Annotated in this window: 102 protein-coding genes and 1 riboswitch (2 of these 103 cut by a window edge); of the genes, 67 read left to right on the top strand and 35 right to left on the bottom strand. The window is 72.1% G+C overall.

What is annotated here, in order from left to right; translation table 11 throughout:
- Nucleotides 1-940: the 3' portion of a hypothetical protein gene (locus tag OG488_RS09940; protein ID WP_329227887.1), read on the top strand. It extends 314 nt beyond the left edge of the window; 940 of the gene's 1254 nt are visible here — the last part of the coding sequence; its start codon lies beyond the left edge, outside the window; its stop codon occupies nt 938-940.
- On the opposite strand, the gene OG488_RS09935 is transcribed toward OG488_RS09940, so the two are convergent.
- A complete protein-coding gene (locus OG488_RS09935) occupies nt 897-2153 on the bottom strand; it encodes a glycosyltransferase family 87 protein (RefSeq protein WP_329227885.1) in 1257 nt (418 codons plus the stop codon). The genes OG488_RS09940 and OG488_RS09935 overlap by 44 nt on opposite strands.
- 77 nt (nt 2154-2230) lie before the next feature.
- Here OG488_RS09935 and OG488_RS09930 point away from each other — a divergent pair, with 77 nt between their 5' ends.
- A complete protein-coding gene (locus tag OG488_RS09930; RefSeq protein WP_329227883.1) occupies nt 2231-3373 on the top strand; it encodes a glycosyltransferase family 4 protein in 1143 nt (380 codons plus the stop codon).
- A gap of 67 nt (nt 3374-3440) precedes the next feature.
- On the opposite strand, the gene OG488_RS09925 is transcribed toward OG488_RS09930, so the two are convergent.
- Nucleotides 3441-5237, bottom strand: coding sequence for an AMP-dependent synthetase/ligase (locus OG488_RS09925; RefSeq protein WP_329227881.1), 1797 nt, complete (start codon nt 5235-5237; stop codon nt 3441-3443).
- A 280-nt stretch (nt 5238-5517) separates the two neighbouring features.
- Here OG488_RS09925 and OG488_RS09920 point away from each other — a divergent pair, with 280 nt between their 5' ends.
- The 6 genes from OG488_RS09920 (at nt 5518) to OG488_RS09895 (ending at nt 10507) form a co-directional block, all read left to right on the top strand.
- The gene (locus tag OG488_RS09920; protein ID WP_329227879.1) at nt 5518-6327 is read left to right on the top strand and encodes a metallophosphoesterase family protein; all 810 of its coding nucleotides are present in this window, start codon (nt 5518-5520) and stop codon (nt 6325-6327) included.
- A 120-nt stretch (nt 6328-6447) separates the two neighbouring features.
- Nucleotides 6448-6897 (top strand): SRPBCC family protein, encoded by a 450-nt coding sequence (locus tag OG488_RS09915; RefSeq protein WP_073747652.1) that lies wholly within the window; start codon nt 6448-6450, stop codon nt 6895-6897.
- Nucleotides 6898-6901: 4 nt separating this feature from the next.
- Complete coding sequence (locus OG488_RS09910) at nt 6902-8083, top strand: ArsA family ATPase (RefSeq protein ID WP_329227877.1); 1182 nt, start codon at nt 6902-6904, stop codon at nt 8081-8083.
- A gap of 80 nt (nt 8084-8163) precedes the next feature.
- Nucleotides 8164-8655, top strand: coding sequence for a DUF5304 domain-containing protein (locus tag OG488_RS09905; RefSeq protein WP_329227876.1), 492 nt, complete (start codon nt 8164-8166; stop codon nt 8653-8655).
- 75 nt (nt 8656-8730) lie between these two features.
- Nucleotides 8731-9672, top strand: coding sequence for an ROK family glucokinase (locus OG488_RS09900; RefSeq protein WP_329227873.1), 942 nt, complete (start codon nt 8731-8733; stop codon nt 9670-9672).
- Nucleotides 9673-9745: 73 nt separating this feature from the next.
- Nucleotides 9746-10507 (top strand): endonuclease/exonuclease/phosphatase family protein, encoded by a 762-nt coding sequence (locus tag OG488_RS09895; protein ID WP_329227871.1) that lies wholly within the window; start codon nt 9746-9748, stop codon nt 10505-10507.
- A 70-nt stretch (nt 10508-10577) separates the two neighbouring features.
- On the opposite strand, the gene OG488_RS09890 is transcribed toward OG488_RS09895, so the two are convergent.
- Together OG488_RS09890 and OG488_RS09885 are read right to left on the bottom strand one after the other, a co-directional pair.
- A complete protein-coding gene (locus OG488_RS09890) occupies nt 10578-11249 on the bottom strand; it encodes a hypothetical protein (protein ID WP_329227869.1) in 672 nt (223 codons plus the stop codon).
- Entirely contained in the window at nt 11242-12021 is a 780-nt protein-coding gene (locus OG488_RS09885; protein WP_329227867.1) for an alpha/beta hydrolase, read from the bottom strand. The genes OG488_RS09890 and OG488_RS09885 overlap by 8 nt, the downstream gene beginning before the upstream one ends.
- Nucleotides 12022-12236: 215 nt before the next feature.
- Between OG488_RS09885 and OG488_RS09880 the strand changes: the two genes are divergently transcribed.
- The 5 genes from OG488_RS09880 (at nt 12237) to OG488_RS09860 (ending at nt 17183) form a co-directional block, all read left to right on the top strand.
- Entirely contained in the window at nt 12237-12956 is a 720-nt protein-coding gene (locus OG488_RS09880) for a lysophospholipid acyltransferase family protein (RefSeq protein WP_329227865.1), read from the top strand.
- Between the two features lie 60 nt (nt 12957-13016).
- The gene (gene macS, locus OG488_RS09875) at nt 13017-14240 is read left to right on the top strand and encodes a MacS family sensor histidine kinase (protein WP_329227863.1); all 1224 of its coding nucleotides are present in this window, start codon (nt 13017-13019) and stop codon (nt 14238-14240) included.
- Nucleotides 14237-14929, top strand: a complete 693-nt coding sequence (locus tag OG488_RS09870) for a response regulator transcription factor (protein ID WP_329227861.1) — start codon at nt 14237-14239, stop codon at nt 14927-14929. Before macS ends, OG488_RS09870 begins: the two co-directional genes overlap by 4 nt.
- Nucleotides 14930-15041: 112 nt before the next feature.
- Nucleotides 15042-16079: a 6-phosphofructokinase gene (locus tag OG488_RS09865; RefSeq protein ID WP_329227859.1), complete on the top strand. Its 1038-nt coding sequence runs from the start codon at nt 15042-15044 to the stop codon at nt 16077-16079.
- Nucleotides 16080-16178: 99 nt separating this feature from the next.
- Complete coding sequence (locus tag OG488_RS09860) at nt 16179-17183, top strand: 2-hydroxyacid dehydrogenase (protein WP_329227857.1); 1005 nt, start codon at nt 16179-16181, stop codon at nt 17181-17183.
- Nucleotides 17184-17215: 32 nt separating this feature from the next.
- Here OG488_RS09860 and OG488_RS09855 read toward each other — a convergent pair whose 3' ends face one another.
- Together OG488_RS09855 and OG488_RS39250 are read right to left on the bottom strand one after the other, a co-directional pair.
- The gene (locus tag OG488_RS09855; RefSeq protein ID WP_329227855.1) at nt 17216-19102 is read right to left on the bottom strand and encodes an anthranilate synthase family protein; all 1887 of its coding nucleotides are present in this window, start codon (nt 19100-19102) and stop codon (nt 17216-17218) included.
- 95 nt (nt 19103-19197) lie between these two features.
- Nucleotides 19198-19254, bottom strand: a complete 57-nt coding sequence (locus tag OG488_RS39250; protein ID WP_124277238.1) for a trp operon leader peptide — start codon at nt 19252-19254, stop codon at nt 19198-19200.
- A 103-nt stretch (nt 19255-19357) separates the two neighbouring features.
- Between OG488_RS39250 and OG488_RS09850 the strand changes: the two genes are divergently transcribed.
- Both OG488_RS09850 and OG488_RS09845 read left to right on the top strand, forming a co-directional pair.
- Nucleotides 19358-20704: a class II 3-deoxy-7-phosphoheptulonate synthase gene (locus tag OG488_RS09850; protein ID WP_329227853.1), complete on the top strand. Its 1347-nt coding sequence runs from the start codon at nt 19358-19360 to the stop codon at nt 20702-20704.
- A 161-nt stretch (nt 20705-20865) separates the two neighbouring features.
- A complete protein-coding gene (locus OG488_RS09845; RefSeq protein WP_329227851.1) occupies nt 20866-21135 on the top strand; it encodes a (2Fe-2S)-binding protein in 270 nt (89 codons plus the stop codon).
- A gap of 48 nt (nt 21136-21183) precedes the next feature.
- Here OG488_RS09845 and bfr read toward each other — a convergent pair whose 3' ends face one another.
- Entirely contained in the window at nt 21184-21663 is a 480-nt protein-coding gene (bfr, locus tag OG488_RS09840; RefSeq protein WP_329227849.1) for a bacterioferritin, read from the bottom strand.
- Between the two features lie 156 nt (nt 21664-21819).
- Here bfr and OG488_RS09835 point away from each other — a divergent pair, with 156 nt between their 5' ends.
- A complete protein-coding gene (locus tag OG488_RS09835; protein ID WP_329227847.1) occupies nt 21820-22452 on the top strand; it encodes a sulfite oxidase-like oxidoreductase in 633 nt (210 codons plus the stop codon).
- 16 nt (nt 22453-22468) lie between these two features.
- On the opposite strand, the gene OG488_RS09830 is transcribed toward OG488_RS09835, so the two are convergent.
- From OG488_RS09830 to thiO, 6 genes are all read right to left on the bottom strand, one after another.
- A complete protein-coding gene (locus OG488_RS09830) occupies nt 22469-22972 on the bottom strand; it encodes a DUF4396 domain-containing protein (RefSeq protein WP_329227846.1) in 504 nt (167 codons plus the stop codon).
- 79 nt (nt 22973-23051) lie between these two features.
- On the bottom strand, nt 23052-23909 hold the full coding sequence (locus OG488_RS09825; protein WP_329227844.1) for a deoxyribonuclease IV: 858 nt from the start codon (nt 23907-23909) through the stop codon (nt 23052-23054).
- A gap of 22 nt (nt 23910-23931) precedes the next feature.
- Nucleotides 23932-25851 (bottom strand): Stk1 family PASTA domain-containing Ser/Thr kinase, encoded by a 1920-nt coding sequence (gene pknB, locus OG488_RS09820; RefSeq protein WP_329227842.1) that lies wholly within the window; start codon nt 25849-25851, stop codon nt 23932-23934.
- Between the two features lie 125 nt (nt 25852-25976).
- Nucleotides 25977-26771 (bottom strand): thiazole synthase, encoded by a 795-nt coding sequence (locus tag OG488_RS09815; protein ID WP_329227840.1) that lies wholly within the window; start codon nt 26769-26771, stop codon nt 25977-25979.
- 2 nt (nt 26772-26773) lie between these two features.
- Nucleotides 26774-27004: a sulfur carrier protein ThiS gene (gene thiS, locus OG488_RS09810; RefSeq protein ID WP_329227838.1), complete on the bottom strand. Its 231-nt coding sequence runs from the start codon at nt 27002-27004 to the stop codon at nt 26774-26776.
- On the bottom strand, nt 27001-28221 hold the full coding sequence (gene thiO, locus OG488_RS09805; protein ID WP_329227836.1) for a glycine oxidase ThiO: 1221 nt from the start codon (nt 28219-28221) through the stop codon (nt 27001-27003). The genes thiS and thiO overlap by 4 nt, the downstream gene beginning before the upstream one ends.
- Nucleotides 28219-28331, bottom strand: a riboswitch (TPP riboswitch). (Overlaps the previous gene by 3 nt.)
- A gap of 51 nt (nt 28332-28382) precedes the next feature.
- Between thiO and OG488_RS09800 the strand changes: the two genes are divergently transcribed.
- The 6 genes from OG488_RS09800 (at nt 28383) to OG488_RS09775 (ending at nt 33303) form a co-directional block, all read left to right on the top strand.
- Nucleotides 28383-28724: a hypothetical protein gene (locus OG488_RS09800; RefSeq protein WP_329227834.1), complete on the top strand. Its 342-nt coding sequence runs from the start codon at nt 28383-28385 to the stop codon at nt 28722-28724.
- Between the two features lie 28 nt (nt 28725-28752).
- Nucleotides 28753-29991: an NAD(P)/FAD-dependent oxidoreductase gene (locus OG488_RS09795; RefSeq protein WP_329227832.1), complete on the top strand. Its 1239-nt coding sequence runs from the start codon at nt 28753-28755 to the stop codon at nt 29989-29991.
- Nucleotides 29992-30053: 62 nt separating this feature from the next.
- Nucleotides 30054-30419, top strand: a complete 366-nt coding sequence (locus OG488_RS09790; protein ID WP_103513527.1) for an Rv2175c family DNA-binding protein — start codon at nt 30054-30056, stop codon at nt 30417-30419.
- A 171-nt stretch (nt 30420-30590) separates the two neighbouring features.
- On the top strand, nt 30591-31241 hold the full coding sequence (gene thiE / locus OG488_RS09785; RefSeq protein WP_329238556.1) for a thiamine phosphate synthase: 651 nt from the start codon (nt 30591-30593) through the stop codon (nt 31239-31241).
- 116 nt (nt 31242-31357) lie between these two features.
- Entirely contained in the window at nt 31358-32275 is a 918-nt protein-coding gene (metF, locus tag OG488_RS09780; RefSeq protein ID WP_329227829.1) for a methylenetetrahydrofolate reductase [NAD(P)H], read from the top strand.
- Between the two features lie 50 nt (nt 32276-32325).
- On the top strand, nt 32326-33303 hold the full coding sequence (locus tag OG488_RS09775) for a hypothetical protein (protein ID WP_329227827.1): 978 nt from the start codon (nt 32326-32328) through the stop codon (nt 33301-33303).
- A 37-nt stretch (nt 33304-33340) separates the two neighbouring features.
- Here the strand turns inward: OG488_RS09775 and OG488_RS09770 are convergent, their stop codons facing one another.
- The 5 genes from OG488_RS09770 to OG488_RS09750 form a co-directional block, all read right to left on the bottom strand.
- Nucleotides 33341-34837: a phytoene desaturase family protein gene (locus OG488_RS09770; RefSeq protein ID WP_329227825.1), complete on the bottom strand. Its 1497-nt coding sequence runs from the start codon at nt 34835-34837 to the stop codon at nt 33341-33343.
- A 31-nt stretch (nt 34838-34868) separates the two neighbouring features.
- Nucleotides 34869-35486: a DUF4126 domain-containing protein gene (locus OG488_RS09765; RefSeq protein ID WP_329227823.1), complete on the bottom strand. Its 618-nt coding sequence runs from the start codon at nt 35484-35486 to the stop codon at nt 34869-34871.
- Between the two features lie 388 nt (nt 35487-35874).
- Nucleotides 35875-36486, bottom strand: a complete 612-nt coding sequence (locus tag OG488_RS09760; RefSeq protein ID WP_329227821.1) for a TetR/AcrR family transcriptional regulator — start codon at nt 36484-36486, stop codon at nt 35875-35877.
- 29 nt (nt 36487-36515) lie between these two features.
- The gene (locus tag OG488_RS09755) at nt 36516-38603 is read right to left on the bottom strand and encodes a YhgE/Pip domain-containing protein (protein WP_329227819.1); all 2088 of its coding nucleotides are present in this window, start codon (nt 38601-38603) and stop codon (nt 36516-36518) included.
- Entirely contained in the window at nt 38575-39465 is an 891-nt protein-coding gene (locus tag OG488_RS09750; RefSeq protein ID WP_329227817.1) for an ATP-binding cassette domain-containing protein, read from the bottom strand. Before OG488_RS09750 ends, OG488_RS09755 begins: the two co-directional genes overlap by 29 nt.
- Nucleotides 39466-39646: 181 nt before the next feature.
- On the opposite strand from OG488_RS09750, the gene OG488_RS09745 reads away from it, so the two are divergent.
- The 3 genes from OG488_RS09745 to OG488_RS09735 all read left to right on the top strand — a co-directional run bounded on the left by OG488_RS09745 (nt 39647) and on the right by OG488_RS09735 (nt 41753).
- A complete protein-coding gene (locus OG488_RS09745; RefSeq protein WP_329227815.1) occupies nt 39647-40186 on the top strand; it encodes an SAV_6107 family HEPN domain-containing protein in 540 nt (179 codons plus the stop codon).
- Between the two features lie 102 nt (nt 40187-40288).
- Nucleotides 40289-41047, top strand: coding sequence for a methyltransferase (locus OG488_RS09740; RefSeq protein ID WP_329227813.1), 759 nt, complete (start codon nt 40289-40291; stop codon nt 41045-41047).
- 301 nt (nt 41048-41348) lie between these two features.
- Entirely contained in the window at nt 41349-41753 is a 405-nt protein-coding gene (locus OG488_RS09735) for a DUF3040 domain-containing protein (protein WP_033303312.1), read from the top strand.
- Between the two features lie 287 nt (nt 41754-42040).
- On the opposite strand, the gene OG488_RS09730 is transcribed toward OG488_RS09735, so the two are convergent.
- The 4 genes from OG488_RS09730 to OG488_RS09715 all read right to left on the bottom strand — a co-directional run bounded on the left by OG488_RS09730 (nt 42041) and on the right by OG488_RS09715 (nt 47644).
- Nucleotides 42041-44458 carry a transglutaminase TgpA family protein gene (locus OG488_RS09730; RefSeq protein ID WP_329227812.1) on the bottom strand — a complete coding sequence of 806 codons (2418 nt, stop codon included), beginning with the start codon at nt 44456-44458 and terminating at the stop codon, nt 42041-42043.
- Nucleotides 44455-45831, bottom strand: a complete 1377-nt coding sequence (locus OG488_RS09725) for a DUF58 domain-containing protein (RefSeq protein ID WP_329227811.1) — start codon at nt 45829-45831, stop codon at nt 44455-44457. Before OG488_RS09725 ends, OG488_RS09730 begins: the two co-directional genes overlap by 4 nt.
- Nucleotides 45831-46880, bottom strand: coding sequence for an AAA family ATPase (locus tag OG488_RS09720; protein ID WP_329227809.1), 1050 nt, complete (start codon nt 46878-46880; stop codon nt 45831-45833). Before OG488_RS09720 ends, OG488_RS09725 begins: the two co-directional genes overlap by 1 nt.
- 200 nt (nt 46881-47080) lie before the next feature.
- Nucleotides 47081-47644 carry a beta-class carbonic anhydrase gene (locus OG488_RS09715; protein WP_329227807.1) on the bottom strand — a complete coding sequence of 188 codons (564 nt, stop codon included), beginning with the start codon at nt 47642-47644 and terminating at the stop codon, nt 47081-47083.
- Between the two features lie 407 nt (nt 47645-48051).
- On the opposite strand from OG488_RS09715, the gene rsmH reads away from it, so the two are divergent.
- The 16 genes from rsmH (at nt 48052) to OG488_RS09635 (ending at nt 66090) form a co-directional block, all read left to right on the top strand.
- A complete protein-coding gene (gene rsmH / locus OG488_RS09710) occupies nt 48052-49017 on the top strand; it encodes a 16S rRNA (cytosine(1402)-N(4))-methyltransferase RsmH (RefSeq protein ID WP_329227805.1) in 966 nt (321 codons plus the stop codon).
- A gap of 61 nt (nt 49018-49078) precedes the next feature.
- Nucleotides 49079-49609: an FtsB family cell division protein gene (locus tag OG488_RS09705; protein WP_329238553.1), complete on the top strand. Its 531-nt coding sequence runs from the start codon at nt 49079-49081 to the stop codon at nt 49607-49609.
- A 4-nt stretch (nt 49610-49613) separates the two neighbouring features.
- Nucleotides 49614-51605, top strand: coding sequence for a peptidoglycan D,D-transpeptidase FtsI family protein (locus OG488_RS09700; protein WP_329227803.1), 1992 nt, complete (start codon nt 49614-49616; stop codon nt 51603-51605).
- 16 nt (nt 51606-51621) lie between these two features.
- A complete protein-coding gene (locus OG488_RS09695) occupies nt 51622-53349 on the top strand; it encodes a UDP-N-acetylmuramoyl-L-alanyl-D-glutamate--2,6-diaminopimelate ligase (RefSeq protein ID WP_406461855.1) in 1728 nt (575 codons plus the stop codon).
- Between the two features lie 4 nt (nt 53350-53353).
- Nucleotides 53354-54772, top strand: a complete 1419-nt coding sequence (locus tag OG488_RS09690; RefSeq protein ID WP_329227799.1) for a UDP-N-acetylmuramoyl-tripeptide--D-alanyl-D-alanine ligase — start codon at nt 53354-53356, stop codon at nt 54770-54772.
- On the top strand, nt 54769-55839 hold the full coding sequence (gene mraY, locus OG488_RS09685) for a phospho-N-acetylmuramoyl-pentapeptide-transferase (RefSeq protein WP_104789809.1): 1071 nt from the start codon (nt 54769-54771) through the stop codon (nt 55837-55839). The genes OG488_RS09690 and mraY overlap by 4 nt, the downstream gene beginning before the upstream one ends.
- Nucleotides 55821-57254: a UDP-N-acetylmuramoyl-L-alanine--D-glutamate ligase gene (gene murD, locus OG488_RS09680; RefSeq protein ID WP_329227797.1), complete on the top strand. Its 1434-nt coding sequence runs from the start codon at nt 55821-55823 to the stop codon at nt 57252-57254. Before mraY ends, murD begins: the two co-directional genes overlap by 19 nt.
- A 131-nt stretch (nt 57255-57385) precedes the next feature.
- Nucleotides 57386-58843 carry a putative lipid II flippase FtsW gene (ftsW, locus tag OG488_RS09675; RefSeq protein ID WP_329227795.1) on the top strand — a complete coding sequence of 486 codons (1458 nt, stop codon included), beginning with the start codon at nt 57386-57388 and terminating at the stop codon, nt 58841-58843.
- Nucleotides 58844-58849: 6 nt separating this feature from the next.
- Nucleotides 58850-59944, top strand: a complete 1095-nt coding sequence (murG, locus tag OG488_RS09670; RefSeq protein WP_014156748.1) for an undecaprenyldiphospho-muramoylpentapeptide beta-N-acetylglucosaminyltransferase — start codon at nt 58850-58852, stop codon at nt 59942-59944.
- A gap of 49 nt (nt 59945-59993) precedes the next feature.
- A complete protein-coding gene (locus OG488_RS09665) occupies nt 59994-60788 on the top strand; it encodes a cell division protein FtsQ/DivIB (protein ID WP_329227793.1) in 795 nt (264 codons plus the stop codon).
- Nucleotides 60789-61064: 276 nt separating this feature from the next.
- The gene (ftsZ, locus tag OG488_RS09660) at nt 61065-62279 is read left to right on the top strand and encodes a cell division protein FtsZ (RefSeq protein ID WP_329227791.1); all 1215 of its coding nucleotides are present in this window, start codon (nt 61065-61067) and stop codon (nt 62277-62279) included.
- Nucleotides 62276-63037 carry a peptidoglycan editing factor PgeF gene (pgeF, locus tag OG488_RS09655; protein WP_329227790.1) on the top strand — a complete coding sequence of 254 codons (762 nt, stop codon included), beginning with the start codon at nt 62276-62278 and terminating at the stop codon, nt 63035-63037. Before ftsZ ends, pgeF begins: the two co-directional genes overlap by 4 nt.
- Before the next feature lie 6 nt (nt 63038-63043).
- Complete coding sequence (locus tag OG488_RS09650; RefSeq protein ID WP_329227788.1) at nt 63044-63763, top strand: YggS family pyridoxal phosphate-dependent enzyme; 720 nt, start codon at nt 63044-63046, stop codon at nt 63761-63763.
- 127 nt (nt 63764-63890) lie between these two features.
- Entirely contained in the window at nt 63891-64502 is a 612-nt protein-coding gene (locus tag OG488_RS09645) for a cell division protein SepF (RefSeq protein WP_329227786.1), read from the top strand.
- 69 nt (nt 64503-64571) lie between these two features.
- Nucleotides 64572-64868 (top strand): YggT family protein, encoded by a 297-nt coding sequence (locus OG488_RS09640; protein WP_014156754.1) that lies wholly within the window; start codon nt 64572-64574, stop codon nt 64866-64868.
- 49 nt (nt 64869-64917) lie between these two features.
- A complete protein-coding gene (locus tag OG488_RS09635; protein WP_329227785.1) occupies nt 64918-66090 on the top strand; it encodes a DivIVA domain-containing protein in 1173 nt (390 codons plus the stop codon).
- Between the two features lie 502 nt (nt 66091-66592).
- Here OG488_RS09635 and ileS read toward each other — a convergent pair.
- Complete coding sequence (gene ileS / locus OG488_RS09630) at nt 66593-69742, bottom strand: isoleucine--tRNA ligase (protein ID WP_329227784.1); 3150 nt, start codon at nt 69740-69742, stop codon at nt 66593-66595.
- Between the two features lie 574 nt (nt 69743-70316).
- Between ileS and OG488_RS09625 the strand changes: the two genes are divergently transcribed.
- From OG488_RS09625 to OG488_RS09605, 5 genes are all read left to right on the top strand, one after another.
- Nucleotides 70317-71030: a TraR/DksA family transcriptional regulator gene (locus OG488_RS09625; protein WP_329227783.1), complete on the top strand. Its 714-nt coding sequence runs from the start codon at nt 70317-70319 to the stop codon at nt 71028-71030.
- 143 nt (nt 71031-71173) lie between these two features.
- Nucleotides 71174-71782, top strand: a complete 609-nt coding sequence (lspA, locus tag OG488_RS09620) for a signal peptidase II (RefSeq protein ID WP_329227781.1) — start codon at nt 71174-71176, stop codon at nt 71780-71782.
- Between the two features lie 23 nt (nt 71783-71805).
- Nucleotides 71806-72747 carry an RluA family pseudouridine synthase gene (locus OG488_RS09615; RefSeq protein ID WP_329227779.1) on the top strand — a complete coding sequence of 314 codons (942 nt, stop codon included), beginning with the start codon at nt 71806-71808 and terminating at the stop codon, nt 72745-72747.
- On the top strand, nt 72744-73220 hold the full coding sequence (locus tag OG488_RS09610; RefSeq protein WP_329227777.1) for a GNAT family N-acetyltransferase: 477 nt from the start codon (nt 72744-72746) through the stop codon (nt 73218-73220). The genes OG488_RS09615 and OG488_RS09610 overlap by 4 nt, the downstream gene beginning before the upstream one ends.
- 111 nt (nt 73221-73331) lie before the next feature.
- Entirely contained in the window at nt 73332-74918 is a 1587-nt protein-coding gene (locus OG488_RS09605; RefSeq protein ID WP_329227775.1) for a Na+/H+ antiporter, read from the top strand.
- Between the two features lie 46 nt (nt 74919-74964).
- Here OG488_RS09605 and OG488_RS09600 read toward each other — a convergent pair whose 3' ends face one another.
- Complete coding sequence (locus tag OG488_RS09600; protein WP_329227774.1) at nt 74965-76110, bottom strand: mechanosensitive ion channel family protein; 1146 nt, start codon at nt 76108-76110, stop codon at nt 74965-74967.
- 37 nt (nt 76111-76147) lie between these two features.
- On the opposite strand from OG488_RS09600, the gene OG488_RS09595 reads away from it, so the two are divergent.
- Nucleotides 76148-76726 (top strand): dienelactone hydrolase family protein, encoded by a 579-nt coding sequence (locus OG488_RS09595; RefSeq protein WP_329227772.1) that lies wholly within the window; start codon nt 76148-76150, stop codon nt 76724-76726.
- A gap of 84 nt (nt 76727-76810) precedes the next feature.
- Here the strand turns inward: OG488_RS09595 and OG488_RS09590 are convergent, their stop codons facing one another.
- The 4 genes from OG488_RS09590 to OG488_RS09575 form a co-directional block, all read right to left on the bottom strand.
- Nucleotides 76811-78475 (bottom strand): alkaline phosphatase D family protein, encoded by a 1665-nt coding sequence (locus OG488_RS09590; protein WP_329227770.1) that lies wholly within the window; start codon nt 78473-78475, stop codon nt 76811-76813.
- Nucleotides 78476-78640: 165 nt separating this feature from the next.
- Nucleotides 78641-79456, bottom strand: a complete 816-nt coding sequence (locus OG488_RS09585; RefSeq protein WP_329227768.1) for a DsbA family protein — start codon at nt 79454-79456, stop codon at nt 78641-78643.
- A gap of 49 nt (nt 79457-79505) precedes the next feature.
- Nucleotides 79506-80231: a hypothetical protein gene (locus OG488_RS09580; protein ID WP_329227766.1), complete on the bottom strand. Its 726-nt coding sequence runs from the start codon at nt 80229-80231 to the stop codon at nt 79506-79508.
- A gap of 60 nt (nt 80232-80291) precedes the next feature.
- Nucleotides 80292-81617, bottom strand: a complete 1326-nt coding sequence (locus OG488_RS09575; protein WP_329227764.1) for a DUF2252 domain-containing protein — start codon at nt 81615-81617, stop codon at nt 80292-80294.
- Between the two features lie 222 nt (nt 81618-81839).
- Between OG488_RS09575 and dnaE the strand changes: the two genes are divergently transcribed.
- Complete coding sequence (gene dnaE, locus OG488_RS09570) at nt 81840-85376, top strand: DNA polymerase III subunit alpha (RefSeq protein ID WP_329227762.1); 3537 nt, start codon at nt 81840-81842, stop codon at nt 85374-85376.
- A 76-nt stretch (nt 85377-85452) separates the two neighbouring features.
- Here the strand turns inward: dnaE and OG488_RS09565 are convergent, their stop codons facing one another.
- Complete coding sequence (locus OG488_RS09565) at nt 85453-85632, bottom strand: hypothetical protein (RefSeq protein WP_103760328.1); 180 nt, start codon at nt 85630-85632, stop codon at nt 85453-85455.
- Between the two features lie 271 nt (nt 85633-85903).
- Between OG488_RS09565 and OG488_RS09560 the strand changes: the two genes are divergently transcribed.
- From OG488_RS09560 to OG488_RS09545, 4 genes are all read left to right on the top strand, one after another.
- Complete coding sequence (locus OG488_RS09560; RefSeq protein WP_329227759.1) at nt 85904-87169, top strand: NYN domain-containing protein; 1266 nt, start codon at nt 85904-85906, stop codon at nt 87167-87169.
- Between the two features lie 106 nt (nt 87170-87275).
- Nucleotides 87276-88283 carry an ABC transporter ATP-binding protein gene (locus tag OG488_RS09555; RefSeq protein ID WP_329227756.1) on the top strand — a complete coding sequence of 336 codons (1008 nt, stop codon included), beginning with the start codon at nt 87276-87278 and terminating at the stop codon, nt 88281-88283.
- Nucleotides 88284-88338: 55 nt separating this feature from the next.
- Entirely contained in the window at nt 88339-89187 is an 849-nt protein-coding gene (locus tag OG488_RS09550) for an ABC transporter permease (RefSeq protein WP_329227755.1), read from the top strand.
- Nucleotides 89188-89221: 34 nt separating this feature from the next.
- The gene (locus OG488_RS09545) at nt 89222-89959 is read left to right on the top strand and encodes an ABC transporter permease (protein WP_329227753.1); all 738 of its coding nucleotides are present in this window, start codon (nt 89222-89224) and stop codon (nt 89957-89959) included.
- Nucleotides 89960-90408: 449 nt separating this feature from the next.
- On the opposite strand, the gene ybaK is transcribed toward OG488_RS09545, so the two are convergent.
- The 4 genes from ybaK to OG488_RS09525 form a co-directional block, all read right to left on the bottom strand.
- Nucleotides 90409-90909: a Cys-tRNA(Pro) deacylase gene (gene ybaK, locus OG488_RS09540; RefSeq protein WP_329227750.1), complete on the bottom strand. Its 501-nt coding sequence runs from the start codon at nt 90907-90909 to the stop codon at nt 90409-90411.
- A 16-nt stretch (nt 90910-90925) separates the two neighbouring features.
- Complete coding sequence (locus OG488_RS09535; protein WP_329227748.1) at nt 90926-91702, bottom strand: LON peptidase substrate-binding domain-containing protein; 777 nt, start codon at nt 91700-91702, stop codon at nt 90926-90928.
- Nucleotides 91703-91713: 11 nt separating this feature from the next.
- On the bottom strand, nt 91714-92748 hold the full coding sequence (locus tag OG488_RS09530; RefSeq protein WP_329227746.1) for a hypothetical protein: 1035 nt from the start codon (nt 92746-92748) through the stop codon (nt 91714-91716).
- A gap of 232 nt (nt 92749-92980) precedes the next feature.
- On the bottom strand, nt 92981-94582 hold the full coding sequence (locus tag OG488_RS09525; protein ID WP_329227744.1) for an oxidoreductase: 1602 nt from the start codon (nt 94580-94582) through the stop codon (nt 92981-92983).
- Nucleotides 94583-94743: 161 nt separating this feature from the next.
- Between OG488_RS09525 and hisD the strand changes: the two genes are divergently transcribed.
- The 12 genes from hisD to OG488_RS09465 all read left to right on the top strand — a co-directional run bounded on the left by hisD (nt 94744) and on the right by OG488_RS09465 (nt 107477).
- On the top strand, nt 94744-96066 hold the full coding sequence (hisD, locus tag OG488_RS09520; protein WP_329227742.1) for a histidinol dehydrogenase: 1323 nt from the start codon (nt 94744-94746) through the stop codon (nt 96064-96066).
- A complete protein-coding gene (locus tag OG488_RS09515; RefSeq protein ID WP_329227740.1) occupies nt 96063-97181 on the top strand; it encodes a histidinol-phosphate transaminase in 1119 nt (372 codons plus the stop codon). Before hisD ends, OG488_RS09515 begins: the two co-directional genes overlap by 4 nt.
- The gene (gene hisB, locus OG488_RS09510) at nt 97178-97771 is read left to right on the top strand and encodes an imidazoleglycerol-phosphate dehydratase HisB (RefSeq protein ID WP_031098999.1); all 594 of its coding nucleotides are present in this window, start codon (nt 97178-97180) and stop codon (nt 97769-97771) included. The genes OG488_RS09515 and hisB overlap by 4 nt, the downstream gene beginning before the upstream one ends.
- A complete protein-coding gene (locus OG488_RS09505) occupies nt 97768-97935 on the top strand; it encodes a hypothetical protein (RefSeq protein WP_329227738.1) in 168 nt (55 codons plus the stop codon). Before hisB ends, OG488_RS09505 begins: the two co-directional genes overlap by 4 nt.
- Nucleotides 97936-97942: 7 nt before the next feature.
- On the top strand, nt 97943-98584 hold the full coding sequence (gene hisH, locus OG488_RS09500; RefSeq protein ID WP_329227737.1) for an imidazole glycerol phosphate synthase subunit HisH: 642 nt from the start codon (nt 97943-97945) through the stop codon (nt 98582-98584).
- Nucleotides 98584-99309, top strand: coding sequence for a bifunctional 1-(5-phosphoribosyl)-5-((5-phosphoribosylamino)methylideneamino)imidazole-4-carboxamide isomerase/phosphoribosylanthranilate isomerase PriA (gene priA / locus OG488_RS09495; protein WP_329227735.1), 726 nt, complete (start codon nt 98584-98586; stop codon nt 99307-99309). The genes hisH and priA overlap by 1 nt, the downstream gene beginning before the upstream one ends.
- A complete protein-coding gene (locus OG488_RS09490) occupies nt 99306-99704 on the top strand; it encodes a RidA family protein (RefSeq protein WP_329227733.1) in 399 nt (132 codons plus the stop codon). The genes priA and OG488_RS09490 overlap by 4 nt, the downstream gene beginning before the upstream one ends.
- Nucleotides 99701-100456, top strand: a complete 756-nt coding sequence (gene hisF / locus OG488_RS09485) for an imidazole glycerol phosphate synthase subunit HisF (RefSeq protein WP_329227731.1) — start codon at nt 99701-99703, stop codon at nt 100454-100456. The genes OG488_RS09490 and hisF overlap by 4 nt, the downstream gene beginning before the upstream one ends.
- A 187-nt stretch (nt 100457-100643) precedes the next feature.
- The gene (gene bdeA, locus OG488_RS09480; RefSeq protein ID WP_329227729.1) at nt 100644-101576 is read left to right on the top strand and encodes a bis(hydroxyethyl) terephthalate hydrolase; all 933 of its coding nucleotides are present in this window, start codon (nt 100644-100646) and stop codon (nt 101574-101576) included.
- Between the two features lie 247 nt (nt 101577-101823).
- Complete coding sequence (gene bdeA, locus OG488_RS09475; protein WP_329227727.1) at nt 101824-102759, top strand: bis(hydroxyethyl) terephthalate hydrolase; 936 nt, start codon at nt 101824-101826, stop codon at nt 102757-102759.
- Nucleotides 102760-102953: 194 nt separating this feature from the next.
- Nucleotides 102954-106994: a golvesin C-terminal-like domain-containing protein gene (locus OG488_RS09470; protein WP_329227725.1), complete on the top strand. Its 4041-nt coding sequence runs from the start codon at nt 102954-102956 to the stop codon at nt 106992-106994.
- A 21-nt stretch (nt 106995-107015) separates the two neighbouring features.
- Nucleotides 107016-107477 (top strand): hypothetical protein, encoded by a 462-nt coding sequence (locus tag OG488_RS09465; protein ID WP_329227723.1) that lies wholly within the window; start codon nt 107016-107018, stop codon nt 107475-107477.
- Between the two features lie 108 nt (nt 107478-107585).
- Here OG488_RS09465 and OG488_RS09460 read toward each other — a convergent pair whose 3' ends face one another.
- Nucleotides 107586-108359 carry an alpha/beta fold hydrolase gene (locus tag OG488_RS09460; protein ID WP_329227721.1) on the bottom strand — a complete coding sequence of 258 codons (774 nt, stop codon included), beginning with the start codon at nt 108357-108359 and terminating at the stop codon, nt 107586-107588.
- Nucleotides 108360-108520: 161 nt separating this feature from the next.
- On the opposite strand from OG488_RS09460, the gene OG488_RS09455 reads away from it, so the two are divergent.
- The 3 genes from OG488_RS09455 to OG488_RS09445 all read left to right on the top strand — a co-directional run bounded on the left by OG488_RS09455 (nt 108521) and on the right by OG488_RS09445 (nt 114728).
- Nucleotides 108521-111322 (top strand): helix-turn-helix transcriptional regulator, encoded by a 2802-nt coding sequence (locus OG488_RS09455; protein WP_329227719.1) that lies wholly within the window; start codon nt 108521-108523, stop codon nt 111320-111322.
- Between the two features lie 127 nt (nt 111323-111449).
- A complete protein-coding gene (locus tag OG488_RS09450; protein ID WP_329227717.1) occupies nt 111450-112796 on the top strand; it encodes a PucR family transcriptional regulator in 1347 nt (448 codons plus the stop codon).
- Between the two features lie 330 nt (nt 112797-113126).
- On the top strand, nt 113127-114728 hold the full coding sequence (locus tag OG488_RS09445; protein WP_329227716.1) for a sodium/solute symporter: 1602 nt from the start codon (nt 113127-113129) through the stop codon (nt 114726-114728).
- An 85-nt stretch (nt 114729-114813) separates the two neighbouring features.
- Here OG488_RS09445 and OG488_RS09440 read toward each other — a convergent pair whose 3' ends face one another.
- A protein-coding gene (locus tag OG488_RS09440; protein ID WP_329227714.1) for a TIGR03085 family metal-binding protein crosses the window boundary here: on the bottom strand, nt 114814-115343 show its 3' portion. It continues 103 nt past the right edge of the window; 530 of the gene's 633 nt are visible here — the last part of the coding sequence; the start codon falls outside the window, past its right edge; it ends in the stop codon at nt 114814-114816.

The following is a 115343-nucleotide window of genomic DNA, read 5'->3' as shown; positions in this document are numbered from 1 at the left end:
CGAAGGCGCGGACCGGGTCACCGCCGAGGTCGAGCTGCGCTACCGGATCGAGGGCTACGACCGGGCGCCCGTGTCCTCCTCCCGCACGGTGGAGCTGGTCCGCCGCGGTGAGGACCGCACCTGGTACATCGCCGCGGACCGGGCCGCCGACGGCGCCCCGGCGCAGCTCTGGCAGCAGGGCGACGTCGAGGTCGTACGGGGCACCCGCAGCCTGGTCCTCGGGGTCGGGCGGACGACGGCCGAGCTGCGCCGGATCGCGGCCACCGCCGACCGGGCCGTCCCGGCCGTCACGGAGGCCTGGCCGGAGCCCTGGGCACAGCGGGTCGTGGTGCTCGTCCCCGGGTCCGTGGAGGACATGGCCGGGCTCCTGGACTCACCCGCGGCCAGCTACCGGGACATAGCGGCCGTCACGACCGGCAAGGTCGGAGGCAGCGGCAGGGCGCCGGCGGACCGGATCATCGTCAACCCCCAGGCGTACGGGATGCTCGGCGACTTCGGGCAGCGGGTCGTCCTCACCCACGAGACCACCCATGTGGCGACCCGGGCGCACACCTCCGCCGCCACGCCCGTCTGGCTCTCCGAGGGCTTCGCCGACCGGACCGCCTACCGCGGGGAGAGCCGCACGGCCGCGGAGCTCGCACCGGAGCTCGCCGAGGCGGTCCGCCGCGGTGACCTGCCCGCGGAGCTGCCGGCCGACGAGGAGTTCGGCTTCGGTGAGGACCCGGCGGAGCTCTCCCGGGCCTACGAGGGCGGCTGGCTGGCCTGCGAGCTGATCGCGCGGGACTGGGGCGAGGAGGAGCTGATCGCGTTCTACGAGGCCGTGGGGAGCCGTTCGGAGCGGGACGGGGCCGTGGAGCAGGCCATGCACACGGTGCTCGGCACCACACCCCAGGACTTCACGGCGCGCTGGCGGGAGTATCTGCGCGCCCGGCTCGGCTGATCCGCGCCGCCCCGCGCCCCTTCCGCGCCCCCGGTACGGTGGCCCGCCACAGCCGCCGGGCCGCGCTCACCGCCGCGACGGCCAGCAGGCCGTTGCGTACGGCCATGAGCGCCACGCCCTCCGCGTCACTGGCCACCACGTGCGCGAAGCCGAGCGGGAACTCCAGCAGGGTGACGCCGGTGGCCACCAGCACCAGGCACGCGGGCAGCGCCATCCGGCTGCCGCGGAAGACCAGGCAGACCGCGCCGACACCGAGCGGCCACACCATGTACTGGGGGCTGATGACCCGGCTGGTCACGGTGAACAGCAGCACCGCGGTGAACGCCGCGTCCGCCGGGGTGTGCACCTCGGAGATCCGGGCCCGCAGCCGCCACAGCAGCAGCCAGCCGAAGGCGAACACACTCAGCGCCAGGGCCAGCGTGCTGACCAGGGCCACGTGCGGGCCGGCGAACTCCATCGAGCCGTAGCGCAGCTCCACCCGGCCCTCCCAGCCGAACTGCCGGGCCACGTGGAAGACCAGGGCCCCCAGCGACTCGATCTCCAGCCCCCGGTCCCGCTGGAACGTCAGGAAGGCGAACGCCCCGGGCGCCACCACCGCCGACACCAGGACCAGCACGGCCGCCGTCACCGCCGCCGCCGACCAGGACCTGCGCGTGTCCCTGCCCCGTGCGGTGCCCACCAGCAGCAGCGCCGGCCACACCTTCAGCAGCGTGCCGAAGGCGGCCAGCGCCCCCAGCATCCTCGGGTGCCGCACCCCCGCCAGCAGGGCGGCCACCGCCACGGCCGTCACCATCAGGTCGTAGCGGGCGTACACGGTCGGGCCGAGCAGCGGTACACCCGCCACCCACAGCCACGCGCCGGCCTCGCGCCCGCCCCGACGGCTCCCCGCGTACAGCAGGAGCCCGAACACCAGGGCGTCGCAGAGGAGGACGAGGACGAAGAAGGCGGAGGCGTACTCCAGGAAGGGCAGCAGGTCCGGGGAGAGCACGGCGAGCGCGGCCGCGGGCGGATACTGCCAGGTGACGTCGTCCAGCGGGTACGAACCGGCGCGCAGCACCTCGTACCAGCCCCGGTAGATCGCCGAGACGTCGCTGGTGACGTCCGGACCCGGCACGGTGAACACCTTGAAGACGCAGAGCAGCAGCACCGCCCGGGTCAGGCCCCACACGGCGAGGGACAGAGCCCGGCCTCCCCGGCCACTCGTACCTGTCATGCCCGCCATGATGCAGGCCCCGGCTGTGCGGGAGCCGTCAGGCAGGGCCGACGGGCCGCCCGGTACTGTCGGCGGCGATGGACAAGACGCTGATCGTGACGAACGACTTCCCGCCCCGCCCCGGCGGCATCCAGGCCTTCCTGCACAACATGGCGCTGCGCATGGACCCCGAGCGGCTCGTCGTCTACGCCTCCACCTGGAAGCGCGGCGCGGAGGGCGCCGAGGCCACCGCCGCCTTCGACGCCGAGCAGCCCTTCACCGTCGTACGCGACCGTACGACGATGCTGCTGCCCACCCCGCGCGTCACCCGCCGGGCCGCCGGGCTGCTGCGCGAACACGGGTGCTCCTCCGTGTGGTTCGGTGCCGCGGCGCCGCTCGGGCTGATGGCGCCCGCGCTGCGCCGGGCCGGCGCCCGCCGGATCGTGGCCACCACGCACGGCCACGAGGCCGGCTGGGCACAGCTGCCCGCGTCCCGGCAGCTGCTGCGCCGCATCGGCGAGGGCACCGACACGATCACCTACCTCGGCGAGTACACCCGCTCCAGGATCGCCGCCGCGCTCACCCCGGAGGCCGCGGGCCGCATGGTGCAGCTGCCGCCCGGAGTCGACGAGGAGACCTTCCGTCCGGACTCCGGCGGCGACCGGGTCAGGGCCCGGCTCGGGCTCGCCGACCGGCCCGTCGTCGTGTGCGTGTCACGGCTCGTCCCGCGCAAGGGCCAGGACACCCTCATCCTGGCCATGCCCGCGATCCTCGCGCGGGTGCCGGACGCCGTGCTGCTGATCGTCGGCGGCGGCCCGTACGCGGGGCAGCTGAAGAAGCTGGCGGCCGAGACGGGCGTCCTGGACTCCGTGCGCTTCACCGGACCGGTGCCGTGGGAGGAACTCCCCGCCCACTACGGCGCGGGGGACGTCTTCGCCATGCCCTGCCGCACCCGGCGGGGCGGGCTCGACGTCGAAGGCCTCGGCATCGTCTACCTGGAGGCGTCCGCCACCGGGCTGCCGGTCGTGGCCGGCGACTCGGGGGGCGCCCCGGACGCCGTGCTCGACGGCGAGACCGGGTGGGTGGTCCGGGGCGGCTCCGCCGAGGAGTCCGCCGACCGGATCGTCACCCTCCTCAAGGACCCGGAGCTGCGCCGGCGCATGGGGGAGCGGGGCCGGGCGTGGGTCGAGGAGAAGTGGCGATGGGACCTGCTCGCGGGGAAGCTCGAAGCGCTGCTCTGAGCGCGTACGACGAGGAGGGGCCCCGCACCGGTCGTGGTGCGGGGCCCCTCCTCGTACGTGTCCGGGCTCAGCCGCGGTAGATCGACTCGACCTCGTCCGCGAAGTCCTTCGCCACGACGTTGCGCTTCAGCTTCAGCGAGGGCGTGATGTGGCCGGCCTCCTCGGTGAACTGCGCGGCCAGGATGCGGAACTTGCGCACGGACTCCGCCTTGGAGACCGCCGCGTTGCCGTCGTCCACCGCGCGCTGGACCTCGGCCAGCAGGTCGGGGTCCTCACGCAGCGATACCGCCGTCGACCCGGCGGGCTTGCCGTTCTCCTCGGCCCAGCGGGAGAGGAACTCCTCGTCGAGCGTGAGCAGCGCGCCGACGAACGGCCGCCCGTCGCCGACCACCATGCACTCCGCGACCAGGGCGTGCGCGCGGATGCGGTCCTCGATCACCGCGGGGGCGACGTTCTTGCCGCCCGCCGTGACGATGATCTCCTTCTTGCGGCCCGTGATCGCGAGGTAGCCGTCCTCGTCGAGCGTGCCGATGTCGCCCGTGTGGAACCAGCCGTCGGCCAGCGCCTCGGCCGTCGCCGTCTCGTTCTTCCAGTACCCGGTGAACAGGTGCTCGCCGTGCAGCAGCACCTCGCCGTCGTCGGCGATCCGCACGACCGAACCCGGCAGCGGCTGGCCGACCGTACCGATCTTCTGGCGGTCCCACGGGTTGAAGGCCGTGGCCGCGCAGGTCTCGGTGAGGCCGTAGCCCTCGAGCACCGTGAAGCCGATGCCGCGGAAGAAGTGGCCGAGCCGCTCGCCCAGCGGCGCGCCGCCGGAGATGGCGTACTCGCCGCGGCCGCCGAGCACGGCCCGCAGCTTGCTGAAGACGAGCTTGTCGAAGACCTTGTGCTTGACCTTCAGGCCCACCGAGGGGCCCTCCGGGGTGCCCAGCGCGCGGCTGTACGCGATCGCCGTGTCGGCGGCCCGGTCGAAGATCCTGCCCTTGCCGTCGGCCTGCGCCTTCGCGCGCGCCGAGTTGTAGACCTTCTCGAACACACGCGGCACACCGAGGACGAGCGTCGGCCGGAAGGAGGCCAGCTCGTCGGTGAGGTTCTTGATGTCCGGCACGCAGCCGAGCTTGATCGGCGCCATCACCGAGGCGACCTCGACCAGCCGGCCGAAGACGTGCGCGGCGGGGAGGAAGAGCAGGACGGAACACTCACCGGTGCGGAAGAGCGGCTTCAGCCGCTCCACGATGTTGCCGCACTCCGCGAAGAAGCTGCGGTGCGTCAGCACACAGCCCTTGGGACGGCCGGTGGTGCCCGACGTGTAGACGATCGTCGCCGGGTCGTCGGCCTTGGCGCTCACCATGCGCAGGTCCAGGGTCTCGTCCGAGACTCCGGCGCCCGCCGTGACGAGCTCGTCGACGCCGCCCCGGTCGATCTGCCAGACGTGCCGCAGACCGGGGAGCCGGTCACGCACGGAGGAGACGGACTCCGCGTGGGCGTCGCTCTCCACGACGACCGCGACCGCGCCCGAGTCGCCGAGTATCCACTGGACCTGCTCGGCGGAGCTGGTCTCGTACACCGGCACGGTGACGGCGCCCGCGCTCCAGATGGCGAAGTCCAGCAGGACCCACTCGAAGCGGGTCCGGGACATGAGCGCCACCCGGTCGCCGGGCTGGATGCCGGACGCGATCAGGCCTCTGGCGGTGTCCCTGACCTCAGCGAGGAACCGGGTCGCCGTGACGTCCGTCCAGACGCCGGCCACCTTCCGGCTCATCACCGCGACGTCGGGATGCTGAGCGGCGTTGCGGCGGATGAGATCCGTCAGGTTGCCGTCCGTAGGGACCTCGTACAGGGCCGGAAGGCTGAACTCGCGCAAGACTGCTGCTCCTCATCGGGCTCCGGTTCCACGGCTCTGTGCGACGCACCGGATCGGTCCAAGACTGGCAGATGCTCAGTGGGGTGAGCACGACTGGACTGGCCGGACGTTACCCACCGGTACTCGGTTCCGGAAAGGGGGTTCCGGCCAGATGTCTCATGCATCACACATATCGGTGGGCCTTCGGCGCACATTAGTCCACCCGTGTCCCGATCCGGAAGTAATCGCAGGTCCGGCGGCCTCTACCCAGAGCAGCGAGTGGAGACCTAGGGTGATCTCCATGCGAGCCGGCACACCGCACGATCAGCACACAACCCCCACCCGACGGACACGCGTGCACGTGGTCAGTGACGTGCACGGGAACGCGGAGGCGCTGGCGCGGGCCGGCGACGGCGCGGACGCCCTGATCTGTCTGGGCGACCTCGTCCTCTTCCTCGACTACGCCGACCACTCGCGCGGCATCTTCCCCGACCTGTTCGGCGTCGCCAACGCCGACCGCATCGTCGAGCTGCGCACCGCGCGCCGCTTCGAGGAGGCGCGCGCCTTCGGACGCGAGCTGTGGGCGGGCCTGGACCGCAACGCGGCGATCCTGTCCGCCGTACGCAAGCAGTACGCCGAGATGTTCGCGGTCATGCCCACCCCTACGTACGCCACGTACGGCAACGTCGACGTGCCCACGCTCTGGCCCGAGTACGCCAATTCCGGTACCACCGTGCTGGACGGCGAGCGGGCCGAGATCGGCGGCCGGGTCTTCGGCTTCGTCGGGGGCGGGCTCAGGACCCCCATGAACACCCCCTACGAGATCAGCGACGAGGAGTACGCCGCCAAGGTCGAGGCCCTCGGCCCCGTGGACGTCCTCTGCTCCCACATCCCGCCGGACGTCCCGGAGCTGACGTACGACACCGTCGCCCGGCGCTTCGAACGCGGCAGCCGCGCCCTCCTCGACGCCATCCACCGCACCCGGCCTCGCTACGCGATTTTCGGCCATGTGCACCAGCCTCTGGTCCGCCGGATGCGGATCGGCGTCACCGAGTGCGTCAACGTCGGCCACTTCGCCTCGACCGGCAGGCCGTGGGCCCTGGAGTGGTGAGCGACACGGCCGGTGCCCGCGGGCCGGGGCGCGGGCGGGAGGGTGGCCGGCACGCGATAGCCTGCACACGGCAGGCCTCTGCCGAACGCGACCGGTACACCGCACTGGAGGGCCACGGCGATGGCTGAACACACCAGCTCGAGCATCACGATCGAGGCGGCACCGGCCGACGTCATGGGCGTGATCGCCGACTTCGCGCGCTATCCGGAGTGGACCGGCGAGGTGAAGGAGGCCGAGATCCTGGCCACCGACGACCAGGGCCGTGCCGAACAGGTCCGCCTCGTCCTGGACGCCGGCGCGATCAAGGACGACCACGTCCTCGCCTACACCTGGAACAGCCCGTACGAGGTGGGCTGGACCCTCGTCAAGTCCCAGATGCTGCGCGCCCTCGACGGCAGCTACGCCCTGGCCCCCCTGGGCGACGGCGACCGCACCGAGGTCACCTACCGGCTCGCCGTCGACGTGAAGATCCCGCTCCTCGGCATGATCAAGCGCAAGGCCGAGAAGGTCATCATCGACCGCGCCCTCGCCGGGCTGAAGAAGCGCGTCGAGTCCGTCCCGAAGGCCTGATCACGTGCGTACGGTCCTCGTCACCGGCCCCGGCGGCGCAGGCCGTACCACCGTCGCCGCGGCGACCGCGCTGGCCGCGGCCCGTGACGGCCGGCGCACCCTCCTGGTCTCCGCCGACACGGTGCCCGCCTTCCCCGCGGGCACCGAACCGGCCGAGGCCGCCGAGCGGCTCGCCTGCGTGCGCGTCGACTCCGCCGCCCACTTCCGCGACGAGCTCCTCGAACTCCAGGACCGGGCGTCCGGGGTGCTCGACCTGCTCGGCGCCAACCGGCTCGACGGCGAGGAGCTCACCGAGCTGCCGGGCAGCGCACAGCTCGCCGTCCTGCACACCCTGCGACGGGTGGCCGAGGGCGACTGGGCCGGGCACGGCTACGAGGTCCTCGTCGTCGACCTTCCCCCGCTGACCGACGCCCTCGCCCTGCTCGCGCTGCCCGGGCAGCTGCGCCGCTACCTCCGCCGCCTCCTTCCCCGGGAACGCCAGGCCGCCCGCGCCCTGCGCCCGGTGCTCGCCCAGCTCGCGGGCGTCCCCATGCCCGCGCAGTGGCTCTACGAGGCCGCCGCCCGCAAGGACGCCGAACTGGCCGCCGTCGAGGCGCTGATCGAGGACGACGCGACCACCGTGCGGCTCGTGGCCGAGCCCGGGCAGGCCGCCGGGGAGGCGCTGAGCTCCGCCCGTACGGGACTCGCCCTGCACGGACTGCGCGTCGACGCCCTCGTGGCCACCAAGGTCCTGCCCCGCCACTCCGGCGACCCCTGGTTCGCGGACCTCGCCGCCGGCCAGGAGAAGTGCCTGGACCACTGGCAGCAGGAGTGGGCGCCCGGGACACCCGTGCGCGAGACGGCCCACCTCGGACGCGAGCCCCGCACCGCCGAGGACCTGGCCCTGCTCGCCGGGGCCTGCGCGCCGGACCACCGGGAGCCGGGACACGCCGGGGACCCCTGGTGGACCGAGGACGCGGGCGACGGCGTCATCGCCTGGTGCCTGCCCCTGCCCGGTGCGGCCAAGGAGGACCTCAGGCTCGTACGGCGCGGCGACGAACTGCTGCTCACGGCGGGTCCGTTCCACCGGATCGTGCGCCTGGAGTCCGCGCTGCGCCGCTGCACCGTCTCCGGGGCCGCGCTGACCGACGGAGTCCTGCGTGTCCGGTTCACACCTGACCCCGCGCTCTGGCCCCGGACACAATGAACGGCGTACCACCGTTCGGGTAACGTCGGTAGTACGTGGCTCGCACGGCCACGCAGGCAACCGCGTCGCAGGAGTCCGCCATGAGTGAAGCCACCGATCGTCCCGTCGACGACGACGCGTGGGCGGAGGCCTGCGCCGAGGATCTCGAGGCGGAGAAGGCCCGTCGGCGGGCCCAGTACGGACAGCAGCCGGGTTCCGCCGCCGAGGAGCTGCGCAAGCTGATCGACGCCGTGGCCGGCAAGGTCTCCTCCCTGCAGTCGCCCCTGCTCGGCATGGCCGCCCAGGGAACCGTCCAGCAGGTGATCCGGCAGGCCAGGTCCGCCGTCGAACCCGTCATCGAGCGCAATCCGGAACTCTTCGACCACCTCGCCGCCGCGGGGAACGAGCTCTTGGCCGCCTACCGCTCCGCCGTCGAGGGCCAGGAAGGCCGCTGGACCCGGGGCACCGAGGGCGCCGGAGGCACCCCGGGCGGCACCGGATCCACCCCCGGTCCCGGGAAGAAGGCGGCCGAGGACCCCTCGGACCCGCGCGACGAGGGCCCCGGCGGCAGCGAACACATCGACCTGGACTGACCCTGGGCAGGAAATACCCGTCCCCGGCTCGGGTACGGTTGGCCGTAGCGGGGCTCGACCGAAACTGAGGGATTCATGGGACTCACCATCGGCGTCGATATCGGCGGCACGAAGATCGCGGCTGGAGTGGTCGACGAAGAGGGCCGGATCCTCTCGACGTTCAAGGTATCGACCCCGCCGACGGCCGAAGGCATCGTGGACGCGATCAGCGCGGCCGTGGCCGGAGCGAGCGAGGGACACGACGTCGAGGCGGTCGGCATCGGCGCGGCCGGATACGTCGACGACAAGCGCGCCACCGTGCTGTTCGCTCCGAACATCAACTGGCGCCACGAGCCGCTCAAGGACAAGGTCGAGCAGCGCGTCGGCCTGCCCGTCGTCGTCGAGAACGACGCCAACGCGGCCGCCTGGGGCGAGTACCGCTTCGGCGCCGGCCAGGGGCACGACGACGTCATCTGCATCACGCTCGGCACCGGGCTCGGCGGCGGCATCATCATCGGCAACAAGCTCCGCCGCGGACGCTTCGGTGTGGCGGCGGAATTCGGTCACATCCGGGTCGTCCCGGACGGGCTGCTCTGCGGCTGCGGCAGCCAGGGCTGCTGGGAGCAGTACGCCTCCGGGCGGGCTCTCGTGCGGTACGCGAAGCAGCGCGCCAACGCCACCCCGGAGAACGCCACGATCCTGCTGAGCCTCGGCGACGGCACGGTCGAGGGCATCGAGGGCAAGCACATCAGCCAGGCCGCCCGACAGGGCTGCCCGGTGGCCGTCGACTCCTTCCGTGAGCTGGCCCGATGGGCCGGAGCCGGACTGGCCGACCTCGCCTCGCTCTTCGACCCGTCGGCCTTCATCGTCGGCGGCGGCGTCTCGGACGAGGGCGAGCTCGTCCTCGACCCGATCCGCAAGTCGTTCCGGCGCTGGCTGATCGGCGGCGAATGGCGTCCGCACGCGCAGGTCCTCGCGGCCCAACTGGGCGGCAAGGCGGGCCTGGTGGGTGCGGCGGACCTGGCACGCCAGGGCTGATCCCGCCCACCGCACGTCCGACGCCCGTCGCGCCCTCCGGGGAGCGGCGGGCGTCCGTCGTATCGTGCCTCCCATGGTCACGATGCCGATGCCCCTGCCCGACTCCCGTACCGAGCCGGACGGTTCGGCTGTCATCCGGGTGCTCAGCTACAACGTCCGCTCCCTGCGCGACGACACCGAGGCGCTGGCCCGGGTCATCCGCGCCTGCGCACCCGACCTCGTGTGCGTCCAGGAGGCCCCGCGCTTCTTCCGCTGGCGTAAGGCGGCGGCCCGGCTCGCGGCCATGACCGACCTGGTGATCCTCAGCGGCGGCGCCACGGCGGCCGGACCGCTGCTGCTCTGCTCCCTGCGCGCCACCGTGGAACGCACCGAGGACGTCCTGCTGCCCCTCACCCCGGGGCTGCACCGGCGCGGCCTGGCCACGGCGGTCGTACGGATCGCCGGTACACGGCTCGGCGTCGTGAGCTGTCATCTGAGCCTGCAGCGCGAGGAGCGGCGGGCCCAGGCGGGCATGCTGCTGGAACAGGTCGACGCGATGGACGTCCCGCACGCCGTCGTGGCCGGCGACCTCAACGACGTACCGGAGGGAGCGGCCTTCCGGACGCTGGCCGGGCGCCTCCAGGACTGCCGGACCACGCGGCCGTGGGGCGGGGAGCTCACCTTCCCGCCCGACGCGCCGCGCAAGCGCATCGACGCGGTGTTCGCGACCGACCGCGTCGAGGTGCTCGGCTGCGGCGTCCCGGAGGACCTGCCCGGCGTGAGCGGTGCGGACCTGCGGGCGGCCACGGACCATCTGCCCGTGCTGGCCGCCCTCAGGGTGCCCGCCGGCGGCTGATCCGGTGCGGTTCCGACCACCGTGTGCGGGCCCCCCGCCGGTCCGTACCGGTGAGGGCCCTGCGGCCGGGTCAGACGACCGCGCCGCGCCCCGGATCGTCGTCCTCTTCGTCGTCGTGGGGCATGCGGGCCACCAGGGTGGCGAAGCCGCCCAGGAAGCCGCCGATGCAGAGCGTGGTGAGCCACCACGTCATCTCCCACTGCATCAGCACCGCGACCAGCATCAGCACCGGGCCGCCCACGACCGCGAGCCAGGCGAACTTCGCCGTCACATCGGCCTCGGGAAGCGGCGGCGGCTCCGGCGGGACGAAGTGCCCCTCCTGGCTGTCGTCCGGATCGTCGATGTCGCCGTCCCCGGGTTCCTCCAGGCCGTAGTCACGCGGGCCCGCGACCCCCGGGGCGAAGACGACCGAACCGCCGAGCGGCTTCTTCTCCGACGGTCCGCCGGGTGCCTTCCCGGACACGCCCTTGTCCGCGTCCTCGCCCGCGCCGGGCTCCGGCGCGGGGTCGAGGACGTTGAGCTGGTCGTCCTCCAGCAGGGCCAGGTCCTCGATCGACTTGAACGGCTTGGCGCCCGGCGGGTCCGGCGGCTCCTCGCCGTACCCCGCGACGATCGCCTCCCAGGCCGCGGCCTCGTCGATCGGCCGGGCCCCCTCCGTACCCTCGGGGACGGCCGTCCCCTCCGTGGGGCGCGGTTCGCGCTCCTCGTCACTGCCCGCGCGCTCCGCGTCGTGCTCAGCCACCGGACGTGCTCCCCTTCTTGCCAGCGTCGGACGCGAGGCGGTCGATGAACCGGTAGCTCTCGTCGAAGATCCGCTCCGCATCGTGGTCCAACGTCGCGACGTGGTAGCTCTGTTCCAGGAGGATCTCCCGGACGTCCCTGGACGAGACCCGGCTGAGGATCCGCGCGGAGTCGGCCGGCGGCACGACATGGTCCTGCGGGCTGTGCAACAGCACGATCGGCTGGGTGACCTGCGGCAGATCGGCGTCGACGAGGCGGAAGAACGCCCGCACGGAGTGCGCGGCGTGCAGCGGCACCCGGTCGTAGCCGACCTCCTCCGAGCCCTCCAGCGCGATGTCGCTGGTCAGCCCCTTCGTCGTCCGCACCAGGTGCCGGGCGACCGGCAGGGCGTACGCCGAGAGGCCGTGCACCTTGTTGGCCGGGTTCACCAGCACCAGGCCCGCGATCTCGTCCCCGTGCTTCGCGGCGAGACGCAGGGCGAGGGCGCCGCCCATGGAGAGGCCGAAGACGAAGACCCGCTCGCACCGCGCCCGCAGCGCCCGCAGCTCCCGGTCGACCTCCGCGTACCAGTCCTGCCAGCCCGTGACCGCCATGTCCTCCCAGCGCGTGCCGTGTCCGGGCAGCAGCGGGAGGGACACCGTCAGGCCCCGCTCCGCGAGCCGGTCGGCCCAGGGGCGCAGCGACTGAGGCGAACCCGTGAATCCGTGACAGAGGAGGACGCCGACCTCTCCGCCCTCGTGGCGGAACGGCTCGGCTCCAGGGAGGACCGGCACCGGGGTCTCCTGTTCATGAAGCGGGGCGGGGTGCGGGGGGTGTGCAAAAGGATTACTTCACCGTACGCGACCGGACCGACACCGACCAGGGCCGTCACCGTGCGGGCGGCCGCCACCCGCGGGCGGGGCCGTGGGGCGCTCCGCCCGGGCGGGGCGGGGGAGGCCGCGGCGCCACAGGTTAAGGTCTCATCGACGGCACACAGGAGGCACCCGAGTTGATCTACGGCGCAATGAAGTTCTCCATCGGCGGGTCCCTGAAGCTCGCCTTCAGGCCGTGGGTGGAGGGCCTGGAGAACATCCCCGCACACGGGCCGGCGATCCTCGCGAGCAACCACCTGTCGTTCTCCGACTCCTTCTTCCTGCCGGCCGTCCTCGACCGCAAGGTGACCTTCATCGCCAAGGCGGAGTACTTCACCGCCCCCGGGGTCAAGGGCAAGCTCACCGCCGCCTTCTTCAAGGGCGTGGGACAGCTCCCCGTGGACCGCTCCGGCGGCCGCGGCGCCGGGGAGGCGGCCATCAGGGCGGGCATCCAGGTGATCGAGAGCGGCGGTCTCTTCGGCATCTACCCGGAGGGCACCCGGTCCCCGGACGGGCGGCTCTACCGGGGCAAGCCCGGCGGTCTCGCCCGGGTGGCACTCGCCACCGGTGCGCCGGTCATCCCCGTGGCGATGATCGACACGGAGAAGATCCAGCCTCCCGGCCAGGTGGTGCCCAAGCTGATGCGGCCCGGCATCAGGATCGGCGAGCCGCTGGACTTCAGCCGCTACCAGGGCATGGACGGCGACCGCTTCATCCTGCGCTCGCTGACCGACGAGGTCATGTACGAGATCATGAAGCTCTCCGGCCAGGAGTACGTGGACATCTACGCGACCGCGGCCAAGCGGCAGATCGCCGACGAGGCGAAGAGGAAGGGAACCGAGCGGCCCGGCGCGTAGCCGCGCCGCCGGACGCCCGGAGCGGGCAGCATGACAGGGGTGGGTACCGGGGGAGGGGACATGGCCGGGCGTGAACGGGTCGTACGGATGTCGGTCGAGCAGCCGTTGTGGCGGGCTCTGACCGGGTACCGCGTGCTGACCCTGATCTACGCGGCGCTGCTCGTGGGCTTCGGCCGCGGGAAGTACGAGCGGTTCTGGGTGGCCGTCGTCTTCTTGGCCGTCCTCGCCGTCTGGACGCTCGTCACCCTCCCCAGGGTGGCCAACGCCGCGAGCTGCACCAAGCGCTTCCTCGGCCTGGACCTCGTCGTCGCCCTGACTGGGATCCTCCTGACCCCGCTCGCCGACTTCGACGCCCAGCACTTCGACGGCCCGACGCTCCCCTCGATCTGGACCGCCGGCTCCGTCCTCGCGTTCGCGCTCAAGGGCGGCTGGCGCTGGGCGGCCTTCGCCTCGACCCTCGTCGCCGCGGCCAACATCGTCGAGCGCGGTGAGCCCAGCGAGGACACCTTCCACAACGTGCTCCTGGTGTGGGTCGCGTCCATCGCCATCGGCTACGTCGTCGAGGTGGCACGCGCCAGTGAGCGCACCCTGGCCCGCGCGCTGGAGATCGAGGCCGCCACCCGGGAGCGCGAGCGGCTCGCCCGCGACATCCACGACAGCGTCCTGCAGGTCCTGGCCATGGTGCAGCGGCGCGGCACGGCCCTGGGCGGCGAGGCGGCGGAGCTCGGCCGGATGGCGGGGGAGCAGGAGGTCGCCCTGCGGACCCTGGTCTCCAGCGGGCTGGTGCCCACGACGCGGGTCTCCGAGGACAGCGCCGAGGGCGCGGTGGTCCGCGTGGTGGAGGTCGAGGCCGGGGGTGCGGAGAGCGCGGAGAGCGACCTGCGCACGCTGCTCGCCCCGCACGCGAGCTCCCGGGTCACCTTCGCGGAGCCCGGCGCACCGGTGCTGCTCGCGGCCGGAGCGGCGCGTGAGCTCGCCGCCGCCGTGAGCGCCGCGCTGGACAACGTCCGGGTCCACGCGGGGCCGGACGCCCAGGCGTGGATCCTGGTCGAGGACGAGCCGGACGAGGTGATCGTCACGGTCCGGGACGACGGCCCGGGCATCCCGGAGGGCCGGCTCGACCAGGCGGAGGGGGAGGGCCGGCTCGGCGTCGCCCTGTCGATCCGCGGGCGGCTGCGCGACCTGGGCGGCACAGCAGAGCTGATCTCCGTGTCCGGCCAGGGCACCGAGGTCGAGTTGAAGGTTCCGAAGGTCTCACGGGGGAAGGCAGGATCGGCACGATGAGTACACCGCACGCGCAGGCGTCCGAGGAACGGCCCGTCAGGGTGATGGTCGTCGACGACCATCCGATGTGGCGCGACGCCGTCGCCCGCGACCTCGCCGAGTCCGGGTTCGACGTGGTCGCGACCGCCGGCGACGGCCCTGGGGCCGTGCGCCGGGCCACGGCGGTGAGCCCGGACGTCCTGGTGCTCGACCTGAACCTGCCGGGGATGCCCGGCGTGCAGGTCTGCAAGGAGCTCGTCGGTGCCCTCCCGGCGCTGCGCGTCCTGGTGCTCTCCGCCAGCGGGGAGCACGCCGACGTGCTGGAGGCCGTGAAGTCGGGTGCCACCGGCTACCTGCTGAAGTCGGCGAGCACCGGTGAGCTGACCGACGCCGTGCGCGCCACCGCGGCCGGCGACCCCGTCTTCACCCCGGGTCTGGCCGGGCTGGTCCTCGGCGAGTACCGCCGGCTCGCCTCCGACCCCGCCCCCGCGGCTCCCGACCGGCCGAAGGTCCCGCAGCTCACCGACCGTGAGACGGAGGTCCTGCGGCTGGTCGCCAAGGGCCTGTCGTACAAGCAGATCGCCGAGCGCCTGGTCATCTCCCACCGCACCGTGCAGAACCACGTGCAGAACACCCTGGGCAAGCTCCAGCTGCACAACAGGGTGGAGCTCGTGCGGTACGCCATCGAGGCCGGCCTCGACGACGTGTGACGGTCGATCGCCGCGTACCGGTACGGAATTGACCGTCCTACCCATCCCGGAGTGACCTGGGTCACCATTAGCGTGGCCCCCAGCGAGCTCACTTCGGCGAAGGGATGCTTCCATGCGGGTCGGAGTACTGACCGGGGGCGGCGACTGCCCCGGGCTCAACGCGGTCATCCGCGCCGTCGTCCGCAAGGGCGTGCAGGAGTACGGCTACGACTTCACCGGGTTCCGCGACGGCTGGCGCGGAGCCCTGGAAGGCGTGACGGTACCGCTCTCCATAGCGGCGGTGCGCGGCATCCTGCCGCGCGGCGGCACCGTCCTCGGCTCCTCCCGCACCAATCCGTTCGACGCGGAGTACGCGGGTCAGGGGGTCCGCCGCATCCTGGAGAGCCTCGACACGTACGGCATCGACTCCCTGATCACCATCGGCGGCGAGGACACCCTCGGTGTCGCGGCGAGGCTGTCCGACGAGTACGGCGTCCCGTGCGTCGGCGTTCCCAAGACCATCGACAACGACCTCTCGGGCACCGACTACACCTTCGGATTCGACACCGCCGTCGGCATCGCCACCGAGGCCATCGACCGGCTCCACACCACGGCCGAATCCCATATGCGGGTCCTCGTCGTCGAGGTGATGGGACGGCACGCGGGGTGGATCGCGCTCCACTCGGGGCTGGCCGGCGGGGCCAACGTCATCCTCATCCCGGAGCAGCGCTTCGACACCGAGCAGGTCTGCGAGTGGGTCACCTCCCGCTTCCGGGCCAGCTACGCGCCGATCGTGGTGGTCGCCGAGGGCGCGGCGCCCGCGGAGGGCGAGATGATCCTCAAGGACGGCTCCCACGACTCCTTCGGCCATGTCCGGCTCTCGGGCGTCGGCGAATGGCTGGCCAAGGAGATCGAGCGGCGCACGGGCAAGGAGGCCAGGACGACGGTCCTCGGCCACGTCCAGCGCGGTGGCACACCGAGCGCCTTCGACCGCTGGCTCGCCACCCGCTTCGGGCTGCACGCCATCGACGCGGTGCACGAAGGCGACTTCGGTGTGATGGTCGCCCTCAGGGGGACGGACATCGTCCGGGTGCCGATCGCGGAGGCCACGGCCAGCCTGAAGACCGTCGACCCGGCTCTCTACGCCGAAGCCGGGGTCTTCTTCGGCTGATCCACCGGTGGCCGGGGCGCGTCCCGGCCGAGCGGCGCCCCGGGGGCGCGGGCCGTATATTCGCGAGGACCGGCCCCACCCCCTCACCCGGGAGACGTCGTGGAAATCCTGGCATTCGGCGTGCAGTCCGACGAGAAGCCGCTGATCGAGAAGGCCTTCGCCGGCCTGCACGACGTCCGCTGCCTGGACGTCTTCCTCACCGAGGACACCGCCCCGATCGCCGCGGGCTACGAGATCGTCTCCACCAGCGTCAACGCGGACCTCGGCGGTCGCGTCCTGCAGACCCTCGCCGCCGGCGGCACGCAGATGATCACCCAGCGCTCCACCGGCTTCAACAACATCGACCTCGACGTCGCCGAGCGGCTCGCCCTGCGGGTCGCCCGCGTCTCGTCCTACTCCCCCCACTCGGTCGCCGAATTCGCCTGGACGCTGGCCATGGCCGTCAACCGCCGCATCGTCCGCGCGGTCGGCCGCACCCGGGACTTCGACTTCCGGCTTGACGGGCTCCTCGGCCGGGACATGCACGGCTGCACGGTCGGAGTGGTCGGCACCGGGAAGATCGGCGAGGCCTTCACCCGGATCGCCCACGGCTTCGGCATGGATCTGCTCGGCTGGGACATCGCCGAGAACCCCGCCTGCACGGCGCTCGGCATGACGTACGTGGACAAGGAGCGGCTCTTCGCGGAGGCCGACCTCATCAGCCTCCATGTACCGCTGCTGCCGGCGACCCAGCACATCATCGGCGCCGACGCCCTCTCCCTGATGAAGGACGACGCGATCCTGGTCAACTCCAGCCGGGGCGGCCTCGTCGACACCCGCGCGCTCGTCGCCGAGCTGCGGGCCGGCCGCTTCACCGGCGTCGGGCTCGACGTCTACGAGGCGGAGGCCGGGCTCTTCTACGTCGACAAGTCCCTGGAGGGCATCGACGACGACACGCTCGCCCGGCTCGTCACCTTCCCCAACGTCATCGTGACCTCCCACCAGGCGTACTACACGCGTGACGCCGTGGGGCAGATCATCGAGGCCACCGTGCAGAACGTCACCGACTACCTGGCGGGCCGCCGCAGCGACAACTTCCTGGTCCCGGCGCCCCCCGCGGGCTAGCGGCGCCGGGCCCGATCAGGCAGGGGCCGCCTTCAGCCGGCCACCGGCAGGGCCGCCAGCAACCCGGTCACGATCGCCGCGCCGCGCAGCGTCAGTACCGACTCCGGGTGGAACTGCACCGACGCGAACCCCCTGCCCCGCAGCGCGTGCAGCTCGTCGGAGCCGGTGTCCCGGCTCACCTCGATGCCGTGCGCGCCCAGCTCCGTGGCCGCCGCGTCGTCGCAGAGCGCGGTGAAGCTGTTGTAGAAGCCGACCGTCTCCGGCCTGCCGAACAGGTCGATCCTGGTCTGCGCCCCCTGGTACGGCACGGCCTTCCGCGCGATCTCCAGGCCCAGCTCCGCCGCGATCAGCTCATGGCCGAGGCAGACGCCCAGCAGCCCGTGCCGGTGCTCCCGCACGAGCTCGGCGGTCAGCTCCCTCAGCAGCCGCATCTTCGGGTCGCCGGCGTCCGCCGGATCGCCGGGCCCGGGCCCCAGCACCACGGGCCCCTCGTGCGCCCGCACGGCCCCGCGCAGTCCGGGGTCGTCGTACCGCAGCACCGACACCGTGAGGCCCGAGGAGCGCAGCAGATGCGCCAGCATCGCCGTGAAGGTGTCCTCGCCGTCCACCACCAGCGCGTGGCCCGACAGGTCCCCGGTGCGCTCCTGCATCCGCAGCCAGAACGGGGCGAGCCCGCCGCGCCGGTCGTCCAGTGCCCCCTGGACCCGGGGATCGGAGGCCAGGCGCGGACGGCTCGCCTCGGACGCGGGCCGGCCCGGCCGGACGCCCAGCGCCGCGAGGACGCCCGCCGCCTTCGCGTGGGTCTCGGCGACCTCTCCCGCCGGGTCGGAGTGGCGTACGAGCGTGGCTCCCACCGGCACGCGCAGCCGGCCCGTCGGTGAGATGTCCGCGGTGCGGATCAGGATCGGCGAGTCCAGCGTCTGCGCCCCGCCGGGCTCCCGGCCCACCAGGGCCAGGGCGCCCGCGTAGTAGCCCCGGCCGTCGGGCTCGTACCGCTCGATCACCCGGCAGGCGTTCTGCACGGGGGAGCCCGTGACCGTCGCCGCGAACATGGTCTCCTTCAGGACCTCCCGCACGTCCAGCGAGGAGCGCCCGCGCAGCTCGTACTCCGTGTGCGCGAGATGCGCCATCTCCTTCAGGCGGGGCCCCACCACCACACCGCCCATGTCGCCGACGGTGCACATCATCTTGAGCTCCTCGTCGACCACCATGGAGAGCTCCTCGGTCTCCTTGCGGTCGCCGAGGAAGGCCAGCAGGCCCTCGGCCGTCGGACCCTCGGCCGGGTAGCGGTAGGTCCCGCTGATCGGGTTCATCACGACGGTCCCGCCGGACATCCGCACATGGACCTCCGGGCTCGCCCCGACCAGCGTCCGCTCCCCGGTGTGCACGACGAACGTCCAGTAGGCCCCGCGCTCACCGGCCAGCAGGCGCCGGAAGAGCGCGAGCGCGTCCGCCCGGCCGAACCCGGGGATCTCGCCGCCGAAGGTCCGCCTGATCACGAAGTTCGCGCCCTCGCCACGCCCGATCTCGTCCTCGACGACCCGCCGGACGATGTCCTCGTACGCGTCGTCGGGGACGTCGAAGGAGCCGCCCTCGACCCGCACGTCGTGGCCCGGCAGCTCCGCGAGCACCTCGGCCAGCGGCAGCTCGTGGGCCTCGTCGGCGACCAGGACGGCGAGCGGCGTGCCGTCGTCCCGCACGTCGAAACCGCGCTCGGCGATCTGCCGGAACGGCACCAGGGCCAGCGACGGCAGGTCGCGCACGGGGATGTCGGCGAGCAGGCCGACCTCCCGCACCTCTCCGGTCAGGATCTCGACGGTGTCATGGTCCCGGCCGGGGGTGCGCCTGCGCAGCAGGGCGAAGGGCGGGGAGTCGTCACGCAGCAGGGCGGACAAGAGGTCGGCGGCACGATCGGGCACGGGTGTTCCTTCCTGATGGAGGAACGGCTCCCGGCTCGAAACGCAGAGAAGGCCGCCCCTCGGGCGGCCTTCGCGAAGTCTGTACGCGCGATGAGTCAGCGGGCCGCCGGATGAGCGGTCCACCACCAGTTCTGGGTCGTCTGCGCGAACATGCCACGTACCCTAACCGACGTGGTGGACGAATGAGCGCGCGTCTCATGTGGTGAGCGGGAGAATGGGACGCCCGCCCGACCCCGTAATGTTGTCAAGGTGACCGTGAACGCCAATACCTCCGTCGCCGGTGGCCACACCTGGCGAGACCTTCCCGCGGCGCAGCAGCCCGAGTACCCCGATGCCGAGGCTCTGCGCGACGTAATCGCGGACCTCGAGTCGTATCCTCCGCTCGTCTTCGCCGGCGAGTGCGACCAGCTGCGCGCCCGCCTGGGAGCCGTCGCCAAGGGCGAGGCGTTCCTGCTGCAGGGCGGTGACTGCGCCGAGGCCTTCGACGCCGTGTCCGCCGAGCACATCCGGGCCAAGCTGAAGACCCTGCTCCAGATGAGCGCCGTCCTGACGTACGCGGCGTCCGTGCCGGTCGTCAAGATCGGCCGCATCGCCGGGCAGTACTCGAAGCCGCGCTCCAAGCCGACCGAGACCCGCGACGGCGTGACCCTGCCGACCTACCGCGGCGACTCCGTCAACGGCTTCGAGTTCACCGAGGCCTCCCGCGTCCCGGACCCCGAGCGGCTGAAGCGGATGTACCACGCGTCCGCCTCCACGCTGAACCTGGTGCGCGCCTTCACCACCGGTGGCTACGCGGACCTGCGCCAGGTGCACGCCTGGAACCAGGACTTCGTGAAGTCCTCGCCGTCCGGGCAGCGTTACGAGGCCCTGGCCCGCGAGATCGACAACGCGCTGAACTTCATGAAGGCCTGCGGCACGGACCCGGCCGAGTTCAAGGCGGTCGAGTTCTACGCCTCGCACGAGGCGCTGCTGCTCGACTACGAGTCCTCGCTGACCCGCACCGACTCGCGCACCGGCCGGCTCTACGACACCTCCGGCCACATGGTCTGGGTCGGCGAGCGCACCCGCCAGATGGACGGGGCGCACATCGAGTTCGCCTCGAAGATCCGCAACCCCATCGGCATCAAGCTCGGCCCGACGACCACCGTCGACGAGGCGCTCGGCTACGTCGACCGCCTCGACCCCGACCGCGAGCCGGGCCGGCTGACCTTCATCGTCCGCATGGGCGCCGACAAGGTGCGCGACAAGCTCCCCGAGCTGGTCGAGAAGGTCACCGCCTCCGGTGCCACGGTCGTGTGGGTGACGGACCCCATGCACGGGAACACCTTCGAGGCCGCGTCCGGCCACAAGACGCGCCGCTTCGACGACGTCTTGGACGAGGTCAAGGGCTTCTTCGAGGTGCACAAGCAGCTCGGGACGCACCCCGGCGGCATCCACGTCGAGCTCACCGGTGACGACGTCACCGAGTGCGTCGGCGGCGGCCACGAGATCTTCGTGGACGATCTGCACCAGCGTTACGAGACGGCCTGCGACCCGCGCCTCAACCGCAGCCAGTCCCTCGACCTGGCCTTCCTGGTGGCGGAGATGTACCGCGACCAGTAGGGACCACCTTCGCTGAACGCCTGTGGGGCACGGATCGATGTGATCCGTGCCCCACAGCCGTACCCGGGGCTTTTGTGTGCCGGTTGTCGCGGGTAAGGTTAGGTTAGCCTCACCGAGAACTCGGGACGGCGCAGCGATCGACCCGTCGGGAGGTGAACCGCGTGTACGTATGCTCCTGCTTCGGCATCACGGAGGACCAGGTCAAGAAGCATGCGGACGGCGGAGCGTGCACGCCTCGCCAGATCGCCTCCGCCTGCAAGGCGGGCACCGACTGCGGCGGCTGCGTCCGAAGGATCCAGGCCCTGCTCGGCCGCGGCGACTGCGCGCGCCGTGAGCTTGTGGAAGGACGTACGGCGCCGGCCGGCGCCCCGGCCGGTGCGCCCGTCGCCCTCGGCGTCACGCCGGACGTCAGGCTCTCCGACGCCGCCTGAGGGGACCGCGCGGGACCACCGGGCCACCGCGCCGGGGCGAGCGGCGGATCAGCTCTCCGGCTGCTCGATCAACTGGGCGATGTAGAGCGCCTCACCGAGCTTCTCCACCAGTTCGAGCTGGGTGTCGAGGTAGTCGATGTGGTGCTCCTCGTCCTCCAGGATGGACTCGAAGATGTTCGCCGACGTGATGTCGCCCTTGCCGCGCATCACCTCGATGCCCCGCCTGAGGCGGTCGATCGCCTCGACCTCGACCTGCCGGTCCGCCTGGAACATCTCGGTGACGGTCTGCCCGACCCGTACGTGGAAGAGCCGCTGATAGTTGGGCAACCCGTCCAGGAACAGGATCCGGTCGGTGAGGATCTCCGCGTGCTTCATCTCGTCGAACGATTCGGCCCGGGTGTACTTCGCGAGCTTCGTCCAGCCGAAGTTCTCCTGCATCTTCGCGTGCAGGAAGTACTGATTGATGGCAGTCAATTCGGCGGTCAGCTGTTCGTTGAGGAACTCGAGGACCTCGGGGTCGCCCTGCATCGCAGAGGCTCCTTCCAACCGGTGAACTGGGCATGTTTCCGGCGCATCCTCGCACCGCGCCACGCGGTCGTCCAGTAAGTGCACGCTTAGTGCGAGTTGCCCGAATCGACTCTCCCCTGGTCATGACCACCCCTGCCTGTCTGTCACCATGGAGGCATGGGTCAGCCGGAAAGCCGGGAACGCGGCACAGCAGAACAGTCCGGGCTTCCGCCGGGGCAGCGGCTGCAGCGGGGCTGGCCCGTCACTCATTACGGGCCCGTGCCCAAGTTCAAACCGGACCGCTGGGAGTTCCGGGTCTTCGGGTCCACGGCCGACGGTGACAAGCACTGCTGGAATCACCAGGAATTCTCGGCACTTCCCTTCTCCTCCGTCGTCGCCGACCTCCACTGCGTGACGAAATTCAGCATGCTCGGAGCGGAATGGGGCGGAATCCTGGCCCGCGAGATCGTGGAACTGGCGCCGCCCGCGCCCCACGTCACGCACGTGATGGTCTGGGCCGAATACGGATTCAGCTCGAATCTCCGGCTCGCCGACTTCGCGTCGGACCGGACCTTGTTCGCCACCCACAAGGACGGTGAACTGCTCACCGCGGAACACGGCTTCCCGCTGCGTCTGGTCGTGCCGCACCTGTATGCCTGGAAGGGCCCCAAGTGGGTCCGGGGCATCGAATACATGACGGCGGACCGGCGCGGATTCTGGGAGGAGCGCGGGTACCACAACATCGGTGACCCGTGGAGCGAGCAGCGCTACTCCTACCAGGAGGAGCCCGGGGACGGCCCCGAGCTCTGACGCTCCCGGCGTCCGTTCAGCCGTGGTGGCGGTGTGCCACGGCATGCCCCTTTCCGCGGCCGATCATCCACTTGTTGACCGGTGTCGTGACGACGAAGGCGGCCGCCAGCGCGAGGGCCAGGACGGTCCAGAACATCGCGTCCGAGAGGTGGGCGTCCATGGCTCCCGGCCAGAGCGCGATCACCCCGTTGTCGATGAGCTCCATCACGGCGATGGACACGGTGTCGGCGGCCAGGGCGACCTTGACGGCCGCGCGGAGGCCCACGCCGGAGCTCAGGACCGAGCGCAGGGTCAGCGCGTAGCCGAAGAAGAACGCCAGGACGATCGCGAGCACCATCGTCTGTACGTTGCCCCAGCCGAGCGCGGTCCCGACCACCATGCCGAGGATCTCGCCGATCGCACAGCCGGTGAGGCAGTGGAGGGTCGCGCGCGCGGCCATGGCCCACCCCGAGCCCCCGTCGCCGTGGGTGGCGTGGTGTCCCTGATGTGTGTGGTGCGCGTGGTGTGCGTCGTGCTGCATGAGAAGCCCCCGGAGTCTGGTCGTGGTGTCCTGACATCTTCGGCAACCACATACCCCCCGGGGGTATTCCCTCACGGCTTCAGCGCGTGTCCCGGAGCTTCTTCAGCCGGACCACGTCCGCGGCGTGGCCCTCCTTGCCGCCGGGTGTCTCGATGATCAAAGGAACGCCCTCGGTCGCCGGGTGCGAGAACAGCTCGCGGAACGGCTCGGCGCCGATGTGGCCCGCGCCGATGTTCTCGTGCCGGTCCTTGTGGGCGCCCACCACGTCCTTGGAGTCGTTGGCGTGGATCAGCTTCAGCCGTCCCTCTCCGACCGTCTCCACCAGCAGGTCCAGGGTCTGCCGCATGCCGGAGGGACCGGTCAGGTCATGACCCGCCGCGTAGATGTGGCAGGTGTCCAGGCAGACCCCCAGCCTGGGGTGGGAGTCCAGGGCCTCGAAGTACGGCCCGAAGTCCCAGGTCCGCGAGCAGAGCGAGGAGCCCTGCCCCGCGGTCGACTCCAGCAGCAGGAACGGATCGTCGTCATGGGTCAGCTCGTCCAGCAGCGGAAGCATGTGCGTACGCACCTGGGCGAGGGCCTCCTCGCGCGGGCGCCCGCCGGTGGCCGAACCGGTGTGCACCACCACACCGAGGGCGCCGATCTGCCTCGCCCGGCGCAGCGAGTGGCGGAGCGAGAGGACCGACCGCTCGACCGTGGCCTCGGTGTGCGAGCCGAAGTTGATCAGATACGGGGCATGGACGTACGCCTGTACGGACTTCGCCGCGCACTCCGAGCGGAACAGCTCGTCCTGCGCGGGGTTGCCGGGCGGTGTCGCCCAGCCCCGCGGATTGGCGACGAAGACCTGGACGGTCTCCGCAGCCAGCTCCCGGGCGTATCCGAGGCCGATCTTGGCCAGTCCGCCGGCCACGGGCACGTGACCGCCTACGGGGTTGCGCATGTTCCGCCTGTCCTCGGTGGACCTAGAGGCCCTTGGTCCTGATGGTGATCGTGGAGCCCTCGGCGGCCGTCCGGCCGCCCTCGACCGACTGGCTCCCGACCGTGTCGCTGAACGAGAGGAAGGGGCGGTCGACCTTGACCTCGAACCCCGCGTCCTCCAGGGCGCTCCGTGCCTCGTCGACGTCCTTCCCCGTGACGTCGGGGACCTGGAGCATGCGCGGGCCCTTGGAGACGGTCAGCTCCACGGTGTCGCCCTCGGCGGCCTCGGCGCCGCTGCCGGGCGACTGCCGGGCGATCTCGCCCGCAGCCTCGGGGGAGTCGACCCGCTCGGCCAGCACCTCGGTCCTGAGCCCCGCCTCGTCCAGCGCAGCCCTGGCGTCCTCGACGGAGAGGCCCGTGACGTCGGGGACGTCGACCGGGCTGCCCTTGCTGACGACCAGGGCGACAGCCGAGTCCGGGTGGCGCTCGGTGCCGACCCGCGGATCCGTACGGATCACCTTGCCCCGGTCGATCTCCTCGCTGAACTCCCGGGTCACCATCCCGGGTGCCAGGCCCGTCTTCTTCAGCTCGCGCCGGGCGTCGGCGAGGGCGAGCCCCTCGACGTCGGGCACCTTCACGATCTCCGGGCCGCGCGAGATCACCAGCCGCACCGCGTCGTTGCCCCGGATCCGCTCACCGGAGCCCGGATCGCTGCTGATCACCGTGCCGCGCTCCACGGTGTCGCTGTAGGCGCGGTCGACGCCCTTCAGATCGAGGCCCTCGTCCGAGAGCCGCCGCTCGGCGGCGCTCTGGGTCTGGCCCAGGAGCGAGGGGACCCGGGTGAACTGCCCGGAGTTGATGTACCAGACACCCGCTCCGAGCCCCAGGACCAGCAGGACGGCGACGAGCACGGCGGCCGCCCCCCGCCGGCCGCGGACCGCGAAGGACCGCCGCGCACGCCCCGGCTCCCGGGGCCCGGCCGGAGGCATCTCCAGCCGGCTGGTGTGGTGCGCGGTGCCCTGGCCGGCCGGGATCACCCGGGGGATCACGCTCGTGCGGTCCTCGCCGGCGTCGTGCGACTCCGCGATCGCCTGCGGGGGCACCGCGTCGAGCTGCTCCTCGGTGAGGCCCGCGCGTATCTCGCGGGAACTCGCGAGGAGGGCCACCGCGTCGGCCGGACGCAGCTCGGGGTCGCGCGCCGTGGCGGCGGCCACCAGGTCGTCGAGACCGGCGGCCAGGCCCGGGACGGCACCGGACGGCGCGGGGACGTCCTCGTTGAGGTGCTGGTAGATGACCTGGGCGGCGGTGTCCCCGGCGTGGGGCTTCCCGCCGGTCAGCATCTCGTAGAGCACCACACCGCAGGCGTAGACGTCGGACCGGGTGTCGGCCGTGCCCTGCTCGATCTGCTCCGGGGCGAGGTAGGAGACCGTGCCCAGCAGCGAGCCGATGGTGTCCGTGGCGGTGCCGACCGCGCGCACGAGACCGAAGTCCGCGACCTTCACCCGGCCGTCGTCCCCTATCAGGACGTTCTCCGGCTTCATGTCGCGGTGGACGAAGCCCGCACGGTGCGCGGCGCCGAGGGCGGCCAGTACCGGTTCGAGGATGTCCAGAGCGGCACGGGGCTGCAGCGCGCCGCGCTCGCGCAGGACGTCGCGCAGGGTGCACCCGGCGACGTACTCCATCGCCAGGTAGACGTACGCGCCCTGGGCGCCCTGGTCGAAGACGCCCACCACGTTGGGGTGGGCGAGCCGGGCGACGGACTTGGCCTCGCGGATGAAGCGCTCGACGAACGCGGCGTCGGTCGCCAGCGCCGGGTGCATCACCTTGAGGGCGAGCACCCGGTCGAGCCGGGTGTCCACGGCCCGGTAGACCGTGGCCATGCCGCCGACGGCGATGCGCGCATCGATGCGATAGCGGCCGTCGAGCAGCTGCCCGACCAAGGGGTCCTGGAGGGTCGTGTCCACGGGGCGAGTCTACGAGCTGCCACGGACACCACGGATGGCCCAGGGTTCCCGGTGGCCGATCCGGTGCGGAGCCGTGACAGGGGCATGCACGTGCTGTGACCGGGGGAAGCCCGCGGGTGTCCGGATCAGAAGGCCGGACGCTCCGGGTCCAGCACCGCGCGGCCCTCCACCGGGGAGGACGCTTCGGCGAAATGACGCCGCGGGATGCGTCCCGCCCGGTGTGCGAGCCGCCCGCCGTCCACCGCGTGCCGCATCGCCGCGGCCATCAGCTCGGGCTCCTGCGCCCGGGTCACCGCCGAGGCGAGCATCACAGCGGCACAGCCCAGCTCCATCGCCAGCGCCGCGTCCGACGCGGTCCCCGCGCCGGCGTCCAGGATCACGGGGACCTCGGCCTGCTCGACGATCAGCTGGAAGTTGTGGGGGTTGCGGATGCCGAGCCCGGAACCGATGGGTGAGCCCAGCGGCATGATCGCCGCGCAGCCCACGTCCTGGAGCTTGCGGGCCACGACCGGGTCGTCGCTGGTGTACGGCAGGACCGTGAAGCCGTCGTCGACGAGGATCTCGGCGGCGTCCAGCAGCTCGACCGGATCGGGCAGCAGCGTCCGCTCGTCGGCCACCACCTCCAGCTTGATCCAGTCGGTGCCCAGCGCCTCCCTGGCCAGCCGGGCCGTCAGCACGGCCTCACCGGCGGTGAAACAGCCCGCGGTGTTCGGCAGGACCTGGATGGAGAGGCGCTCCAGGACGGAGAGCACCGAACCCTGCACGGTCGGGTCGAGCCGGCGCATCGCCACGGTCGTCAGCTCCGTGCCGGAGGCGATCAGGGAGCGTTCCAGCACGTCGAGGCTGGGCGCCCCGCCGGTTCCCATGATCAGACGGGACGAGAAGGCGGTGGATCCCAGCGTGAAGAGGTCGTCGGACATGGTCAGCCTCCCTGGACGGCGGTGAGGACCTCGACGCGGTCGCCGTCGAGGAGCGCGGTGGCGGACCACTGGCCGCGCGGGACGACGGCCTCGTTGACCGCTGCGGCGACCCCCGAGGGAGCCCGGGTCAGCGCCGCGACCAGGGTGTCCAGCGCGGTGCCGGCGGGGACGGTGCGGTGTTCCCCGTTGACGGAGACCCGGACGGGATCGGCGGAGGGCGCTGGCTGTGTCATGCGGTCTGCTCCTGCGGCGCGGGGGCGGTCTCTTCGGGGGAGGGGGCCTGGGGGTGCTCCGGAGCGGCCGTGGCCGGGGCGAAGCGGCGTGGCGCGAAGGGGCGGCCCAGCTCGGGCAGCTCACCGGTGGTGAGCACGTGGGCCATCACGTCTCCGGTGACGGGGGTCAGCAGCACCCCGTTGCGGTGGTGCCCGGTGGCGAGGTGGAGGCCGGCCAGTGCCGTGGGGCCCAGCAGCGGCGCGTTGTCCGGGGAGGCGGGCCGCAGACCGGCCCGGGTCTCGGTCAGCGGCAGTTCGGTGATGCCGGGCACCAGTTCGTGGGCGTCCCGCAGCAGCTCGTAGACCCCGCCCGCGGTGACGGTGGTGTCCCAGCCCAGCTCCTCCGTCGTCGCGCCGACCACCAGCTCACCGTTGGCCCGCGGCACCAGGTAGACGTGGCTGCCGCGCACGACGGCCCGCACGGTCCTGCTGAGGAAGGGGGCGTACGCCGGAGGAACCGTCAGCCGCAGGACCTGCCCCTTGACCGGGCGTACGGGGGGCACGACCGCCTCGGGTATTCCCTCAAGCCGGCCGCTCAGGCTGCCCCCGGCGAGCACCACCTGGCCGGCGGCCAGCTCCGTACCGTCCGCCAGCACGGCGCCCGTCGCACGGCCGCCCGTGACGGAGAGCCGCTGGACCCAGGCCCGGCGGAACACCACCCCGGCCCGCTCGCACGCCGTCACCAGGGCCGAGGCCAGCCGCCGGGGATCCACCTGGTGGTCCCCGTCGACGCGGAGCCCGCCGCGCACGCCGGGCGCGAGCATCGGCTCCAGGCGCCGGCACTCGCGGCCGGTGAGCCACTCGGACTCCAGCCCCGAACGCCGCTGCAGGGCGTGCAGCTCCCGCAGGTGGGCGCGGTCGTCGGAGTCCAGCGCGACGGAGAGCGTGCCGCAGGCCCGGAAACCGGTCTCCTGCCCGCTCGCCTCCTCCAGCTCGCGCACGAACTCCGGATAGCGCGCCGCGGAGGCCACGTTGAGGCCGAGCAGCATCTGCTCGCCGTAGTGGAGCTCGGTGACGGCGGCCAGCATCCCGGCCGCCACCCGGGCGGCCCCGCCGCCGGGGTCGGGGTCGGCCAGCGTGGTCGCCAGGCCGCGCTGGGCGGACCGCCAGGCGGTCACCAGCCCGATGATGCCGCCCCCGACGACCAGGACGTCGGAACTGTCTGCGGAGATGCGCATGGGCGTCCAGCCCCTCCCTTCGCCGGCATGACCCGGATCAGGTTCGTACGGTCGGAGGCCGGCCAGCCTCCCTCTCAGCCCGGTGCGTCCGGACTCCCGCGAGTGTCTTACGGTGGCCAGCCTAGACCCCACCCGCCGCAGCCGGTAAGGGAGCCGTACCCGTGGCCCGTTCGCTCGACGGACTCGTCCTCTCGCCGGTCGCCGACCAGGCCCCCGGCCAGGTCGGCACCCGGACCCGTTTCACGTACCACGAGCGGGACGGCCGGATCTGGGCCGAGTACGAGGGCGGCGACGTCGTCCGCGGGCATCTCGTCGGCACCCGGGACGCGGACACCCTGGACTTCCGTTACGTCCAGTTGAAGCGGGACGGGACCACCTCCTCCGGACACTGCGTATCGACCGTCACGGACCTGTCCGACGGCCGCGTCCGTCTGGACGAGAAATGGGAGTGGGAGTCCCAGCGGGGGAGCGGGACGAGCGTGGTGGAGGAGCTCACCCACTGACTTCACGTCAGGTGACTAGGGTGGACGGGTGAGCGAGCAGACACAGGACGAGGCAGCGGGACACCCGTCGCGCGGGGTCGTGATCGTGGGCGCGGGCATGGCCGGTGTGCAGACGGCCGTGGCCCTGCGCGACCAGGGCTTCACGGGACCGGTCACCCTCATCGGCGCCGAACCGCACCAGCCCTACGACAGGCCGCCCCTGTCCAAGGCGGTCCTGCTGGGGAAGGCCGAGGACTCCGCCTTCGACGTCGACTTCGAGGCGCTGGGCATCACCCTGCGCCTCGGGCTCGACGTGGACGGCCTGCGCGCCGGCGCGCACGAACTGGACACCGCGGAGGGGCCCGTCGCCTACGACGCGCTGGTCATCGCCACGGGAGCGGAACCCATCGGTCTGCCCGGCACCGAGGGCGTGCCCGGCGTGCACCTGCTGCGCACCCTCGACGACGCCGCGCGGCTGCGGCCCGTCCTTGAGCGGCAGCACGACGTGGTCGTCGTCGGAGCGGGCTGGATCGGCGCCGAGTTCGCCACGGCGGCGCGCGCGGCCGGATGCGCGGTCACCGTCGTCGAGGCCGCCGGCCGTCCCCTCGCCGGCACCATGCCCGCCGAGGTAGCCGCCCCGATGGCCGCCTGGTACGCCGAGAGCGGGGCCGAACTCCTCACCGGGGCCCGGGTCGCCCGCGTCGAGCAGGGCGCCGTCCACCTGGCGGACGGCCGGGTGATCCCCGCGGGAGCGGTGGTCGTGGGCATCGGGGCCCGGCCCGCCACCGCCTGGCTCGCGGACTCGGGCATCGCGCTCGGCCCGGACGGCTCGGTCACCGCCGACAGCTCCCTGCGCTCCTCGCTGCCCGACGTGTACGCGGTGGGCGACTGCGCCTCCTTCCCGTCCGCCCGCTACGGGGAGCGGCTGCTGGTCCACCACTGGGACAACGCCCTCCAGGGACCCCGGACGGTCGCCGCCACCCTCGCGGACGGAGCGGCCGGGCCCTACGACCCGGTGCCCTACTTCTGGTCCGAGCAGTTCGGGCGCTTCGTGCAGTACGCCGGCCATCACGCCGGCGCGGACACCCTGCTGTGGCGGGGCGACCCGGCGGACCCCTCCTGGACGGTCTGCTGGCTGCGCCAGGGGGTCCTGGTGGCGGTGCTGGCCGTCGGCCGGCCGCGCGACCTGGCGCAGGGGCGCAAGCTCGTCGAGGCGGGCGCGCGGATCGACCGGGTGCGGGCCGCCGACTCCTCCGTACCGCTGAAATCGACGGCGCTCCAGGGGTAGGCGCGGCCTCGTGCGCCCGGCCCGGGTACCGACTGTCGGTCCGGGATGGCACGCTTGTCCTTGTGACCGAGATTGACGCAAAGATCGATGCTCTCGTCCCCGCCTGGCTCCACCTTCCCGACATCGCGGAAATGCTCGATGTCGAGGTGACGCGCGTACGGCAGCTGGTCAAGGAAGGCCAGCTCATCGCCGTACGACGTGGTGAGAACCGGGCGCTTCAGGTGCCTGCCGCCTTCATCGACGGCGACAAGGTGGTCAAGGGTCTCGCAGGGACCCTGACGCTCCTGAGGGACGACGGCTACAACGACGAAGAGATGCTGGACTGGCTCTTCACCCCCGACCCGACCCTGCCCGGCACGCCCGCGCAGGCCCTGAGCGAGAATCGCGGTACGGAGGTGAAGCGCCGGGCCCAGGCGCTCGCCGTCTGACCGGAGAGCCGTGAGCGGGTGCGGGCCGTGGCACACACGGCCCGCACTCCGCGTTACCGGTGTCCGCAGGCGCGGCGCCTCACCCACGTACACGGTGTGCGCCGTGCGACGCGTCGCCGCACCAGGACATCGACCTACCGACGGGGGACACCACTCATGCCCACACCTCTCATGCCCACACCTCGCGCCCAGCTCTCCGGCGCCCGGCTCTACCTGTGCACGGACGCCCGCAAGCGGCAGGGTGACCTCCCCGAGTTCCTCGACGCCGTGCTGTCCGGCGGGGTGGACATCGTGCAGCTGCGCGACAAGGGCATGGAGGCCGCCGAGGAGCTCGAGCACCTCGCGGTCCTCGCCGACGCCTGCAAGCGCCACGGCGCGCTCCTCGCGGTGAACGACCGGGCCGACGTCGCCCACGCCATCGGCTCCGACGTGCTCCACCTCGGCCAGGGCGACCTGCCCGTGCCCGCCGCCCGCGGTGTCGTCGGCGGCGACGTGGTGATCGGCCGCTCCACCCACGCCGAGGCCGAGGTCGACGCGGCCGCCGCCCAGGAGGGCGTCGACTACTTCTGCACGGGTCCCTGCTGGCCCACCCCGACCAAGCCCGGCCGGCACGCCCCGGGCCTCGGCCTCGTGCGCCACGCCGCCTCGCTGGCCACGACGAGGCCCTGGTTCGCCATCGGCGGCATCGACGCGGGCAACCTCGACGAGGTGCTGGACGCCGGCGCGCGCCGGGTCGTCGTCGTCCGGGCGATCACCGAGGCGGACGACCCGGCCGCGGCCGCCGCCTCGCTCGCGCGGCGCGTCCGGGAACGCGCGCTCTGAGGCGGGCGGCCCGCGGCTGTCGGGCGACTGTCCGAGGGGTGGACAAAATCCGCCTCATTCCGGTCAATCCGGTCTGTGTGGTTGGGGTACCGCCGGGCCCTGGTTAACCTCCCAGTATGGCCCTTGGCACACCTTCCACCAGGACAGATCACGCGCGCACCGTGCGTGAGCTGCTCGCGACCGGCGAGACGTCGTTCTCGTTCGAGTTCTGGGCGCCCAAGACCGAGAAGGGCGAACGGAATCTCTGGAACGCCCTGCGCCGGGTCGAGGCGGTGGCCCCGAGCTTCGTCTCCGTGACCTACGGGGCCGGCGGTTCCACCCGCGCCGGGACGGTCAAGGCGACCCAGCAGATCGCCGCGGACTCCACGCTCACCCCGGTCGCGCACCTCACCGCGGTCGACCACTCCGTCGCCGAACTGCGCAACATGGTCGGGCAGTACGCGGACGCCGGTATCCGCAACATCCTCGCGGTGCGCGGCGACCCGCCCGGCGACCCGATGGGCGAGTGGGTCGAACACCCCCAGGGCGTGCGGTACGCGGCCGATCTCGTCCGGCTGATCAAGGAGGCCGGTGATTTCTGCGTCGGTGTCGCGGCATTCCCCGAAATGCATCCGCGATCCGCCGGCTGGGACTCCGACATCGCCCATTTCGTGGACAAGTGCCGCGCCGGTGCCGACTACGCGATCACGCAGATGTTCTTCCAGCCGGAGAGTTATCTGCAGATGCGTGACCGGGTGGTCGCTGCGGGTTGCGACACCCCCGTCATTCCCGAGGTGATGCCGCTCACCAGCGTGAAGCAGCTGGAGAGGTTCGCGCAGCTCAGCAACGCGTCGCTGCCTTCCTCGCTGAAAGACAGCATCCTCGCCGCAAAGGACGACCCGGCCGCTGTACGCTCCATTGGCATCGAGTTCGCCACGGAGTTCTGCGCGAAACTGCTCTCCGAGGGTGTCCCCGGGCTGCACTTCATCACGCTCAACAACTCGACGGCGACACTCGAGATCTACGAGAATCTCGGACTGCACAAGCAGTCGTGACCGGCCGTACCCGCCACCAACCGGGGCGGTGGCCGTAGGAGGGGGCGGGCGTGGGCTGGACGGTCCTCTACATCGCATTCGGCATAGTGGCGTTGTGGCTGCTGGGCGAGGTGCTGCTGCAGTACAAGGCACGTCTGCGCTGGAGGCTCCTCGCCTTCGGCGGCTTCCTCGGTGTCGTCCTCGGTGTCCTGATCCCCTCGGTGCTGGTGATCGCCCTGGGGGCGATCGCCTTCGCGACGGGCCAGACGTACGTGACGCTCTCGTTCAGGCGAGGCTTCTCGACGGGGTGGGCCATAGGCGGCAGCCCCGGTGAGAGCCGCCGTAGGCGTGGGGCGAGTGACCGGAAACCCACCCTCGAGGTCTCCGGCCTGGAGTACGAGGAGGCCCCCCGCCCACACGAGGCGGAGACCGCCCCCGCGGCGGTCTACGAGCCGGAGCCGATGCCGGACGACACCGGGCAGTACGGCATCTACACCGACCCCGCACCGGCCGGCCGCGAGGCACGGCAGGACCAGCACGGCGAGCAGCAACCGCAGTACGGCGCCTACGACCCGTACACCGGCTACGGCCAGCAGCCCGCCCAGGACTCCTACGCCGCCCAGGACTCCTACGCCGCCCCGGACCCCTACGCCGCCCAGGGCGGCTACCAGGACCAGGGCGGCCATCAGGGCCAGGGCACGTACCAGGACCAGGGCGCCTACGCCGGCCAGTACGACCACGGCACCGACCAGCAGGGCTACCCCGCCTACTCCGACCCCTACACCGGCACGGGCACCACCACGGGCACCGGGCAGTACACCGGCTACGACCCCGCCTACGGCAACGGGTACGACCCCGCGTACGGCACCGGGCAGCAGTCCGCGGATCCGTACGCCGGCCAGTACAGCGACACCCCGCCCGGCGGGGTCTGGGTTCCCCAGCAGCGCGAGAGCGACCAGTACCCTCCACTGCCGCCGGAGGCTCCCGACCGGCCCGCGCCGTACGGCAACGGGTACGACACCGGTCAGAACGAGCAGTACCGCTACTGAGCCGCGGCGCGGCGCCGCCGAGGAGGTGTTCCGCGGTTCACTGCGAGCCGCGGAAGCCGTCACCCTCCACGACGAGTCCGGCGACCAGGGCACCCGACATCCCCGCGTGGGCCGTCCCACCCCCCGGATGGGACCAGCCGCCCGCCAGGTACAGGCACGGCAGCGGGCTGCGGTTCCCACGGTGCAGATAGGACCCCCCCGCCCCGGCCAGGGCCGGAGCCGGCACCGAGCCGCCCTCGGCGCCGGTGTCGGCCGCCGTCTCGGCGGGCGTACGCACCTCGGTGTGGAGGATCCGCTCACGCAGACCGGGAACGGCTTCGGCGGCACGGCCGATCACCGTGTCCGCGAACCGCTCGCGCAGAGCCCCGTCCGTCCAGTCGACCGGACCGTGCGGCGCCACCGTCACCACCAGGGTCACCGCCTCGTGCTCCTCGTCGGGGCGGGTGGCCGGATCGTCCGGGCGCAGCACCGTCACCGTGGGGCTCTGCGCCGTCCGTCCGCCGAACACCGCCTCCTGCTCCGCACCCGGGTCCCCGGAGTGCACCACCGTCCGGTGCGCGGTGCCGGCCTCCCGGGCTCCGCGCAGCGACAGCAGGACGAGGAAGCGGCCGGGCACCGGGGCACCGTGCGCCCCGGCAGGCGGCTCCTCCCGGACCGGCAGGAGGCCGGGCGCGGGCTGCGCGCCGAGGACCACGTGATCGGCCTCCACACTCGTGCCGTCCGCCAGCTCGATCCCCGCCGCCCGGCCGTCCTTCTCGGACACCCGGACCGCCTCGGCGCCGAAGACGAAGTCCACCCTTCGGGCCAGGCACCGCTCGTACACCGCGTCGGCCAGGGCGCGCATGCCCCCGGCGACGTACCAGCTGCCGAAGGTCTCCTCCATGTACGGCAGGAGGGCGGCGGCCGCCGGGGCGCGGCGCGGGTCGAGCCCGTACGACAGGGCGTACCCGTCGAGCAGGGCGGCAAGGCGCGGGTCTTCCAGCTCCCAGGCGCCCACCTCCGCGGGCGTCCCCGCCGTCCGGGGGGTACGCAGCAGCCTGCGCCGGCGCACCGCCGGGTAGGGGTCGCGGCCCAGGGGCCGCCGGTCCGCGGGCAGCGGCTCCTCGAGGAGGGGCCGGCGCGAGCGGTCCCACGCGGTGCCCGCCCGGTCCAGGAAGTCACCCCAGCGTGCTCCGGTCCCCTCACCCAGCGCCCGGTCCAGTGCGCCGACCACTCCGGCGCGTGAGGCGTTGGGCAGCGACACCGCGGTGCCGTCCGCGAAGAGATGACGGCTCGCCGGGTCGACCTGGGTGAGCGTCACGCACTGCTCCAGGCTCTCCTTGCCCGTCTTCACGAACAGGTCGCGGTAGACCGCGGGCAGGTGCAGCAGGCCGGGGCCGGTGTCGAAGACGAAGCCGTCACGGGCATACCGGCCGAGCGAGCCTCCATGGGTCTCCGTGCGCTCGTACACCGTCACCCGGTGGCCTGCCACGGAGAGCCGGGCCGCCGCCGCCATCGCGCCCGTCCCGGCGCCGATCACCGCAATTCGTGCCATGGCAGTGACCCTACGGGGTGCCGCCCGCGGTTCACTCGTGAGGCCAGTGCCTGCCCGCCCCGGCCAGATCCCTCTCCTCGCGCCGCTGGGCCCTGCGGCGCAGGAACCGGCGGATCCGGGAGGCCAGGAAGACCAGGGTCACCAGGCCGAGCAGGAGCAGGGCCCCGGCGACGAGGGCCGCCGCCACCGGGTTGAAGACCGCGAAGGTGATGATCCCGGCGACGCCGAGGTCCTCCGCCACGCTGACCCCGATGGTGCTGAACGGTTCCGGCGAGGTGTTGACCGCCATCCTGGTGCCGGCCTTCACCAGGTGGCTCAGCAGCGCGGTGGCCCCCCCCACGGCGCCCGCCGCCAGCTCCGGCAGCGATCCGCTCTCACCGGCCAGCAGCGCCGCGACGACCGCCCCGGCCACGGGCCGGATCACCGTGTGCGCCGCGTCCCAGGCGGAGTCCACGTACGGGATCTTGTCGGCCACCGCCTCGAACAGGAAGAGCACCCCGGCGGTCACGAGCACGTCGGTGCGCTGCAGGGACTCGGGCACCTCGTCGGTGAGCCCGGTCGCGCCGAAGACACCGAAGAGCAGGACCACCGCATACGCGTTGATCCCGCTCGCCCAGCCACTCGTGAACACCAGGGGGAGTACGGACACGGACGCGATCGTAACCAGTCCGCGCGGGGTCCGGGTGGGGTCCGTCGCACACGCGTGAGTACCTCTACCTAGTGCGGGAGATGAGTAGCGATGCGGATGGGCTCCCACCTGCGCGGACGGAAGAGTGGAGCCCACGGAAGGGGCACGGCGCCCGGACCGCCGGCACGGGGCGGCGGAACGGCGCGGCACCCCGGACGTGACGGGGGCGCACGACGCGGGGCTCCGGGACCACGGGGGACACGGGGTCACGGGGGAGGGCTTCGCGGCTGCACGCCACGCCGGTCCGGCGGAATTCGGGGGGATCGAATTCCACCGGACCGGCGTTCTCGTGTCTGCGTGTCTGCGTGTCTGCGTGTCTGCGTGTCTGCGCGTCTGCGCGGACCGCGGTCTAGCGTCCGCTGACCCGGCCGTGCAGCAGCAGGGACAGCGCGGAGTGCACGTCGTCGATCGTCCGCTCGGGCTGGAACGCCTGCCAGTCGAGGGCGGCCACGAGGACCATCCCCACCAACGCGGCCGCCGTCAGCTGGATGTCGATCTCCTCGCTGAGCTCACCGGCGGCGACACCCTCCCGGAGCACCCCCTCGACCACGGCGACGGCCTCCTGACGCAGCACCAGGAGGGTCGACTGCCAGGCGCGGTTGGTGCGCCACAGCTCGGCGACGTAGAGCTGGGTGAAGGCCGGGTAGCGGTCGATGAAGACGAGACCGGCCCTGATCATCGCGTCCAGCGCCTCCACCCGGGTGCCGCCGCGCGCCTCCGTGGAGTCGGCGGCCGACCGCAGCGACTGGGTGAGGAGCCCCACCCCGTGGCGCAGCAGCTCCTCGAAGAGCTCGGTCTTGCTCTTGAAGTTGTAGTAGACCGTGCCCTTGGCGACCCCGGCGCGCTCCGCGATCTCGTCGACCGTCGTCGCGGAGAAGCCCTTCTCCGCGATGAGGGTCACCGCCGCCTCGTAGAGCTTCTGCCGGGTGACCTGGCGGCGCGTGGTGCTACTGCTGTCCATGACCCTGATTCTCACAGGTCCCGGGGCGGTCACAGACTCAGCTCCGGGTGGAGCCGGTCCAGGGTCCAGACCTGCTTGCGCCGGGCGGAGAGGGCGGTCAGCGCCAGCGCGCCCGCGGTGAAGGCCAGCAGCACGGCGCAGCCCTGCCAGACCGGGCCCAGCCCGCCACCCGTGATCAGCCGGCGCAGCCCGTCCACCACGTAGGTCATCGGCAGGTAGGGGTGGATCGCCCCGAAGAACCCCGGGCTGGTCTGGACGGGGTAGGTGCCCCCGGCCGAGGTGAGCTGGAGCATCAGCACCGCGAGGACGAGGATCCGGCCCGCCGCGCCGAAGCGGGCGTTGAGCCACTGCACGATCGCCGCGAAGCAGCAGGTCACCAGCGCCAGGAAGCCGATCGTGCCGGCGGCGTGCGTCATCTGGAGACCGAGCCGCCAGTGCAGCACCGACATCAGCGCGGCGACCTGGAGGAGGCCGATCGCGGCGACCGGCAGCCAGCCCGCGAACGCGACGCGCCAGGCCGGGGCCCCGGCCGCGAGCGCACGCCGGTTGAGCGGCTGGATCAGCATGTACGCCACCATCGCGCCCACCCACAGCGAGAGCGGGATGAAGTAGGGGGCGAAGCCGGTGCCGTAGTTGGGAGCGGCGTGCAGCGACGAGGAGGCCAGCCGCACGGGATCGGACATGACACCGGTGCGGGCGTCGCGGTCCTCCTCGTCGTAGTCGGGGATCTTGCCGACACCGTCGTTCAGCCCCTGGGCGAGCGTGGCGGAGCCGTCGCCCAGCCGGTACAGCCCGCTCTTCAGGGTCTTGGCGCCCGACGAGAGCTTCGTGACGCCGGTGTTCAGGTCCCCGGCTCCCGTCTTCGCCGTTCCGAGGCCGGTGTGGAGGGCGTCGGCACCCGTGGCGACCTTGTGCGCCCCGGTGTTGAGCGCGTTGATCCTCTTCACGGCCGACTCCAGGTCCGTGTCCAGGTCCGGTGAGCGCTTCGCCAAGGCGTCGGCCTGCTTCTCCAGGCCGGCCAGCCGGGTGCGCAGCTTCGACAGGTCGCCCTTCTGGTTCGTGACCAGGGCGTTCACGTCGTCGGACACCGCGGCGACATCCGCCGCCGCGGCCTTGGCACGCTTCAGCTGCGGACAGACCCCGGGGTCGGGCAGCGTCTGCTCCTCGCAGCGGACCCGGTAGACCTCGGCGAGGTCGTCGGAGGCCTTGTGAGCGGCGGCCGAGGCGGTGGGAGCCGCCTCCACCAACAGGTCGAGGTTGTCCCGTACCGCCTTCGAGGAGTCGGAGACCAGGCGGGCGGTGTCCCCGATGGCCTTGCCGTTGTCCTTGAGGAAGGGGCGCACGTCGGCGGCGACCGCGTTGACCTTGTCGGCGAGCACCTGGGTGCCGTCGGCGACCTGCCGGGACCCCGACTCGAGGTCGCCCGCGCCCTTGTCGAGCTCCGTGATGCCGCTGGAGAGCCGGCCGCTGCCCGACTTGGCGTCCTTGAGGCCGTCCGCGAGGTCCTTGGAGCCCTTCTTCGCCTTCGTGAGGCCGCTCTCCAGGTCGTCGGCCCCCTTGGCGGCCTTCGCGGTCGCGTCGTGCAGGCCCGAGAAGTCGATGAAGATCCGGTCCAGGAAGCCGCGCGAGGCCTTGGCCGACGCGGCGCTGCGGACCTCGGCGAAGACCGTCCTGGAGATCTGGCCGACGATGTAGTTGTTCGCGTCGTTCGTACGCACCCGCAGGGCGCCGGTGCCCGGGGATTCCCCGGCGCTCGACGCGATCCGCTCGCTGAAGTCCGACGGCATGGTCAGCGAGAGGTAGTACGTCCCGTCCTCGACGCCCCGCGCGGCCTCGGCGGAGCCGACCTCGTGCCAGTCGAAGACCTTGGAGTCGAGCAGTCTCTCCGTGATCTCGTCCCCGGCCGCGAGGTGTTCGCCGCCGGTGCTCGTGCCCCTGTCGTCGTTGACGAGCGCGACGGGAACGCGGTCGAGCCGCCCGTACGGGTCCCAGAAGGACCAGAGGTACAGCGCTCCGTAGAGCAGGGGCAGCAGGAGGAGCGCCACGAGTGCGGCACGCGGCATCCGGCCCCTGCCGAAGCGCCTCAGTTCAAGCGCGGCCAGCTTCGGCGATCGCATCGGCCGTCCCCTTCCCGTTCCCGGTGGTCGTGTCGCCCTCGGATGTCTCCGCGGCGGGTTCGTCGTCCTCGTCGGCCGGTTCCTCCTGGCCCGGTTCTTCCTCGGCCGGTTCTTCCCGGGCCGGTTCTTCCCGGGCCGGTTCTTCCCGGGCCGGTTCGGCGTCGGCCGCCGGGCGGGTCCGTACGGTGAGCGCGTCCTCGGGGGCCTCGCTGCACACGGCCAGCACCGTGGTCCCGTCCGCCGCGAGGCCGCGCAGCAGCTCCCAGGCCAGGGCCCGGTCCGTGACGGAGAGCTTGAGGTCGGTGTCGTCGACGGCGAGGAGCCGCGGACGGCCCATCAGGGCGAGGGCTACGGAGAGGCGGAGGGCCTCCAGCCGCTCCAGGTCCCGCACGGAGGTCCGTTCCGCCTTGGGCAGGGCCGCGACGTCCAGGCCCGCGGCCTCCAGAGCGCCGTTTACCGTCGCCCGTGCCGCGGCAGCCCGTTCGGCGCGGGGGCGCAGCAGGGAGCGCGGCGAGCCGTCGAAGCGGCGCCGCAGCAGGGCCCGTTCCCGCAGGTGTTCGGCGACGGTGAAGGAGGGGTCCAGCTCGCTGACCCCGGGGACCGGTCCCAGCGCGCTGAAGCGGCGTACGGCGGCGAGACGGCCGGGCAGGCGCTCGCCCCCCACCTCGGCGTGGCCCTGGGTGGAGCGCATCCGGCCGGTGAGCGCGAGGAGCAGACAGGTGCGGCCCGAGCCGGAGGGGCCCTCGACCGCGACGAGCGATCCGGGAGGGGCGGTGAACCCCACGCCCCGGAAGGCCCAGCCACGCGGTCCCTTCAGTCCGAAGTCCTCGGCGCTCAGCGCCGCCCCGTGCGGGCTGCCCACGACCCCACCCCCATCTTTCCGAACGTTTTTGAACTGACCAGTCAGTGCAAAAAAACTATCCCGAACGCACGCATGAAGCAAAGTGCCTGGTCGGGGGCAGGCTCTGAGGGATTGTCAGTGGCGGCCGTCACGATGGACACATACGGCCACGGAGCCGTCACGCGACGACAGGAGGCTCGTCATGGCCAGCTCGTCCGCAGCCGCCGCCCCGCGGCGCCGCGCAGTCAGCCCTGCCCCCTCACCGACCGGTCCGGCGACCGACGTCCACCCCGTTCTGCGCCGCACCACGGCGCCGCCCGCCGCTCTCGATCTGCTCGCCAAGGCCCACGCCGGCCTCGACGAGGCCGCCGTACTCGACGTGCCCAACGAGCGGTACGCCACCGCCCACCTCGCCGCGCTGCGCACCGCGGCCGCCGTGCTCGCGGCCCGCGGCAGGCCGGAGACCCCCGGCCGCGGCCGGGAGCGGATCCGCAGCGCCTGGGAGGTCCTCCCGGACATCGCGCCGGAACTGGCCGAGTGGAGCGCCCTGTTCGCCTCCGGAGCCGCGCGCAGGGCCCGTGCGGAGGCGGGCATACCCGGCGCGGCCACCAGCCGTGACGCCGACGACCTGCTGCGCGACGTGGCCGTGTTCCTGCGCCTGGTCGAGCGGCTGCTGGCCCTCCAGCCCGTCCTCCCGCAGCCCCGGAAGGACGGGGCCGGGCGGCGGCCCGACGCGGAGTGACCGCGAGGGCGGTGCGAGGCAATAGGGTGGAGCGCACCCGTACCACCTGCACTGTTCACGCTCCGCCGTCCGTGGCGGCACCGTGCCGAGGAGTCAACTGCCGTGTCGGACCAGCTGCGCCCCCGCGCCTCCCTCCGTACCGCCGTGGTCTGGGAGGTCCTCAAGGACGCTCTCGAGCGCCGGGTCAAGGCGACGGGCAGGGAAGCCCTGGACGTGCTGGACACCGGAGGCGGCACCGGTAACTTCGCCGTGCCCGTCGCCCGGCTCGGCCACCGGGTCACCGTCGTCGACCCCAGCCCGAACGCCCTCTTCGCGCTGGAGCGCCGTGCCGAGGAGGCCGGCGTCGCCGACCGTGTCCGCGGAGTCCAGGGCGATGTCCTCGGCCTGTTCGACGTGGTGGACCGCGGCGGTTACGACGCGGTCCTGTGCCACGGCGTCCTGGAGTACGTGGACGACCCCGCCGCGGGCGTACGGAACGCGGTCGACGCGCTCCGCCCGTCCGGCGCGCTCAGCCTGCTCGGCGCCGGCATCGGCGGTGCCGTCCTGGCCAGGGCCCTGGCCGGACACTTCGCCGAGGCCCGGCAGGCGCTGACGGACCCCGCCGGGCGCTGGGGCGACGGCGACCCCGTGCCCCGCAGGTTCACCGCGGACCAGCTGGCCGGACTGGTCGCCGACGCGGGCGTCGAGGTCGGGGCCGTCCACGGCGTACGGGTCTTCGCCGACCTCGTGCCGGGCGTTCTCGTGGACACCGAACCGGGTGCGATGGAGGAGCTGCTCAGGCTGGAGGCGGCCCTCGCGGAGCTGCCGGCCTTCCATTCGGTGGCGACCCAGCTGCACGTTCTCGGTGAGAAGCGCCCCTGAGCGCCTCGGGGCACACTGGTGGAGTAAGCGCGCCGGGCGCCCGGAGCCCGGCTGATCAGCAACGCAGCTGCAGACGGAGTACCGCTGAGAACACCCGATCGGGCCGGGAGCCCCGTATGATCGGGTGACACCATCCGGCATGACGGATCGGAGGTCGGGGAATCTACGCCTCAGCAGCCGAGCCGACATGGCGGTCCGGACTGGCTATGGCTAGAGGGCGGGTTTCACGGGGGCGAATCCCTGCCTATCCTGGAAGGGCCGCATACCGGTCGCCCCCGCGGCCGACGACGAGGAGGACTCCGTGCCGCTCTCGGAGCACGAGCAGCGAATGCTCGAGCAGATGGAGCGAGCGCTGTACGCCGAAGATCCCAAGTTCGCTACAGCGCTTGAGGGAAGCGGGCTGCGCAGGTACACCCGGCGACGGGTCTACCAGGCGGTGGCCGGTTTTCTGGTGGGTATCGCACTCCTCATGGCCGGAATGGTTTTCCAGCAGACCTGGGTCAGCGTGGCGGGATTCCTCGTCATGCTGGGCTGCGCCGTGCTGGCGGTCACCGGATGGCGCAAGGCGCCGAAGCCCGGTGAGCAGCAGCCGGCCGGGAGTGCGAGCGGGGGCGGAGGCGAACGCCGACATCCCAGACAGCGCCGGTCGATGATGAACCGGATCGAACAGCGGTGGCAGCGCCGCCGCGACGAACAGGGCCAGTGAGCTCTGCGCGATCCGGCCGGCGGCGGGCAGCCCCGGCCTCCGGCACCGGACGCGGAGTGCGCACACCGAGATCGTGACGCTGGTCCTCACAGGTGAGGGGCGGTCGCATCACAGCGACCGCCCCTCACTCGTGCTCCCTCGCACGTTTCCCGACAGCCGGCCGACTCCGGGATACGCGGGTCGGGGCCGGGGCCCTGAAGCGGAACCCGCAGTCACTACCCCCGGCGTCCCCCGGCGGTCCGCCGGAAGCCGGGGCCGGCCCGAAGCCGGTCCCCGGATCCCGCGGGTCAGCCCTGCTGGCGCGACGGTCTGCGCAGCCGCGCCGCCCAGCGGTCGCGCCCCACACGCTCCGACCACCGGCGGCCGAGCTCCGCCCGGCGGTCCGCGAGCGTCCAGATCACCCGGACAGCCGAACGCGGTGCGAACGTCGCCCGCAGCCTGCCCCAACGGCCTGCCACGGCCCTGAGCCCTGCCCGGACCTCCTGAACGTCCTCGGCCGACGCGGAGGCCGCGCCCGGCGCGGGCGCGTACAGCACCTGCTCCACCGCCCCCGCCACGCGGTGGACCGCCGCCACCGCCGGGCCGTCCAGGCCACCCAGCCGCACGACGCGGGCGGCGGCCTTGCGGGGGGTCTGCGACTCGTCCGGCGGGATGCCGTGATCCCACGCCGTGTCGGTGATCTCCCGCCAGGCCGCCATCACCCTGGCCGAGGCGTCCGCGGCCGTACGCCCTCCCGAGGAGCCGAGCCGCCGGCTGCGGATCCTCGTCCGCAGGAACATCGGTACCAGCGGGAGCGTGAGCACCGCCAGGGCGCCGAGCACCCACAGCACCACCGTGCCCACCGGCGTCCCCGGTTCGGTGGGATCCGCCGCGCCGGGAGCCGCGGAGGCACCGCACTCACCCTGACGGCGCATCTGCGCCGGGCAGGACTCCGAGGCGGAGGGCGCGGCCGTGGGCGCGGCGGAGGCGCCGTCCGTCGGCAGCGCGGGGTCGCTCGGGTTCTGCGAGGGCGCGTCCGGGCGGGTGTAGGCCGGGGTGCTGCCCCGGGACGGCGTCGGCTCGAAGCGGGTCCAGCCCACACCCTCGAAGTACAGCTCGGGCCAGGCGTGCGCGTCCCGCAGCCCGACCGACACCGAACCGTCGGCCTGGACCGTGCCGGGAGTGAAGCCCACCGCGACCCGGGCCGGAATGCCCAGCGTCCTGGCCATCGCGGCCATCGTGAAGGAGAAGTGGACGCAGAAGCCCTCCTTGTCCTTCAGGAACCGTTCGATCGCCGCGGTGCCCGTACCCGACGTCACCGTCGTGTCGTACCGGAAGCCGCCCTCCGAGGCGAACCAGTCCTGGAGCTTCACGGCCCGTTCGTAGTCGTTGGCGGAACCCTGGGTCACCTGCTCGGCGGTCTCCTCGACCACGTCGGGCAGCGACCCGGGGACCCGCGTGTACTCGCGGGCCACGTCCGAGCGCGGCGCCATCGAGCCGGCCAGCTGGGCGGCCGTGGGCTCCACCACCAGGCTGCTGACCTCGTACCGCGCACCGCCCGTCGTCTGGCCGTCGTCGCCGACCAGCGTGCGGCCCTCCGGCTCGTACCGCCAGCGGCCCCGGATGTCCACCTCACTGGCCGGGTAGGGCAGGGGCAGATACGTCTGCTGGTAGGAGCGCGAGGCCGAGATGTTCGTCCGGATCTCGGTGACGGCGACGTCCCCGGCCAGCCCGGCCGGCTGCGGCAGCGTGTCCGGGACGTCGCTCAGCCGACGGGTCGAGGGACGCCATTCGCCGCCGTTGAACTGGTCCAGCGCCTGGATGCGCAGATAGAGGTCCTGCGGATCGGTGGAGTTGGTGCGGTACGACATCACCTCCCGGTTCTCCGGCTGGTTCAGATTGTTCTGCAGCGAGACCAGCGGGTTCACCGCGGAGATCGTACCCCCGCCGCTGCCCCGGCCGGACCCGCCCGTGCCGCTCAGCAGTCCTCCGTCGAGCGCCGGGAGGGCGGCGGGCACGGCCAGCGCGATGCCCAGCGCCACCACGCCGATACGCCGCCCCGTACGGACCGGTGCCACGGGGCGCCCGGAGCCGTCGAGACCTGCCGCGAGGCCGCCCGACGATCTGGAGACACCCCCGAAGACCCGGCCCCAGTGGGACAGCCTGTCCCGCCCCTCGGCCAGCAGGAGCAGCAGATACCCGCCCGCCGCGAGCAGGAACCAGAGCCACCCCGCCCCGCCGTCGGAGAGCCCGGCCGCGACCGAGTAGAGCGCGAGCAGCGGAAGGCCGGCCGGAGCCGCCGCGCGGAGGGTCACCGCGAGGACGTCCACGGCGAGCCCGACCAGCAGCACTCCGCCGACCAGCATCAGCCGGATGCCGTCCGTCGCCGGCGCGGGAATGGCGTATCGGCCGACGTCGTCGGCGCCCGCGGTCAGCAGGTCGGCGAGCCGCTGGACCGACTGCGGGCCGGGCAGCACGCCGAACAGCGCGTGCTCCCTGGCGAACACCACGGTCAGCGTCAGCAGGGTGACGAGCACCTGGAGGGAGACCGTCAGCACCCGCGCCAGGCGCATACGGCGTGCCAGCGCCCCCACACCGCTCTGGAGGGCCAGCAGGAACGCGGCGTGCAGGACCCACTTCGACGTCTCGACCAGGGGGAGCAGGGACCCCGCCGCCATCATCGTGGCGGCGAAGCCGCACAGCGCCAGTTGGCTACGCCCGCTCATGACCATCCCCCGGAGAGCCCCGTCGTCGTCCCGGCCACGGAGGACTGCGCGCCGGAGCCCTCCTGTCCCGCCTGCTGCCAGAGCCCGGCGAGCTCCGCCCCGGGCCGCACCGCCAGCGCCGTCCATCCCGCCTCGCGGAGCAGCCGCAGACGGTCGGAGGCCGACGGGGGAGACCCGGCTCCCGCGCCGCCGCGCGCCCAGTCGTCACCGTCCAGCACGAACGCGACGGCCCCGCGGCTCCGCTGCCGCATCCTGGCGGCCACCGCGGTCTGTTCCTCGTCGAGATCGCCGAAGAACGCCACCAACAGCCCCTCGTTGCTCCCGCGCAGCACGTCGTGGGCGCGGGAGAGACCGCCGCCGTCGGAGTGGTCGACGACCGCGAGGGTGTCCATCATCAGGCCCGTCGACTCCGCCGACTCCTGCGCCGAGCCGGCGAAGCCGTCGGCGGTCTCCCCCGGCACGGCGTTCCCCTCGTCCGTGAGCAGCCGCACGGCGAAGCCGCGCTCCAGCATGTGGGCCAGGGCGGACGCGGCCCCGGACACCGCCCACTCGAAGGCGGATCCGGGCCCGGCGCCCTGATAGGCGATCCGCCGGGTGTCCAGCAGCACGGTGCACCTGGCGCGCTGCGGCTGTTCCTCACGCCGCACCATCAGCTCGCCGTAGCGCGCGGTGGAGCGCCAGTGGACGCGCCGCAGGTCGTCCCCGTGGCGGTAGCCGCGCGGAATGATGTCGTCCTCGCCGGCCAGCGCCAGCGAGCGCTGTCTGCCGTCGCCGTACCCGGAGGCCTCCCCGGCCAGCCGTAGCGCCGGAAGCGGCTCGGTACGCGGGATGACGACGAGGGTGTCGTAGGCGCTGAAGGAGCGCGTCAGCTCGCACATGCCGAACGGATCGCCGAGCTGCAGCTGCAGCGGCCCGAGCGGGTAGCGGCCGCGCAGATCGGACCGGACCCGGTAGGAGACCTCGCGGACACCGCCCGGCTCCACCCGGTCCAGCACGAACCGGGGCCGGGGGCCGAGGACGTAGGGGACGCGGTCCTGGAGCATGAGCAGACCCGTGTGCAGCCGGGACACGTTGTCCATGCGCAGGTGCACCCGTGCCTCGGAGCCCGCAGGGACCCGGGACGGCGACAGCCGTCGGCTGCCGGCCACCCGGTAGCGGGTGCGGTGGAGGACGACGACGCAGACCAGCGGCAGCACCGCCAGCAGCAGGCCGACCCGGAGCAGGTCGCCCTGGCCCAGCACGTAGGCGCAGACCGTCGCCGCCACACCGGCGGCGAGGAACGACCGCCCCCGGGTCGTCAGCCCGCCCAGAGCCGCCCGCAGGCCGCCCTTGTCGTCGCCGTGGTCCTCGGGGCCGGGTGCCCCGGACGCCATCACAGGCGCCGTACGCCGGGCTGACGGCCGTATGCGGGGCTGCCGGGCCGGTGCTGGGGCTGCGCGGGGGCGGCGGCGGGTCCGCCCGACGTCGGGACCGGCGTCCGCTGCAGGATGTCCAGCACGACCTGCTCGGCCGTACGACGGTTGAGCTGTGCCTGGGCCGTCGGCAGCAGACGGTGGGCGAGCACCGCGACGGCGAGGGCCTGGACGTCGTCCGGCAGGGCGTAGTCCCGCCCGGCCAGGGCGGCCGACGCCTTGGCGGCCCGCAGCAGGTGCAGGGTGGCGCGCGGCGAGGCTCCGAGTCTGAGGTCGGGGTGCTGACGGGTGGCTGCCACCAGCTCCACGGCGTACCGCCGGACGGCCTCGGCCACGTGGACCGAGCGCACCGCGTCGATCAGCTTCACGATGTCGTGGGCGTGCGCCACCGGCTGCAGATCGTCCAGCGGCGAGGCACCGCCGTGCACGTCGAGCATCTGGAGCTCCGCCTCGGCACTGGGATAGCCGATCGACACCCGGGCCATGAAGCGGTCGCGCTGGGCTTCGGGGAGGGGGTAGGTCCCCTCCATCTCCACCGGGTTCTGGGTGGCCACCACCATGAAGGGATCGGGCAGTTCGTAGGTCTGGCCGTCGATCGTGACCTGGCGTTCCTCCATCGACTCCAGCAGGGCCGACTGGGTCTTGGGCGACGCGCGGTTGATCTCGTCGCCGATCACGATCTGGGCGAAGATCGCGCCCGGCTTGAACTCGAAGTCACGTCGCTGCTGGTCGAAGATCGAGACACCGGTGATGTCCGAGGGCAGCAGGTCCGGTGTGAACTGGATGCGCCGCACCGAACAGTCGATGGACCGCGCCAGCGCCTTGGCCAGCATCGTCTTGCCGACCCCGGGCACGTCCTCGATGAGGAGGTGCCCCTCCGCGAGCAGCACGGTCAGCGAAAGCCGTACGACCTCAGGCTTGCCCTCGATCACACTCTCGACCGACCTGCGTACCCGCTCAGCTGTGGTGGTCAGATCTGTGAGGCTCGCTCGATCGTCATAGGTCGTCACCCGGCCCTCCTCGGCCCCTTGTGCACGGGTCGGCGCACAAAGCGCCCCGCCCGCCCCGAAATACGGACACTCCCCGGAGGACCCGGAGAGATGTCACACCCGCATTCTTGTTGCCGTTACCGCTTCGTGTCACTCGCCTGTGGACAAGTGGGCGCGATATGCCGGATGTGGCCCGTATGTCGGAGGGTTTCAGGGAGGCTTCAGGAGGACGGAAGGATCTCGCGCAGCTTGCCCGTGGTCACGTCGAAGACGAAGCCGCGGATGTCGTCCTTGTGCAGCAGGAACGGAGAGGTGCGCACGCGCTGCATCGACTGCCGCACGTCCTGGTCGGCGTCCGAGTAGGCCTCGACGGCCCAGGCCGGCCGCTGGCCGACCTCGCGCTCCAGGTCCTGCCGGAAGTCCTCGGTCAGGGACTCCATGCCGCAGTTCGTGTGGTGGATGAGCACGACGCTGCGGGTGCCGAGGGCCCGCTGGCTGATGGTCAGCGACCGGATGACGTCGTCGGTGACCACACCGCCCGCGTTACGGATCGTGTGGCAGTCGCCGAGCTCCAGGCCGAGCGCGGCGTGGAGGTCGAGGCGGGCGTCCATGCAGGCGACCACGGCGACGCGCAGCACGGGCCGCGCGTCCATGCCCGGGTCGGTGAACGCCTCCGCGTACCGGGTGTTCAGTCCGACGAGGCGATCGGTGACCGTTCCCTCGGAACCGGCTTCGGAAGCGTTGACGGAATCGGTCTCGGCGGAAGGCTGCGCAGAAGTCGACATGGAGACGACGTTAGTCGTCAGAACTGCTCCCGGCGTGCTGGGGAAGGGGACAAAGAACGTCAACCAGGCTTGTTGTGAGGTAACCCACAAGCCTCACGCGCAGGCACCCGACCGGGTGAGGTCGTGCCACCACCGAGGCGGTGCGACGCGCTGTGCGGTTCGTTGATCGGGACGGGATCGAATGGCAGGGTGGACTAAAGTGACGCGAAGTTACCGACACGCCTGCACATACCGCATATTCTTATACGTTTCGACTTCCCCGTGATGTGCGGCGTACGTGCGGCCCGGCCCTCTCCCGCTCGCGGTCGGCCGACGCCACTTCCCCGGCGCCGGCGGACCTCCCCTTCCGGGCGGGCGGGGACCGGACCGCACGTGCGGCCACACGGGACAGAGCCTGAGAGGGCGCTTTGAGCCAGACCCGACACGTCCCGGTGATGCTCCAGCGATGCCTGGACCTGTTGGCCCCGGCTCTGGAGGCGACAGGAACCCGGCCACCGGTCGTCGTCGACTGCACCCTCGGCCTCGGCGGACACAGCGAGGCCCTGCTCGCCGCCTTCCCCACGGCCCGGCTGGTCGCTCTCGACCGCGACAAGGAAGCGCTGCGGCTCTCGGGCGAGCGCCTCGCCCCGTACGGCGACCGCGCCACCCTGGTCCACGCCGTCTACGACGAACTGCCCGAGGTGCTGGACCGGCTGGGGATCCCCAAGGTCCAGGGCGTCCTCTTCGACCTCGGTGTCTCCTCCATGCAGCTGGACGAGGCCGACCGCGGCTTCGCCTACGCCCAGGACGCGCCGCTCGACATGCGCATGGACCAGACGACCGGCATCGGCGCGGCCGAGGTGCTCAACACCTACCCGCCGGGCGAACTCGTACGGATCCTGCGCGCGTACGGCGAGGAGAAGCAGGCCAAGCGCATCGTCTCGGCCGTCGTCCGCGAACGCGAGAAGGAACCCTTCAGCAACAGCGCCCGCCTCGTCGAGCTGATCCGCGACTCCCTGCCCCAGGCCGCCAAGCGCACCGGCGGCAATCCGGCCAAGCGCACCTTCCAGGCGCTCCGCATCGAGGTCAACGGCGAACTCACCGTCCTGGAGCGTGCCGTTCCGGCCGCGGTGGCGAGCCTGGCCGTCGGTGGCCGGATCGCCGTCCTCTCGTACCACTCGCTGGAGGACCGGCTCGTCAAGCAGGTCTTCGCGGCCGGCGCGGCCAACACGGCGCCGCCCGGACTGCCCGTCGTCCCCGAGCGCTACCAGCCCCGGCTCAAGCTGCTGACCCGCGGGGCCGAACTGCCCACGGAGGAAGAGGTCGCCGAGAACAGGCGGGCCGCCCCCGCCAGGCTGCGCGGCGCCCAGCGGATCCGCGAGGAAGAGCGATGAGCGGGCCCCGCCGGACCGTCAGGACGTGGACGTGGACGTGGACGTGGACGGTGGCGCCGCGGTGACCAGGACGGCCGAGCAGATGAAGGGGCGGGCCGGTCGGCTCGCCCGGCTGATGCCCTCGGGGCCGAGCACCGCCGCCCGCACCCCCTTCGTCCTGCTGGTCGTGCTGCTGCTCACCGGTGGCCTGATCTCGCTCCTGCTGCTGAACTCCGCGCTCAATGAAGGATCGTTCAGGCTGAGCAAGCTCAAGCGGGAGACCACCGAGCTCACCGACGAGCAGCAGGCCCTCCAGCGCGACGTCGACGGCTACGCCGAACCCGACGCCCTGGAGCGCCGGGCCAGGGAGCTCGGCATGGTGCCCGGCGGCAGCCCCGCCTTCCTTGACCCGGACGGCAGGGTCCGCGGGGTCCCCGAACGGGCCGACGCCCAGCCGGTCCCCACCGTGGCCCCCGAACCGGAGGCGAGCGCGGCCGAGCCGGCCTCACCGACCCCGTCCGCGCCGCCTGCCGCGTCCGTGCCGCCGGCCGCATCCTCCGCCACGCCGTCCACGAACCCGACCACACCGCTTCCGACGAGCTCCGGCAGGTGACGCAGTGCCGTCCAAGGAACCGCCGCGCCGCCGCGTACCCGGCCCCGCGCGTCCCCGTAACCCGGCGGGCGGATCGGGGCGTCCCCGCCCCGCCACCCGTCCCGAGGCACGCCGCCCCCGGCGCCCGGCCGCGGGGAAGCGGCGCGGCGGCTCCCCGCAGTCCATCCGCCTGGGCAGCCCACGTCCCCGGCTGCGCCTGATCAGCCTCTGTCTGACCCTCGTCATGCTGGCGTTCGTCGTACGGCTCCTCCAGGTCCAGGCGGTCGACGCGAGCACGTACGCCGCCAAGGCGGAGAAGAACCGCTACCTGGAGTACACGATCGCCGCCGAACGCGGCGAGATCACCGATCGCAGCGGCATCGCGCTGGCCACCAGCGTCGACGCGCACGACATCACGGCCGACCCGAAGATGTTCACGCCCGAGGACAGCAAGGCCCCGGACGCCCCCCAGCAGGCGGCCGCCCTCCTCGCCCCGATCCTCGGCAAGGAGGAGGCGGAGCTGGCGAAGAAGCTCTCGACCCCCAAGAGCCGCTACACGGTGCTCGCGCGGCGGCAGACTCCGCAGGTCTGGAAGCAGATCAAGGACCTCAAGTCCGTCTTCGCGGAGAAGGCCGCCGAGGACAAGGTGAACGGCGGCCCCGGTGCCAACGTGCTGGCCGGGGTCCTCCAGGAACCCACCACCAGGCGCGTGTACCCCAACGGGGACCTGGCCGCCGGGATACTGGGCTTCGTCAACGCCGAGGGCAAGGGCGGCGGCGGCCTGGAGGCGCAGCTGAACAAGCAGCTCCGGGGTGAGGACGGCAAGATCCGCTACGCCCAGGCCGGCGGGCGTCCCGTGCCGACCGCCGGCTCCACGGAGATCCCGGCCGTCGCCGGCACCGACGTCGAGCTGACGATCGACCGCGACATCCAGTGGGCGGCCCAGCGCGCCATCGCCGACCAGGTCCAGGAGTCCGACGCCGACCGCGGCTACGTGATCGTCCAGAACACGAAGACGGGTGAGGTGCTCGCCATGGCGAACGCCCCCGGCTACGACCCCAACGACCTCGCCCGGAGCAACTCGGCGGCCCTGGGCAACGCGGCCCTCCAGGACGTCTACGAACCCGGCTCCACCAGCAAGGTCATGTCCATGGCCGCGGTGCTGGAGGAGGGAGCCGCCACGCCCGGAACGCACGTCACGGTGCCCAACAGGCTCCACCGGGGCGACCGGCTCTTCCGTGACGACATCGACCACCCCACCTGGTACCTCACGCTCAACGGCGTACTCGCCAAATCGAGCAACATCGGCACCATCCTGGCCACCGGCCAGCTCGGGAAGACCCAGGCCGAGGCCAACAAGGTTCTGTACTCCTACCTGCGGAAATTCGGTCTCGGCAGCACCACGGGGCTCGACTACCCCGGCGAGTCGCCCGGCATCGTCGCCAAGCCCCAGGACTGGTCGACCTCGCAGCAGTACACGATCCCGTTCGGACAGGGGCTCTCGCTCAACGCCATGCAGGCCGCCTCGGTCTACTCGACCATCGCCAACGGCGGGGTCCGGGTCGAGCCGACCCTGGTGCGGGGCACCAAGGACGCCGGCGGCCGCTACGAGGCGTCCGAGGCACCCGAGCGCACCCGGGTGGTCAGCGAGAAGACGGCCAAGACCCTGGCGACGATGCTGGAGTCCGTCGTGGACGACCAGGAGGGCACCGGGACCAAGGCCCACATCCAGGGCTACCGGGTCGCGGGCAAGACCGGCACGGCCAACCGCGTCGACCCCGTGCGCGGCGTCTACAAGGGCTACACCGCGTCCTTCGCGGGTTTCGCCCCCGCGGACGACCCCCAGGTCACCGTCTACTGCGCCATCCAGAACCCGACCAAGGGCAGCTACTTCGGCGGCCAGATCTGCGGCCCGATCTACAAGAAGGTCATGGAGTTCGCCCTCAAGACGCTCCAGACACCTCCCTCCGGCAGCGATCCAGCCAGGCTGCCGGTGTCCTTCAAGCCCGGCGAGTGACTCGGGGGAACCCTCAGTGACGACCATCACCCCTGATCCCGGGAACCGGAACGAGAAGTACCGCAACCCCGGCCCCTCACTTCGCGAGAGGCCGGGTCCGCCCGGTACGCTCACCGCCGTGCCCCACGCTGATCAGTGCCAAACCACTCAGAAGGACGCGCCTGTGAACTACCCGGGAGCGCCCCGACCGGACCGGCTCAGGCCGACGTCCCTCGGAGAGCTGGCAGCCCGGCTCGGTGCCGGACCGCAGGATGCCGGTGAGGTCACCGGCATCACCCACGACTCCCGGGCCGTGCGCCCCGGGGACGTGTACGCGGCCCTGCCCGGTGCCCGCTTCCACGGCGCCGACTTCTCCGCCCAGGCCGCCGGCCTCGGAGCCGCCGCGATCCTCACCGACCCGTCGGGCGCCGAGCGCGCCGCCGCCACCGGTCTCCCGGTGCTCGTCACCGGCAACCCGCGCGGCCGGATGGGCGAGATCGCCGCCGAGATCTACGGACGGCCGGGCGTCGGCCTCCTCCAGATCGGGATCACCGGAACGTCCGGGAAGACCACCACGGCCTACCTCGTCGAGGGCGGGCTGCGCGGCGCCGGACGCAGCACCGGACTCATCGGCACCGTCGAGATGCGCATCGGTGACGAGCGCATCAAGTCCGAGCGCACCACCCCCGAAGCCACCGACCTCCAGGCCCTGTTCGCCGTCATGCGCGAACGCGGTGTCGAGGCGGTCGCCATGGAGGTCTCCAGCCACGCCCTGGTGCTCGGCCGGGTCGACGGCTGCGTCTTCGACGTCGCCGTCTTCAACAACCTCAGCCCGGAGCACATGGAGTTCCACTCCGGGATGGAGGACTACTTCCAGGCCAAGGCGCAGCTCTTCACCCCGCAGCGCAGCAAGCTCGGCGTCGTCAACTTCGACGACGAGTACGGGCGCAGGCTGGTGGACGAGGCGTCCGTCCCGGTCGTCACCTTCTCCGCGGAGGGCCACCCGGACGCCGAGTGGCGGGCCGAGGACGTGCAGGTCGGTCCCCAAGACAGCACCTTCACCGTGATCGGCCCCAAGGGCGAGCGGATCTCCGCCCGGGCCCCCCTGCCCGGCCCGTTCAACGTCGCCAACACGCTCGCCGCGATCGTCACCCTGGCCGTCGCGGGCGTCGACCCGCAGACCGCCGCCGACGGCGTCGCGGCCGTCCCGGGTGTCCCCGGACGGCTGGAACGCGTCGACGCCGGTCAGCCGTACCTCGCCGTCGTCGACTACGCGCACAAGACCGACGCCGTCGAATCGGTCCTGCGCTCCCTCCAGAAGGTCACCGAGGGCCGGGTGCACATCGTGCTCGGCTGCGGCGGCGACCGCGACACGACGAAGCGCGGGCCCATGGGCGCCGCTGCGGCACGGCTCGCCGACACCGCCGTACTGACCTCCGACAACCCCCGCTCCGAGGACCCGCTCGCGATCCTCGCCGCCATGCTCATCGGCGCGGCCGAGGTGCCCGTCCACGAGCGCGGCGAGGTGATCGTGGAGGCCGACAGGGCCGCCGCCATCGCCGCCGCGGTCGCCCGCGCGGAGCCCGGCGACACCGTGCTGGTGGCCGGAAAGGGACACGAGCAGGGCCAGGACATCCACGGAGTGGTACGCCCCTTCGACGACCGTCAGGTCCTCCGCGAGGCCATTGAGCGCTCTCCGGGGCGCACGAGCGCCGTGCGCGCCCCCGAGGACCTCGTACACACCCAGAACAACAGTCAGGGATGACCAAGTGATCGCCCTTTCCCTCGCCGAGATCGCCGGAATCGTCGGCGGGCAGCCGCACGACGTGCCGGACCTGTCCGCCGTCGTCACCGGCCCCGTCGTCATCGACTCCCGGGAGGTGCGGCAGGGCTCCCTGTTCGCCGCGTTCGCGGGCGAGCGGGTCGACGGCCACGACTTCGCGCGGGGCGCCGTGGAGGCCGGCGCGCTGGCCGTGCTCGCCGCCCGCCCCGTCGGCGTCCCGGCGATCGTCGTCGACGACGTCGTGGGAGCGCTCGGCGCCCTCGCCCGCGCAGCCGTCGAACGCCTCGGCACCACCGTCGTCGCGCTGACCGGTTCGGCGGGCAAGACGTCCACGAAGGACCTGATCGCCCAGCTGCTGGAGCGCAAGGCTCCCACCGTCTGGACGCCCGGCTCCCTCAACAACGAGATCGGCCTTCCGCTCACCGCGCTGCGCGCGACCCCCGAGACCCGCCACCTCGTGCTGGAGATGGGAGCGCGGGGCATCGGCCACATCCACTACCTCGCCGACCTGACACCGCCGCGGATCGGTCTGGTCCTCAACGTGGGCAGCGCCCACATCGGCGAGTTCGGCAGCCGCGAGGCGATCGCCCAGGCCAAGGGCGAGCTCGTGGAGGTCCTCCCCGAGGACGGCACCGCCGTCCTGAACGCCGACGACCCGCTCGTGCGCGCCATGGCATCCCGCACAAAAGCCCGGGTGCTCCTCTTCGGGGAGGCCCCGGATGCGGACGTACGGGGAGAGAACGTGCGGCTCACCGACGACGGCCGGCCTGCTTTCACGCTCCACACACCCACCGGGTGCAGCGACGTGACCTTGCGCCTGTACGGTGAGCACCACGTGTCGAACGCGCTCGCCGCGGCCGCCGTCGCCCATGAGTTGGGCATGTCCGTCACCGAGATCGCCGATGCGCTCTCCGAGGCGGGCACCCTCTCCCGCTGGCGCATGGAGGTCACCGAGCGTCCGGACGGTGTGACGGTCGTCAATGACGCCTACAACGCGAACCCCGAATCCATGAAGGCCGCACTCCGTGCGCTGGCCGCCATGGGCAGGGCCCGGCAGACGGGAGGGGGGCGCACGTGGGCGGTGCTCGGTCAGATGGCCGAGCTCGGTGACGCGTCGCTCGCCGAGCACGACGCGGTCGGACGGCTCGCCGTCCGGCTCAACGTCAGCAAGCTCGTCGCTGTCGGGGGGACAGAAGCCTCCTGGCTGCAACTGGGCGCATATAACGAGGGTTCGTGGGGTGAGGAGTCGGTGCACGTGTCCGACGCACAGGCGGCCGTCGACCTGTTGCGCAGTGAACTGCGCCCGGGAGACGTCGTGCTGGTGAAGGCGTCCCGGTCGGTCGGCCTGGAGAAGGTCGCCCTGGCACTGTTGGAGACGACCGAGGGCGAGGTCGCCGTCCGATGAGGCAGATCCTCTTCGCGGGGGCCATAGGGCTCTTCCTGACCCTGGTCGGTACCCCGCTGCTGATCAAACTTCTGGCCCGCAAGGGCTACGGGCAGTTCATCCGGGACGACGGCCCGCGTACCCACGGCAGCAAGAAGGGCACTCCCACCATGGGTGGGATCGCCTTCATCCTGGCGACGATCATCGCGTACGTCCTGGCCAAGGTGATCACCGGCGAGGAGATGCGCTTCTCCGGCGTCCTCGTCCTGTTCCTGATGGCGGGCATGGGCCTCGTCGGCTTCCTCGACGACTACATCAAGATCGTCAAGCAGCGCTCGCTCGGTCTGCGGGCCAAGGCGAAGATGGCCGGACAGCTGATCGTCGGCATCGCCTTCGCGGTGCTCTCGCTCCAGTTCGCCGACCTCCGGGGCAACACCCCGGCATCGACGCGGCTCTCCTTCGTCGAGGACTTCGGCTGGTCCATCGGACCGGTGCTGTTCGTCGTCTGGGCGCTCTTCATGATTCTCGCGATGTCGAACGGCGTGAACCTGACGGACGGTCTGGACGGCCTGGCCACCGGCGCGTCGGTGATGGTCTTCGGCGCCTACACCTTCATCGGGCTGTGGCAGTTCCAGGAGTCCTGCGCCAACGCGACGACCCTGACCAACCCGGAAGCCTGTTTCGAGGTGAGAGACCCGCTCGACCTCGCGGTCGTCGCCTCGGCCCTGATGGGCGCCTGCTTCGGCTTCCTGTGGTGGAACACCTCGCCCGCGAAGATCTTCATGGGTGACACCGGTTCGCTCGCCCTCGGCGGCGCGCTCGCCGGACTCGCGATCTGCTCCCGCACCGAGTTCCTGATGGCCATCCTCGGCGGCCTCTTCGTGATGATCACCATGTCCGTGGTCATCCAGGTCGGCTCCTTCAAGATGACCGGCAAGCGGGTCTTCCGCATGGCCCCGCTCCAGCACCACTTCGAACTCAAGGGGTGGTCCGAAGTCCTTGTCGTGGTCCGCTTCTGGATCATCCAGGGCATGTGCGTGATCGTCGGCCTCGGCCTCTTCTACGCGGGATGGGCAGCCAAGAAGTGAGCAACGTGGACTGGCAGGGCAAGCACGTCACGGTCGCCGGGCTCGGCGTCAGCGGGATCCCCGCCGCCCGTGCCCTGCACGAGCGGGGGGCCCTCGTCACCGTCGTCAACGACGGCGACGACGAGCGTTCCCGCACGCAGGCGGCCGAACTGGAGGCGCTCGGCATCACCGTGCGCCTCGGCGACGGCGACACCCTGCCCCCGTCCACCGAGCTCGTGGTCACGGCCCCCGGCTGGAAGCCCGGCAAGCCGCTCTTCCAGGCAGCCGCCGAGGCGGACGTCCCCGTCTGGGGCGACGTCGAACTCGCCTGGCGGCTGCGGGGACCCGGGGCGGCGCCCTGGCTCGCGGTCACCGGCACCAACGGCAAGACCACGACCGTCCGGATGCTCGCCTCGATCCTCGAGGCTGCCGGGCTGCGCACGGCCGCCGTCGGCAACATCGGGGTCTCCCTGCTGGACGCGGTGCTCGGCGACGAGACGTACGACGTCCTCGCCGTCGAGCTCTCCAGCTACCAGCTCCACTGGGCGCCCTCACTGCGCGCCCACTCCGGAGCCGTGCTCAACCTGGCCCCCGACCACCTCGACTGGCACGGCTCCATGGCCGGTTACGCCGCCGACAAGGGCCGGATCTACGAGGGCAACTCCGTCGCCTGCGTCTACAACGCGCAGGACCCGGCGACGGAGGACCTCGTGCGCGAGGCCGACGTCGAGGAGGGGTGCCGGGCCATCGGCTTCACCCTCGGCACGCCGGGCCCCTCCCAGCTCGGGGTGGTCGACGGCATCCTCGTCGACCGGGCCTTCGTCGCCAACCGCCAGAAGCAGGCGCAGGAGCTCGCCGAGGTCGGCGACGTCAACCCGCCGGCCCCGCACAACATCGCCAACGCCCTCGCAGCGGCAGCGCTGGCCCGCGCCTTCGGCGTGGCGCCCGCCGCCGTGCGCGACGGGCTGCGGGCCTTCCGCCCCGACGCCCACCGCATCGAACACGTCGCCGACGTCGCCGGTGTCACGTACATCGACGACTCCAAGGCCACCAACACCCACGCCGCCGAGGCCTCCCTCGCGGCCTACGACCCGATCGTGTGGATCGCCGGAGGGCTCGCCAAGGGCGCCACCTTCGACGAGCTGGCCGGCGGAGCCGCGAAGCGGCTGAGGGGCGTGGTGCTGATGGGCGCCGACCGGGCGCTGATCCGTGAAGCCCTGGCGCGACACGCCCCCGAGGTACCGGTGGTCGACCTCGACCGGACCGACACTGGGGCGATGTCCGCAGCTGTCCGCGAAGCGGCACGGCTGGCCCTGCCGGGTGACACGGTCCTGCTGGCCCCGGCCTGCGCCTCGATGGACATGTTCGTCAACTACAACAAGCGCGGCGAGGCGTTCGCGGACGCGGTCCGCGAACTCGCCGACGAGAGCGCCTGACGGGCCCGGTCTCCGCGTCGTACCGTCCCGGAGGACCTGAACCGTCCGGGGACCCGGCCACGAGCAGCGCCGCCACGGGCCCGGGCGCCCGGTGGCAGCCCCGGGCACGAGCAGTGGAGGGGACAGCGACAATGCCGGCCGACGAGAGCTCAGCCGCGCGCGGAGCCGACCGCTCACGGGCGTCCGTGGCGATCAGCCGGGCGCTCACCCCGCCCCTGCTCGCCGGACCGCTGCCGGCGGGCCCCGGGCCCCTCAGGGGGCTCGTGCTGCGCAGCCGGCCCGCCACCGGCCCCCGGCGGCCCTCCGTGCCGCGTGGCGGTACAGGAGGGGGCACCCCGCCCCGGCCGCGCAGGGGCGCCGGGGTGCGGCGGATGTATGAGCAGGCGCGACGGGCCTGGGACCGCCCCCTGACCGCGTACTACCTGATCCTCGGATCGAGCCTGCTCATCACCGTGCTCGGCCTCGTCATGGTCTACTCCGCCTCGATGATCAAGGCGCTGGAACTGGCACGGCCCGGGACGTACTTCTTCCGCAAGCAGTTCCTCGCGGCCGTCATCGGGGCCGGCCTGATGTTGCTGGCCTCCAGGATGCCCGTCAAGCTCCACCGGGCGCTCGCCTACCCGCTGCTCATGGGCACGGTCTTCCTGATGGTCCTGGTCCAGGTGCCGGGGATAGGGATGTCGGTCAACGGCAACCAGAACTGGATCTACCTCGGCGGCCCCTTCCAGCTCCAGCCCAGCGAATTCGGCAAGCTCGCCCTGATCCTCTGGGGCGCGGACCTGCTCGCCCGCAAACAGGACAAGCGGCTCCTCGCCCAGTGGAAGCACATGCTGGTCCCGCTGGTCCCGGTGGCGTTCATGCTGCTCGGACTGATCATGCTCGGCGGTGACATGGGCACCGCGATCATCCTCACCGCGATCCTCTTCGGCCTGCTCTGGCTGGCCGGCGCACCCACCCGGCTCTTCGCCGGGGTGCTCGCCTTCGCCGTCCTCATCGGATTCGTGCTCATCAAGACCAGCCCCAACCGGATGTCCCGGCTCGGGTGCATCGGCGCGTCCGAACCCGGCCCCGGCGACTCGTGCTGGCAGGCGGTGCACGGAATCTACGCGCTGGCATCCGGCGGATGGTTCGGTTCCGGGCTGGGTGCGAGTGTGGAAAAATGGGGTCAACTTCCCGAGCCGCACACCGACTTCATCTTCGCCATCACCGGGGAGGAACTGGGCCTGGCGGGGACGCTGTCGGTGCTGGCCCTCTTCGCGGCTCTAGGCTATGCGGGTATCCGCGTGGCCGGACGCACGGAGGACCCCTTCGTGAGGTACGCAGCGGGAGGCGTGACCACCTGGATCACGGCGCAGGCCGTGATCAACATCGGTGCGGTGCTCGGCCTGTTGCCGATCGCCGGTGTCCCGCTTCCGCTGTTCTCCTACGGGGGTTCGGCGCTGCTGCCGACCATGTTCGCTGTCGGGCTCATGATCGCCTTCGCGCGTGAGGACCCTGCGGCGAGAGCGGCCCTGGCCATGCGGAGGCCCGGGGTCAGATGGAAGACGATGAGACGGCGCGTCATGAAGCGTCCGTCCGGAGAGCGGTGAATTTCGGTGCATGTCGTACTCGCCGGCGGGGGGACCGCCGGGCACATCGAGCCCGCGCTTGCCCTCGCAGACGCCCTGCGGAGGCAGGACCCGACCGTGGGAATCACTGCCCTCGGCACGGAGCGCGGACTCGAGACCAGGCTCGTACCCGAGCGGGGGTACGACCTGGCACTGATCCCTGCCGTACCGCTGCCGCGGAAGCCCACGCCCGAGCTGATCACCGTCCCGGGGCGGCTGCGCGGCACCATCAAGGCCGCCGAGCAGATCCTGGAGCGCACGAAGGCGGACTGCGTGGTCGGCTTCGGCGGCTACGTCGCCCTGCCCGGCTACCTGGCGGCCAAGCGCGTCGGGGTCCCGATCGTCGTCCATGAGGCCAACGCGAGGCCGGGACTGGCCAACAAGATCGGCTCGCGGTACGCCCACGGGGTCGCCGTCTCCACCCCCGACAGCAAGCTGCGCGGCGCCCGCTACATCGGCATCCCGCTCCGGCGCACCATCGCCACCCTGGACCGGGCCCGGGTCCGCCCGGAGGCGCGTGCGGCCTTCGGCCTCGACCCCAACCTGCCGACGCTGCTGGTCTCCGGCGGCTCGCAGGGCGCCCGGCACCTCAACGAGGTCGTCACGCGGATCGCGCCGCTGCTCCAGCGGTCCGGGATCCAGATCCTCCACGTGGTCGGTCCGAAGAACGAATTGCCGCGTATCGACAACATGCCCGGGATGCCGCCCTACATCCCGGTACCGTACGTGGACCGGATGGACCTCGCGTACGCCGCGGCCGACATGATGCTCTGCCGCGCGGGCGCGATGACCGTCGCCGAGCTCTCCGCCGTCGGGCTGCCCGCCGCATACGTCCCGTTGCCGATCGGCAACGGCGAACAGCGGCTCAACGCCCAGCCGGTGGTCAACGCCGGCGGCGGCCTGCTGGTCGACGACGCGGCGCTCACCCCGGAATGGGTGCAGGGCAACGTCCTTCCGGTGCTCTCGGATCCGCACCGGCTGTACGAGATGTCCCGTGCCGCCGCGGAGTTCGGGCGACGGGACGCCGACGACCTGCTCGTCGGCATGGTGTACGAGGCGATTGCCGCACGCCGCCAGGCGTGAGGCGGTGCGGACCCGGGGCGTGCGCCCCGGGTCCGGCGAAGGAGCGAGCGTGGCCGGACCGACCACCGCCCAGCGCGGCGAGGCGGGGCGGGCCGACACCCCGGCCCGCCCGCCGCACATCGGCCCCGAGGGGCGACGGCTGACCGGTCGTACCCGACTGGTCCTGGCCGCACTTGGCCTCGTGCTGACCGCGGCCGCCACCGTATGGGTGCTCTACGGATCGTCCTGGCTGAGGCTGGAGCGGGTGACGACCACCGGCACCGGCGTCCTGACCCGGAGCGAGGTGGAGGCCGCGGCGGCCGCCCCGGTCGGATCGCCGCTCGTCTCCGTCGACACCGACGCGATCGCCGAGCGGTTGCGCCGCAAGCTGCCTCGTATCGACTCGGTGGATGTCGTACGGTCATGGCCGCACGGTGTCAGTCTCGACGTGACCGAACGAAAGCCGGTCCTGCTGGTGGAGAAGGGCGAGAAGTTCGTCGAAGTGGACGCGAAGGGTGTGCGCTTCGCCACTGTGGACGAGGCGCCCCCGCACGTGCCGCTCCTGGAGCTGGCGCCCGACCGGTCCGCGAGCCTGCGCCGCTTCGGCGGTGACCGTCTGGTGCGGGCGGCCGTCCGCGTCGCGGGGGACCTCCCGGCGAGGATCGCGGGGCAGACCCGGGTCGTGCGGACCACGTCGTACGACTCCACCGTCCTGGAACTGACAGGGGATCGCACGGTGATGTGGGGCAGCAGTGAGGAGGGGACCGCGAAGGCGCGGGTGCTCACCGCTCTCATGAAAGCGTCCCCCAAAGCGGGACACTTCGACGTGAGTGCCCCCACCGCCCCTGCGGCGTCGAAGAGTTGACGCACGTTTGGCCTGGCCAGCCCCCTGGTTGGTCAGCGCTACGGGTGATCACATAGGGTGAAAAGAAAAACGGGAGGTTCGGCGTGTTCGTTGAACGTGCGCCACTTGTCGACTTAGTGTCCTGTTCGGAAGAGTCCAAGAAGCAGACACACTGGTAACCCTAAACTTGAACGTTAGGGTTTGGGTCGGCGTCCGGACCGACCCAATCGGCATCCGTCGTCGCGGCGGGACTACCGCGAAGCGACGACACGTAACTCGAGGCGAGAGGCCTTCGACGTGGCAGCACCGCAGAACTACCTCGCAGTCATCAAGGTCATCGGTGTCGGCGGCGGTGGTGTCAATGCCATCAACCGAATGATCGAGGTCGGTCTCAAGGGCGTCGAGTTCATCGCGATCAACACCGATGCGCAAGCACTGTTGATGAGCGACGCCGACGTCAAGCTCGACGTCGGCCGTGAACTCACCCGTGGCCTCGGCGCCGGGGCGAACCCGGCCGTCGGTCGTAAGGCGGCAGAGGACCACCGTGAGGAGATCGAGGAGGTCCTCAAGGGGGCCGACATGGTCTTCGTCACCGCCGGAGAAGGCGGCGGCACCGGCACCGGCGGCGCACCCGTCGTCGCCAACATCGCCCGCTCGCTGGGCGCCCTGACGATCGGTGTGGTCACCCGCCCGTTCACCTTCGAGGGCCGGCGACGCGCGAACCAGGCGGAGGACGGCATCGCCGAGCTCCGCGAAGAGGTCGACACCCTCATCGTCATTCCCAACGACCGGCTGCTGTCCATCTCGGACCGCCAGGTCAGCGTGCTCGACGCGTTCAAGTCGGCCGACCAGGTGCTGCTCTCGGGTGTCCAGGGCATCACCGACCTCATCACCACCCCCGGCCTGATCAACCTCGACTTCGCCGACGTCAAGTCGGTCATGTCCGAGGCCGGATCGGCGCTCATGGGCATCGGCTCCGCCCGCGGCGACGACCGCGCGGTGGCCGCCGCGGAGATGGCGATCTCCTCGCCGCTCCTCGAGGCGTCCATCGACGGCGCGCGTGGTGTCCTGCTCTCCATCTCCGGCGGCAGCGACCTCGGTCTCTTCGAGATCAACGAGGCCGCGCAGCTGGTGAGCGAGGCGGCCCACCCGGAGGCGAACATCATCTTCGGCGCGGTCATCGACGACGCCCTGGGCGACGAGGTGCGGGTCACCGTCATCGCCGCGGGCTTCGACGGGGGACAGCCGCCGGCCCGCCGGGAGAACGTCCTCGGGGCGGGCGCCGGCAAGCGTGAGGAGCCGGCCCCGCCGGCCCGGAACGCGGAGCCCGCCCGTCAGACCGGTGGACTGGGCTCCGTGCCCCCGCGCGAGGAGTCCCCGGCGCAGGCCGAGCCGGCGCCGGCGGCCAACGAGACCTCGCTGCCGCAGGTCTCCCCGCCGCACGTCCCGACGGCCCGTCCCTACCAGGACAACCAGGCCGAAGAGCTGGACGTACCGGACTTCTTGAAGTGATAGGTCCGCAGCACGCGGCGCGAGCCGCGGAGTCTTCGGCGGGCGGCGCCCACTTCGCCTTCACCGACAGGTGGGGCGGAGTGAGCGCCGTTCCGTACGAGGAGCTCAACCTCGGCGGCGCGGTCGGTGACGACCCCGCCGCCGTCGGCACGAACCGTGCGCGCGCGGCCCGTTCCCTCGGTCTCGACCCGGCCCGCGTGGTCTGGATGAACCAGGTGCACGGGCGCGACGTCGCCGTGGTCGACGGCCCCTGGGCCGACGCGTCCACCCCCTCGGGCATTCCTGCCGTGGACGCCGTGGTGACGGCGCGGCGGGGACTCCCGCTCGCGGTACTCACCGCGGACTGCACCCCCGTGCTGCTCGCCGATCCGGTGGCCGGTGTGGCCGCCGCCGCCCATGCCGGGCGGCCCGGTCTGGTCGCGGGGGTCGTTCCCGCCGCGGTCGAGGCCATGATCACACTCGGTGCCGAACCGTCCCGGATCGTCGCGCACACCGGACCGGCCGTCTGCGGGCGGTGCTACGAGGTTCCGGAGCAGATGCGCGCGGAGGTCGCCGAGGTCGTCCCGGCCTCCTGGTCGGAGACCAGCTGGGGCACACCCGCGGTGGACGTCACGGCCGGAGTCCACGCCCAGCTGGAGCAGCTCGGCGTCGGCGACCGGCACAGCTCGCCGTTCTGCACCCTGGAATCGGGCGACCACTTCTCCTACCGCCGCGACCGCACCACGGGGCGGCTCGCCGGATATGTCTGGTTGGACTGATAGGGCATGACGGATCGCAAGGCTCAACTCGCGGCGAACCTGGCACAGGTGGAGGAACGCATTGCCTCCGCCTGTCTCTCGGCCGGCCGCAAGCGCGAAGAAGTGACCCTCATCGTGGTCACCAAGACCTACCCCGCGAGCGACGTGCGCATTCTTCACGGACTCGGTGTGCGTCACGTCGCGGAGAACCGTGACCAGGACGCGGCGCCGAAAGCCACGGCATGTGCGGATCTGTCGCTCACGTGGCACTTTGTCGGGCAGTTGCAGACCAACAAGGTCCGCTCCGTGACCGGTTATGCCGATGTGGTGCAGTCCGTGGACCGGGTGAAGCTGGTCACGGCCCTGTCGGCGGCGGCGGTCAGGGACGGGCGTGAGCTCGGCTGCCTCATCCAGGTCGCCCTCGACGCGGAGAGCGGCGAACGAGGTGACCGGGGCGGCGTCGCACCGGACGCGATCGAGGAGTTGGCCGCGGCGGTGGAATCGGCCGAGGGGCTCACGCTCCAGGGCCTGATGACCGTCGCCCCGCTCGCCGGCCCCTACGCCGGCCGGCAACGGGCCGCGTTCGACCGCCTGATGGAAATCTCATCCCGCCTGCGCGGGAACCATCCGGCTGCGAACATGGTCTCTGCTGGGATGAGCGCGGATCTCGAGGACGCGGTTGCGGCCGGAGCGACACATGTACGCGTCGGTACGGCGGTACTCGGAGTCCGACCCCGGCTCGGGTAACGTCGCGAAGCAAGTCGGACCACAGCAGAAAATATGGTCATTCCCGCGTGACGCGGGTGGGCCGGAGTGGATCTCGGGCACTTGGTGACACGAATGCCGATCCACCACAGAGCGGAGGACTCGGAGCATGGCCGGCGCGATGCGCAAGATGGCGGTCTACCTCGGCCTCGTGGAGGACGATGGGTACGACGGTCCGGGGTTCGACCCCGACGACGAATTCGAACCCGAGCCGGAGCCCGAGCGCGACCGGCGGCGGCACCAGCCCGTGCATCCGGTGGAGCGGGAACGGGACGAACCGGTGCGAGCGGTGCAGCCCCCCGCTCCGCGGGAGCCGGTTCAGCTCCCGGCGGAAAGCGGACGACCCGCCCGAATCGCACCCGTGGCATCCATCACACCTGACCGCCCGAACATGGAGAAGAACGCACCGGTGATCATGCCCAAGGTCGTGTCCGAGCGGGAGCCCTACCGGATCACCACGCTGCACCCCAGGACCTACAACGAGGCCCGTACCATCGGGGAACACTTCCGCGAGGGCACTCCGGTGATCATGAACCTCACGGAGATGGACGACACGGACGCGAAGCGACTTGTCGACTTTGCCGCGGGACTCGTCTTCGGCCTCCATGGCAGCATTGAGCGTGTGACGCAGAAGGTGTTCCTGTTGTCGCCTGCTAACGTCGATGTCACGGCGGAGGACAAGGCCCGCATCGCAGAGGGCGGGTTCTTCAACCAGAGCTGAGAACACCGGGAACAAACCCGGCCGGGAGGCCGGGGGCTACGAGAGCCAGGGGAGAGGGAAACGCGGGACATGGGCGTCGCACTGGATGTGGTCTATATCGCGCTGATGTGTTTCCTCATCGTGCTGATCTTCCGGCTGGTCATGGACTATGTCTTCCAGTTCGCACGTTCATGGCAGCCAGGCAAGGCGATGGTGGTCGTTCTCGAGGGCACTTACACTGTCACGGATCCACCACTGAAGCTTCTGCGGCGGTTCATACCGCCGTTGCGTCTCGGGGGCGTGGCACTTGACCTGTCCTTCTTCGTTCTGATGATCATCGTCTACATTCTGCTCAGCCTTGTGGGCAAGCTAGCGAGCAGCGTGTGAACGATACGGTCTTGCCGACTGCCGACGACTACGTAGAGGTGAAGAAGAGATGCCGCTGACCCCCGAGGACGTGCGGAACAAGCAGTTCACGACCGTCCGCCTCCGAGAAGGCTATGACGAGGACGAGGTCGATGCCTTCCTCGACGAGGTCGAATCGGAACTGACGCGTCTGCTCCGTGAGAACGAGGACCTGCGCGCCAAGCTGGCCGCCGCCACGCGTGCGGCCGCGCAGAACCAGCAGCAGCAGGGAATGCGCAAACCCCCGGAGCAGCAGGAACGGCCAGGGGCTCCGGTGCCCGCCGCCATATCTGGTCCGCCGGTACAGCAGCAGCAGCAGCCCCCGCAGATGGGTCCCCCCCAGCTGCCCGGTGGCGCTCCGCAGCTGCCTGCCGGTCCCAGCGGCCATGGCCCCCAGGGTGGCCACGGTCCCGGTCCGCAGGGCCCGCACGGCCCCGGCCCGATGCAGGGCGGTCCCATGGGTGGCCCGATGGGCGGCCCCATGGGCGGTCACGCTCCCCAGCAGCAGCAGCAGCAGCAGCAGCAGCAGATGCAGCAGATGCAGCAGCAGCAGATGCAGCAGCCCGGTCAGGGCCCTGGCGGCGACAGCGCCGCCCGTGTCCTCTCCCTCGCACAGCAGACCGCTGACCAGGCGATCGCGGAGGCCCGTTCCGAGGCCAACAAGATCGTCGGCGAGGCGCGGAGCCGTGCCGAGGGCCTCGAGCGTGACGCCCGTGCCAAGGCGGACGCCCTGGAGCGGGACGCGCAGGAGAAGCACCGCGTGGCGATGGGCTCGCTGGAGTCGGCCCGCGCGACGCTGGAGCGCAAGGTCGAGGACCTGCGTGGCTTCGAGCGCGAGTACCGGACCCGTCTGAAGTCCTACCTGGAGAGCCAGCTGCGTCAGCTGGAGACCCAGGCGGACGACTCGCTGGCTCCGCCGCGGACCCCCGCCGCCGCCTCGCTGCCGCCGTCGCCTTCGCTGGCTCCGGCCGGTGCGGGTGCGATGGGGCACACCATGGGCGGCAACCACGGTGGCCACGGCAGCCAGCAGATGGGCGGCGGCAACCAGTCGATGGGCGGTGGCCCCTCGTACGGTGGCGGCCAGCAGCAGATGTCGCCCGCGATGACGCAGCCGATGGCACCGGTGCGGCCGCAGGCGCCGCAGCCGATGCAGCAGGCGCCGTCGCCGATGCGTGGGTTCCTGATCGACGAGGACGACAACTGATCGGTTCGCGCTCGCAGAGCGCGTAGCCGTCGGCAGGCAGAGGGCCGGGCCCCGGGGTTTCCCCGGGGCCCGGCCCTCTGCCGTGCCCGGTTCGCGGCGGGGCGGGGCCGCTGCGCGTGGCTGATCCCCTCCCCGCCCCTTCCCGTAACCGGGGCTCCGCCCCGGACCCCGCTCCTCAATCGCCGGAGGGGCTTGAAAGGGGGCCGGGGTGAGGGCTCTGCCCCGGGCCCTGCTCCTGGATCGCCGGAGGGGCTTGAGGAGCGGGGCGAGCTGGGGGGCTCCGCCCCGGACCCCGCTCCTTGATCGCCGGAGGGGCTTGAAAGGGGGCCGGGATGGGGGCTCTGCCCCGGGCCCTGCTACTCGATCGCCGGAGGGGCTAGAAAGCCATCGCCGGAAAGGCTTGGGCGGGGCTGCCGGAAGGGGGGCAGGGGACGGCGTGTCGTGCGTAGACGGAAAGGGCCCCTCCGGCAGGTTCTGCCGGAGGGGCCCTGGGGCGTGCTGGTTACGTGGTCGTCCTGCGCAGGCGGAACGTGAGGGCCAGGCCCTCGTCCTCGAACGGGGCGCCGTACGTGTCGTCCGCCTCACCCTGCGCGTAGTCCAGGGCCAGGACCTCGTCCGCGATCAGCGTCGCGTGCGCGGTCAGGGCCTCGGCCGTCTCCGCGGAGGCCGACGTCCAGCGGACCGCGATCCGGTCCGCCACGTCCAGTCCGCTGTTCTTGCGCGCCTCCTGGATCAGCCGGATCGCGTCACGGGCCAGTCCCGCGGCCCGCAGCTCCGGGGTGATCTCCAGGTCCAGGGCGACCGTCGCGCCCGAGTCGGACGCCACCGACCACCCTTCCCGCGGGGTCTCCGTGATGATGACCTCGTCGGGGGCGAGGGTGATCTGTTCGCCGTCGACCTCGACCGCGGCCGTGCCCTCACGCAGGGCCAGCGACAGCGCCGCCGCGTCGGCGTTCGCGACGGCCTTGGCCACCGCCTGGACGCCCTTGCCGAACCGCTTGCCCAGCGCGCGGAAGTTCGCCTTGGCCGTGGTGTCGACCAGCGAGCCGCCGACCTCGGAGAGCGAGGCCAGGGAGGAGACGTTGAGCTCCTCGGTGATCTGGGCGCGCAGCTCCGGCGTGAGCGTCTCGAAGCCCGTGGCCGCGACCAGGGCGCGCGACAGCGGCTGGCGGGTCTTGACCCCCGACTCGGCGCGCGTGGCCCGTCCGAGCTCCACGAGGCGGCGTACGAGTGCCATCTGCGAGGAGAGCGCGGGGTCGATCGACGCCGGGTCCGCCTTCGGCCAGGACGACAGGTGCACCGACTCCGGGGCGTCCGGGGCGACGGGCACGATCAGGTCCTGCCAGACCCGCTCGGTGATGAACGGGGTCAGCGGGGCCATCAGCCGGGTGACCGTCTCCACGACCTCGTGCAGCGTGCGCAGCGCCGCCTTGTCGCCCTGCCAGAAGCGGCGGCGCGAGCGACGGACGTACCAGTTGGACAGGTCGTCGACGAACGCGGAGAGCAGCTTGCCGGCGCGCTGGGTGTCGTAACCCTCCAGCGCGGCGGTGACCTCCTCCACCAGGGTGCCGAGCTCGCTCAGCAGCCAGCGGTCCAGGACCGTGCGGTCGGCGGGTGCCGGATCGGCCGCCGACGGTGCCCAGTTCGACGTACGGGCGTAGAGGGCCTGGAAGGCCACCGTGTTCCAGTACGTGAGGAGCGTCTTGCGGACGACCTCCTGGATCGTCCCGTGGCCCACGCGGCGTGCCGCCCACGGGGAGCCGCCCGCCGCCATGAACCAGCGCACCGCGTCGGCACCGTGCTGGTCCATCAGCGGGATCGGCTGGAGGATGTTGCCCAGGTGCTTGGACATCTTCCGGCCGTCCTCGGCGAGGATGTGGCCCAGGCAGACCACGTTCTCGTACGACGACTTGTCGAAGACCAGCGTCCCGACCGCCATGAGGGTGTAGAACCAGCCCCGGGTCTGGTCGATCGCCTCGGAGATGAACTGCGCCGGGTAGCGGCTCTCGAAGATCTCCTTGTTCTTGTACGGGTAGCCCCACTGCGCGAACGGCATCGAACCCGAGTCGTACCAGGCGTCGATGACCTCCGGGACGCGGTACGCCTCCAGTTGGCAGCTCTCGTGCGAGCAGGTGAACGTGATCTCGTCGATGAACGGACGGTGCGGGTCCAGCTCCGACTGGTCGCGGCCGGTCAGCTCGGAGAGCTCGGCGCGGGAGCCGACACAGGTCAGGTGGCCGTCCTCGCAGCGCCAGATGGGCAGCGGGGTGCCCCAGTAGCGGTTGCGCGACAGCGCCCAGTCGACGTTGTTGTTCAGCCAGTCACCGAAGCGGCCGTTCTTGACCGACTCCGGGAACCAGTTGGTCTTCTCGTTCTCCTGGAGGAGCCGGTCCTTGACCGCGGTGGTGCGGATGTACCAGGACGGCTGCGCGTAGTACAGCAGGGCCGTGTGGCAGCGCCAGCAGTGCGGGTAGCTGTGCTCGTACGGGACGTGGCGGAAGAGCTTGCCGCGCGCGTCCAGGTCCTCGGTGAGGGCCTCGTCGGCCTTCTTGAAGAAGACGCCGCCGACCAGCGGGAGGTCCTCCTCGAAGGTGCCGTCGGGGCGGACCGGGTTCACCACCGGCAGGTTGTACGCCTTGCAGACCAGGAGGTCGTCGGCGCCGAACGCGGGGGACTGGTGGACCAGACCCGTGCCGTCCTCGGTCGTGACGTACTCGGCGTTGACGACGAAGTGCGCCTCGCTCGGGAACTCGACGAGCTGGAAGGGGCGCTCGTACGTCCAGCGTTCCATCTCACGGCCGGTGAAGGTCTCACCGGTGAGCTCCCAGCCCTCGCCGAGGGCCTTCCCGACCAGCGGCCGGGCCACGACGAGCTTCTCCACGCCGTCCGTCGCGACCACGTAGTCGACGTCGGGGTGCGCGGCGACGGCGGTGTTGGACACGAGGGTCCAGGGGGTCGTCGTCCAGACGAGCAGCGCGGCCTCGCCGGCCAGCGGTCCGCTCGTCAGGGGGAAGCGTACGAAGACCGAGGGGTCGACGACCGTCTCGTAGCCCTGGGCGAGCTCGTGGTCCGAGAGGCCGGTGCCGCAGCGGGGGCACCAGGGGGCGACGCGGTGGTCCTGGACCAGCAGGTCCTTGTTGAAGATCTCCTTCAGCGACCACCACACGGAGTCGACGTACTCCGGGTCCATCGTGCGGTAGGCGTCGTCGAGGTCGACCCAGTACCCCATACGGGTCGTGAGCTCGGTGAACGCGTCGGTGTGACGGGTCACGGACTCACGGCACCTGGCGTTGAACTCGGCGATGCCGTACGCCTCGATGTCCTTCTTGCCGTTGAAGCCCAGCTCCTTCTCCACCGCGAGCTCGACCGGCAGCCCGTGGCAGTCCCAGCCGGCCTTGCGGCCCACGTGGTAGCCCTGCATGGTGCGGAAGCGCGGGAAGACGTCCTTGAAGACGCGGGCCTCGATGTGGTGGGCCCCGGGCATGCCGTTGGCGGTCGGCGGACCCTCGTAGAAGACCCACTCGGGGCGGCCCTCGGACTGTTCGAGGCTCTTGGTGAAGACCTTGTTGTCGCGCCAGAAGTCGAGCACGGCGTGCTCGAGGGCGGGCAGGTCGACCTGGGCGGGTACCTGGCGGTACTGCGGCGATGTCATGTGCGGGCTTCCTCCGGCGGACGTCTTCCACTTCCGTCGGAGGGACGAGAACCGGATCGGCTCCCGCGGTACCACCCTCCTTGGCCCCGGGCGTACGCCCGTGGCCCCCTCATTGGGGTCGCGATGCCGGGTCTAGTCGCCTCGTGTCCGTGGGCGGGCCCACGGTCCGAGGCTTTCTTCCGGCGGCTCCGGGGTGATCTTCACGGCGCGCTCGCCCCCGGGCTCCCACCGTCCCCGGGTCGCTCCTGGCTGCGTACGACGCTACTCGTCCCGTCCATGCCTCTCGCTGCGGCCAGTGTACGGGCCCGTGCGGGCGGCGGCCGACCGGTTTTCGGGGCGGCGGCCCGCGGTAAGGGCTTGCACCCGAATGGCCAGTCGGGACGCGGGGAGTCCTGGAGAGCGTGCGCGGGCGGATTACCGCGCGGGGAGCTGGGCACAACGGTTGCAGGCGCGCCACTGCCCGGCCGCGGGGAGGGGCGACCGGCGGCGTGCCCCGTTGCCGTGGGGCTGGGGTCGATTTATCGTCCCAGCACGATTCGCGTGCAAGATCACAATATGTGAAGGGGCCGCGGCCATGGTGGCGAAGAAGACCGCCGTATCGAGAACGGCGTCCGAGAGTTCCACGGCTGCGGCTGCCGAGGAGGAGACCGGGAGCGCGGGCGAGGAGGACGGTCCGGAGACGGACCAGGAGAAGCCGGCCGCGAAGAAGAGCGCGGCCAGGAAGACCGCGGCGAAGAAGACCGCGGCGAAGAAGAGCGCAGCCAAGAAGGCGTCGAAGACGGCAACGGGGGCGGCCCGGGCCGCCGAGCAGACAGGAGCCCACACGGTGGCAGCCAAGAAGAGCGCGGCAGGGACCACGGCAGGAGAGGGCACCGCGACAGCGACGGCGCCCGGAGACCTCGCGGTCAGGCCGGGGGAGGACCCCTGGACCCCGGAGGAGGTCGACGCGGCCCGTACCGAGCTGACCGGCGAGGTCCTCAGACTGCGTACCGAGCTGGAGGCGTCGGGCGCGGCACTGGCCGGGCTCATGCGTGACTCCGGTGACGGGGCCGGCGACGACGACGCGGACACCGGCACGAAGAACATCACCCGCGAGCACGAGCTGTCCCTGGCGGCCCACGCCCAGGAGACCCTGGACCAGACCGAGCGCGCCCTCGCCCGGCTCGACGCGGGGACCTACGGGCTCTGCGAGGTCTGCGGGAAGCCGATCGGCAAGGCGCGGATGCAGGCGTTCCCCCGGGCCACGCTCTGTGTGGAGGACAAGCAGAAGCAGGAGCGGCGCGGCTAGGACGCACGGGTCCCGGCCGGTCCCGGTCCGGACGCGTGGTCCCGGCGGCGGAAGCCCGGCACGGTCCGGGGGCCTGAGGCCCCTGGCCGCCCGGGTGTGTCGTACCCTCGTCCTCAGTCAGGCACCTAGGTTGAGGGACTCACGTGACAGAGGCGGAGCGCATCATCGGTACGCCGGACATCCCTGATGCCGAGGGGGCCGACGGGGCTGAGCCCCAGCAGCCCGCCGGGGGCTCGAGCCCGGCCGACGGCGAGCCGGCGGCCCGGGGCGGGAAGAAGGTCCTGGTCCTGCTCGTCGTGACCGTCCTGGCCTACCTCCTGGACCTGGGCAGCAAGATGCTCGTGGTCGCGAAGCTGGAGCACGAGGAGCCCATCGAGATCTTCGGCGACTGGCTGAAGTTCGACGCGATCCGCAACGCGGGTGCCGCCTTCGGGATCGGCGAGGCGTTCACCGTGATCTTCACGGCCATCGCGGCCGTCGTGATCATCGTCATCGTGCGGCTCGCCCGCAAGCTCTACAGCCTGCCCTGGGCCATCGCCCTGGGGCTGCTGCTCGGCGGAGCGCTCGGCAACCTCACCGACCGCGTCTTCCGCGCGCCCGGCGTCTTCGAGGGCGCGGTGGTGGACTTCATCGCCCCCGCCCACTTCGCCGTCTTCAACCTCGCCGATTCGGCGATCGTGTGCGGCGGAATCCTCATCGTGATCCTTTCCTTCAAGGGCCTGGACCCCGACGGCACCGTGCACAAGGACTAGCGGGCGCAAGGCATACTCGACTGGTGAGTACGTATCCCGAGGTCCGCACCCTGCCCGTACCCGACGGCCTGGAGGGCGAGCGTGTCGACGCCGCCATCTCCCGGATGTTCGGTTTCTCCCGCACCAAGGCCGCCGAGCTGGCCGCTGCCGGGAAGGTCCAGGTGGACGGCGCGGTGGCCGGGAAGTCCGAGCGGGTGCACGGCGGTGCCTGGCTGGAAGTGGAGATGCCCCAGGCACCCGCTCCCGTCCAGATCGTCGCCGAGCCCGTCGAGGGCATGGAGATCGTCCACGACGACGACGACATAGTCGTCATCATGAAGCCGGTCGGCGTCGCCGCCCACCCGAGCCCCGGCTGGACCGGTACCACCGTCATCGGCGGTCTCGCCGCGGCGGGCTACCGCATCTCCACCTCGGGCGCCGCCGAGCGCCAGGGCATCGTGCACCGGCTGGACGTGGGCACCTCCGGCCTGATGGTCGTGGCCAAGTCCGAGCGGGCCTACACCCTGCTCAAGGCGCAGTTCCGCGACCGGGTCGTCGAGAAGAAGTACCACGCGCTGGTGCAGGGCCACCCGGATCCGATGAGCGGCACCATCGACGCACCCATCGGCCGCCACCCCCAGCACGACTACAAGTGGGCCGTCACCGCCGAGGGCAAGCCCTCCGTGACGCACTACGACCTCATCGAGGCGTACCGCGCGGCCAGCCTGCTCGACATCAAGCTGGAGACCGGGCGCACCCACCAGATCCGCGTGCACATGTCCGCCCACCGGCACCCCTGCGTCGGCGACCTGACCTACGGCGCCGACCCCACGATGGCCAAGCGTCTCGGCCTGACCCGCCAGTGGCTGCACGCGGTCCGGCTCGGCTTCGAGCACCCGGCCGACGGCGGCTGGGTCGAGTTTGAGAGCACCTACCCGGACGACCTGCGCCACGCGCTCGACACGATCTCCGCGGAGAGCCAGTGACCGCCGCGACCCTCCCGTACACCACCCGCAGGGCCGTCGAGGAGAGCGACCTCGCCGCCTGCTTCCAGGTCCGCAAGGGCGTCTTCGTCGGTGAGCAGCAGGTGCCCGAGGACATCGAGTACGACGCCCACGACGCGACGGCGGTGCACGTCCTCGCCGTGGCCGCGGACGGCTCCGCGCTCGGTACGGGACGGCTGCTGCACGGCGAGGCCGCGGAGGGGAAGACCGGTGGCGACCACACCGTCGGGTCGCTCGGCCGGCTCGCCGTGACCCGTGAGGCCCGGGGTCTGGGCGTCGGAGCGGCACTGGTCCGCGCCATCGAGGACGAGGCCCGCGCGCTGGGCCTGGCCGCCGTCGACCTGCACGCCCAGACCCACGCGCTCGGCTTCTACGAGCGGCTCGGCTACACCGCGTACGGCCCCGAGTTCCCGGACGCCGGGATGCCGCACCGGGCCATGCGCCGCACCCTCTGACCGCGCGCCCCGCAGGGGGTGCCGTAGGACGGCGGGCCCCGCGTGGCACGCTGGGAGCCCCGGCCGGCTGATCGACGGCGTCGGGGCCCGGCACGCTGCGGAAGGCACCACGTGGACCAGATGGCACTCCTGCTCCTGCTTCTCCTCGGAGCGGTGGTCTCGGTGCCACTGGGGCAGCGTTTGCGTCTGCCCGCGCCCGTGCTGATGACCCTCGCCGGGATCGGCATGGCGTTCGCGAGTTTCGTCCCCGACGTGGACATCCCGCCGGAGATCATCCTCCCCGCCCTCCTGCCCCCGCTGCTCTACGCCTCCGTGCAGCGCACCTCGTGGAGGCAGTTCGCGGCCAACAGACGGCCGATCTTCCTGCTGGCGGTCGCCCTCGTCTTCGTCACGACGGCGGCCGTCGCGGCGGTCGCCGACGCGATCGTCCCCGGGTTGCCCATCGCGGCCGCCGTGGCCCTGGGCGCGCTCGTCGCCCCGCCCGACCCCGTCGCCGCGACGGCGGTCGCCGGCTCGGTCGGACTGCCGCGCAGGCTCGTCTCGATCCTGGAGGGCGAGGGGCTGTTCAACGACGTCACGGCCATCGTCCTCTACCACGTGGCCATCGCCGCCGCCGTCAGCGGCACCTTCTCGCTCCCCGAGGCGTTCGGGCTCCTCGTGCTCTCCGCGGTCGTCGCCGTGGTGGTCGGGCTGGTGCTCGGCTGGCTGACCATCAAGCTGATGGGACTGCTGGGCGACGCCACGCTCCAGGTCGGCCTGAGCCTGCTGGTGCCCTTCGTCAGCTACGTGCTCGCCGAGGAGCTGATGGGCTCCGGTGTGCTCGCGGTCCTCACCACGGCGCTCTTCCTCGCGGAGCACACGGCGGACGCCGACGACGTCCTCGGGCGCCTGACCGGCCGGTCCTTCTGGGAGATCGTCGACACCCTCGTGACCGGCGTGGCCTTCGGCCTCATCGGGCTGGAACTCCACAGCGTCTTCGGCACCGCCGACGGCCGGGAGCTGGAGCTCGTGGGCTGGGGCCTGGCGATCGTCGCGGTCGTCGTCGGCGTGCGCCTCCTCTGGCTCCTGCCCGCGACCTGGCTCGCCAAGCGGCTGCACACCCGCCGCGACTACAGCGAGGAGATCCCCACGAGCTGGCGGGAGACCGTGGTCATGTGGTGGGCGGGGATGCGCGGGGTGGCGTCGGTGGCGCTGGCCCTGGCGATCCCCCTGGAGACGGACGACGGGAAGCCCTTCCCCGGCCGGGACGAGATCGTCTTCATCGCCTTCGCCGTCATCATGGCCACCCTCGTCTTCCAGGGCCTGACCCTGCCGTGGCTCGTACGGAGGCTCGGTGTCGGCGCGGACACCGAGGCCGAACAGGCCCTGGAGCGCGACCTCGCGATCCGCGCCGCCCGGGCCGCGAAGCGCCGGCTCAAGGAGATCCAGGAGGTCGAGGACTTCCCCGAGGACGTCCAGGAGCGGCTGCAGCGCGCGGCGTACGACATCGGGGCGCGGATCAGCCCCGACATGGTCGACGAGGAGCGCCGTGAGGCCTACGCCCAGCGAGCCGAGCGCTTCAGGGCGGTCGGCCGGGTGCAGCGTGAGCTGCTCTCGGCGGCCCGCCACGAGGTGCTCTCCGCCCGCAGCGAGCCCGGCTCGGACCCGGAGGTCGTGGACCGGGTGCTGCGGTACCTGGACGTACGCAGCCTGCACTGACCGGCCCCGCGTACGGCCCGGCGGCCCACCGCACGCCGGGACCCTGTCAGCCGCGGCCCGTGCGGGGCGCCTTGTCCAGGCCCGGGGCTACGCCGTCGCCCTGCCGGCCCCGCTGCTCGACGGCGCCCGTCAGCTCCGGCCAGTGGTCGCCGGGGGTCAGCGAGGCGGGGGCCGTGAGGATCCGCGGGAGCGCGTACGGGTGGTTGTCCCGCAGCCAGCCGATCATCTGCTCCCGCACCGCGCAGCGTGCCGTCCAGATGTCGTCCGCGTCCTTCGCGGTGACCACCGCCCGTACCTCGATCGTGGTCGGGGTGGTGTCCGTGACGGCCAGCGACCAGTCACGGCCGTCCCAGGCCGCGCAGTCGCCGAGGATGTCCCGGAGGCGGTCGCGCATCGCCGCGACCGGCGCCGAGTGGTCGAGCTGGAAGAAGACCGTGCCGGTCATCTGCGCCCCGCCGCGCGACCAGTTCTCGAACGGCCTGCTGGTGAAGTAGGAGACAGGCATCGTGATCCGCCGCTCGTCCCAGGTGCGCACCGCGAGGAAGGTCAGGGTGATCTCCTCGACCGTGCCCCACTCCCCGTCCACCACGACCGTGTCGCCGATCCGCACCATGTCGCCGAAGGCGATCTGGAACCCTGCGAAGAGATTGCCGAGCGTCGACTGTGCGGCGACACCGGCGACGATGCCGATCACACCGGCCGAGGCCAGCATCGAGGTGCCGACCGTACGCATCGCCGGGAAGGTCAGCAGCATCGCGGCGATCGCGACCGTCGCCACCACCGCGGTGACCACGCGCTGGATCAGCGCCACCTGGGTGCGCACCCGGCGCACGCGGGCGGCGTCGCGGGAGGCCGACGCGTACCGGGCGTACGAGGACTCCACGACGGTGGCCGCGATGCGGATGACCAGCCAGGCCGAGGCCGCGATCAGGGTCAGGGTCAGGACCTGGCCGATCACGGCGCGGTGGTCACGGACGGGCTCGAACCGGAGCTGGGTGAAGGAGCCCCGCAGCAGCGCCGTGCAGAGCACCACCTGCAGGGGAGGCCGGCAGCGCCGCAGCAGACCCCACAACGGTGTCTCGTGGTGGCGGCTGTCGGCGCGGCGCAGCAGCAGATCGACCAGCCACCCCACCACCAGCGTGATCACCAGTGATCCGCCGACCACCACCACCAGCGGCAGTATGTTCTCCATTCCCTCGTCCTCCAAGCGTCGGGGCACAGCTGGCAACATGGGCCTCATGAACATCATGCTTTTCCACTCGACCTTTGGTCTGCGGCCCGCTGTGCACGCGGCTGCCGACCGGCTGCGTGCGGCCGGGCACGAGGTGCGCGTGCCCGATCTCTTCGAGGGGCACACCTTCGACACCGTCGAGGAGGGAATGGCCTTCAAGGAGCAGGTGGGCAAGGACGAGCTGCTCAAGCGCGCCGTCCTGGCCGCCGCGCCCTACTCCGACCAGGGCCTCGTGTACGCGGGATTCTCCTTCGGCGCGTCCGTCGCGCAGACCCTCGCGCTCGGCGACGCGAAGGCGCGCGGTCTGCTCCTCCTCCATGGCACGTCGGACATCGCGGAGAGCGCCACGGTGGACGAACTGCCCGTCCAGCTGCACGTGGCCGACCCCGACCCGTTCGAGTCGCACGACTGGCTGAACAGCTGGTACCTCCAGATGCAGCGGACCGGAGCGGACGTCGAGATCTACCGCTATCCGGGCGCCGGGCACCTCTTCACCGACCCGGACCTGCCCGACTTCGACCAGGACGCGGCCTCGCTGGCCTGGAAGGTCTCGCTCGGCTTCCTGGCCACCCTGTAGCGGCGGGAAGGGGCCGCACACCCCGGTGCGCGGCCCCTTCGCGGTCCCTGCGGGCCGTGCGGACCGGCCGCGGACCGCTGCGGGTCAGCGCACCGGGGCGTCGGCCCTCTCGACCTTCTGCGTGCCGCGGCGCGTGCGGTACGAGCGGACCCAGGACGACGTCGCGTCCCGGCTCGTCTTGTCGGAGACCACGTAGTAGTCCATCTGCGAGCGCTCGGCCGTCACGTCGAGGACGCCGTAGCCGTGGCCGTCCATGTCGACCCACTTCACATGGCGGTTGGCGGCCCTGACCGCGGTCGCCGCGATCACCGAGACCGTCCCGGGGGCGACCCGCAGGATGTCGTCCAGGTTGTCCGAGGTGACCGACGTCACGACGAACTCGGTGGCCGCCGAGGCGGACAGCGGATAGGTCGCCGCCTTCACCGGCACGTCGTTGGCCCACGCCATGTGGATGTCACCGGTCAGGAAGACCGTGTCCCGGACGGCGTTGTCCCGCAGATGGGAGATCAGTTCCCTGCGGTCGTCCGTGTAGCCGTCCCACTGGTCGACATTGACCGCCAGCCCCTCCGAGGGGAGCCCCAGCAGCTCCGCCAGCGGTGCCAGCAGATGGGCGGGCAGGGAGCCGAAGGCGACCGGGGAGATCATCACCGAGGTGCCCACCAGCTTCCAGGCGGCGTCCGACGAGGCCAGCCCGGCCTTCAGCCAGTCCAGCTGCGCCCGCCCGGTGACCGTGCGGTCCGGGTCGTCGACCGCGCCGTCGCCGACCGACGCCTGCTCCGAGCGGAAGCTGCGCAGGTCGAGCAGGTGCAGTTCGGCGAGGCCGCCGAAGCTCAGCCGCCGGTAGACGGTGCCCTCGGTGGACGCGCGGACCGGCATCCACTCGAAGTACGCCTGCTTCGCGGCGGCCACCCGGGCCGCCCACGCGCCCTCCGTCCCCGGGGTGTGGTTCTCGGCTCCGCCCGACCAGGCGTCGTTGGCGAACTCGTGGTCGTCCCAGATCGCGATCACCGGGTGGGTGGCGTGCAGCGCCTGGAGGTCGGTGTCCGTCTTGTACGTGGCGTGCCGCAGCCGGTAGTCGGCGAGCGTCAGGATCTCGTGGAGCGGGGCGTGCGGGCGTACGACGGTGTCCTGGGTCGGATAGCTGCCCGAGGCGTACTCGTAGATGTAGTCGCCCAGGTGCAGGACGGCGTCCAGGTCGGCGCGGGCCGCGAGATGGCGGTACGGGGAGAACCAGCCCGCCTCCCAGTTGGCGCAGGACACCACGCCGAAGCGGATCCCGGTGACCGGGGCCCCGGCGGCGGGCGCCGTGCGGGTGCGGCCGACGGGGGAGAGGACGGACTGCCCGCCCCCGGCGCCGCCGGACGCCGCCGAGAAGCGGAACCAGTACGCCGTGGCCGGGCGCAGTCCCCGGACGTCGGCCTTGACGGTGTGGTCGGAGCCGGCGCGCGCGACGGCCGTGCCCCGGGCGGCGATCCGGGAGAAGTCCTTGTCCTCGGCGATCTCCCAGGCCACCGGTGTGTCGGCGCCCAGGCCTGAGCCGGGCAGGGCGTCGGCGGAGGGGGTGACGCGGGTCCACAGGAGTATGCCGTCGGGCAGCGGGTCGCCCGAGGCGACGCCGTGCAGGAAGACCGGGCCGTCGGCGGCCCGGGCACCGGTGGCGGTCAGCACGGAGCCGGCGACCGCGGTGGCTGCGGCGGCCTTGACGACCGTGCGGCGGGTGGGTGCGGCGGAGAGGTGTCGTCTGGTCACGGGCGATCACCCTACTGGCGGGTACGGCGAACAGGCGGGCGAACAAAGGAAGTTCGCCCGCCTGTTGGCCGGATGACGCCCGGAGTCACGCCGACCGCCCCCGCCGGGCCGCGGCTTTTCCCGTCGGTCCTCCGGCCTTCACGGCAGGAGGACCGCAGGAGGGTCTCAGCCCTTGAGCGCCTTGGTGATCGCCTTGTCGAAGTCGGCCACCGTCATGGGGGCGTTCTCGCTGCCCTCGGCGGTGAGCGTCTTGCCGTCCATCTTGAGGGTGGGCGTGCCCTGCACCCCGCTCTTGTCGAACGCCTTGGACATCTTGATCGCCCAGGCGTCGTACGTACCGTCCTCGACGTTCTTCTGGAACGCCTTGTTGCCCTTCAGCGCGTCCACCGTGTCCGCCACCTCGATCAGGTAGCTGTCCTTGGCGAACTTGTCGGAGGTCTCCTCCGGGTGGTACTTCGCGGAGTACAGGGCGGTCTTGTACTCCAGGAAGGCCTCCGGGCTCACGTCGAGTGCCGCGCCCAGGGCGCTCAGGGCGTTCTTCGAGCCTTCGCCGCTGTCGGAGTTGTCGATGAACGTGGCGCCTACGTACTTGATCTTGTACTTGCCGGCGTCGACGTCCTTGGCCACGGTCTCGCCGACCGTCTGCTCGAACGTGGCACAGATCGGGCAGCGCGAGTCCTCGTACAGCTCAAGGGTCTTCTTGGCGCTCGACTCGCCGATCACGACGGTGGTGCCGTCGTCACCCGAGGTGTTCTTGGGTGCGGTGACGTTCTTCGCGTCCGCCGCGGCCTCCCAGGCGGAGGGCTTGTTCAGCTGCATCACGCCGTAGCTGACACCGCCGGCGATCGCCAGCACGGCGACGACCGAGACGCCGACGACGATCTGCTTGCGTGCCTTGTCCTTCTTCGCCTGGCGCTCGCGCTCCACGCGCAGCCGCTCACGGGCGGCGGACTTGTTGGCCTGGCTGTTGCGACTGCTCATGAGGATGCTCCGTAGGGGTGGGGGTGGCTCAGGGGGTCGTACCGCGTGCTCAGACAGGGATGCAGGCCGAGCGCGGCGGGCCCCTCCGTCCCACGGAGTGCACCAGGAAGCGGGCGGGGGCGAGCGGGTGCGGGCGTCCGGCGCGCCGGACGCCGGAGCGTGCGGGGCGCCGCGGCGCACCCACGACGGCGACCGCGGTGAGCAGGGGCCGGAAGGCGAAGGCCGCCGCCGAGCGCACCAGCCCCGCGAGCGCGGACTCGCCGCGCCGCAGCCAGGCGGCCGCGAGCAGGCCCACCGTCACGTGCGCGGCGAGCAGCAGCCACGGGACGGCGGGTCCCGGCGAGGCCAGCAGGGCGGCGGCGTGGTCCCCGCCGTCGGCCACCCCGGCCAGGGGTGTGCCGACCGCCGCCACGCCGGAGAGCGTGTCGGAACCGGACCCGGCCTCGCCACCGCAGAGGACGTCGACGCCCACGGAGCGCAGCGGACCCGCGATCGGGCCGCCCGCCGCTCCGTAACAGAGGTGCTGGCCGGTGGTGAACACCGTGTCGGCCGCCAGCTCCAGCGGGACGAGCAGCCCGGCGATCGCCCCGAAGCCGCGCTCCCGGCCCGCCAGCGCGAACGCCACGGCGAAGACCGCCCCGGCCAGCAGCGCGACAGCGGTCATCGGCAGCGGCACCCGGGAGAGCAGCACATGGGACGCGGACGAGAGCGTGACGACGAGCGCGGTGAACAGCGCCGCGCGTACCGCTCTGATCTGCGTCCCTGATACGTCCATCGCCGGAGAGTGTGCCATGCGTTCCTGTAAGCGGTCCCTAAGGGCCGGTGGGATCCGGGACTACAGACCCGGGATACGGCCGTTGCGGAAGAGGTCCACGAAGATCTGGTGGTCGGCCCGCGCCCGGGCGCCGTAGCTGTGCGCGAAGTCGGTCAGCAGCTCCGCGAAGCCCTCCTCGTCGGCCGCGATGGCCGCGTCGATCGCGCGCTCCGTGGAGAACGGCACCAGCGAGTGCCCGCTCTCGTCGTCCGCCGCCGAGTGCATCGTGGCCGTGGCCCGGCCGAGGTCGGCGACCACCGCCGCGATCTCCTCCGGCTCGTCGATGTCGGACCAGTCCAGGTCGACCGCGTACGGGGAGACCTCGGCCACCAGCTGCCCGGACCCGTCCAGCTCGGTCCAGCCCAGCCACGGGTCGGCGTGCGCCTGGAGGGCACGCTGCGAGATCACCGTGCGGTGGCCCTCGTGCTGGAAGTACTCCCGGACGGACGCGTCGGTGATGTGCCGGGAGACGGCGGGGGTCTGCGCCTGCTTGAGGTAGATCACCACGTCGTTCTCCAGGGCGTCGCTGTTGCCCTCCAGGAGGATGTTGTACGAGGGCAGGCCCGCCGACCCGATGCCGATGCCCCGGCGGCCGACGACGTCCTTCACCCGGTACGAGTCGGGCCGCGCCAGGCTCGACTCGGGCAGCGTCTCCAGGTAGCCGTCGAACGCCGCGAGCACCTTGTACCGCGTCGCCGCGTCCAGGTCGATCGCGCCGCCGTCGGCGGTGAAGCGGCGCTCGAAGTCCCTGATCTCCGTCATCGAGTCCAGCAGCCCGAACCGGGTGAGGCCCCGGGCGACGCGCAGCGCGCCGAGCAGCGGGCCCTCGGCGGTGTCCAGGGTGAAGGGCGGCACCTCGTCGTTCTTGGCGCCCGTCGCCAGGGCGTGGATCCGCTCCCGGTAGGCGGCGGCGTAGACCCGGACGAGCTCGGTGATCTGGTCGTCGCCCAGCGCCTTCGCGTAGCCGATGAGGGCGACGGAGGCGGCGAAGCGCTTGAGGTCCCAGGTGAAGGGCCCCACGTACGCCTCGTCGAAGTCGTTGACGTTGAACACGAGCCGGCCGTTGGCGTCCATGTACGTGCCGAAGTTCTCGGCGTGCAGGTCACCGTGGATCCAGACCCTGCTCGTGCGCTCGTCCAGGTAGGCGCCGGTGTTCTGCTCGCGGTCCAGATCGGCGTAGAACAGACCGGCCGAGCCCCGGTAGAAGGCGAAGGCGGAGCCCGCCATCTTGCGGAACTTCACCCGGAAGGCTGCGGGGTCGGCGGCCAGGAGCTGCCCGAACGCGGTGTCGAAAACGGCGAGAATCTGCTCCCCGCGCTGCTCCGCGCCGGTCTGCGTGTCCGACATCGTTCGGTGCCTCCTGGTAACTGGCGTTCATGACAAATGGGACGGGCGTCCCCGCTCTTCCAACGCGCGACCGTACCCCGGAGTGCCCGTCGTCCGTCACCTCGGAGACGTAGACTTCCACGCTGTCCCCCCAAGCCGTCACCACCCGCCCGTCACCCCCGTCACCACCCCTCGCCGAGGCGCTCCGCGCCCCGCCGTTCCCGATTCCGGAGGCACAGCGCCGTGAGCAAGCCGCCCTTCACGCACCTGCACGTCCACACCCAGTACTCCCTGCTGGACGGTGCCGCGCGGCTCAAGGACATGTTCGAGGCGTGCAACGAGATGGGCATGTCGCACATCGCGATGACCGACCACGGCAACCTCCACGGGGCGTACGACTTCTTCCACTCGGCCCAGAAGGCCGGGGTGACGCCGATCATCGGGATCGAGGCGTACGTCGCCCCCGAGTCGCGCAAGCACAAGCGCAAGATCCAGTGGGGCCAGCCGCACCAGAAGCGCGACGACGTGTCGGGTTCCGGTGGCTATACCCACAAGACGATCTGGGCGGCGAACAGCACCGGACTGCACAACCTCTTCAAGCTCTCCTCGGACGCGTACGCCGAGGGCTGGCTGCAGAAGTGGCCGCGCATGGACAGGGAGACCATCTCCCAGTGGTCCGAGGGCCTGATCGCCTCCACCGGATGCCCCTCCGGCGAGGTGCAGACCCGGCTGCGGCTCGGACAGTTCGACGAGGCGGTCAAGGCGGCGTCCGACTACAAGGACATCTTCGGCGAGGGCAGGTACTTCCTGGAGCTGATGGACCACGGCATCGAGATCGAGCGCCGGGTCCGTGACGGGCTCCTGGAGATCGGCCGGAAGCTGGACATCCCGCCGCTCGTGACGAACGACTCGCACTACACCTACGCCAACGAGGCGACCGCGCACGACGCCCTGCTCTGCATCCAGACCGGGAAGAACCTCTCCGACCCCGACCGCTTCCGCTTCGACGGCACGGGCTACTACCTCAAGACGACGGACGAGATGTACGGCGTCGACTCCTCCGACGCCTGGCAGGAGGGCTGCGCCAACACCCTCCTCGTCGCGCAGCAGATCGACACCACCGGCATGTTCGAGAAGCGCGACCTGATGCCGAAGTTCGACATCCCGGAGGGCTTCACCGAGATCACCTGGTTCCAGGAGGAGGTCCGCGTCGGCATGGGCCGCCGCTACCCCGCGGGTGTCCCCGAGGACCGGCAGAAGCAGGCCGAGTACGAGATGGACATCATCATCCAGATGGGGTTCCCGGGGTACTTCCTCGTCGTCGCCGACTTCATCATGTGGGCCAAGAACAACGGCATCGCGGTGGGCCCCGGCCGCGGTTCCGCGGCCGGCTCGATCGTCGCGTACGCCATGGGCATCACCGACCTCGACCCGATCACCCACGGGCTGATCTTCGAGCGCTTCCTCAACCCCGAGCGCGTCTCCATGCCCGACGTCGACATCGACTTCGACGAGCGCAGGCGCGTCGAGGTCATCCGGTACGTGACCGAGAAGTACGGCGCCGACAAGGTCGCCATGATCGGCACCTACGGCAAGATCAAGGCCAAGAACGCGATCAAGGACTCCGCGCGCGTCCTGGGCTACCCGTACGCGATGGGCGACCGCCTCACCAAGGCCATGCCCGCCGACGTCCTCGGCAAGGGCATCGACCTCAACGGCATCACCGACCCGAAGCACCCGCGCTACAGCGAGGCGGGCGAGATCCGGGGGATGTACGAGAACGAGCCGGACGTCCAGAAGGTGATCGACACCGCCAAGGGCGTGGAGGGTCTCGTCCGGCAGATGGGCGTGCACGCGGCCGGCGTGATCATGTCCAGCGAGCCGATCGTCGACCACGCGCCTATCTGGGTGCGGCACACCGACGGTGTGACGATCACGCAGTGGGACTACCCCCAGTGCGAGTCGCTCGGCCTGCTCAAGATGGACTTCCTGGGCCTGCGCAACCTGACGATCATGGACGACGCCATCAAGATGGTGAAGGCCAACAAGGGCGTCGACCTGGAGATGCTCTCCCTCCCGCTGGACGACCCCAAGACGTACGAGCTGCTGTGCCGCGGTGACACGCTCGGGGTGTTCCAGTTCGACGGCGGCCCCATGCGCTCGCTCCTGCGCCAGATGCAGCCCGACAACTTCGAGGACATCTCCGCCGTCTCGGCCCTCTACCGGCCGGGCCCGATGGGCATGAACTCGCACACGAACTACGCCGAGCGCAAGAACGCCCGGCAGGAGATCACCCCGATCCACCCGGAGCTGGAGGAGCCCCTCAAGGAGGTCCTCGGCCTCACCTACGGCCTCATCGTGTACCAGGAGCAGGTGCAGAAGGCCGCCCAGATCGTCGCCGGCTACTCGCTCGGCGAGGCCGACATCCTGCGCCGCGTGATGGGCAAGAAGAAGGCCGACGAGCTGGCGAAGAACTTCGTCCTCTTCGAGGCCGGCGCCAAGAAGAACGGCTTCTCCGACGCGGCCATCAAGGCCCTGTGGGACGTCCTGGTGCCCTTCGCCGGATACGCCTTCAACAAGGCGCACTCCTCCGCGTACGGCCTGGTCACCTACTGGACCGCCTACCTCAAGGCGAACTACCCCGCCGAGTACATGGCGGCCCTGCTGACCTCCGTCAAGGACGACAAGGACAAGTCCGCGGTCTACCTCAACGAGTGCCGGCGCATGGGCATCAAGGTGCTCCCGCCGAACGTCAACGAGTCCGAGCCGAACTTCGCCGCCCAGGGCGACGACGTGATCCTCTTCGGCCTGACCGCCGTCCGCAACGTCGGGACGAACGTGGTCGACTCGATCATCAGGTGCCGCAAGGCGAAGGGGAAGTACTCCACGTTCCCCGACTTCCTCGACAAGGTCGAGGCGGTCGTCTGCAACAAGCGCACCGTCGAGTCGCTCATCAAGGCCGGCGCCTTCGACGAGATGGGGCACACCCGCAAGGGACTCGTCGCCCACCACGAGCCGATGATCGACAACGTGGTGCAGGTCAAGCGCAAGGAGGCCGAGGGACAGTTCGACCTCTTCGGCGGCGGGGACGAGACGAGCGACGAGCCGGGCTTCGGCCTCGACGTCGAGTTCTCCGACATCGAGTGGGAGAAGTCCTACCTGCTCGCGCAGGAGCGCGAGATGCTCGGCCTCTACGTCTCCGACCACCCGCTCTTCGGACTGGAGCACGTCCTGTCCGACAAGTCGGACGCGGCGATCTCCCAGCTCACCGGAGGTGAGCACTCCGACGGCGCGATCGTCACCGTGGGCGGCATCATCTCCGGCCTCCAGCGCAAGATGACCAAGCAGGGCAACGCCTGGGCCATCGCCACCGTGGAGGACCTCGCGGGCTCCATCGAGTGCATGTTCTTCCCCGCGACCTACCAGCTGGTCTCCACCCAGCTCGTCGAGGACACCGTCGTCTTCGTCAAGGGCCGCCTCGACAAGCGCGAGGACGTGCCGCGCCTGGTCGCCATGGAGATGCAGGTCCCCGACATCTCCAACGCCGGGTCCAACGCACCCGTCGTCCTGACCATCCCCACGGTCCGGGTCACCCCGCCCATGGTCAGCCGCCTCGGCGAGGTCCTCAGCAACCACCGGGGCGACACCGAGGTCCGCATCAGGCTCCAGGGCCCCCGCAAGACCACCGTGCTCCGGCTCGACCGGCACCGCGTCAAGCCGGACCCCGCCCTCTTCGGCGACCTGAAGGTGCTGCTCGGCCCGTCCTGCCTGGCCGGCTGACCCGCCCGCACCCGCACCCGCGAGAGGGGCGCCCCGCGACCGCGGGGCGCCCCTCTCGGCCTGCCGGCCCGGTGGGTCAGTTGTGGCCGAAGCGCTTCTGGTGCTTGCGCGCGACGTCCGACGGGCTGCCCTGCGCCTGCGACTGGGGCTGGGTCTGCGACTCGTACGCCGTCGACTTGGCCTCCTCAGCGCCACGCTCCGCGGCCGACGCGCGGTCGTGCTGGCTGCCCTGCTTGCGGTTCTTGTTCTTCGCCATCGTGATGCCTCCTGATAGGGAGATCTGGGGGTCCAGAACCGCTGTCAGACTCACATAGCACCGCAAAGGCCGCATGTTGGATCATTACCGAGCGTAGTAGGCGCGGTATCATGCGCCGTTTCCCGGATCCGCCACGCCGATGATCGAGTTCCGGACCTGAACGACCGTGCCGTCGGGCAGACTCGAAGGAAACCCTGAGTAAGCGAACCCCGGGTCGGCGGACCCCTGCCTCGTGTCCGGGCCCGCTGACCCTCTCCCGAGTTGGAAGAGGGTGGAACGCGTGGACCGTTGCGTCGTCCTGGTGGACGCCGGCTACCTGCTGGGCGCAGCCGCGAGCCTGCTGGCCGGAGAGCCCGCCCGTTCCCGCATCACGGTGGACCACGCGGCCCTGATCCAGGGCCTGCGCGAGCGCGCCGAGGCCGACACGGAACAGCCCCTGCTGCGCATCTACTGGTTCGACGGCGCCCCCGACCGCGTGCCGCAGCCCGAGCACCGCAGGCTCCGGGTCATGCCCCGGGTGACCGTTCGACTGGGCGCCCTCACGCGCAGTGACGGACGGTGGGCGCAGAAGGGCGTCGACGCGGCCATGCACGCCGAACTCACCGAGCTGGCCAGGAACCGTGCCTGCTCCGACGTGGTGCTCGTGACCGGTGACGGGGATCTGCTGCCCGGGCTGATGTCCGCCAAGGAACACGGGGTCGCCGTCCACCTCTGGGCGGTCCAGGCCGCCGACGGCGACTACAACCAGTCCGAGGACCTGGTCGCCGAGGCCGACGAACGGCGGGTGCTCGACCGGGCCTGGATCACCAAGGCCGTACGGGCCAAGGACACGGGCGGCGTGTGCGCGCCCCCGCCCGCACCGCGCCCGGAGATCGCCGCGATCCTCTCCGCCCCGCTGCCCGAGGCCGCCCTCGCCGCCTCCGCCGAGCGGGCGTCCGAGGCCCAGGCCGCCGCGGCCCGCAACGGCACCGGCGCCGGGACACGGACGGGGGAGGACACCCCGGGCGCCCCACCGGCGCCCGGCCACAAGGGCGTCCCCACCCCCAAGGACCTGGCGAGCCTGCGCGCACCCGGGCCCCAGGCCACGCACCACACGGCACATCCGCCCGCCGCCAACGCGACGCTGCGCTGGTCGTCCGACCGGGGCTGGGTCGAGCGCGGCGGACCGCTCGGCGAACCGGCCGAGACCGCGTCGCTGCCGACCCTGGCGCAGCTCACCAGCGCGGAACAGCGCTGGGCGGACCGGGAGGAGGACATCACCACCGTCGGCGGTGACCCCTTCGAGGTCGGCCAGGTCTTCGCCCGGCGCTGGATGGAACGGCTGCCGGAGACCGTCCACCTGCAGAAGCTGTCCACGATGTACCCCCGCATCCCCCACCGCATCGACGGCGAACTCCTGAGGTACGCCGCCCGCTTCGGACTGCTCGCGCACAAGGACGACCAGATCGACGAGCACGACCGCTATGCCATCCGGGCGGGGTTCTGGCGCGAGATCGACGTACGGGCCGCCGCCGAGCACGCTCCCGCGGCGGAGTGAGCGGGGCCGCCCCGCCCGGCCCCGGACGCCGTACGGGGCGTCCGACCCCGTAGTCTCGTACCTCGTGAGTAGGGGCACAGCACAGGCTACGGGCGCAGCGCAGGCCATGGACACGGCACAGGAACAGTCCGTGTGCGTGGTGCGCGATCTGGTCAAGACCTATCCCGCGGTCCGCGGCCGACGCGGCCGGGCCGCGACTCCCGAGGTGCGCGCCACCGACGGGGTCCGCATCGATGTCCGGCGCGGGGAGATCTTCGGGCTCCTCGGCCCCAACGGCGCGGGCAAGTCCACGCTCGTGCGCCAGCTCACCGGACTGATGCGGCCCGACTCCGGGAGCGTCGAGGTGCTGGGGCACGATCTCGTGCGCCATCCCGAGCGGGCCTCCCGGCTCATCGGCTACCTCGGGCAGGAGTCCACCGCTCTCGACGACCTGACCGTGTCACTCGCCGCCGAGACCACAGGGCGGCTCCGGGGACTGCCCGTACGGGCCGCGCGGGCCGCGCGTGACGACGTACTGGAGGAGCTCGGGCTCACCGAGCTCGCCGGGCGCCCGCTGAGGAAGCTCTCCGGCGGACAGCGGCGGCTCGCCTGCTTCGCCGCGACGCTGGTCGGTGAGCGCCCCGTCCTGGTGCTGGACGAGCCGACGACCGGAATGGACCCGGTCGCCCGGCGTTCCGTCTGGTCCGCCGTCGACCGGCGCCGGGCCGAGAACGGCGCGACGGTGCTGCTCGTGACCCACAACGTCATCGAGGCCGAGACGGTCCTCGACCGGGTGGCCGTCATGGAACGCGGCAAGGTCATCGCCTGCGACACCCCCTCCGGGCTCAAGGAGAAGGTGGCAGGCGAGGTCCGGGTCGAGCTGGTGTGGCGCGAACGCGCGCCGCTCGACGTCCCGGAGGTCGCCGCGCTGCGCGCGTCGGCCCAGGAGTCGGGGCGCAAGTGGGTCCTGCGGCTCGGGCCGGACGAGGCACGGGCCGCGGTGGCCGCGGTGACCGGCGGGGCGGCGTTCGCCTCGCTCGACGACTTCACCCTGGCCACACCCAGCCTGGAGGACGTCTACCTGGCGCTCGGCGGGGACGCGGCCAAAGCCACAGAGGGGCTGGTGAAGGCGTGATCAGGACGGTGAACGTGTCGGGATTCGTGTCGGAGTCGAACGGGAGCACTGCCAGGTGACGAGCATCCTTCCCACGGAGTCCGCGAAGGTGTCCGCGCCGAAGGCCGGGACCTCCGCGGTCCGCGCCGGCCGGCCCGCCCGTACCGCTCCGGCGGCCCTCGCCCCACGGGCCGGGCTGCTGCCGTCGCTGGCGGCCGTGTACCGGGCGCAGCTGTCGCGGGCGAGGGTCGCGCGGATTCCGCTGCTGTTCGTCGCGACCTTCCAGTCCGTCGGGATCATGGTGCTGATGCGCGGTGTGGTCGACGGAGGCGCGGAGGCACGGGCCGTCGTGGCCGGCTCCAGCGTGCTGGTCGTGGCGTTCGTCGCGCTCAACCTGCTCGCCCAGTACTTCGGCCAGCTCCGGGCCGGCGGCGGGCTCGACCACTACGCCACGCTGCCGGTGCCGCCCGCCGCGGTGGTGCTGGGTGCGGCGGGGGCGTACGCCTCCTTCACCGTGCCCGGCACGATCGTCACGGCGGTGGCGGGCAGCGTGCTGTTCGGGCTGCCCATGACCCATCTGTGGGTGCTCGTCGCGGTCGTCCCGCTCTCCGGGGCCGCGCTCTCGGGGCTGGGCGCCGCGCTGGGACTGCTGGCGCCGCGGCAGGAGCTGGCGACGCTGCTCGGGCAGCTGGGCATGTCGGCCGCGCTGCTGCTGGGCGTGCTGCCGCCCGAGCGGCTGCCCGGCCCGGTCGGGTGGGCCCGCGATCTGCTCCCCTCGACGTACGGCGTCGAGGCGCTGTCCCGGTCCTTCGACGCCCACCCCGACTGGGCGGTCGTCGCCCTGGACCTCGGTGTGTGCGCGGCGGTCGGTGTGCTGTCGCTGGCCGTGGCCACCTGGGCGTACCGCCGCGCGGCGGTCCGGTGAGGCGGCGCGTGCCCGGGCCTGGCACGATGGCACCGTGACCGCACCGTTGACGCCGCCGCACCAGCCCCAGCCGAACGACCCCTGGCAGGCCCCGCCGTCCGGGTCGCATGCCGTGCCCGGTGACCGGCCGGGCGCCGACGAGCGGCGTACGGAGCTCAGGCAGGGCGCGGTGATCGCCGCGGTCCTGACGGTGGCGGGTCTCGTCCTCGGACTGCTCTGGCTCTGGCTCTCGCCGCGTGTGCCGCTCGTCTCCGACGACACCGCCGTGTTCCTCAAGAACAGCGAGGGCGAGGAGGCCATCGGGGCCGACGGCACCTTCGTGCTCCTGGGACTGGCCTTCGGCCTCGTCTCGGGGATCGCCGTGTTCCTCTTCCGCCGGCGCGGGGGCATCCCCCTGGTGGTGGGGCTCGCCCTGGGCGGGCTGCTCGGCTCCCTGCTGGCCTGGGGGATCGGCACCTGGTTCGGGCCGACGTCCGATGTGGTGGCCCACGCCAAGGAGGTCGGCAAGGGTGTCACCTTCGACGCGCCGCTGGAGCTGCACGCGGTGGGGGCGGCGATGCTCGCCTGGCCCATCGCGGCGATGATCGTCCACCTGGGGCTGACGGCTCTGTTCGGGCCGCGGGACCCCGAGCCGGAGTGGGACGTTCCGTACGGGGCCCCTTACTCGGCTCCGTCCGACTCCTCGGGTTCCGCCGGGGCGGAGTCCGCGTTCGGGCCCGGGCCCGTGGCCGAGGACGCCAAGGGCTCCGGGGAGTGGCCGGAACGGTCGTAGCTGCGGGGTCGGCGCCTGCGGCGGGCCTTCTCCCCTGCCCGCCCCTTCCCTGAACCGGGGCTCCGCCCCGGACCCCGGTCCTCAAGCGCCGGACGGGCTGGGTTTGCGGGGCTGTGCTGGTGGTGTCCTCAAGCGCCGGACGGGCTGGGTTTGCGGGGCTGTGCTGGTGGTGTCCTCAAGCGCCGGACGGGCTGGGTTGGTGGGGCTGTGCCGGTGGTGTCCTCAAGCGCCGGGCGGGCTGGGTTTGCGGGGTTGTGCCGGTGGTGTCCTGAAGCGCCGGGCGGGGGCTTGCTGTGGGGCGGGTGTGCGGGTGGTTGTCCTCAAGCGCCGGGCGGGGGCTGTGGGGCGGGTGTGCGGGTGGTGTCCTCAGGCGCCGGACGGGCTGAGTTTGTGGGGCTGTGCCGGTCGTGTCCTCGGACGGTGGACGGGCCGTGTTGGTGCGGTGGGGCTCAGGTGCGGCCGATCGGGGCCAGGGACGCGTCCGTCAGGGTGGCCAGGTCCGCCGGGGTGAGTTCCACCTCCAGGCCGCGGCGGCCCGCCGAGACGCAGATCGTGGCGTGCGACCCGGCCGACGCGTCCAGCACCGTACGCAGGCGCTTGCGCTGGCCCAGCGGGGAGATGCCTCCCCGTACGTAGCCCGTGGTGCGTTCCGCGGCCGCCGGGTCGGCCATGGCCGCCCGCTTGCCGCCCACCGCCGATGCCAGGGCCTTCAGGTCCAGGGACCCCGCGACGGGGACCACGGCGACGACCAGCTCGCCGTCGACGTCCGCCACCAGGGTCTTGAACACCCGGTCCGCGGAGACCCCGAGGGCCTCGGCCGCCTCCTCGCCGTAGGACGGGGACGAGGGGTCGTGGTCGTAGGAGTGGACCGTGAACGCCGTGCCGGCCGCGGTCAGGGCGACCGTCGCCGGGGTGCCGCCGGGCTGCTGCTTCCTGGACTTCTTCGCCACCTGGCAGGTCCTCAGGTCAGTTGGGGTGCGTCGGGTCGCGGGTCAGGTCGATGGCCGGCAGGGACGGCAGGTGCCGGATGACGGCCGTCTCCTTGCGCAGGAGCGCCAGCTCCTCGCGCAACCGGGTCGCGGTGTCCGGGGCCTGGAGCAGCCGCTGCTTCGACGGGATGTCGAGCACGGCTGCGGCGGCCACGAGGTACGAGACGACCGACGGGTCGTCCGGCAGGTCCGCGCCGGTCGTCAGGGAACGCTCGCTCGCTCCGGCCAGCCGCTTCTGGTAGCTGCGGAAGGCCCGCAGGACACCCTCCGCGAGTGCCCCCGCCTCGTCCGTGGGCGAGTCGCCGTCCTCGGCGGCCCCGGGATCCTCGGGCAGCTCCTCGACCTCCGCCGTCAGGTAGGGACCGCTCGCGTCGACGGAGAGCAGCCGGACCCGTGTGGTGCCGGTCGCCAGGACCTCGAAGCTCCCGTCGGCACGCTCACGGATCTTCGCCGCGTCCGCGACGCAGCCGACCCGGTGGAAGGTCTGGAGGGGATCGGGGCCGAAGCCGTCGCCCGGGGCGCGCTCCACGGGAGGCGCGGCGGCGACCGTGTCCGGCATCCCGGTGGCCGTCGGGGCGGTCTCGCGGCCGTCGCGGATCGCGACCACCACGAAGCGGCGCGGTTCGTCCTCGTCGATCTGGAGCAGCTCGCGCATCATGGCGCGATAACGCTCCTCGAAGACGTTGAGCGGCAGCACGAGGCCGGGGAACAGCACCGCGTTCAGCGGGAAGAGTGGCAGGCGAGCGGTGGTCACAACGGGCAAGCCTAATGGGCGCGGGGCCCGCTGTGTTCCGGCCTTCCGCACAGGGGTGTGGAAGAGGCGACCCGGAGCCGGACATCCGCCCGCGCGTCGAGGAACCCCCCGAGCGCCTCACCGGTCACGGACGCCCACGGGAACGAGGTCGCGTACGGCCCGATCAGCCGGAACTGCTCCAGCGCCTCGGCCGCGCGGCCCCGGGCGACCAGGACGTAGGCGAGGAGGTTGCGGACCTCCGCCGGCCAGGGGTCACCGGCGGGGAATACGGCCGAGAGCCTGATCGCGAGGTCGGCCGCCGCGTCGATCCGGTCCCCCTGCACGGAGGTCGCCCGTGCGAGAGCCGTCTCGTCCCGCAGCAGGGCGAAGGCCGCCCGTACCGGGAGCGCCTGCACCAGGGAGTCACCGGCGGCGTCCTCGGCGGCCCGCTCGGCGAAGTCGAAGCACTCGCGGTGGGAGCCGTACCACTCGGCCGAGAGGTAGCGGAGCGCCGCGACATGGCTGCCGTAATGGTGCGGCGAGCGGCGCACGGCCTGCTCCCACAGCGACTCGAAGACGGTGTGCGGGGCGTGCGTGCCACGGGCGTGGTCGAGTGCGAGGCGCCACGGCACGGGGTCGCGGACGTCGGCCAGCGCCGCCGCGGTGATCTGCGGGCCCACCTCGCGCAGGAGCTCGGCGTGGGCGGGCGACTCCCACGCGCGGCGCACCGCCAGCGCGGCCTTGACGAGCAGGGCGTCCGGGTCGCGGGGCGCGGCCGCCAGCCAGTCGGTGAGCCATCCGTCGCGGTTGCGTGCGAAGGCGACCAGCCGGGCCAGGGTCCGGTCCCGGGACTCCCAGTCGGCGGCGTCCCGGGTGGTGGCGAGGAGCTTGGCCGCGGGTTCGAAGTCGCCCAGGGCCGCCGCCACCAGCGCGGGGGAGAGCTGCCCGTCGGGGGCGTCGAGCATCACCGCGTCGTCCGCCGGCAGCCCGGCGGACAGCCCGGGACCGTACCGGAAGGTGCGCGTGGTGCTCAGCAGTGCGCGGAGGAAAGCCATGGTGCAGACCATTGAAAAGCCCTGGTGAGGGCTGCGCCAGAGGGGCTCTGTGAAGCTTCTGTAGCGAGTGGGAGGGTTGCCCTGGGCCAGGTCAAGAAAAGGCAAAACAATCGACCGGGGCTGGCTCGATTCCGACCTTCCGGTTGCCGATAACCGCCCGTCCTCCCGGACCTCGACCGGCCTGCCGACCACTGTGCCGACAGGGATCCGGCGGGGGCGGCGAGCCGCCCCGCCCGGCCCCCGGTCAGCCGCGCCGCAGCAGCCGGGACGCTCCCGCCGCCACCGTCGTGGCCAATATCCACCCCAGCAGCACGAGGGCCGCGGCCGTCCACTGCCAGCCGCCCTCCAGCAGCCAGTAGCCGTCCTGCCCGAGATCGATCACCGGCACCAGCAGATCCAGCGCGTACAGGGCGGGATTCCACTGCGGATGCTCGCTCCCCTTGATCGACTCCGGCCGGTACTGCGAGAAGGCCACCGCCCCCGCCGCCCACAGCACGGCCATCCACACCAGGGCCCGCCCTGGCCGGTAGCCGTACGCCACCGTCCAGTCCTGGAGGTAGCCCCAGATCCTTCCCGCCGGCGGCAGCGTCTCCCGTCGCCGCCGCTGCTTGGCCAGCAGCACCTCGCGGGCGTCCGCGTCCTCTCCGCAGCTGCGGAGCACCGCCGCGAGGCGCTCGTACGGCTCCGGTACGTACTCCGGGGTCGCGGCCAGCACCCACTCCAGGCGCCGGGAGAGCGGGAAGTGGCCGTACGGCACGAGGTTCTCGTACACGAACCCGCCCATCGCCAGGCCGCCCGGGCCCGGCCAGCTGGTCGACACGTCGATCAGCGTGACGACCTTCGCGCCGTTCAGCACGACCCGGCCCTCCCGGGGACGCTCCGCGTTGAAACGCAGCTCGGGGGTGACGATGCGGCGCAGCGACAGCTCCTCGCGGTCGGCGAGCACGAACCGGGCCTTGTGCAGATCCACCGCGTCGCCGAAGCGCCCGTCGTCGAGCCGCACCGCGCCCCGGCACTCGAAGGGCTGCGCGCGCGTCCCGCGCGCCGGGCCCCCGCCGCGGGCCACGCCGAACGGGGGAGTGGTGCCCTGGTTCCCCGTGTCGATGCTCACCCACGCCTCGGTCATGTACAGCGTGCGCTCCACGCTCAGCTGCGGGGCGTTCAGCGCCCGCCGTCCGTCCGAGGCGCGCAGCCTGCTGCCGCGCAGGCTCAGCGAGCCGCCGACCTTCGCCCCGCGCAGGCTCAGCTCGCCGCGCGTCTCGATCATCTCGGCCTGCAGGTCCTGCGCCACCGACATCCCGTCGCCCACGAAGGAGCGGCCACGCCGGTCGGGCCCGACCCGGATCTGGTTGATCAGCAGGTCCGTGCCGATCTGCGCGTCGGTCAGCCGGATGCCACGCTCGATCCGGCAGCGCGGCAGGTGCAGGTCCCCCTCCGTGTGGAGCCGGGCCGCGTCCAGCCTCGGCACCGCGCACCCCACCATCCGCAGCGTCGTGAAATGGCACTCGGGCAGCACCACCTCCTGCTCGAAGCGGCACCCCGTCAGCTCCACGTAGGGCGAGACGCGGCCGCCCGCCAGATCCAGCTTCCCCGTGATGCGCAGGCCCCGGAGCTTCAGCGCCGCCACCCGCCCGGGCCGTGCGGCCGGCCCGCTCAGCAGCAGCCGCGCCACCGTCCGGGCGCCCACACTGCGCTCCGGCCCCCAGCTGTGCGGGGCGAACGGATCGTCGCGCACCGGATCGTGCGAGCGGAGATCGTAGGTGGTGCCGTTCCGGAACGACTGCCACATGCCCAGCTCGGCCGCGCTGAGCCCGTCGGGGATCTCGCCGTCGTGCGGTTCGGTCACTGCATCACCTCCGGAGGCGCGGTCTCGTCCCGCGCTTCGTACAGTCGTTCTTCCCTCTGTGTGACGACGTGAACGCTAACGGTCAGCAGTGACAGCCGGGACATGTATCAGCCAGTGATACGGGCGACCGGAGGCCGGAACCGGTCTGAGAGAATTGCGGTGTGATCTCTCGAATCGATCTGCGCGGTACCGCCCTCCCCGAGGGTGGCGCCCTGCGCGACCTGCTGCCCCGTGCCGAGTTCGACGTGGAAGCCGCCCTGGAGACGGTGCGGCCCATCTGCGAGGACGTGCGCCATCGTGGCTCGGCGGCAGTGATCGAGTGGGGGGAGAAATTCGACGGTGTGCGGATCGACTCGATCCGGGTCCCCGCCGACGCGATCACCGGTGCGCTGGAGAGCCTCGACCCCGCCGTGCGGGCCGCGCTCGAGGAGTCCGTCCGCCGCGCCCGCCTCGTCCACCGCGCGCAGCGCCGTACCACCCACACCACCCAGGTCGTCCCCGGCGGCACGGTCACCGAGAAGTGGGTGCCCGTCGAGCGCGTCGGGCTCTACGTCCCGGGCGGCCGCTCGGTCTACCCCTCCTCCGTGGTCATGAACGTCGTCCCGGCCCAGGAGGCCGGCGTCGAGGGCATCGCCGTGGCCTCACCGCCGCAGAAGGAGTTCGGCGGCCTGCCGCACCCGACGATCCTCGCCGCCTGCGCCCTCCTCGGCGTCGACGAGGTGTACGCCGCCGGTGGCTCCCAGGCCGTCGCGATGTTCGCGTACGGCACCGAGGACTGCCTCCCTGTGAACCTCGTCACCGGCCCCGGCAACATCTACGTCGCCGCCGCCAAGCGCCTCCTCAAGGGCCGCGTCGGCATCGACGCCGAGGCGGGTCCCACCGAGATCGCGATCCTCGCCGACGCCAGCGCCGACCCCGTGCACGTCGCCGCCGACCTGATCAGCCAGGCCGAGCACGACCCGATGGCCGCCGCCGTCCTCGTCACCGACTCCGAGGAGCTCGCCGCCGCCACCGAGGCCGAGCTGAAGCCCCAGGTCGCCGCGACCAAGCACATCACCGACCGGATCGAGCCCGCGCTCGCCGGCCGCCAGTCCGCGATCGTCCTCGTCGACGACCTCGACGACGGCCTCAAGGTCGTCGACGCGTACGCCGCGGAGCACCTGGAGATCCAGACCGAGAACGCCGCCGCCGTCGCGGACCGGGTCCGCAACGCCGGAGCGGTCTTCGTCGGCCCCTGGTCGCCCGTCTCCCTCGGTGACTACTGCGCCGGCTCCAACCACGTCCTGCCCACCGGTGGCTGCGCCTGCCACTCCTCGGGCCTGTCCGTGCAGTCCTTCCTGCGCGGCATCCACATCGTCGACTACTCCCGCGACGCGCTCGCCGAGGTCACCCACCACGTCGTGACCCTGGCCGAGGCGGAGGACCTCCCCGCCCACGGCGCCGCGCTCAAGGCCAGGTTCGGCTGGAAGGTTCCGCAAGCGTGACGAACAGCAGCAACGCCTGGGACGCGCTCCCGATCCGCGACGAACTGCGCGGCCAGTCCCCGTACGGCGCGCCCCAGCTCGACGTACCGGTCCGGCTGAACACCAACGAGAACCCCTACCCGCTGCCCGACGCACTCGTCGACCGCATCGCCGAGCGGGTCCGCGAGGCCGCGCGCGACCTCAACCGCTACCCCGACCGCGACGCCGTGGAGCTCCGCACCGAGCTCGCCCGCTACCTCACCCGCACCGCGGGACACGAGGTCGCCACGGCCAACGTCTGGGCGGCCAACGGCTCCAACGAGGTCCTCCAGCAGCTGCTGCAGACCTTCGGCGGACCCGGGCGCACCGCGATCGGCTTCGAGCCCTCGTACTCGATGCACGCCCTCATCGCCCGCGGCACCGGCACCGGCTGGATCTCCGGACCGCGCAACGAGGACTTCACCATCGACGTCGAGGCCGCGAAGAAGGCCATCGCCGAGCACCGGCCCGAGGTCGTCTTCATCACCTCGCCCAACAACCCCACCGGCACCGCCGTGGACGCCGACACCGTCCTCGCGCTGTACGACGCCGCCCAGGCCGCCCGCCCCTCGATGGTCGTCGTGGACGAGGCGTACGGCGAGTTCAGCCACCACCCCTCCCTGCTGCCGCTCATCGAGGGCCGCCCCCACCTGGTGCTCTCGCGCACCATGTCCAAGGCCTTCGGCGCCGCGGGCCTGCGCCTCGGCTACCTCGCCGCGGCCCCCGCCGTCGTCGACGCGGTCCAGCTGGTGCGGCTGCCCTACCACCTGTCCTCCGTCACCCAGGCCACCGCGCTCGCCGCCCTGGAACACACGGATACGCTGCTCGGGTACGTCGCGCAGCTCAAGAGCGAGCGCGACCGGCTGGTCGACGGACTGCGGGAGCTCGGCTTCGCCGTCACCGACTCGGACGCCAACTTCGTCCAGTTCGGCCGCTTCGCCGACAGCCGCACCGCCTGGCAGCAGATCCTCGACCGGGGCGTCCTGGTCCGGGACAACGGCGTACCGGGGTGGCTGCGGGTCTCCGCGGGAACCCCGGCAGAGAACGACGCGTTCCTCGATGCGGTGCGCGAACTGAAGAAGGAGCACGACGCATGAGCCGCGTAGGCAGGGTGGAGCGGACCACCAAGGAGACCTCCGTGCTCGTCGAGATCAACCTCGACGGCACCGGCAAGGTCGATGTCGCGACCGGGGTCGGGTTCTACGACCACATGCTCGACCAGCTCGGCCGTCACGGGCTCTTCGACCTCACGGTCAAGACCGAGGGCGACCTGCACATCGACTCGCACCACACCATCGAGGACACCGCCCTCGCGCTCGGCGCCGCCTTCAAGCAGGCCCTCGGCGACAAGGTCGGCATCTACCGCTTCGGCAACTGCACCGTCCCGCTGGACGAGTCGCTCGCCCAGGTCACCGTCGACCTCTCCGGCCGCCCGTACCTCGTGCACACCGAGCCCGAGAAGATGGCGCCGATGATCGGCGAGTACGACACGACGATGACCCGGCACATCCTGGAGTCCTTCGTCGCCCAGGCGCAGATCGCCCTGCACGTCCACGTCCCGTACGGGCGCAACGCCCACCACATCGTGGAGTGCCAGTTCAAGGCCCTGGCCCGCGCCCTGCGCTACGCCAGCGAGCACGACCCGCGTGCTGCCGGAATCCTTCCGTCCACGAAGGGCGCGCTGTGACCGGCCTCAACACCGTTCTGATCCTCGTCGGTCTCTTCCTGGCCGGCGGCGTCTACTCCTTCTGGAAGCAGGGCATGCCCAAGGGCGTCGTCGTGCTCCTCGGGATCGGCTCCGTGATGTGCCTGGTGGCAGGCGTCATGCGGATCCAGGGACTCTGGGGCTGAGGAATCCGTGAGCGACAAGAAGAAGATCGTCGTCTTCGACTACGGCTTCGGCAACGTCCGTTCCGCCGAGCGAGCCCTCGCCCACGTCGGCGGGGACGTGGAGATCACCCGTGACTTCGACACCGCGATGAACGCCGACGGGCTGCTCGTCCCCGGCGTCGGTGCCTTCTCGGCCTGCATGGCCGGCCTGAAGGAGGCGCGCGGCGAGTGGATCATCGGGCGCAGGCTGTCCGGCGGCCGTCCCGTCATGGGCATCTGCGTAGGGATGCAGATCCTGTTCGAGCGCGGCATCGAGCACGGCGTCGAGACGGAGGGCCTCGACGAGTGGCCCGGCACCGTCGGACCGCTGAAGGCCGACGTCGTCCCGCACATGGGCTGGAACACCGTCGAAGCCCCGGAGGACTCCCGGCTCTTCGCGGGCCTGGACCCCGAGTCCCGCTACTACTTCGTGCACTCCTACGCGGCGCACGACTGGTCCCTCGAAGTGACCAACGCCAAGATCCGTGCCCCCAAGGTCACCTGGGCCACGCACGGAGAGCGGTTCGTGGCCGCCGTGGAGAACGGCGCGCTGTGGGCCACCCAGTTCCACCCCGAGAAGTCCGGCGATGCCGGCGCCCAGCTGCTGACCAACTGGATCGAGACGCTGTAATGCCGAAGCTTGAACTGCTCCCCGCCGTAGACGTCCGCGACGGCCAGGCCGTCCGCCTCGTGCACGGCGAATCCGGCTCCGAGACCTCCTACGGCTCGCCGCTCGAGGCGGCCCTCGCCTGGCAGAGCTCCGGCGCCGAGTGGCTGCACCTCGTCGACCTGGACGCGGCCTTCGGCACCGGCGACAACCGTGCGCTGATCGCCGAGGTGGCCGGCGCCATGGACATCAAGGTCGAGCTCTCCGGCGGTATCCGCGACGACGCCTCGCTGGAGGCCGCCCTCGCCACCGGCTGCCGCCGGGTCAACCTCGGCACCGCCGCCCTGGAGACCCCCGAGTGGGTCGCCAAGGTCATCGCCGAGCACGGCGACAAGATCGCCGTCGGCCTCGACGTCCGCGGCACGACGCTGCGCGGCCGCGGCTGGACCCGCGACGGCGGCGACCTCTACGAGACGCTCGCCCGCCTCGACTCCGAGGGCTGCGCCCGCTACGTCGTGACCGACATCGCCAAGGACGGCACGCTGGAGGGCCCCAACCTGGCGCTCCTGCGGGACGTCTGCGCCGCCACCGACAAGCCCGTCGTCGCCTCCGGCGGCGTCTCCTCGCTCGCCGACCTGCGCGCGATCTCCCTGCTCGTCCCCGAGGGCGTCGAGGGCGCCATCGTCGGCAAGGCGCTGTACGCCAAGGCGTTCACCCTGGAAGAGGCGCTCAAGGCGGTCGCCGGATGACGGACTCCGTACGCCGCGTCTCCTCGGGCGGACCCTGGGAGGAGAAGTTCGGCTACTCCCGTGCGGTGCGGCTGCCGAACGGGCTCGTGCTGGTCTCCGGCTGCACGTCCGTGGTCAACGGCGAGATCTCCGCGGGCGGTCCGTACGAGCAGGCCGTCGCCTCGTTCCAGGCCGCGGTCGACGCCCTGAAGCAGGTCGGACTCGGCCGCGAGGACGTCGTCCGCACCCGGATGTACATCACCCACGCCCGGGACGTCGACGAGGTGGGCCGCGCCCACAAGGAGCTCTTCGACGACGTCCGCCCCGCCGCCTCCATGATCATCGTGTCCGGCTTCGTCGACCCTTCCCTGGTCGTCGAGGTCGAGGTCGAGGCCTACCGGGCAGGTGAGCGATGACTCTCGCCGTACGCGTCATCCCCTGCCTGGACGTCGACAAGGGCCGCGTCGTCAAGGGCGTCAACTTCCAGAACCTGCGCGACGCGGGCGACCCCGTCGAGATGGCGAAGCTGTACGACGCCGAGGGCGCCGACGAGCTGACCTTCCTCGACATCACCGCCTCCAGCGGTGACCGGGAGACGACGTACGACGTGGTGCGCCGCACCGCCGAGCAGGTCTTCATCCCGCTCACCGTCGGCGGCGGGGTCCGCACCCCCGACGACGTCGACAAGCTGCTGCGCGCCGGGGCCGACAAGGTCGGGGTCAACACCGCGGCCATCGCACGCCCCGACCTCATCCGCGAGATCGCCGAACGGTTCGGGCGCCAGGTGCTCGTGCTCTCCGTCGACGCCCGCCGCACCCCCGAGGGCACCTTCGAGGTGACGACCCACGGAGGCCGCAAGGGCACCGGCATCGACGCCGTCGAGTGGGCGCACCGGGCGGCCGAGCTCGGCGCCGGCGAGATCCTGCTCAACTCGATGGACGCCGACGGCACCAAGGACGGCTACGACACCGAGATGATCGAGGCGGTACGGGCCCATGTCACGGTCCCCGTCATCGCGTCCGGCGGTGCCGGCCGGCTCGAGGACTTCGCGCCCGCCGTCGGCGCGGGCGCCGACGCGGTGCTCGCCGCGTCCGTCTTCCACTTCGGTGACCTGCGGATCTCCGAGGTCAAGGGCGCTCTGCGCGAGGCCGGGCACCCGGTTCGCTGACCCCGGCGGGGGAGCGCTCCGGTCCCGAAGACCGGCGATCTCGCCGATGTCCGCGGGGTGTGCGCGCCACCAGAGTGGCGCCGTCAACGAATGACGGCGCCACCACGCGGTGCTCCCCCCGAAGGCCCCGGACGACGGGCCCCGGCTGCCGTGGTGTGGTTCGCCACAACCGAGAGGATCCCCCCTCGTGCAGCAGCACCTCCCCTCCGGCGACACCTCCCCGCGCCGCCACCGGATGTCGAAGAGCCGCTCCCGCACCCTCAGGTTCGCCGTGGCCGCGGCCGCCGCGACGGCCGGCCTCGTCACGGCGCTGATGCCCGGCGCGCAGGCCGCGGACAATCCGTACGAGCGTGGTCCGGCGCCGAGCAACTCGAGCATCGAGGCCAGCCGCGGTTCGTACGCCACGTCGCAGACGACCGTCTCCTCGCTGAGCGTCCGCGGCTTCGGCGGCGGGACGATCTACTACCCGACGTCCACCTCGGACGGCACGTTCGGCGCGGTCGTGATCTCGCCCGGCTTCACCGCCTACCAGTCGAGCATCGCGTGGCTGGGCCCCCGCCTCGCCTCGCAGGGCTTCGTGGTGTTCACCATCGACACCAACACCACCTCGGACCAGCCGGCCAGCCGCGGTGACCAGCTGCTCGCCGCGCTGGACTACCTCACCGGGAGCAGCTCGGTGAAGAGCCGGATCGACTCCTCACGACTCGGGGTCATGGGCCACTCGATGGGCGGTGGCGGCACGCTCGAGGCGGCAAAGGACCGTCCCTCGCTGCAGGCGGCGATCCCGCTGACAGGGTGGAACACCGACAAGACGTGGCCCGAGGTCAAGACCCCGACGCTGGTCATCGGCGCCGACGGCGACACCGTCGCCCCCGTCGCCACGCACTCGGAGCCGTTCTACAACTCGCTCCCCAGCTCGCTGGACAAGGCGTACCTGGAGCTCCGGGGAGCCACCCACTTCACCCCGAACAGCTCCAACACGACGATCGCGAAGTACAGCATCTCGTGGCTGAAGCGGTTCATCGACAACGACACCCGCTACGAGCAGTTCCTCTGCCCGCTGCCGTCGACCAGCCTCACGATCGCGGAGTACAAGGGCACCTGCCCGCACACCTCCTGACCACGGAGGACCAGGGCCGGACCGCGTCACGCGGTCCGGCCCTTCGCGCTGTCGGCACCCCCGCCGGTGGCGAGGGCTGAGGCGAAGACCGGCGATCTCGCCGATACCCGTGCGGGGGGCGCACCGCGACAGTGGCGACAGACCCCCAAGGAACGACGGCGCTACCGACGCGGCACCCCCGAAGGCCCCCAGGACGACGGGCCCCGGCTGCCACGGTGCGGTGGAGCCACAACCGAGAGGAATCCCCGTGCAGCAGCACCTCCCCTCCGGCGACATCTCCCCGCGCCGCCACCGGACGTCGAAGAGCCGCTCCCGCACCGTCAAGGGCGCCCTGGCGGCCGCGGCGGCGACCGCCGGTCTGCTCACCGCGCTCGTCCCCGGCGGCGCGCAGGCCGCGGACAACCCGTACGAGCGTGGTCCGGCGCCGAGCAACTCGAGCATCGAGGCGCTCCGCGGCTCCTACGCCACCTCCCAGACCTCCGTGTCCTCGCTGAGTGTCAGAGGCTTCGGCGGCGGGACGATCTACTACCCGACGTCCACCTCGGACGGCACGTTCGGCGCGGTGGTCATCTCGCCCGGCTTCACGGCCTACGAGTCGAGCATCGCGTGGCTGGGACCGCGGCTCGCCTCGCAGGGCTTCGTGGTGTTCACCATCGACACCAACACCACGGTGGACCAGCCGGCCAGCCGTGGTGACCAGTTGCTCGCGGCGCTGGACTACCTCACCGGGAGCAGTTCGGTGCGGAGCCGGGTCGACTCCTCGCGGCTGGGTGTGATGGGCCACTCGATGGGCGGTGGCGGCACGCTCGAGGCGGCAAAGGACCGTCCCTCGCTGCAGGCGGCGATCCCGCTGACGGGGTGGAACACCGACAAGACGTGGCCCGAGGTCAAGACCCCGACGCTGGTCATCGGCGCCGACGGCGACACGATCGCCCCCGTCGCCACGCACTCCGGCCCCTTCTACAACTCCCTGCCGAGCTCGCTGGACAAGGCGTACCTGGAGCTGCGGGGTGCCACGCACTTCACCCCGAACACCTCGAACACGACGATCGCGAAGTACAGCATCTCGTGGCTGAAGCGGTTCATCGACAACGACACCCGCTACGAGCAGTTCCTCTGCCCGCTGCCCTCGACGAGCCTGACCATCGCCGAGTACAGGGGCACCTGCCCGCACACCTCCTGACCACGGGGGAGCAGGGGCCGGGCCGCGCGTACCGCGGTCCGGCCCTTTCCCGTGGGGCCGCCGGCCCCGTGCCGCCCGTGAGGAGAAGCGGAGTTGGATCCGCCGTTTCGTGACACGTGCGCCGAGAGTGGCGCGAGATGCCCATGAGTCATCATCTGCGCGCACACCACGTACCGTAACGGGAGGCCGCCAGCATGAGACCCAGGCCGCAGACGGGCCGCAGGCACCGCAGCAGAGCCGTCCGCACCACCGTCGTACTCGCCACCGCCGCAGCGCTGATCGCCGCGCTCCCCGCAGGAGCGAACGCCGCACCGGAGCCGAAGGCGCCCCCAGGGGCGGTCCAGGGCCGGACCGGCGAGAAGGCCGGGGCCGACGACTCCGAGCGGCCGGCCGCCGTACCGGAGGAACGGCGCGCCGCCGTGCTCGGCGCGACGTACACCGCGTCCGACGACCTCGCGTGGAGCACCTCCGGTGACGCCAGCGGGTTCCACCTGCTGACCGCCGCACGCGCGGACGGCTACGCCTGGCACACGGCGGCCACCCTGGCCGAGCCGGGCTTCGAGGCCGACAGCTGGATCGGCAACGTCTGCGTCACCGGTTCCGGCAAGCGCGCCGTGGTCGCGTACGCACCCCGCACCTTCACCAACGACCAGCAGCTCATGTCGCGCGGCGCGTTCACGGCCGTCGTGGAGCTGGCCACGGGGAAGGTCACCAAACTCCCCTTCCAGGCGTCCCTGGCCTACTTCTCACCGGGATGCGGCACGGACGAGACGGCGGTGTTCTCGCAGTTCGCCGACGACCGTTCCGCGCGCAACGAGACCCGGATCATCCGGGTGGACGCGGCGACGGGCAAGGCCGCCGGACCGCTGGCGCTGGCCGGCCAGGTGACCTCGGCCGTGCCGTACGGCGACGACGTCGTCGCGGCCGACGGGAACCGGCTCGTCCGCATCGACGGGAAGGGCACGCGCAGGACCGTCGCCCTCACCCGGCGCGTCCCCTTCCAGCTGAAGGCGGACCGGGACGGGGGCCTCGTCTACCTCGACCGGACCGCGGCTCCGGCGAGGACCGGGGAGGCAGCCGCCGGGGACGGCGCCGTCATGCGGGTCGACGCGGCCGCCGTGAAGACCGGGAAGGGCGCCCGGAGCACGCTCGCCACCGGCACCCTCACGAAGATGGACCTCACGTCGAGCGCCGACGGCACCGTGCTGGTGACCGGCGAGACCCGGCAGGCCGTCTCCTCCCTGCCCCCGGTCGTGCGCCGGCCGGCAGGCGCGCTCAAGGACGCGCACGCCTCGACCGACGGCAAGGTCCTGGTGACCGCCGCCGGCTGGAGCGGCGACGGCACGCACCCGGCCCGCGCCGGGGAGACCGGTGCCGAGCGCACCGCGCTGATCGACCTCAAGGACCTGGGCACCGGCAGGACGGTCGCCCTGGAGACCCGGCCCGGCGGTGCCCCGCACCAGGACGCCGGCCAGAAGCTCTCCCCGGCGCTGCGGGGGGTCGCCACCACGGCGCCCGGTACCCGCTCCGCCTCGCTCGCGGCCGCGGCCGACCCGCACAACCCGGTCGAGGAGGAGCGCACCTGCGCCGTCGCCCGGGGCGACGTCCGCCAGCAGGCGTTCCAGCCGACACCCCGTCAGGTGGAGTGGGCGGTCGACCAGGCGATCAGCAACAACCTGAACAAGCTGGTCTCCCGTCCGGCCAACTGGAAGGACACCGGAGTAGGGTCCTACGCGCCCCAGCAGCTGTTCCCGCTGGACTCGCTGACCGGCGGCGGCCAGATCCCGGCGCAGGTCATGCTCGGGATCACCGCGCAGGAATCCAACATGTGGCAGGCCACCCGGTACGCCGTACCCGGGGTGACCGCCAACTCCCTGATAGGCAACTACTACGGGACGTCGTACAACGCCGACGGCGAGATCCCCGACCCGTGGGCGATCGACTGGGCCGAGTCGGACTGCGGCTACGGCATCACGCAGGTCACCGACAACATGCGCAAGAGCGACACCGGATGGTCCTCGCTCCAGCAGAAGGCCGTGGCCGTCGACTACACCGCGAACATCGCGGCCGGCGTCAACATCCTCATCGAGAAGTGGAACCAGACCAAGGCCGGCGGGATGACCATCGCCAACGGCGACCCGAAGTACCTGGAGAGCTGGTTCTTCGCGCTGTGGGCGTACAACTCGGGCTTCTACCCCGAGGCCGACGCGAGCAAGAACAAGGGCAAGTGGGGCCTCGGCTTCACCAACAACCCGGCCAACCCGCTGTGGAAGGCCAACCGCACCCCGTTCCTGGAGAACGCCGGCGGCACCGACGACTACTCGCATGCCGCACACCCGCAGGACTGGCCCTACCAGGAGAAGGTCCTCGGCTGGGCCGCCCGTCCCATCTCGGCGCTCTTCAAGCCCGGTGACATGCAGGCCGGATACCGCCCCGCCTGGTGGACGACCATCCCCGACCGCACGGCGCTGAAGCCGCCGGAGTCGCTGTTCTGCACCAGCGCCAACGAGTGCGACCCGAGCAAGATCGGGCCGAACGACTCCAACGACCCCGGCATGGGCGCCTGCACCCGCACCGACCTGTACTGCTGGTGGAACAAGTCGATCCCGGCGACCACCTGGAAGAACTGTGCCGTCGGAGTCTGCGGCAACGCGATCCACCGCTTCGACAACACCTATCCCGAACAGCCGGACGAGAACTCCTACGCGCCGCGCTGTTCGGGCGGCGTACCGAGTGACGCCCTGGTCATCGACGACGTGCCCAACGGTGTCCGGCCGTCCGGGTCGGCCAACCGCTGCCCGTCGGCGGTGTCCTCCGCGGGCAGCTTCGAGTTCACCTTCGCCGCATCGGGAGGCTTCTACCCGGGCAAGATCGACCTGCATCAGATCGGGGCCGGCTACAGCAACCACTTCTGGTTCACCCACAGCCGCGAGACCGGCACCACCGACGCCAACCGCCTCAGCACCACGGGCACCTGGAAACTGGGCAAGGCGCTCAACGGCTGGTCCCGGGTCATGGTGCACATCCCCGACCACGGTGCGCACACCCAGCAGGCCAAGTACGAGATCGACACCGGCTCGGGCACCTTCACCCGGACCCGTTACGTCAACCAGAAGATCAAGGCCAACACCTGGGTCTCGCTGGGCGTCTACAACATGAGCGGCACGCCCCGTGTCCGCCTCGGCAGCCAGACCGAGGACGGGGACGGCAGCGAGGACGTGGCCTGGGACGCGGTGGCCTTCCAGCCGCTGGCGGCCAAGCCGAAGCACATCGTGGCCGTCCTCGGCGACTCGTACACCTCCGGTGAAGGGGCCGGCGACTACAGCCCCGAGTCCGACGCGGACCACGGCACCGACCGGTGGAACGCCTGCCGGCGCAGCGACAACGCGTGGTCCCGGAAGGTCGTCCTGCCCGGCACCTCGACCCCGCTGGGCCAGCTCTCGGACGACTGGAGCTCCACGGCCGAACTCGGCTTCGTGGCCTGCTCGGGGGCGATGACCAGGAACGTCTGGAACGGACCGTTCGACGCGGACTCGCAGAGCTTCGGCGAAGGGCAGTTCAAGGAGATCAACCAGGTCAACTCCGGGGTGCTCACCCCGGAGACCACGCTCGTGATGCTCACGCTCGGCGGCAACGACGGCGGCGGGTTCACCAACGCCATGATGGACTGCGCGGGCATCGGGACCAACTGCAACGAGGACCCGAACTTCCTGACGAAGTACAAGGGCATCGTCGACCAGACGATGATTCCCAACCTGTCGAGCACCCTGAGCGACATCGCGCTCAAGGCACCGAACGCGCAGATCGTGCTCATGGGGTATCCGGAGCTGCTCAGCCGCACGGTCAAGTGCGCCGGTTCGCTCTACTACATGATGCCCGAGGTCGCGGCGCTGGCCGAGCTGGTCAACCACGCCGACACCGAGCAGGAGAAGCTGGTCGGGCAGCTCAAGACGGGCGGCATGAAGATCGCGTACGCGAACCCGGTCGACGCCTTCGTCGGCCACGCGGGCTGCGACGACCCCGAGTGGATCAACAAGATCGTCATCGGCCCCAACGGCGACGGCGACTTCCACCAGGGTGACCCGGTCACCAAGGTCACCGGTTCCTGCACGGCGGACTGGCTGCCCGAGGAGTGCCTGAGTCGCGAGTCCTTCCACCCGAAGTCCGACGGCACCACGGGGTACGCGAACGTGATGAAGTCGAGACTGACCGCACTCGGATATACGGGCTCGTGATGCGGTACGACCTTCGGTGACATGACCCATCACACCGAACACCCTCCGACGGGCCTGCCGGCCGGACGCGCGAAGGCGCGCCGGCCGGCAGGTGCCGTCGTCGTCGTACTGGTCGCCCTGGCGGCGCTCGTCCTGGCCGTCGTGGGAACACTCCTGTGGTGGCTGGGGGACCGGCTGCCCGAGGGCGCCGACCGCACCCGTACGGAGAACCAGCGCCTCCAGGTGGCCGGCCTCGCCCGGCAGCTGGCGGACGCGGCCCACGACGGGGAGCTCACGGACTCCGAGATCGACCGCGTCGCGCGGGCCGACCCCTGGCGGGTGGACCGGCCGGACGGCGGTGCCGTACGCATCGTCGTCACGACGGTCCCGGCCCTGGCCGACGAACCGGCGTCGTGCACGGAGTTCACCCTCCCCGCCCCCCTGGGGCCGGCCACCGAGGCCGCCCACCGGCCGGCGAAGGAGACCTGCCCGGTACGCGACTGAGCACCGCACCCCCGACCGTGGCCCGAGGGAGAGGTGCCTGCCGGCGGGAGCTGGGGGCCGTGCCGCGGTACCGCCGTCCGGCCCCTTCCCGCAGCCGAAGTCCGCCGCTCAGTCCCGCGCGAGGAACGAGGCGATGGCCTCGGCGAACCCCGGATCGCGTACGGCCGTCAGGTGGTCCCCCGGGAGCACGGTCAGCTCCGCCCCCGCTATCGCCGAGGCCAGCACCTCGGGCCGGGTCGCGAGGGGGTCGTTCCCGCCGGCGAGGACCAGCGTCGGGACCACGATCCGGTCCAGCGGCAGCGCGTCCCGGTGCACCGCCCGGATCTGCGCGGCCAGCGCCAGCCGGTCCCCGCCCGCCGTGTCGGCCAGGACCCTGAAGGCCCGGGTCCGCTCGGGTGCGTCCGCCGCGTCCTCGGCCGTCAGCGCCGCCGACACCAGCTCGGGAGGCATCACCCGGGTGTCCAGTCCGCCCACCTCCACCGCGCCGGCGCCGATTCCTCCGGCGACCAGGCGGCTGATCCTGGGGTCCTCCGCCGCGGCGAGGACCGCCACCACGGCGCCCATGGAGTAGCCCGCGAGGTGCACCCGCTCCTCGCCGATCCGGTCGATCAGCAGACGGACGTCACGGGCCATCAGCGACTCGCCGTAGTGCGTGTCGTCGTGCGGCCGGTCCGACTCGCCGTGGCCGCGCGCGTCCAGGGCGTACACCCGGCGTCCCCGTGCCACGAGCGCCTCGACGACGCCGGGCCCCTCCCAGTTCAGCCGGGCGTTCGCCGCGAAACCGTGCAGCAGCACCACCGGGGGCAGGGAGGTGTCCGGGTTGCGCGACCAGGACCAGTAACGCAGGGTCAAACCGTCGTGTGTACGCAATTCATCAGTCATGCACCGACGTTACGGGCGGCCGCCGCCGACCGGGCCGGGACTGTGCCTCCGCACAGCGCGCACGCCGTTCCGTTGGGAGCCCGCACCGCTCCGGGCCGACCGGGAACAGGGAGCGGACGCGAGCCTTCCGACGCTGTTTACGCAGAAGTAACGTGAAGAGCGTGACCCCAACGACGACCGTGCACAGTCCGCTCCGGCTGTACGGCCGCAGCGGTGAACTGGCCATCCTGGAAACCCTGTTGGGACGGCTGCGGGCAGGGGACGGCGGAGCGCTCGTGCTGACCTCACCGCCCGGCCTCGGCCGCACCGCGCTGCTGCGGCAGACCGCCTCCCACTACCTCGCGGGACACGGCGGCCCCGTGCTGTTCGCCGCCGCGGCCCCGACCGAACAGCGACTGCCCTACAGCGGGCTGCACGCCCTGCTCTGCTCGGCGCCCGGCCCGCTGCCCCTCGCCCCCGACAGCGTCCTGCGCTCCGGGATCACCCCTGGCGGTCTGCTCGGCCTGCTGCGGGGCCTGGGCGCCGAACAGCCCCTGCTGGTCTGCGTGGACGACGCGCACGCCTGGGACCCGGACTCCCGCGCGGCGCTCGGCTTCGCGGCCCGCAGACTCGGCGCGGGCAGCCGCGTCGCGGTGGTGATCGGCGCCGCCGACGAGACCGCCTTCGCCGGCCTGCCCGCGCTGCGCCTCGGCCCGCTCGACGACGACGCGGCGACCGCCCTGCTGGACCGGCTCACCGACGGCACGGCCGAGGTCGACCCCGTCGTACGCAGCGAACTCCTGCGCGAAGCGGCCGGGAACCCGCGCCTCATGGCCGGACTCGCCGGCCGCCTCACCCCCGGCCAGCTGGCCGGGCGCAGCGCACTGCCGTACCCGCTGCCCGGGGCCGAGAGCGTCCTCGACGCCCACGCCGGGCATCTGGACGGGCTCTCCCCCGACACCCACACCCTGCTCCTGCTGGCCGCGGCGGCTGAGGAGCACGAGCCCGACGGGGCCGGGGCGGACGCGGCTCTGCTGCTGCGGGCCGGAGCCCGGGCCGGACTGGCCACCGCCTACCTCGACCGGGTGCTCTTCGCGCCCGCCGGCACCGCCGGAGCCCTCCAGCGGGCGGGCAGCCGCGTGCACTTCAGCCACCCGCTGCTGCGCCGCGCGGTCCTGCACAGGGCGCCCCCGGGCCGCCGCCGGGCCGTGCACGAACTGCTCGCCGGGCTCCTCACCGGTCCGGGCCCGGCGCCGCTTCCCGCCCTCGTCCAGCGGGCCTGTGCCGCACCCGGGCCGGACGCCGGTCTCGCCGGGCAGCTGGAAGCGGCGGCCGCCGCCCCCCGGCCTCACGGCGAACGCTCGGCCGCGCTGGCACGCGCCGCCGCGCTCTCCACCGACGACACCCTGCGCGCCGCACGGTTCACCGCCGCCGCCGAGCAGGCGTGGCTGGCCGGCGACACCGGCCGCGCCCGCGCGATGCTGGCCCGCGTCGGCCCCCACCCCGCCGGGGGTGCCGCGCCCTACGTACGCGGCATGCTCGCCCTGCGCGACGGGCCGGCGGCCGACGCCCGGGAGGCGCTCCTGGCGGCGGCGGAGCTGCTCGCCCCCCACGATCCGCGCCGCACCCTGGACGCGCTGTTCGGCGCGGCGGAGGCGGCGTGGGCCATGGGGGACGCCATCGCGTACCTGGACGCGATGAACCGCATCCCCGTCACGGCGGCCGACCGGTCCATGGCGCAATACCGCGCCGGGATGTGCGCGGTGCTCGCCGGGCACCCCGACCGGGGCCATGCCCTCCTGCGGTGCTGCCTCGACTCCGCCGACCGCGCCGAGGACGCGGACGAACTCCTGCGGGCCGGTGCCTCGGCGCTGGTGCTCGGCGAGGTCGACGCGGCCTGCCGGGCGGGTGCCCGCGCCCTCGCCGTCATCCGCACCCGGGGCCCCGAGGCCCTGCTGCCGCACGCCCTGGAACAGCTCGCGTACGCCGAACTGCGTGCCGGGCAGCACGCCAGGGCCCGGGCCCACGCGCTGGAAGGGCTGCACGCGGCACGGCGCACCGGGCAGCAGAACTCCGCCACGCATCTGCACGCCGTGCTCGCGCTCGCCGCCTCGGTGGAGGGACCCGCCGAGGCGTGCGCCGCCCACGCGGACGCCGCGCTGGCCGGTGCGGGGCCGCACGGCCTGTCGCAGGCCGCCATGCTCGCCACCTGGGCGGTCGCCCGCGCCGACCTGGCGGCCGGACGGCCCGGTGAGGCGGCGGCCCGGCTGGGACCGCTGGTCAGGCCGGGGCCCGGAACAGGACACTTCGCCACCCGGATGCTCGCCGTGCCCTGCTACGTCGAGGCGACGGTGCTCTCCGGCCGAGCGGAGGAGGCGGCCGCCGAGCTCGCGCTGGCGGTCCAGGAGTTCGCCCTGTGGACGGCGCGGACGACCGACCCCCAGGTGCCCGCCCAGCTGGCCCGCTGCCGCGCCCTGCTGGCGCCGCCCGAGGAGGCGGCCGCGCGGTACGAGGAGGCACTGGCCCACCACGACCGCGCGGGCGGCGACTTCGAGCGCGCCCGCACCCAGCTGCTCCACGGCCAGCTGCTGCGCCGTCTGCGCCGCACCCGCGAGGCGCGGGGCCCGCTGCGCGACGCGCTGGTCGCCTTCGAACGCTGTTCGGCACGCGTCTGGGCCGACCGGGCGGGAGGGGAGCTGCGGGCCGCCGGAGAGGCGGTGGACGCGCCCGACCAGAGCGGCCCCGGACCGCTGGCCGGGCTGACCCCGCAACAGCAGCGCATCGCCCGCTGCGTCGCCGAGGGGGCGACCAACCGTGAGGTGGCGCTGCGGCTCTCGGTGAGCCCGCGGACCGTCGACCACCATCTCCGCAACGTCTTCGCCGCGCTCGGCGTACGGTCCCGGACCGAGCTCGCGAGGCTGCTGGACCGCGGGGGCGGGGCGAGGTTGCAGGACCGTGATGAGAAGAACCGCGCAGACCTCTAGGTACCGACCGGGCGGTATGCCATTCTGCGTCCGTCAGGATCAATCGGTGTGCGCCTGCCCAATGCCGGGCCGGGCGCGCACCGGGGCCGGCGAAACCGCAGCCGGCCGATTCCCGGTGGAGGCCGCCATGCCACAGGTCGTACGTTCACGGATCAGGGCGCTGCACGGACCGCCCCCCGTCGCACCGTTGCCGCACCGCGCCCGCTCCCTGGCCGACCGTGAGGCCGTGGCGGTGCTCCACCGGGCGGCCCGTGTGCTGCTGGAGGCGCTGCCGGAGCTCACGGACCGGCTGGTCGAGGCGCTGCGGGAGCAGGAGCCCGCCTACCGCGCCGCGATGGAGAGCGAGCCCGCGGAGATCTGGCAGGAGGTCCACCACTCGCTGCGCCACAACGTCGCCTCCCTCATCCAGCCCCGGGAGTTCCGGGAGGCCGCCCACCGCACCTCCCGCTGGATCGGCGAGAGCCGGGCCGAACAGGGCGTCCCCCTCGACGCGGTCATGCACGCCTTCCGGATGGGCGGCGCGATGGTCTGGCAGGACCTGGTCGACGACACGGCCCGCCGCCACCCCGAGGACACCCGCCTGCTCGTCCATGTCGCCGCAGACGTCTGGAACTTCGTCGACGAGCACTGCGCGGTGGTGGCCGAGGCGTACCGGCAGGCGGAGCGGCGGCTCTCCTGGCGCCGCGAGAACCAGCAGCGCCTGATGACGGCGGCCCTGCTGGACGGCACCGCGCGGATCGCGGACCTGCCGGACGCCGCCGCGATGCTGGGGCTGCCGGTGCACGGGCGGTACGCGGTCCTCGCGGTCGCCGGTGCCCGCCGCGCCCCGCACGGCACGGGGCGTCCGCCCCTCGACCTGCCCGAGGAGACACCCGCGCTCTGGCACTCCGCGGGCGACGTGGACCTGGCGGTCCTTCCGCTGGGGGCGGTCCCGGCCGCCTCCGAGGAGGAGCCGCGGTGCGAGGGCGAGGACGGGCCCGCGGTTCCCGGCCGCCCCGCCTCCGACGGTGAACTCGCCTCGCTCGCCGAGGGGCTGGCGGCGCCTCCGGGGACACGGGTCGGCGTCAGCTCCGTCGTCGAAGGGCTGGCGTCCGTCGGTGACGCGCGGCGCCTCGCCGAGACGGCGCTCAAGGCCTGCCCGGCGTCCGGCGGCACCGTCCTGCTCGACGCACACCTTCCCGCCGCGCTCGTCGTGTCCTCGCCCGGCCTCGGATCGGCGCTCGCCGACCGGGTCCTCGGGCCGCTGGACCGCCTCGACCCGGCGGACCGGGACGTGCTCATCGAGACGCTGACGGCCTGGCTCGACTCGGACGGCTCGGCCCAGCGGGCGGGGGCGAAGCTGTACTGCCACCGCAACACGGTGCTGAACCGGCTGCGCCGCTTCGAGCAGCTGACGGGGCGTTGCCTGACACGGCCGACCGACGCGGTCGAGGTGTCCCTGGCGCTCACGGCGCGGCGGCTGCTGGCCGGCTGAGCCCGCCCCCTCCCGGCCCCACCGGCCGGGTGCTTCCCACCGGACACGCGGACGGCGGGGTGGCGCCCGGCCGTCCGTCGTCCCGGATCGGCGCGGACGCGCGGCCCGGACGAGCGGCCCGTACGGCCCGGCCGGCGCGCCCCTCCCACCGGACGGCGCGCACCTCCCACCGGCCGGACGGCCTTGTGCGGGCGCACAGTCCTGTGCCGGAAGGGCTGTACCCGCGCCGCGCCCCGCGCCTGCCCCCTGTGCCGCACCCGCACCGGCTGGTGCCATGGCGCGCATGTCTTCAGCTGCCCCTTGCAGAGCCGTACCGGCGGAGCGAACCCGGTGAGCGGCGCGATCGACGCCCGGTCCCTGGCCGTGGTCATCTTCCTCGGCTTCGTCGCCGTGTCCCTGCTGCTGTGCGGACTTGCCGCGGCCGACCAGGACGACCCGGAGCACTTCTACGCGGGCGGGTCCACCCTCGGCCCCGTAGGCGGCGGACTGGCCATCGCCGGGGACTACGTCTCCGCCGCCACCCTGCTCTCCACCACCGGTTCCGTCGCACTCGCCGGGTTCGACGGCCTGCTGTTCGCCCTGGCCACGGTCGCCTCACTCGCCCTGGTCATGCGCCTCTTCGCCGAACGCCTCCGCCGCAAGGGCGTGTTCACCCTGGGGGACTTCCTCGCCGACCGCCTCGGCGACGGGTCCGTACGCCGGGCGCTCGGCGTGGCCACCCTCGTCGTGCTGGCCCCGCTGCTCCTCGTACAGCTCACCACCGCCGGCCGCGTCATGACCTCCATGTTCGGACTGCCCGACGGCGCGCTCACCGGCTGCACCGTCGCCAGCGGCGCGCTGATGGTCTGTTACTCGGCGTTCGGCGGGATGCGCGGCACCGGCTACATCCAGATCCTCAAGGTGGCCGTCGTCCTCGGGGCCGTCACGCTGCTCGCGGGGCTCGTCCTCGCACGCTTCGGATGGTCGCCGTTCGCCCTCTTCGACGCCGCGCAGGCGGGCAGCAAGGCGGGCGGCGCCTACGCGCGCCCGGGTCTGCAGTTCGGCCACGGGCTCGCCGGCGGGCTCGACCTGATCGGCTTCCAGATCACCCTGGTCCTCGGTGCCGCGTGCATGCCCCACATCATGATGCGGCTCCACCCGGTCCGTGACGCCTGGACCGCCCGCCGGGCCGGAGTCTGGGCCGTGGCCCCCGTGGCCCTGCTGTGCGCCGGCATCGTCGTCGTCGGGCTCGGTGCCTCGGCGCTGATCGGCCGGGACCTGCTGCACGCCGCCGATCCGGCCGGCGGCACCGCCCTCCTGATGGTGACCGGCGCCCTGGACCCCGGTGCGACCGGGCCGCGGGACAGCCCGCTGTTCGCGCTCGTGGCCTGCGCCGCGTTCGCGACCACCCTGGCCGCGGTCGCCGGGATCACCCTGGCCGCCGCCTCGTCCCTGGCCCGCGACTTCACGCTGAAGTCGGGCGCGCAGGGCGAGGGCAAGGCCTCCAGCAGGGAGATCCGGCGTGCCCGCTGGGCCGTCGTCGGGATCGGCGCGCTCGCCGTGCTCCTCTCGGCGTACACCCACGACCGCAACCCCCAGGTGCTGCTCTCCCTGTCGTTCGCGGCGGCGGCCTCGATCCTGCCGCCCGTCCTGCTGTACGCCCTGTTCCGGCCGGGTTTCGACGCCCGCGGGGTGCGGTGGACCGTGTACGGGACGCTGCCGCTGATCGGCGTCCTGATGGTCCTGTCACCGGCGTTCTCGGGCACGCCCGTCGCCCTCTACCCGGAGTGGGACTTCGCCGTGTTCCCGCTCCAGACCCCGGGCATCGTCACGATCCCGGCGGGATTCCTCCTCGGCGTGCTCGGTTCGCGACGGGGCCCGGACGCCGCACCGGACGAGCGGCACCGTCACCGGGCCAGGTGGGCACCCGTCCGCGCCCGCGACGGCGCCTGAGCGGCCGCACACGGGCGGGCCCGGCCTCCCCGGGGCCCGCACGGCCGGACCCGCCACGGACCGGACCCGCCACGGACCGGCCCGGCTACAGGCCGAGCTCCGCCGTGTGCAGCCGGGCCAGCGCGTCCTTGTCGCCGTCCAGCTCCACCCGTGCCGCGTCCTGCCGCCCCGCCGCGAACAGCAGCAGCTCACCCGGCTCCCCGGTGACCGTCACCACCGGGGTGCCCTTGTGGGCCACCGCGGTCTGGCCGTCGGGGCGCCGCAGCACCAGACCCACCGGCGAGCGGCGGCCCATCATCCGGGCCGTCCTCTCGGTGCGCGACCACAGCACGTCGGCGAAGACCGGATCGAGGTCCCGCTGCGACCAGTCGGGCTGCGCCCGGCGCACGTCCTCCGCGTGGATGTAGAACTCGACGGTGTTCGCCGCCTCGTCCAGCTGCTTCAGCCCGAAGGGTGACAACCGGGGCGGCCCCGTACGGATGAGCTGGATCAGCTCCTCGTACGGCTTGGCGGCGAACTCGGCCTGGACCCGTTCCAGCCGGTTCTTCAGGGCGCCCAGCAGGAGCCCGCCCGCCGCGTCCGCACGGCGCTCGCGCACCACGACATGGGCGGCCA

It is taken from the genome of Streptomyces sp. NBC_01460, assembly GCF_036227405.1.
In the GTDB taxonomy this organism is placed as follows: Bacteria; Actinomycetota; Actinomycetes; order Streptomycetales; family Streptomycetaceae; genus Streptomyces.
The sequence above is the reverse complement of the archived record's forward strand: the minus strand, read 5'-3'. Positions and strand labels throughout refer to the sequence as shown.

Excerpts from the sequence above, each read along its gene's own strand:
- OG488_RS09835 (WP_329227847.1), top strand. The coding sequence starts at position 21,820 with ATGGGTCAGCCGGAAAGCCGGGAACGCGGCACAGCAGAACAGTCCGGG.
- OG488_RS09815 (WP_329227840.1), bottom strand. The coding sequence starts at position 26,771 with ATGTCCGACGACCTCTTCACGCTGGGATCCACCGCCTTCTCGTCCCGT.
- thiS (WP_329227838.1), bottom strand. The coding sequence starts at position 27,004 with ATGACACAGCCAGCGCCCTCCGCCGATCCCGTCCGGGTCTCCGTCAAC.
- OG488_RS09580 (WP_329227766.1), bottom strand. The coding sequence starts at position 80,231 with ATGGACGTATCAGGGACGCAGATCAGAGCGGTACGCGCGGCGCTGTTC.
- OG488_RS09760 (WP_329227821.1), bottom strand. The coding sequence starts at position 36,486 with ATGGACAGCAGTAGCACCACGCGCCGCCAGGTCACCCGGCAGAAGCTC.
- OG488_RS09930 (WP_329227883.1), top strand. The coding sequence starts at position 2,231 with ATGGACAAGACGCTGATCGTGACGAACGACTTCCCGCCCCGCCCCGGC.
- OG488_RS09730 (WP_329227812.1), bottom strand. The coding sequence starts at position 44,458 with ATGAGCGGGCGTAGCCAACTGGCGCTGTGCGGCTTCGCCGCCACGATG.
- hisF (WP_329227731.1), top strand. The coding sequence starts at position 99,701 with ATGACTCTCGCCGTACGCGTCATCCCCTGCCTGGACGTCGACAAGGGC.
- hisB (WP_031098999.1), top strand. The coding sequence starts at position 97,178 with ATGAGCCGCGTAGGCAGGGTGGAGCGGACCACCAAGGAGACCTCCGTG.
- OG488_RS09595 (WP_329227772.1), top strand. The coding sequence starts at position 76,148 with ATGGGCCTCATGAACATCATGCTTTTCCACTCGACCTTTGGTCTGCGG.
- priA (WP_329227735.1), top strand. The coding sequence starts at position 98,584 with ATGCCGAAGCTTGAACTGCTCCCCGCCGTAGACGTCCGCGACGGCCAG.
- ileS (WP_329227784.1), bottom strand. The coding sequence starts at position 69,742 with ATGACATCGCCGCAGTACCGCCAGGTACCCGCCCAGGTCGACCTGCCC.
- OG488_RS09745 (WP_329227815.1), top strand. The coding sequence starts at position 39,647 with ATGGCCAGCTCGTCCGCAGCCGCCGCCCCGCGGCGCCGCGCAGTCAGC.
- metF (WP_329227829.1), top strand. The coding sequence starts at position 31,358 with ATGGCCCTTGGCACACCTTCCACCAGGACAGATCACGCGCGCACCGTG.
- OG488_RS09895 (WP_329227871.1), top strand. The coding sequence starts at position 9,746 with ATGGTCACGATGCCGATGCCCCTGCCCGACTCCCGTACCGAGCCGGAC.
- OG488_RS09465 (WP_329227723.1), top strand. The coding sequence starts at position 107,016 with ATGACCCATCACACCGAACACCCTCCGACGGGCCTGCCGGCCGGACGC.
- OG488_RS09870 (WP_329227861.1), top strand. The coding sequence starts at position 14,237 with ATGAGTACACCGCACGCGCAGGCGTCCGAGGAACGGCCCGTCAGGGTG.
- OG488_RS09755 (WP_329227819.1), bottom strand. The coding sequence starts at position 38,603 with ATGCGATCGCCGAAGCTGGCCGCGCTTGAACTGAGGCGCTTCGGCAGG.
- OG488_RS09905 (WP_329227876.1), top strand. The coding sequence starts at position 8,164 with ATGAGTGAAGCCACCGATCGTCCCGTCGACGACGACGCGTGGGCGGAG.
- OG488_RS09600 (WP_329227774.1), bottom strand. The coding sequence starts at position 76,110 with ATGGAGAACATACTGCCGCTGGTGGTGGTGGTCGGCGGATCACTGGTG.
- OG488_RS09625 (WP_329227783.1), top strand. The coding sequence starts at position 70,317 with ATGGTGGCGAAGAAGACCGCCGTATCGAGAACGGCGTCCGAGAGTTCC.
- OG488_RS09825 (WP_329227844.1), bottom strand. The coding sequence starts at position 23,909 with ATGCGCAACCCCGTAGGCGGTCACGTGCCCGTGGCCGGCGGACTGGCC.
- OG488_RS09585 (WP_329227768.1), bottom strand. The coding sequence starts at position 79,456 with ATGAGCAGTCGCAACAGCCAGGCCAACAAGTCCGCCGCCCGTGAGCGG.
- bfr (WP_329227849.1), bottom strand. The coding sequence starts at position 21,663 with ATGCAGGGCGACCCCGAGGTCCTCGAGTTCCTCAACGAACAGCTGACC.
- OG488_RS09715 (WP_329227807.1), bottom strand. The coding sequence starts at position 47,644 with ATGTCGACTTCTGCGCAGCCTTCCGCCGAGACCGATTCCGTCAACGCT.
- OG488_RS09935 (WP_329227885.1), bottom strand. The coding sequence starts at position 2,153 with ATGACAGGTACGAGTGGCCGGGGAGGCCGGGCTCTGTCCCTCGCCGTG.
- OG488_RS09635 (WP_329227785.1), top strand. The coding sequence starts at position 64,918 with ATGCCGCTGACCCCCGAGGACGTGCGGAACAAGCAGTTCACGACCGTC.
- OG488_RS09865 (WP_329227859.1), top strand. The coding sequence starts at position 15,042 with ATGCGGGTCGGAGTACTGACCGGGGGCGGCGACTGCCCCGGGCTCAAC.
- OG488_RS09830 (WP_329227846.1), bottom strand. The coding sequence starts at position 22,972 with ATGCAGCACGACGCACACCACGCGCACCACACACATCAGGGACACCAC.
- mraY (WP_104789809.1), top strand. The coding sequence starts at position 54,769 with ATGAGGCAGATCCTCTTCGCGGGGGCCATAGGGCTCTTCCTGACCCTG.
- thiO (WP_329227836.1), bottom strand. The coding sequence starts at position 28,221 with ATGCGCATCTCCGCAGACAGTTCCGACGTCCTGGTCGTCGGGGGCGGC.
- OG488_RS09530 (WP_329227746.1), bottom strand. The coding sequence starts at position 92,748 with ATGGTCTGCACCATGGCTTTCCTCCGCGCACTGCTGAGCACCACGCGC.
- ftsW (WP_329227795.1), top strand. The coding sequence starts at position 57,386 with ATGCCGGCCGACGAGAGCTCAGCCGCGCGCGGAGCCGACCGCTCACGG.
- OG488_RS09650 (WP_329227788.1), top strand. The coding sequence starts at position 63,044 with ATGACGGATCGCAAGGCTCAACTCGCGGCGAACCTGGCACAGGTGGAG.
- thiE (WP_329238556.1), top strand. The coding sequence starts at position 30,591 with ATGCCCACACCTCGCGCCCAGCTCTCCGGCGCCCGGCTCTACCTGTGC.
- macS (WP_329227863.1), top strand. The coding sequence starts at position 13,017 with ATGGCCGGGCGTGAACGGGTCGTACGGATGTCGGTCGAGCAGCCGTTG.
- OG488_RS09725 (WP_329227811.1), bottom strand. The coding sequence starts at position 45,831 with ATGGCGTCCGGGGCACCCGGCCCCGAGGACCACGGCGACGACAAGGGC.
- OG488_RS09645 (WP_329227786.1), top strand. The coding sequence starts at position 63,891 with ATGGCCGGCGCGATGCGCAAGATGGCGGTCTACCTCGGCCTCGTGGAG.
- OG488_RS09555 (WP_329227756.1), top strand. The coding sequence starts at position 87,276 with ATGGACACGGCACAGGAACAGTCCGTGTGCGTGGTGCGCGATCTGGTC.
- OG488_RS09460 (WP_329227721.1), bottom strand. The coding sequence starts at position 108,359 with ATGACTGATGAATTGCGTACACACGACGGTTTGACCCTGCGTTACTGG.
- OG488_RS09915 (WP_073747652.1), top strand. The coding sequence starts at position 6,448 with ATGGCTGAACACACCAGCTCGAGCATCACGATCGAGGCGGCACCGGCC.
- OG488_RS09900 (WP_329227873.1), top strand. The coding sequence starts at position 8,731 with ATGGGACTCACCATCGGCGTCGATATCGGCGGCACGAAGATCGCGGCT.
- OG488_RS09450 (WP_329227717.1), top strand. The coding sequence starts at position 111,450 with ATGCCACAGGTCGTACGTTCACGGATCAGGGCGCTGCACGGACCGCCC.
- OG488_RS09920 (WP_329227879.1), top strand. The coding sequence starts at position 5,518 with ATGCGAGCCGGCACACCGCACGATCAGCACACAACCCCCACCCGACGG.
- OG488_RS09770 (WP_329227825.1), bottom strand. The coding sequence starts at position 34,837 with ATGGCACGAATTGCGGTGATCGGCGCCGGGACGGGCGCGATGGCGGCG.
- OG488_RS09470 (WP_329227725.1), top strand. The coding sequence starts at position 102,954 with ATGAGACCCAGGCCGCAGACGGGCCGCAGGCACCGCAGCAGAGCCGTC.
- OG488_RS09640 (WP_014156754.1), top strand. The coding sequence starts at position 64,572 with ATGGGCGTCGCACTGGATGTGGTCTATATCGCGCTGATGTGTTTCCTC.
- OG488_RS09565 (WP_103760328.1), bottom strand. The coding sequence starts at position 85,632 with ATGGCGAAGAACAAGAACCGCAAGCAGGGCAGCCAGCACGACCGCGCG.
- OG488_RS09575 (WP_329227764.1), bottom strand. The coding sequence starts at position 81,617 with ATGTCGGACACGCAGACCGGCGCGGAGCAGCGCGGGGAGCAGATTCTC.
- murD (WP_329227797.1), top strand. The coding sequence starts at position 55,821 with ATGGGCAGCCAAGAAGTGAGCAACGTGGACTGGCAGGGCAAGCACGTC.
- OG488_RS09490 (WP_329227733.1), top strand. The coding sequence starts at position 99,306 with ATGACGGACTCCGTACGCCGCGTCTCCTCGGGCGGACCCTGGGAGGAG.